The organism is Klebsiella sp. BIGb0132 (assembly GCF_024810075.1).
GTDB lineage: Bacteria > Pseudomonadota > Gammaproteobacteria > Enterobacterales > Enterobacteriaceae > Klebsiella > Klebsiella terrigena.
In genome coordinates this window covers 286,116-387,489 of record NZ_JANUDW010000003.1, presented here as the reverse complement: position 1 = coordinate 387,489, position 101,374 = coordinate 286,116, and the positions used below count along the sequence as shown (strand labels likewise).

The 101,374-nt window shown below is 57.1% G+C and carries 100 protein-coding genes (1 of these 100 running past the window's edge); 41 read left to right on the top strand and 59 right to left on the bottom strand.

The features are described 5' to 3' along the window. Nucleotides 1-216 precede the first annotated feature (216 nt). On the bottom strand, nucleotides 217-783 hold the full coding sequence (gene gmhB / locus M2416_RS13345; RefSeq protein ID WP_076946333.1) for a D-glycero-beta-D-manno-heptose 1,7-bisphosphate 7-phosphatase: 567 nt from the start codon (nucleotides 781-783) through the stop codon (nucleotides 217-219). 188 nt (nucleotides 784-971) lie between these two features. Between gmhB and metN the strand changes: the two genes are divergently transcribed. The 6 genes from metN to proS all read left to right on the top strand — a co-directional run bounded on the left by metN (nucleotide 972) and on the right by proS (nucleotide 6,601). Further along, the gene (gene metN, locus M2416_RS13340; protein WP_041144155.1) at nucleotides 972-2,003 is read left to right on the top strand and encodes a methionine ABC transporter ATP-binding protein MetN; all 1,032 of its coding nucleotides are present in this window, start codon (nucleotides 972-974) and stop codon (nucleotides 2,001-2,003) included. After that, nucleotides 1,996-2,649, top strand: coding sequence for a methionine ABC transporter permease MetI (locus M2416_RS13335; protein WP_041144154.1), 654 nt, complete (start codon nucleotides 1,996-1,998; stop codon nucleotides 2,647-2,649). Before metN ends, M2416_RS13335 begins: the two co-directional genes overlap by 8 nt. Nucleotides 2,650-2,734: 85 nt before the next feature. Further along, entirely contained in the window at nucleotides 2,735-3,550 is an 816-nt protein-coding gene (locus M2416_RS13330) for a MetQ/NlpA family lipoprotein (protein ID WP_041144153.1), read from the top strand. A 108-nt stretch (nucleotides 3,551-3,658) separates the two neighbouring features. Further along, nucleotides 3,659-4,066 carry an Rcs stress response system protein RcsF gene (gene rcsF, locus M2416_RS13325; protein WP_041144152.1) on the top strand — a complete coding sequence of 136 codons (408 nt, stop codon included), beginning with the start codon at nucleotides 3,659-3,661 and terminating at the stop codon, nucleotides 4,064-4,066. Further along, the gene (gene tsaA / locus M2416_RS13320) at nucleotides 4,063-4,770 is read left to right on the top strand and encodes a tRNA (N6-threonylcarbamoyladenosine(37)-N6)-methyltransferase TrmO (RefSeq protein ID WP_041144151.1); all 708 of its coding nucleotides are present in this window, start codon (nucleotides 4,063-4,065) and stop codon (nucleotides 4,768-4,770) included. Before rcsF ends, tsaA begins: the two co-directional genes overlap by 4 nt. Nucleotides 4,771-4,882: 112 nt before the next feature. Next, entirely contained in the window at nucleotides 4,883-6,601 is a 1,719-nt protein-coding gene (gene proS, locus M2416_RS13315; RefSeq protein WP_041144150.1) for a proline--tRNA ligase, read from the top strand. Between the two features lie 63 nt (nucleotides 6,602-6,664). Here the strand turns inward: proS and nlpE are convergent, their stop codons facing one another. The 3 genes from nlpE to M2416_RS13300 are packed head-to-tail and all read right to left on the bottom strand — an operon-like array spanning nucleotide 6,665 to nucleotide 8,361. Next, the gene (nlpE, locus tag M2416_RS13310) at nucleotides 6,665-7,363 is read right to left on the bottom strand and encodes an envelope stress response activation lipoprotein NlpE (RefSeq protein WP_132513250.1); all 699 of its coding nucleotides are present in this window, start codon (nucleotides 7,361-7,363) and stop codon (nucleotides 6,665-6,667) included. A 42-nt stretch (nucleotides 7,364-7,405) separates the two neighbouring features. Then, nucleotides 7,406-7,819 carry an alternative ribosome rescue aminoacyl-tRNA hydrolase ArfB gene (gene arfB / locus M2416_RS13305; protein ID WP_041144148.1) on the bottom strand — a complete coding sequence of 138 codons (414 nt, stop codon included), beginning with the start codon at nucleotides 7,817-7,819 and terminating at the stop codon, nucleotides 7,406-7,408. Next, entirely contained in the window at nucleotides 7,816-8,361 is a 546-nt protein-coding gene (locus tag M2416_RS13300; RefSeq protein WP_076946337.1) for a YaeQ family protein, read from the bottom strand. Before M2416_RS13300 ends, arfB begins: the two co-directional genes overlap by 4 nt. 196 nt (nucleotides 8,362-8,557) lie before the next feature. On the opposite strand from M2416_RS13300, the gene M2416_RS13295 reads away from it, so the two are divergent. Both M2416_RS13295 and rof read left to right on the top strand, forming a co-directional pair. After that, the gene (locus M2416_RS13295) at nucleotides 8,558-8,758 is read left to right on the top strand and encodes a YaeP family protein (protein ID WP_041144146.1); all 201 of its coding nucleotides are present in this window, start codon (nucleotides 8,558-8,560) and stop codon (nucleotides 8,756-8,758) included. Beyond that, nucleotides 8,745-9,005, top strand: a complete 261-nt coding sequence (gene rof, locus M2416_RS13290) for a Rho-binding antiterminator (RefSeq protein WP_041144145.1) — start codon at nucleotides 8,745-8,747, stop codon at nucleotides 9,003-9,005. The genes M2416_RS13295 and rof overlap by 14 nt, the downstream gene beginning before the upstream one ends. Before the next feature lie 15 nt (nucleotides 9,006-9,020). On the opposite strand, the gene tilS is transcribed toward rof, so the two are convergent. From tilS to rpsB, 20 genes are all read right to left on the bottom strand, one after another. Next, complete coding sequence (tilS, locus tag M2416_RS13285; RefSeq protein ID WP_374761791.1) at nucleotides 9,021-10,322, bottom strand: tRNA lysidine(34) synthetase TilS; 1,302 nt, start codon at nucleotides 10,320-10,322, stop codon at nucleotides 9,021-9,023. 69 nt (nucleotides 10,323-10,391) lie between these two features. Beyond that, nucleotides 10,392-10,781: a VOC family protein gene (locus M2416_RS13280; protein ID WP_041144144.1), complete on the bottom strand. Its 390-nt coding sequence runs from the start codon at nucleotides 10,779-10,781 to the stop codon at nucleotides 10,392-10,394. A 62-nt stretch (nucleotides 10,782-10,843) separates the two neighbouring features. Next, entirely contained in the window at nucleotides 10,844-12,982 is a 2,139-nt protein-coding gene (locus M2416_RS13275) for a lysine decarboxylase LdcC (protein ID WP_259224517.1), read from the bottom strand. A 113-nt stretch (nucleotides 12,983-13,095) separates the two neighbouring features. Further along, a complete protein-coding gene (gene accA, locus M2416_RS13270) occupies nucleotides 13,096-14,055 on the bottom strand; it encodes an acetyl-CoA carboxylase carboxyl transferase subunit alpha (protein ID WP_041144142.1) in 960 nt (319 codons plus the stop codon). A 12-nt stretch (nucleotides 14,056-14,067) separates the two neighbouring features. Then, a complete protein-coding gene (gene dnaE, locus M2416_RS13265) occupies nucleotides 14,068-17,550 on the bottom strand; it encodes a DNA polymerase III subunit alpha (protein WP_076946339.1) in 3,483 nt (1,160 codons plus the stop codon). Between the two features lie 34 nt (nucleotides 17,551-17,584). After that, on the bottom strand, nucleotides 17,585-18,181 hold the full coding sequence (rnhB, locus tag M2416_RS13260) for a ribonuclease HII (protein WP_041144140.1): 597 nt from the start codon (nucleotides 18,179-18,181) through the stop codon (nucleotides 17,585-17,587). Beyond that, nucleotides 18,178-19,326: a lipid-A-disaccharide synthase gene (gene lpxB, locus M2416_RS13255; RefSeq protein WP_259224509.1), complete on the bottom strand. Its 1,149-nt coding sequence runs from the start codon at nucleotides 19,324-19,326 to the stop codon at nucleotides 18,178-18,180. Before lpxB ends, rnhB begins: the two co-directional genes overlap by 4 nt. Then, nucleotides 19,326-20,114 carry an acyl-ACP--UDP-N-acetylglucosamine O-acyltransferase gene (gene lpxA, locus M2416_RS13250; RefSeq protein ID WP_041144138.1) on the bottom strand — a complete coding sequence of 263 codons (789 nt, stop codon included), beginning with the start codon at nucleotides 20,112-20,114 and terminating at the stop codon, nucleotides 19,326-19,328. Before lpxA ends, lpxB begins: the two co-directional genes overlap by 1 nt. Nucleotides 20,115-20,117: 3 nt before the next feature. Further along, nucleotides 20,118-20,573: a 3-hydroxyacyl-ACP dehydratase FabZ gene (gene fabZ / locus M2416_RS13245; RefSeq protein ID WP_004098761.1), complete on the bottom strand. Its 456-nt coding sequence runs from the start codon at nucleotides 20,571-20,573 to the stop codon at nucleotides 20,118-20,120. A gap of 151 nt (nucleotides 20,574-20,724) precedes the next feature. Beyond that, the gene (lpxD, locus tag M2416_RS13240) at nucleotides 20,725-21,750 is read right to left on the bottom strand and encodes a UDP-3-O-(3-hydroxymyristoyl)glucosamine N-acyltransferase (RefSeq protein ID WP_041144137.1); all 1,026 of its coding nucleotides are present in this window, start codon (nucleotides 21,748-21,750) and stop codon (nucleotides 20,725-20,727) included. Between the two features lie 3 nt (nucleotides 21,751-21,753). Then, the gene (gene skp / locus M2416_RS13235; protein WP_041144136.1) at nucleotides 21,754-22,239 is read right to left on the bottom strand and encodes a molecular chaperone Skp; all 486 of its coding nucleotides are present in this window, start codon (nucleotides 22,237-22,239) and stop codon (nucleotides 21,754-21,756) included. Nucleotides 22,240-22,361: 122 nt separating this feature from the next. After that, nucleotides 22,362-24,791 (bottom strand): outer membrane protein assembly factor BamA, encoded by a 2,430-nt coding sequence (gene bamA, locus M2416_RS13230; RefSeq protein ID WP_041144135.1) that lies wholly within the window; start codon nucleotides 24,789-24,791, stop codon nucleotides 22,362-22,364. Between the two features lie 31 nt (nucleotides 24,792-24,822). Further along, nucleotides 24,823-26,178 carry a sigma E protease regulator RseP gene (gene rseP, locus M2416_RS13225; RefSeq protein ID WP_041144134.1) on the bottom strand — a complete coding sequence of 452 codons (1,356 nt, stop codon included), beginning with the start codon at nucleotides 26,176-26,178 and terminating at the stop codon, nucleotides 24,823-24,825. An 11-nt stretch (nucleotides 26,179-26,189) separates the two neighbouring features. Beyond that, nucleotides 26,190-27,047, bottom strand: a complete 858-nt coding sequence (cdsA, locus tag M2416_RS13220) for a phosphatidate cytidylyltransferase (RefSeq protein ID WP_041144133.1) — start codon at nucleotides 27,045-27,047, stop codon at nucleotides 26,190-26,192. 12 nt (nucleotides 27,048-27,059) lie between these two features. Continuing rightward, a complete protein-coding gene (gene ispU / locus M2416_RS13215; protein WP_041147522.1) occupies nucleotides 27,060-27,818 on the bottom strand; it encodes a (2E,6E)-farnesyl-diphosphate-specific ditrans,polycis-undecaprenyl-diphosphate synthase in 759 nt (252 codons plus the stop codon). A gap of 239 nt (nucleotides 27,819-28,057) precedes the next feature. After that, complete coding sequence (gene ispC, locus M2416_RS13210) at nucleotides 28,058-29,260, bottom strand: 1-deoxy-D-xylulose-5-phosphate reductoisomerase (protein WP_076946342.1); 1,203 nt, start codon at nucleotides 29,258-29,260, stop codon at nucleotides 28,058-28,060. A 242-nt stretch (nucleotides 29,261-29,502) separates the two neighbouring features. Then, nucleotides 29,503-30,060: a ribosome recycling factor gene (frr, locus tag M2416_RS13205; protein WP_041144131.1), complete on the bottom strand. Its 558-nt coding sequence runs from the start codon at nucleotides 30,058-30,060 to the stop codon at nucleotides 29,503-29,505. A gap of 290 nt (nucleotides 30,061-30,350) precedes the next feature. After that, entirely contained in the window at nucleotides 30,351-31,076 is a 726-nt protein-coding gene (pyrH, locus tag M2416_RS13200) for a UMP kinase (RefSeq protein WP_041144130.1), read from the bottom strand. A 146-nt stretch (nucleotides 31,077-31,222) separates the two neighbouring features. Then, entirely contained in the window at nucleotides 31,223-32,074 is an 852-nt protein-coding gene (tsf, locus tag M2416_RS13195; protein ID WP_041144129.1) for a translation elongation factor Ts, read from the bottom strand. A gap of 122 nt (nucleotides 32,075-32,196) precedes the next feature. Beyond that, a complete protein-coding gene (rpsB, locus tag M2416_RS13190; protein ID WP_041144128.1) occupies nucleotides 32,197-32,922 on the bottom strand; it encodes a 30S ribosomal protein S2 in 726 nt (241 codons plus the stop codon). A 323-nt stretch (nucleotides 32,923-33,245) separates the two neighbouring features. On the opposite strand from rpsB, the gene map reads away from it, so the two are divergent. The 4 genes from map (at nucleotide 33,246) to M2416_RS13170 (ending at nucleotide 38,265) form a co-directional block, all read left to right on the top strand. After that, complete coding sequence (gene map, locus M2416_RS13185; protein WP_041144127.1) at nucleotides 33,246-34,040, top strand: type I methionyl aminopeptidase; 795 nt, start codon at nucleotides 33,246-33,248, stop codon at nucleotides 34,038-34,040. Between the two features lie 205 nt (nucleotides 34,041-34,245). Next, the gene (glnD, locus tag M2416_RS13180; RefSeq protein WP_076946345.1) at nucleotides 34,246-36,909 is read left to right on the top strand and encodes a bifunctional uridylyltransferase/uridylyl-removing protein GlnD; all 2,664 of its coding nucleotides are present in this window, start codon (nucleotides 34,246-34,248) and stop codon (nucleotides 36,907-36,909) included. 34 nt (nucleotides 36,910-36,943) lie between these two features. Next, nucleotides 36,944-37,768 (top strand): 2,3,4,5-tetrahydropyridine-2,6-dicarboxylate N-succinyltransferase, encoded by an 825-nt coding sequence (gene dapD, locus M2416_RS13175; protein ID WP_004872026.1) that lies wholly within the window; start codon nucleotides 36,944-36,946, stop codon nucleotides 37,766-37,768. A gap of 107 nt (nucleotides 37,769-37,875) precedes the next feature. Further along, nucleotides 37,876-38,265 carry a DUF3461 family protein gene (locus tag M2416_RS13170; protein ID WP_004858100.1) on the top strand — a complete coding sequence of 130 codons (390 nt, stop codon included), beginning with the start codon at nucleotides 37,876-37,878 and terminating at the stop codon, nucleotides 38,263-38,265. A gap of 92 nt (nucleotides 38,266-38,357) precedes the next feature. Here M2416_RS13170 and M2416_RS13165 read toward each other — a convergent pair whose 3' ends face one another. The 3 genes from M2416_RS13165 to dgt all read right to left on the bottom strand — a co-directional run bounded on the left by M2416_RS13165 (nucleotide 38,358) and on the right by dgt (nucleotide 42,795). Continuing rightward, nucleotides 38,358-39,515, bottom strand: coding sequence for a CdaR family transcriptional regulator (locus tag M2416_RS13165; protein WP_041144125.1), 1,158 nt, complete (start codon nucleotides 39,513-39,515; stop codon nucleotides 38,358-38,360). A 190-nt stretch (nucleotides 39,516-39,705) separates the two neighbouring features. Further along, nucleotides 39,706-41,145 (bottom strand): serine endoprotease DegP, encoded by a 1,440-nt coding sequence (gene degP, locus M2416_RS13160; protein WP_041144124.1) that lies wholly within the window; start codon nucleotides 41,143-41,145, stop codon nucleotides 39,706-39,708. Nucleotides 41,146-41,280: 135 nt separating this feature from the next. Next, entirely contained in the window at nucleotides 41,281-42,795 is a 1,515-nt protein-coding gene (gene dgt / locus M2416_RS13155; protein WP_041144123.1) for a dGTPase, read from the bottom strand. A gap of 86 nt (nucleotides 42,796-42,881) precedes the next feature. On the opposite strand from dgt, the gene mtnN reads away from it, so the two are divergent. The 3 genes from mtnN to M2416_RS13140 are packed head-to-tail and all read left to right on the top strand — an operon-like array spanning nucleotide 42,882 to nucleotide 45,032. Beyond that, nucleotides 42,882-43,580 (top strand): 5'-methylthioadenosine/S-adenosylhomocysteine nucleosidase, encoded by a 699-nt coding sequence (gene mtnN / locus M2416_RS13150; RefSeq protein WP_041144122.1) that lies wholly within the window; start codon nucleotides 42,882-42,884, stop codon nucleotides 43,578-43,580. Next, nucleotides 43,573-44,373, top strand: a complete 801-nt coding sequence (gene btuF, locus M2416_RS13145; protein WP_259224431.1) for a vitamin B12 ABC transporter substrate-binding protein BtuF — start codon at nucleotides 43,573-43,575, stop codon at nucleotides 44,371-44,373. The genes mtnN and btuF overlap by 8 nt, the downstream gene beginning before the upstream one ends. A gap of 35 nt (nucleotides 44,374-44,408) precedes the next feature. After that, the gene (locus M2416_RS13140; RefSeq protein WP_041144120.1) at nucleotides 44,409-45,032 is read left to right on the top strand and encodes a TRIC cation channel family protein; all 624 of its coding nucleotides are present in this window, start codon (nucleotides 44,409-44,411) and stop codon (nucleotides 45,030-45,032) included. A 91-nt stretch (nucleotides 45,033-45,123) separates the two neighbouring features. Here the strand turns inward: M2416_RS13140 and erpA are convergent, their stop codons facing one another. Next, nucleotides 45,124-45,468, bottom strand: a complete 345-nt coding sequence (gene erpA, locus M2416_RS13135; protein ID WP_041144119.1) for an iron-sulfur cluster insertion protein ErpA — start codon at nucleotides 45,466-45,468, stop codon at nucleotides 45,124-45,126. A gap of 82 nt (nucleotides 45,469-45,550) precedes the next feature. Then, complete coding sequence (gene clcA, locus M2416_RS13130; RefSeq protein WP_259224418.1) at nucleotides 45,551-46,969, bottom strand: H(+)/Cl(-) exchange transporter ClcA; 1,419 nt, start codon at nucleotides 46,967-46,969, stop codon at nucleotides 45,551-45,553. Between the two features lie 180 nt (nucleotides 46,970-47,149). Between clcA and hemL the strand changes: the two genes are divergently transcribed. After that, complete coding sequence (gene hemL, locus M2416_RS13125) at nucleotides 47,150-48,430, top strand: glutamate-1-semialdehyde 2,1-aminomutase (RefSeq protein ID WP_259224412.1); 1,281 nt, start codon at nucleotides 47,150-47,152, stop codon at nucleotides 48,428-48,430. Nucleotides 48,431-48,492: 62 nt separating this feature from the next. On the opposite strand, the gene fhuB is transcribed toward hemL, so the two are convergent. The 5 genes from fhuB to mrcB form a co-directional block, all read right to left on the bottom strand. Beyond that, nucleotides 48,493-50,475 carry a Fe(3+)-hydroxamate ABC transporter permease FhuB gene (gene fhuB, locus M2416_RS13120; RefSeq protein ID WP_076946349.1) on the bottom strand — a complete coding sequence of 661 codons (1,983 nt, stop codon included), beginning with the start codon at nucleotides 50,473-50,475 and terminating at the stop codon, nucleotides 48,493-48,495. Further along, a complete protein-coding gene (fhuD, locus tag M2416_RS13115) occupies nucleotides 50,472-51,362 on the bottom strand; it encodes a Fe(3+)-hydroxamate ABC transporter substrate-binding protein FhuD (RefSeq protein WP_259224410.1) in 891 nt (296 codons plus the stop codon). Before fhuD ends, fhuB begins: the two co-directional genes overlap by 4 nt. Continuing rightward, on the bottom strand, nucleotides 51,362-52,159 hold the full coding sequence (fhuC, locus tag M2416_RS13110; protein WP_041144114.1) for a Fe3+-hydroxamate ABC transporter ATP-binding protein FhuC: 798 nt from the start codon (nucleotides 52,157-52,159) through the stop codon (nucleotides 51,362-51,364). The genes fhuD and fhuC overlap by 1 nt, the downstream gene beginning before the upstream one ends. A 47-nt stretch (nucleotides 52,160-52,206) precedes the next feature. Continuing rightward, nucleotides 52,207-54,414 (bottom strand): ferrichrome porin FhuA, encoded by a 2,208-nt coding sequence (gene fhuA, locus M2416_RS13105; protein WP_259224407.1) that lies wholly within the window; start codon nucleotides 54,412-54,414, stop codon nucleotides 52,207-52,209. Between the two features lie 286 nt (nucleotides 54,415-54,700). Next, nucleotides 54,701-57,247, bottom strand: a complete 2,547-nt coding sequence (mrcB, locus tag M2416_RS13100) for a bifunctional glycosyl transferase/transpeptidase (RefSeq protein ID WP_076946352.1) — start codon at nucleotides 57,245-57,247, stop codon at nucleotides 54,701-54,703. Between the two features lie 613 nt (nucleotides 57,248-57,860). Here mrcB and gspS point away from each other — a divergent pair. Continuing rightward, nucleotides 57,861-58,235 carry a type II secretion system pilot lipoprotein GspS gene (gene gspS / locus M2416_RS13095; protein WP_076946353.1) on the top strand — a complete coding sequence of 125 codons (375 nt, stop codon included), beginning with the start codon at nucleotides 57,861-57,863 and terminating at the stop codon, nucleotides 58,233-58,235. A gap of 41 nt (nucleotides 58,236-58,276) precedes the next feature. On the opposite strand, the gene gspB is transcribed toward gspS, so the two are convergent. Beyond that, entirely contained in the window at nucleotides 58,277-58,837 is a 561-nt protein-coding gene (gene gspB, locus M2416_RS13090) for a type II secretion system assembly factor GspB (RefSeq protein WP_041144110.1), read from the bottom strand. 90 nt (nucleotides 58,838-58,927) lie between these two features. Further along, a complete protein-coding gene (gene pulA, locus M2416_RS13085; RefSeq protein WP_259224401.1) occupies nucleotides 58,928-62,200 on the bottom strand; it encodes a pullulanase-type alpha-1,6-glucosidase in 3,273 nt (1,090 codons plus the stop codon). A 306-nt stretch (nucleotides 62,201-62,506) separates the two neighbouring features. Between pulA and gspC the strand changes: the two genes are divergently transcribed. From gspC to M2416_RS13020, 13 genes are read left to right on the top strand one after another with little or no spacing between them, the layout of a single operon-like run. After that, entirely contained in the window at nucleotides 62,507-63,358 is an 852-nt protein-coding gene (gene gspC / locus M2416_RS13080) for a type II secretion system protein GspC (RefSeq protein ID WP_076946517.1), read from the top strand. 42 nt (nucleotides 63,359-63,400) lie between these two features. After that, nucleotides 63,401-65,341 (top strand): GspD family T2SS secretin variant PulD, encoded by a 1,941-nt coding sequence (gene pulD, locus M2416_RS13075; RefSeq protein WP_041147521.1) that lies wholly within the window; start codon nucleotides 63,401-63,403, stop codon nucleotides 65,339-65,341. Then, the gene (gene gspE / locus M2416_RS13070; protein WP_259224397.1) at nucleotides 65,338-66,846 is read left to right on the top strand and encodes a type II secretion system ATPase GspE; all 1,509 of its coding nucleotides are present in this window, start codon (nucleotides 65,338-65,340) and stop codon (nucleotides 66,844-66,846) included. Before pulD ends, gspE begins: the two co-directional genes overlap by 4 nt. Next, nucleotides 66,833-68,047 carry a type II secretion system inner membrane protein GspF gene (gspF, locus tag M2416_RS13065; RefSeq protein WP_259224396.1) on the top strand — a complete coding sequence of 405 codons (1,215 nt, stop codon included), beginning with the start codon at nucleotides 66,833-66,835 and terminating at the stop codon, nucleotides 68,045-68,047. The genes gspE and gspF overlap by 14 nt, the downstream gene beginning before the upstream one ends. 20 nt (nucleotides 68,048-68,067) lie before the next feature. Further along, entirely contained in the window at nucleotides 68,068-68,490 is a 423-nt protein-coding gene (gene gspG / locus M2416_RS13060) for a type II secretion system major pseudopilin GspG (RefSeq protein WP_041144105.1), read from the top strand. Next, nucleotides 68,490-69,008 carry a type II secretion system minor pseudopilin GspH gene (gene gspH / locus M2416_RS13055; protein WP_076946357.1) on the top strand — a complete coding sequence of 173 codons (519 nt, stop codon included), beginning with the start codon at nucleotides 68,490-68,492 and terminating at the stop codon, nucleotides 69,006-69,008. The genes gspG and gspH overlap by 1 nt, the downstream gene beginning before the upstream one ends. Beyond that, complete coding sequence (gene gspI / locus M2416_RS13050; protein ID WP_259224393.1) at nucleotides 69,005-69,370, top strand: type II secretion system minor pseudopilin GspI; 366 nt, start codon at nucleotides 69,005-69,007, stop codon at nucleotides 69,368-69,370. Before gspH ends, gspI begins: the two co-directional genes overlap by 4 nt. A gap of 11 nt (nucleotides 69,371-69,381) precedes the next feature. After that, nucleotides 69,382-69,966: a type II secretion system minor pseudopilin GspJ gene (gene gspJ, locus M2416_RS13045; RefSeq protein WP_076946519.1), complete on the top strand. Its 585-nt coding sequence runs from the start codon at nucleotides 69,382-69,384 to the stop codon at nucleotides 69,964-69,966. Further along, nucleotides 69,963-70,943 carry a type II secretion system minor pseudopilin GspK gene (gspK, locus tag M2416_RS13040; RefSeq protein WP_076946359.1) on the top strand — a complete coding sequence of 327 codons (981 nt, stop codon included), beginning with the start codon at nucleotides 69,963-69,965 and terminating at the stop codon, nucleotides 70,941-70,943. Before gspJ ends, gspK begins: the two co-directional genes overlap by 4 nt. Beyond that, on the top strand, nucleotides 70,936-72,132 hold the full coding sequence (gene gspL, locus M2416_RS13035; RefSeq protein ID WP_259224378.1) for a type II secretion system protein GspL: 1,197 nt from the start codon (nucleotides 70,936-70,938) through the stop codon (nucleotides 72,130-72,132). Before gspK ends, gspL begins: the two co-directional genes overlap by 8 nt. Next, entirely contained in the window at nucleotides 72,125-72,616 is a 492-nt protein-coding gene (gspM, locus tag M2416_RS13030; RefSeq protein WP_259224377.1) for a type II secretion system protein M, read from the top strand. The genes gspL and gspM overlap by 8 nt, the downstream gene beginning before the upstream one ends. Next, nucleotides 72,606-73,361, top strand: a complete 756-nt coding sequence (locus M2416_RS13025; RefSeq protein ID WP_259224374.1) for a type II secretion system protein N — start codon at nucleotides 72,606-72,608, stop codon at nucleotides 73,359-73,361. The genes gspM and M2416_RS13025 overlap by 11 nt, the downstream gene beginning before the upstream one ends. Beyond that, a complete protein-coding gene (locus tag M2416_RS13020) occupies nucleotides 73,358-74,158 on the top strand; it encodes a prepilin peptidase (protein WP_259224370.1) in 801 nt (266 codons plus the stop codon). Before M2416_RS13025 ends, M2416_RS13020 begins: the two co-directional genes overlap by 4 nt. Before the next feature lie 7 nt (nucleotides 74,159-74,165). On the opposite strand, the gene hrpB is transcribed toward M2416_RS13020, so the two are convergent. Beyond that, nucleotides 74,166-76,610, bottom strand: coding sequence for an ATP-dependent helicase HrpB (gene hrpB / locus M2416_RS13015; protein WP_259224369.1), 2,445 nt, complete (start codon nucleotides 76,608-76,610; stop codon nucleotides 74,166-74,168). Between the two features lie 127 nt (nucleotides 76,611-76,737). Here hrpB and thpR point away from each other — a divergent pair, with 127 nt between their 5' ends. From thpR to panD, 9 genes are all read left to right on the top strand, one after another. Then, entirely contained in the window at nucleotides 76,738-77,274 is a 537-nt protein-coding gene (thpR, locus tag M2416_RS13010) for an RNA 2',3'-cyclic phosphodiesterase (RefSeq protein WP_045859802.1), read from the top strand. Further along, nucleotides 77,274-78,002 (top strand): DNA/RNA nuclease SfsA, encoded by a 729-nt coding sequence (gene sfsA, locus M2416_RS13005; protein ID WP_041144094.1) that lies wholly within the window; start codon nucleotides 77,274-77,276, stop codon nucleotides 78,000-78,002. The genes thpR and sfsA overlap by 1 nt, the downstream gene beginning before the upstream one ends. 152 nt (nucleotides 78,003-78,154) lie before the next feature. Then, complete coding sequence (dksA, locus tag M2416_RS13000) at nucleotides 78,155-78,610, top strand: RNA polymerase-binding protein DksA (RefSeq protein ID WP_007373199.1); 456 nt, start codon at nucleotides 78,155-78,157, stop codon at nucleotides 78,608-78,610. 58 nt (nucleotides 78,611-78,668) lie between these two features. Further along, nucleotides 78,669-79,550, top strand: a complete 882-nt coding sequence (gene gluQRS, locus M2416_RS12995; protein ID WP_259224330.1) for a tRNA glutamyl-Q(34) synthetase GluQRS — start codon at nucleotides 78,669-78,671, stop codon at nucleotides 79,548-79,550. A 179-nt stretch (nucleotides 79,551-79,729) separates the two neighbouring features. Further along, the gene (gene pcnB / locus M2416_RS12990; protein WP_071844888.1) at nucleotides 79,730-81,124 is read left to right on the top strand and encodes a polynucleotide adenylyltransferase PcnB; all 1,395 of its coding nucleotides are present in this window, start codon (nucleotides 79,730-79,732) and stop codon (nucleotides 81,122-81,124) included. Further along, entirely contained in the window at nucleotides 81,121-81,600 is a 480-nt protein-coding gene (gene folK / locus M2416_RS12985; RefSeq protein WP_041144091.1) for a 2-amino-4-hydroxy-6-hydroxymethyldihydropteridine diphosphokinase, read from the top strand. Before pcnB ends, folK begins: the two co-directional genes overlap by 4 nt. A gap of 117 nt (nucleotides 81,601-81,717) precedes the next feature. After that, nucleotides 81,718-82,509 (top strand): 3-methyl-2-oxobutanoate hydroxymethyltransferase, encoded by a 792-nt coding sequence (gene panB, locus M2416_RS12980; protein WP_259224327.1) that lies wholly within the window; start codon nucleotides 81,718-81,720, stop codon nucleotides 82,507-82,509. Between the two features lie 11 nt (nucleotides 82,510-82,520). Then, a complete protein-coding gene (gene panC / locus M2416_RS12975; RefSeq protein ID WP_045859816.1) occupies nucleotides 82,521-83,375 on the top strand; it encodes a pantoate--beta-alanine ligase in 855 nt (284 codons plus the stop codon). Between the two features lie 149 nt (nucleotides 83,376-83,524). Then, nucleotides 83,525-83,905, top strand: coding sequence for an aspartate 1-decarboxylase (gene panD / locus M2416_RS12970; RefSeq protein ID WP_041144088.1), 381 nt, complete (start codon nucleotides 83,525-83,527; stop codon nucleotides 83,903-83,905). Nucleotides 83,906-84,753: 848 nt separating this feature from the next. On the opposite strand, the gene M2416_RS12965 is transcribed toward panD, so the two are convergent. The 4 genes from M2416_RS12965 to M2416_RS12950 all read right to left on the bottom strand — a co-directional run bounded on the left by M2416_RS12965 (nucleotide 84,754) and on the right by M2416_RS12950 (nucleotide 88,318). Next, a complete protein-coding gene (locus M2416_RS12965; RefSeq protein ID WP_259224325.1) occupies nucleotides 84,754-86,001 on the bottom strand; it encodes a polysaccharide deacetylase family protein in 1,248 nt (415 codons plus the stop codon). A gap of 62 nt (nucleotides 86,002-86,063) precedes the next feature. Continuing rightward, nucleotides 86,064-86,504: a PTS sugar transporter subunit IIA gene (locus M2416_RS12960; RefSeq protein ID WP_259224323.1), complete on the bottom strand. Its 441-nt coding sequence runs from the start codon at nucleotides 86,502-86,504 to the stop codon at nucleotides 86,064-86,066. A 120-nt stretch (nucleotides 86,505-86,624) separates the two neighbouring features. After that, nucleotides 86,625-87,395, bottom strand: coding sequence for an ABC transporter permease (locus M2416_RS12955; protein WP_041144086.1), 771 nt, complete (start codon nucleotides 87,393-87,395; stop codon nucleotides 86,625-86,627). After that, nucleotides 87,392-88,318, bottom strand: a complete 927-nt coding sequence (locus tag M2416_RS12950; protein WP_041144085.1) for an ABC transporter ATP-binding protein — start codon at nucleotides 88,316-88,318, stop codon at nucleotides 87,392-87,394. The genes M2416_RS12955 and M2416_RS12950 overlap by 4 nt, the downstream gene beginning before the upstream one ends. A 106-nt stretch (nucleotides 88,319-88,424) precedes the next feature. Between M2416_RS12950 and can the strand changes: the two genes are divergently transcribed. Further along, nucleotides 88,425-89,087 carry a carbonate dehydratase gene (gene can / locus M2416_RS12945; protein WP_045859826.1) on the top strand — a complete coding sequence of 221 codons (663 nt, stop codon included), beginning with the start codon at nucleotides 88,425-88,427 and terminating at the stop codon, nucleotides 89,085-89,087. Between the two features lie 100 nt (nucleotides 89,088-89,187). Here can and hpt read toward each other — a convergent pair whose 3' ends face one another. Next, complete coding sequence (gene hpt / locus M2416_RS12940; RefSeq protein WP_259224319.1) at nucleotides 89,188-89,724, bottom strand: hypoxanthine phosphoribosyltransferase; 537 nt, start codon at nucleotides 89,722-89,724, stop codon at nucleotides 89,188-89,190. A gap of 261 nt (nucleotides 89,725-89,985) precedes the next feature. Between hpt and M2416_RS12935 the strand changes: the two genes are divergently transcribed. Then, the gene (locus M2416_RS12935) at nucleotides 89,986-90,147 is read left to right on the top strand and encodes a hypothetical protein (protein WP_167798066.1); all 162 of its coding nucleotides are present in this window, start codon (nucleotides 89,986-89,988) and stop codon (nucleotides 90,145-90,147) included. A gap of 20 nt (nucleotides 90,148-90,167) precedes the next feature. On the opposite strand, the gene M2416_RS12930 is transcribed toward M2416_RS12935, so the two are convergent. The 17 genes from M2416_RS12930 to M2416_RS12850 all read right to left on the bottom strand — a co-directional run. Further along, nucleotides 90,168-90,716 (bottom strand): hypothetical protein, encoded by a 549-nt coding sequence (locus M2416_RS12930; protein ID WP_259224315.1) that lies wholly within the window; start codon nucleotides 90,714-90,716, stop codon nucleotides 90,168-90,170. A gap of 54 nt (nucleotides 90,717-90,770) precedes the next feature. After that, a complete protein-coding gene (locus M2416_RS12925; protein WP_259224314.1) occupies nucleotides 90,771-90,959 on the bottom strand; it encodes a hypothetical protein in 189 nt (62 codons plus the stop codon). Nucleotides 90,960-91,067: 108 nt separating this feature from the next. After that, nucleotides 91,068-91,652, bottom strand: a complete 585-nt coding sequence (locus tag M2416_RS12920) for a helix-turn-helix transcriptional regulator (protein ID WP_259224312.1) — start codon at nucleotides 91,650-91,652, stop codon at nucleotides 91,068-91,070. Between the two features lie 298 nt (nucleotides 91,653-91,950). Next, nucleotides 91,951-92,376, bottom strand: a complete 426-nt coding sequence (locus tag M2416_RS12915) for a tail fiber assembly protein (protein WP_259224310.1) — start codon at nucleotides 92,374-92,376, stop codon at nucleotides 91,951-91,953. 2 nt (nucleotides 92,377-92,378) lie between these two features. Further along, on the bottom strand, nucleotides 92,379-92,912 hold the full coding sequence (locus M2416_RS12910) for a gp53-like domain-containing protein (RefSeq protein ID WP_259224308.1): 534 nt from the start codon (nucleotides 92,910-92,912) through the stop codon (nucleotides 92,379-92,381). 34 nt (nucleotides 92,913-92,946) lie between these two features. Continuing rightward, nucleotides 92,947-93,411, bottom strand: a complete 465-nt coding sequence (locus M2416_RS12905; RefSeq protein ID WP_259224307.1) for a hypothetical protein — start codon at nucleotides 93,409-93,411, stop codon at nucleotides 92,947-92,949. 3 nt (nucleotides 93,412-93,414) lie between these two features. Further along, nucleotides 93,415-93,918, bottom strand: coding sequence for a hypothetical protein (locus tag M2416_RS12900; protein WP_259224306.1), 504 nt, complete (start codon nucleotides 93,916-93,918; stop codon nucleotides 93,415-93,417). A gap of 11 nt (nucleotides 93,919-93,929) precedes the next feature. After that, on the bottom strand, nucleotides 93,930-94,706 hold the full coding sequence (locus M2416_RS12895) for a hypothetical protein (protein ID WP_259224305.1): 777 nt from the start codon (nucleotides 94,704-94,706) through the stop codon (nucleotides 93,930-93,932). A 144-nt stretch (nucleotides 94,707-94,850) separates the two neighbouring features. Continuing rightward, a complete protein-coding gene (locus M2416_RS12890) occupies nucleotides 94,851-95,027 on the bottom strand; it encodes a hypothetical protein (protein ID WP_259224303.1) in 177 nt (58 codons plus the stop codon). A 308-nt stretch (nucleotides 95,028-95,335) separates the two neighbouring features. Beyond that, nucleotides 95,336-95,584 carry a hypothetical protein gene (locus M2416_RS12885; protein WP_259224302.1) on the bottom strand — a complete coding sequence of 83 codons (249 nt, stop codon included), beginning with the start codon at nucleotides 95,582-95,584 and terminating at the stop codon, nucleotides 95,336-95,338. An 86-nt stretch (nucleotides 95,585-95,670) separates the two neighbouring features. Continuing rightward, the gene (locus M2416_RS12880; RefSeq protein ID WP_259224300.1) at nucleotides 95,671-97,635 is read right to left on the bottom strand and encodes an ATP-binding protein; all 1,965 of its coding nucleotides are present in this window, start codon (nucleotides 97,633-97,635) and stop codon (nucleotides 95,671-95,673) included. Nucleotides 97,636-97,851: 216 nt separating this feature from the next. Next, nucleotides 97,852-98,220: a single-stranded DNA-binding protein gene (locus M2416_RS12875; protein ID WP_259224297.1), complete on the bottom strand. Its 369-nt coding sequence runs from the start codon at nucleotides 98,218-98,220 to the stop codon at nucleotides 97,852-97,854. Between the two features lie 57 nt (nucleotides 98,221-98,277). After that, nucleotides 98,278-98,493, bottom strand: coding sequence for an excisionase family protein (gene xisR, locus M2416_RS12870; protein ID WP_115656457.1), 216 nt, complete (start codon nucleotides 98,491-98,493; stop codon nucleotides 98,278-98,280). A 190-nt stretch (nucleotides 98,494-98,683) separates the two neighbouring features. Then, nucleotides 98,684-98,890, bottom strand: coding sequence for a hypothetical protein (locus M2416_RS12865; RefSeq protein WP_259224295.1), 207 nt, complete (start codon nucleotides 98,888-98,890; stop codon nucleotides 98,684-98,686). Nucleotides 98,891-99,218: 328 nt separating this feature from the next. Continuing rightward, nucleotides 99,219-100,967 carry a DNA primase family protein gene (locus tag M2416_RS12860; RefSeq protein ID WP_259224293.1) on the bottom strand — a complete coding sequence of 583 codons (1,749 nt, stop codon included), beginning with the start codon at nucleotides 100,965-100,967 and terminating at the stop codon, nucleotides 99,219-99,221. Beyond that, nucleotides 100,964-101,335 (bottom strand): hypothetical protein, encoded by a 372-nt coding sequence (locus M2416_RS12855; protein ID WP_259224291.1) that lies wholly within the window; start codon nucleotides 101,333-101,335, stop codon nucleotides 100,964-100,966. The genes M2416_RS12860 and M2416_RS12855 overlap by 4 nt, the downstream gene beginning before the upstream one ends. Then, a protein-coding gene (locus tag M2416_RS12850) for a hypothetical protein (RefSeq protein WP_099972656.1) crosses the window boundary here: on the bottom strand, nucleotides 101,328-101,374 show its 3' portion. It continues 151 nt past the right edge of the window; 47 of the gene's 198 nt are visible here — the last part of the coding sequence; its start codon lies off the right edge, out of view; the stop codon is at nucleotides 101,328-101,330. The genes M2416_RS12855 and M2416_RS12850 overlap by 8 nt, the downstream gene beginning before the upstream one ends.

The following is a 101,374-nucleotide window of genomic DNA, read 5'->3' as shown; positions in this document are numbered from 1 at the left end:
GCTTTCGCTCACCGTTGCGAGGTGGCGTATATTACGCTTTCCTCTTTCAGAGTCAACCCTTTAATTCAGGATTTTTCTCTTCAACCGAACCGGCTAGTTGGTGTGAAGTGATTCACATCTACCGTGTCGATGGAGGCGCATTATAGGGAGCCCGCCGGGAATGACAAGCGGAAAAATACAATTTTATTTCAACCGCTCATCTTTTATACGTAACGCTTATTTTTGCTGCTTTTTGATGGCTGCGGGCAGGTCTGCAAGGCTATTAAGCACCCAGTCAGCGGCACTTTCCGCATCAGCCGTGACCGGCTTGCCGGTGCGCACCAGCACTTTAGTGCCAATATCCGCCGCCAGAGCTGCCTGCATATCTTCAACTTTGTCGCCTACCATATAAGAAGCGGCCATATCTATATTAAGGAAGTCACGCGCGGAGATGAGCATCCCCGGATGCGGCTTACGGCAATCGCAGGTCTGGCGGTATTCTTCAACGGTGCCCTGCGGATGATGCGGACAATAGTAGATACCGTCCAGATCGACGCCGCGGTCGGCCAGCGACCAGTCCATCCATTCGGTCAGCGTTTCAAACTGCGCTTCGCTAAACTTACCGCGAGCGATACCGGACTGGTTGGTGACGACCACCAGGGCGAAGCCCATCTCCTTTAATTGACGCATTGCATCAATTACGCCATCGATAAATTCAAAATTATCGATTTCGTGGACATAGCCGTGATCGACATTAATCGTGCCATCACGGTCGAGAAAAATTGCGGGTACTGACTGTGCCACCGGTTTACTCCTGATAAAGGCTAGTCTGATTAGTATCGCATGTTTCCTGATGCAAGAAAGTGCTCATTATACAGAGTCGGATTGATTTAGACGTCTGGATGCCTTAACATCCATTTCATTGACAGGCATCGCCTGGACACGGCAGAAGAAAATGCCACGGCAAACGGCTAAACGATAATAAATAACTGATGATTAAACTTTCGAATATCACCAAAGTGTTCCAGCAGGGGAACCGCACCATACAGGCGCTGAACGATGTCAGCCTGCATGTTCCCGCCGGGCAAATTTACGGCGTTATCGGCGCATCCGGCGCCGGTAAGAGTACGCTGATTCGTTGCGTAAACCTCCTCGAGCGTCCAACCCAGGGCAGCGTACAGGTGGGTGGGCAGGAGCTTACCGCGCTTTCTGAAAAGGAGCTCACCCGCGCACGCCGCCAGATAGGCATGATTTTCCAGCACTTTAACCTGCTGTCATCGCGTACCGTTTTCGGCAACGTGGCGCTTCCCCTCGAGCTGGACAATACTCCGCCGGCGGAGATTAAACGCCGCGTGACCGAGCTGCTGGATCTCGTCGGCCTGTCCGACAAGCATGATAGCTACCCGGCCAACCTCTCGGGCGGACAGAAGCAGCGCGTGGCAATTGCTCGTGCCCTGGCCAGTAATCCGAAGGTTCTGCTGTGTGACGAAGCCACCAGCGCGCTGGATCCGGCGACCACCCGCTCCATTCTGGAGCTGCTGAAGGATATCAACCGCCGCCTTGGCCTGACAATTCTGCTGATCACGCACGAGATGGACGTCGTCAAACGCATCTGCGACTGCGTCGCGGTCATCAGCAACGGGCAGCTGATCGAGCAGGATACGGTGAGCGAAGTCTTCTCTCACCCAAAAACCCCGCTGGCACAGCAGTTTATTCAATCAACGCTGCATCTGGATATTCCGGATGACTATCAGGCACGCCTGAAGCCAACCGCGCTCCCCGATAGCGTCCCGATGCTGCGCATGGAGTTTACCGGCCACTCCGTCGATGCTCCGCTGCTCTCAGAAACCGCCCGCCGCTTTAATGTAAATAACAACATTATCAGCGCGCAGATGGATTACGCCGGCGGCGTGAAGTTCGGCATTATGCTGACCGAGATGCACGGCACGCAGGAAGACACCCAGGCGGCAATCGCCTGGCTGCAGGAAAATCATGTAAAAGTAGAGGTACTGGGATATGTCTGAGGCAATGATCTGGCTGCTGTTGCGCGGCGTGTGGGAAACGCTGGCAATGACCTTTGTCTCCGGCTTTTTCGGTTTTGTCCTCGGCCTGCCGGTAGGCGTGCTGCTGTACGTCACCCGTCCGGGGCAGATTGCCGCTAACGCCAAACTCTACCGTACCCTGTCGGCGCTGGTGAACATCTTCCGCTCTATACCTTTTATTATCCTGCTGGTGTGGATGATTCCCTTTACCCGCGTGATTGTCGGTACGTCCATCGGCCTGCAGGCAGCCATTGTGCCGCTGACGGTTGGCGCCGCGCCGTTTATTGCCCGTATGGTGGAGAACGCGCTGCTTGAGATCCCAACGGGTCTTATCGAAGCATCCCGCGCGATGGGCGCCACGCCGATGCAGATCGTGCGTAAGGTCCTGCTGCCTGAAGCGCTGCCGGGTCTGGTGAACGCCGCGACGATTACGCTCATTACCCTGGTCGGTTATTCCGCCATGGGCGGCGCGGTCGGCGCCGGTGGTCTGGGGCAGATTGGCTATCAGTACGGCTACATCGGCTACAACGCCACGGTAATGAATACCGTGCTGGTATTACTGGTTATTCTGGTTTATTTAATTCAATTCTCTGGCGACCGTATCGTCCGGGCTGTGACTCACAAATAACATTATCGACACAACATCGTTCAGGACGCCTCCGCGCGGCCTGGGCGACGCGTGTACACACAGACTCTTACAGGAAGGAAATAGCATGGCCTTTAATTTTAAAACCTTTGCGGCAGTAGGCGCGTTGATCGGTTCTCTGGCTCTGGTGGGCTGCGGTCAGGATGAAAAAGATCCGAACCATATTAAAGTCGGCGTCATCGTCGGTGCTGAGCAGCAGGTTGCTGAAGTGGCGCAGAAAGTCGCTAAAGAGAAATATGGTCTCGACGTTGAGCTGGTTACGTTCAACGACTACGTTCTGCCGAACGAAGCGCTGAGCAAAGGCGACATCGACGTTAACGCCTTCCAGCACAAGCCTTACCTCGACCAGCAGATTAAAGACCGCGGCTATAAGCTGGTCGCCGTCGGCAACTCCTTTGTTTATCCGATTGCCGGCTACTCCAAGAAAATTAAAACCCTCGACGAACTGCAGCCGGGCTCCCAGATTGCCATTCCTAACGATCCGACTAACCTCGGCCGTTCCCTGCTGCTGCTGCAGCAGGCGGGTCTGATCAAGCTGAAAGAAGGCGTTGGCCTGCTGCCGACCTCTCTGGATATCATTGAGAACCCGAAAAACCTGAAGATTGTTGAGCTGGAAGCACCGCAGCTGCCGCGCTCCCTCGACGATGCGCAGATTGCCCTGGCGGTTATCAATACCACCTATGCAAGCCAGATTGGCCTGACCCCGGCAAAAGACGGTATTTTTGTCGAAGGTAAAGACTCTCCGTACGTCAACCTGATTGTTGCTCGCGAAGACAACAAGGACGCGGAAAATGTTAAGAAATTTGTTCAGGCTTACCAGAGCGATGAAGTTTTTGAAGCCGCGAATAAAATCTTTAACGGCGGTGCAGTGAAAGGCTGGTAATCTTTTTTCACCGTAATATCATTCAGGACGGGCTTTATGCCCGTCTTGTCATTTATTCAAGCACCTGATTCAATAGCGCCCTGTTTTATTATTCATTGAGGAAATACTATGCGTGCTTTACCGATCTGTTTGTTAGCACTCATGTTAAGCGGTTGCTCTATGCTAAGCAGATCTCCCGTCGAACCTGTACAAAGCACGGCAACGGCACCTGCCAAATCGGAACCGGCAAAACCCAAGGCCGTGCGCCCGGCACCGGTAAGAATCTATACCGATGCGTCAGCGCTGGTCGGCAAGCCTTTCCGCGATCTGGGTGAAGTCACCGGTGAGTCATGCCAGGCCTCAAATCAGGATTCACCGCCGAACATCCCTACCGCCCGCAAGCGTCTGCAAATTAATGCTGCGAAAATGAAAGCTAACGCGGTCCTGCTGCACAGATGCGAAGTTACCAGCGGTACGCCAGGATGCTATCGCCAGGCCGTTTGCCTTGGCTCTGCGCTTAACGTTTCGGCGCAATGAGTTCTTTTGAGTTTGCGCAGATAGGTGTTATTCGCTCGCCGTATAAAGAAAAGTTTGCCGTACCGCGCCAGCCCGGGCTGGTTAAAAACGGCGGCGGCGAACTGCATCTTCTACCCCCCTATAACCAGGCCGACGCCGTGCGCGGCCTGGAAAACTTCAGCCATCTGTGGGTATTGTTTGTTTTTCATCAAACCATGGACGGCGGCTGGCGGCCTACCGTGCGCCCTCCCCGCCTCGGCGGCAATGCGCGAATGGGCGTTTTCGCCACGCGCTCAACCTTCCGGCCAAACCCCATCGGCATGTCGCTGGTCGAGCTCAAGGGCATTCGCTGCCAGAAAGATCGGGTGATACTTGAGCTCGGCAGCCTCGACCTGGTCGACGGTACGCCGGTCGTTGATATCAAACCCTATCTGCCGTTTGCCGAAGCGCTGCCGGATGCCAGCGCCAGCTACGCCCAGCAGGCGCCGCTGGCGGAAATGACGGTCAGCTTTACGCCGGAGATGGACGCGCAGCTTGCGCTGCTGGAAAAGCGCTACCCGCAGCTTAAAGCGTTCATTCGCGAAGTTCTGGCGCAGGACCCGCGCCCGGCCTATCGTAAAGAGGAAGAAGCAGGAAAAACTTACGCCGTCTGGCTGCTCGATTTTAACGTGCGCTGGCGCGTGATTGCGTCCGGTTTTGAAGTCTTTTCTCTGGAACCACGCTAATTTTATTTTCCTCTCTTTTGGCATCTTTGCCACACTGGTAAACTAAACCACTTTTTTTGTTTCAGGCTGGCCCTCCAGCCTGTTCCGATCGTCCAAATGGAACCGTAACAACATGCGTACTAGCCAATATCTGCTCTCCACCCAAAAGGAGACACCTGCCGACGCCGAAGTCATCAGCCATCAGCTGATGCTGCGCGCCGGGATGATCCGCAAGCTGGCCTCCGGATTATACATCTGGCTGCCAACCGGCCTGCGCGTTCTGAAAAAAGTCGAAAACATCGTGCGTGAAGAGATGAACAACGCCGGTGCTATCGAGGTGTCTATGCCGGTCGTTCAGCCGGCAGACCTGTGGCAGGAGAGCGGTCGCTGGGAGCAATACGGTCCGGAACTGCTGCGCTTCGTCGATCGCGGCGATCGCCCGTTTGTCCTCGGCCCAACGCATGAAGAGGTGATCACCGACCTGATCCGCAACGAGCTGAACTCTTATAAGCAGCTGCCGCTGAACTTCTTCCAGATCCAGACCAAGTTCCGCGATGAGGTTCGCCCGCGCTTTGGCGTGATGCGTTCGCGCGAGTTCCTGATGAAAGACGCCTACTCTTTCCATACGACTCAGGAATCGCTGCAGGAAACCTACGACGCGATGTATGCCGCCTACAGCAAAATCTTCTCCCGCATGGGTCTCGATTTCCGCGCGGTACAGGCTGACACCGGCTCTATCGGCGGAAGCGCATCGCACGAGTTCCAGGTTCTGGCGCAGAGCGGCGAAGATGACGTGATCTTCTCCGACAGCTCCGACTTTGCCGCCAATATCGAATTTGCCGAAGCCATTGCGCCGAAAGAGCCGCGCGCCGCCGCCGCTCAGGAAATGACGCTGGTCGATACGCCGAACGCCAAAACCATCGCCGAGCTGGTTGAGCAGTTTAATCTGCCGGTTGAGAAGACCGTGAAAACGCTGCTGGTTAAAGCGGTGGAAGGCAGCGCTTATCCGCTGGTTGCCCTGCTGGTTCGCGGTGACCATGAGCTGAACGAAGTCAAAGCGGAGAAACTGCCGCAGGTTGCCAGCCCGCTGACTTTCGCCACAGAAGAAGAGATCCGCGCGATCGTCAAAGCGGGCCCTGGCTCTCTCGGTCCGGTCAACATGCCGGTTCCGGTCGTTATCGACCGTACCGTGGCGGCAATGAGCGATTTCGCCGCTGGCGCTAACGTTGATGGCAAACACTACTTCGGCATCAACTGGGATCGCGACGTTGCCACCCCGGAAGTCGCCGACATCCGTAACGTTGTCGCCGGCGACCCGAGCCCGGACGGTCAGGGTACGCTGCTGATCAAACGCGGCATCGAAGTCGGCCACATCTTCCAGCTGGGCACCAAGTACTCCCAGGCGCTAAACGCCTCGGTGCAGGGCGAAGATGGCCGCAACCAGGTGCTGACGATGGGCTGCTACGGCATCGGGGTTACCCGCGTGGTCGCCGCAGCTATCGAGCAGAACTATGACGATCGCGGCATCATCTGGCCGGAAGCTATCGCGCCTTTCCAGGTGGCGATTCTGCCGATGAACATGCACAAATCCTACCGCGTGCAGGAGCTGGCCGAGAAGCTGTATAGCGAACTGCGCGCCCAGGGCATTGAAGTCCTGATGGACGACCGCAAAGAGCGTCCGGGCGTGATGTTTGCCGATATGGAGCTGATCGGTATTCCGCACACCATCGTGCTGGGCGACCGCAACCTCGACAACGACGATATCGAATATAAGCATCGTCGCGTCGGTGAAAAACAGCTGATCAAAACGGGCGACATCGTGAACTACCTGGTTAACGCCATTAAAGGTTAATTCCGCGCCTGAATGCAAAAAGGCCTCGCATCTGCGAGGCCTTTTTTTATCGGAGCAACTTTCTTACTGGCTACAGTCTTTGCCGGGAATAAACTTCACGTCCTTATCCGCCGTCAGCGTTTTCACCATTTCACCGCTGTCAGGGTTAGGCTCGAGGGTAAAGTGCCCTTCCACCACCAGCAGTACCGGACGCGTATCCGTTCCGCGCGCGGCGGCATAATCCCGCTCAAGCTGGGCATTATTGGCAACCGCAGTTCGTTTGCCGGTGGCGCAATCGGTAAAGGTCGCCGCATCCGCCATATAGAAATACATGCCGCGCATCGCCATCGGCGTGGTCGGCAGGCTGGCTTTCACCGACTCGAGGGTGTAGTTCAGCGTTGACTCAATCGGGTTGCCTTCGCGATCGAGCATCTCCAGCTTGTCGCCCTTCGCGCGATAGTAGGATTTCTCCCCTTTGCTATCGGTCAATACCAGCTTGTCCGCGGTGCGGGCCCAGGTACCGTACGACGCGAACGATGACGGCTCGCGGGTCACGCCCTGGTAGCGTTCATTCATCACCCAGCTGCCGTCTTTTTCGAGAAACAGCGAGGTTTCGATGCCTTCGCAATCGGCGCACGGCAGTATCCCGCGCCAGCTCTGCTGCATCGGCTTCAGCTCCGTCATCGCCGCCGGCTGCAGCGTCTCAACCTCTGCCCGATGATTGCAGCCAAACAGCGCAAAGAGCGAACAGGCTGCCGCTACTGAGAATATGATTTTCTTCACTGTAAATTCCTTATAATCCATGCCACCCGTTCGTCGCATCGCCTACTGACGAACTTTCCCACGCAGCGCTTTGACCGATGATTTTTGCGACTTAGAAGCAAGCCGACGCTCTTTTGATGCTCGGGTTGGTCGCGTTTCCCGGCGACTTTTTTGCGCTACGGTTAATTCTTGTATCAGCGCAATCAGGCGAGCAATCGCGGCTTCGCGATTCATCTCCTGGCTGCGGTATTCCTGAGCCTTAATGATAACCACACCGTCGGCAGAAATTAAGTGGTGACTGGCGGTGAGCAAACGCTCCTTGTAGTACTCGGGCAGGCTCGAAGCCTTAATATCAAAGCGCAGGTGGATCGCGGTTGACGCTTTATTCACGTGCTGACCGCCCGCGCCCTGCGCGCGGATCCCCGTCAGGGAGACTTCATCCTCCGCAATAGAGACGCTGCGGCTAAAGGTAATCATGCCGCCGGCTGCCAGGCCGTTAAATGAATTTCCAGATTATTCTTAGCGTCAGATAACCAGATGCTGCCGTCCTGAATGGTGGCCTGCAGGATCATCGTGCGATCGGCAAAGGCGCTGAGCTGCTCCAGCTGCGCATCATCCAGATACCAGACCGTCAGCTTGCTGAACTGCGCCATTTTACTCTTATTCTGCTGCCACCAAACCTCGGCCGCCCGGCTATTGTAGGCAAACAATGCCACTTCCTGCGAACGCGAGCAGGCTTTTTTAATCCGCTTGTCGTCCGGTAATCCGAGCTCAATCCATAGATCGACCCCCAGATGGTCGTTGAGCAGCCACAGCTCGGCCTCGTCATCCGAGGAGAGGCCACGGGTAAACTGCAGCCGCTCGTCGGCATACTTAATCCATGCCAGCAGGCGCAGCATCATGCGCTCCTGGGTTTCAGACGGATGCTGCGCCAGCGTCAGGCTGGCATCAATAAACCGGTTGCGATCCAGATCGGCTACATTTACCGTCGCTTTATAAATCGTCGCTTTCAGCGCCATGGAAAAACTCCTGAAAAAAATGGCGTACATTGTAGCGAAACTGGCGACAAAAGGCTGTCGACAATCGAGGGATCGCTTTTCATCCTGCTGATATTGCTTAAATGACTATGGTATAGTCACCTTGCTAAACAGAGTTTATCTTCGTAGGCTTAAACTTGCATCCCACGGTTGAGTCAGAATACTGACAGGAGGGCATGTGGACCAATATTGTGAGTTAATACGCAAGCGGTATGCGGAAATAGCCAGCGGAGACCTGGGGTATATCCCGAATGCGCTGGGTTGCGTGTTGAAAGTATTGAATGAAATTGCGGCGGATGAGGCCCTTTCGGAGTCAGTCAGGGAAAAGGCCGCCTATGCGGCAGCAAACTTACTGGTGAGCGATTATGTCAATGAATGATACTTATCAACCCATCAACTGCGATGATTATGACAATCTCGAACTGGCCTGCCAGCATCATCTGGTGCTGACGCTGGCGCTCAAAGATGGTGAGCAGCTGCAGGCGAAGGCAAACGATCTTATCTCGCGCAAAAATATCGAGTATCTGGTGGTGGAACTTGGCGACAACAGTCGCGAGCTACGCCTCGATACTATCGCCAGCTTCAGCCACCCGGAAATCGGTACCGTGGTGGTGAGTGAGTCCTGAATAAAAACGGGTGGCTTAGCCGCCCGTTTTCCTCCATACCAGCCGTACGCCCTCGCTATCCTGCGCTTCCCCTTCACGGGTAATAAACAGCAAATCCGCGGCAGCAATAAGCGTTTCGCCGTAAAACAGCAGCGGCGTGGTATCGCGGCGCCAGGGCGCGATACCCAGCTCCTGCCAGATTTTCTTCAGCTTGCGCCCGCCGTGACGACCGACGATATGCAGATTGCCGCCGGCGCGAAAGCGCACCGTCACCGCTTCGCCGGCGAGCGGAGCGCGCAGCGGTCCTCCGGCAAACAGCGACAGCTCGCCCATCCCCTCCGGCAGCCGCAGAGGCTGACGGCTATCGGGCCATGAGAGCACCGCCTCCGTCTGGCCGGGGAGATATTTCACCCACCACAGCCGCTGCCGGTAGCGGCGAACGGTAAAGTCACCGAGACGCAGGCAGGGAAACGCATCCTCCCGCGCCTGGGCAACCTCACGCCAGATCCGTTCCGGCATCTCGCGGGATGGCATCGGCGCGTTGTGCCATGCCAGCCAGCGGCGCAGCAGCGCAGCGCGACGCGCGGCGCTCACGGCGGCCAGAGGTTCAATCGCTAAGGTTCCGTCATCCGCCATCAGCGACGCCAGCTCTTCTGCCAGCATCTCGTCCAGCAGGCTCTCCTGTTCAGCGCAGAGGTCGGCGCTGCGGGCTACCGACTCGGCGAAGTGCGGCCAGCGGGCGCTAAGCCGAGGAATAATCTGCAAACGCAGAAAGTTGCGATCGTAGGCATCGTCCTGGTTGCTCTCATCCTCAATCCAGCTGAGCTGATGGCGCAGCGCCCACTGGTGTAGCGCTTCCCGGCGGGTATTGAGCAGTGGGCGCAGCAGCAGCGTGTCAGAAAAGGCGGAAGACGCGGCCATCGCCGACAGCCCGGTCGGGCCGCTGCCGCGCTTGAGCGCCAGCAGGAAGGTTTCACACTGATCGTCGAGATGCTGGGCCGTCACCAGCACCTCTCCCGGCTCGATCGCCGTGCGGAAGGCCCGGTAGCGCGCCTCCCGGGCATGCGCCTCGACTCCCAGACCGGTATCCGCCAGCACCACGCGCTCGACCACCAGCGGGACCTGCCACTGCTGGCACAGCTGCTGGCAGTGCGCGACCCAATCGTCGGCGTTGGCGCTCAGGCCATGATGAATATGGATAGCTCGCAGCCTTAACGTCGGATCCTGCGCACGCCAACAGACCAGCTGGTGGAGCAGAACCGTTGAATCGAGGCCGCCGCTGAAGGCCACCAAAAACTGGCGGTGCGGCTGAAGGTTTTGCGCAATATCTGGGGTCATCTTCATGATAGTGCTGGCTGAGGGGAGATAGCCCGGCACGTTACCGGCCGGGGCCATCTCTGGCAAGGACTACTGCTGATAAATTTCCAGCGGCAGGCCGTCAGGGTCGTTAAAGAAGGTAAAGCGCTTATCGGTGAAGGGATCGATACGTATCGCTTCACACTTCACGCCGTGGGCCTCGAGGTGGGCCACCGACGCGTCAATATCATCCACGCTGAAGGCCAGGTGACGCAGGCCGCAGGCCTCAGGGCGTGACGGGCGGGCCGGAGGAGAAGGAAAGGAGAAGAGCTCAATGACGTACTCCCCGTTCAGCGCCAGATCCCCCTTCCACGAGTCGCGCTCTTCGCGGTAGAACTCGCTCTGCAGCGTAAACCCGAGAATATCGCAGTAGAAGGCTTTGCTCTGCGCATAGCTGCTCGCAATAATCGCAATATGGTGAACCCGTTTTAGACCCAGCATGGTAAACATCCTCGTATTGATATCAGCCAGGTTACCCGCACCGCCCGCCGCGGCGCAAGCACCTAATCATTTTTTAAGACCCGTACCCGATAGACGCCATCCTCGTCGCGCTTCGCCCCGTGAATGTCGGTTTCAAAGCCCGGATAATGGCGGCCAATGGAGCACAGCATCAGCAGGAAATCGAGCACCGCGCGGCTCTCCTCGGTAATCATCTCCCCGGGCATCAGCAGCGGCACGCCCGGCGGATACGGCAGGATCATGTTAGCGGATATACGCCCGACCAGATTTTCCAGCTCAATGGTCTCCACCTCGCCTTTGATTTGCCTCTGCCAGGCCTGGTGCGGCGTCATCTTCATTTCCGGCAGGACGTCGAAGGCGCTCAGCATCAGCTGCGAAAGCTGGTGCTGACGGATCAAACGATGGATCCCCTGGGCCAGATCCTGAATGCGCATATTGCGGTAGAAATCCGGGTCTTCGGCGTAGAGATCCGGCAGCATATTCTTCACCCGCAGATTAAGATCGTAGCCGCGCTTAAACTCCGTCAGGCCGCGCAGCAGCCCCATCGCCCGGGTTTTGTCGATGCCGATGCTGAAAAGGAACAGCAGGTTATAGGGTCCGGTTTTTTCCACCACCACGCCGCGCTCATCGAGGAACTTCGCCACCAGCGCGGCCGGGATGCCTTCGTCATCCATATTGCCCTGCTCATCCATCCCCGGCGTCAGGATCGTCACCTTAACCGGATCGAGGAACATATGGTCGTCATCGGCATCCTGAAAACCGTGCCACTGCTCACCGGCAGCAACCGGCCAGCACCGGGTCTCGGCAATATCTTCCGGCTGCCAGATATCAAAGAACCAGCCGTCCGCCTCTTCGCGCAGGCGCTGTACCTCTTTGCGGAAATCCAGCGCCCGCTCTATCGAGCGCTGGATCAGGCGCTTGCCCGAGTTCCCGCGCAGCATTGCCGCGGCGGTTTCAATCGAGGCGACGATGGGATAGCTCGGCGAGGTAGAGGTATGCATCATAAAGGCTTCATTGAAGGTCTCTTCGTCATAGCTGCCTTTAATATGGATCAGCGAAGCCTGCGACAGCGCCGCCAGCATTTTGTGCGTCGACTGGGTTTCAAAGATAACTTTACCCGGCACGCGATCGCCGCTCATGCCGCTCTTCCCCTGATAAATCGGGTGGAAATGGGTATAGGGCACCCACGCGGAGTCAAAGTGGATAGAGGGGACGTCGAGCGTCTCTTTTATCCAGGTGGTGTTATACAGCAGGCCGTCGTAGGTGGAGTTGGTGATCACCGCATGTACCGGCCACTGCGCCCCGCCCGTCGTGCTCACCTTGTGCTGAATGCTGTCGCGGGTAAACTCCCGCTTCGGGATGCCGCCGAGGATCCCCAGCGCATTGCGCGTCGGCTTCAGCCACAGCGGGACGACGTCGCTCATCATCAGCAGATGCGCCAGCGACTTGTGGCAGTTACGATCGATAAGCAGCGTGCTCCCCGCCGGGGCAGAGTACATGCCGACAATTTTGTTCGACGTTGAGGTGCCGTTAGTCACCATATAGCTCTGCTCTGCACCGAAAGCGCGAGCGATATACTCTTCCGCCTCCAGATGCGGGCCGGAGTGATCGAGCAGCGATCCCAGCTCCGTCACGGAAATGGAGACGTCGGCCTTGAGCGTATTGCCGCCAAAGAAATCATAAAACAGGCAGCCTACCGGGCTTTTCTGGTAGGCGCTGCCGCCCATATGTCCCGGCGTACAGAAGGTATATTTACCCTCCTGGACGTAGTTGAACAGCGCTTTGGTAAACGGCGGCGTGATGTTATCCAGATACTCGCGGGTGTACTGGCCGATGCGGGTGGCAATCTCCTGCGCCAGGCCGAGAGCATACTCGAAGAACCACAGCGTCATGCGCAGGTCCTGGCCGCTGACGTCCATCGTCGAATGCGCGTTGATAAACGCATACAGCGGCAGATATTCGTTGAGCTGATTAATATCGCTGCACAGCTCGACGTTATACTCATCCCAGTCAAAAATGACGCCGCAGATCCGCGGATTATGTTCGATAAACTGCAGCAGGTCGGCGCTATTTTGCGGCCAGATGGTCTGAAAGCCTTGCTGTTGCAGGGCGGCTTCCAGTTCTTTAATCGGTTCGTCTTTATGATAGACGCCGTGGGGACCCATGATGGCAATGATGTTCACGCATTCCTCCTGGAATTGACCTAAGGCAGGCATCATAGCAACCGCGCCTGGGTATCGCACATAAAAAAGGGCCGGAAAATCCGGCCCTTTTTACGGCATAACGCAAGGAAGAATCAGGCGTAGCCGTAGTTCATCAGACGCTGATAGCGACGGTTTAACAGCTCTTCTTCGCTCAGGATATCGAGGTCCGCCAGATCGGCCAGCAGCTGCGCTTTCAGGCTTGCAGCGATGGCTTCCGGATTGCGATGCGCGCCGCCCAGCGGCTCCGGAATAATGGAGTCGATAAGCTTCAGCTCTTTCAGACGCGGGGCCACGATCCCCATGGCTTCAGCCGCCAGCGGGGCTTTGTCCGCGCTTTTCCACAGAATGGACGCGCAGCCTTCCGGTGAAATAACGGAATAGGTGCTGTACTGCAGCATATTCACTTTGTCACCGACGCCAATCGCCAGCGCGCCGCCGGAGCCGCCTTCGCCGATAACGGTACAGATGACCGGTACGCTCAGGCGCGACATTTCACGCAGGTTACGGGCAATCGCTTCAGACTGGCCGCGCTCTTCCGCGCCAACGCCCGGGTAGGCACCTGGGGTGTCGATAAAGGTGATGATCGGCATTTTAAAGCGCTCGGCCATCTCCATCAGACGCAGCGCCTTACGGTAGCCTTCCGGTGCCGGCATGCCAAAGTTGCGACGAATTTTTTCTTTCGTCTCGCGCCCTTTCTGGTGGCCGATAATCATCACCGGACGCCCGTCCAGACGCGCAATACCGCCGACGATAGCTTTATCATCAGCGTAGGCACGGTCGCCGGCCAGTTCGTCAAACTCGTCGAACGCCAGGCGGACATAATCCAGGGTGTATGGGCGACGTGGATGGCGTGCCAGCTGAGCAACCTGCCATGCGCCGAGATCGGCGAAGATTTTACGCGTCAGCTCTACGCTTTTTTCACGCAGACGATGCACTTCTTCATCGATGTTAATATCGAGTTTCTCATCCTGACGGCTTACTGCAGTCAGGGAATCGATTTTCGCTTCCAGCTCTGCAATCGGCTGTTCAAAATCAAGGAAATTCAGACTCATAGTATTCCTGTATTAGTCAAACTCCAGTTCCACCTGCTCCGAGCCGATAAGGCCACGCAGATCGTTGAGTAAACGATCGCTCGGAGAGACGCGCCATGTTGCGCCGAAGCGCAGCCGCGCGCGCGCATCCGCCCTCTGATAATAGAGGTGCACTGGAATAGTTCCCGAACGGTGGGGTTCCAGAGACTGACGGAGTCGGTTTAAAAGCTGGTCATCAATTTGCCTGTCCGTCAGCGAGATAGCAAGCCCGCGAGCATATTTTTCCCGGGCTTCGTCAATGTCCATCACTTCACGGGCGGTCATTTTAAGCCCCCCGCTGAAGTCATCAAAGCTGACCTGTCCGCTGACGATAAGTATGCGGTCTTTTTCCAGCAATTGCTGATATTTATCCAGAGCGTCGGTGAATAACATCACCTCCAGACGCCCGGAACGGTCATCCAGAGTACAGATGCCGATACGATTGCCGCGCTTGGTGACCATTACCCGCGCAGCAATAACGAGCCCCGCCGCCGTGGTAACTTTACCACGATCGGTCGGATGCATGTCTTTGAGCCTGACGCCGCCTACGTAGCGCTCGATCTCTTTCAAATACTGGTTGATCGGGTGACCGGTCAGATACAGCCCCAGGGTCTCCCTTTCGCCATCGAGCACCACCTGCTCCGGCCACGGCTGGCAGTTAGCGTAGGATTGCTCGATTTGTTCCGGCTCTTCCGCCAGCACGCCGAACATGTCGGCCTGGCCAATGGCCTCGGCTTTTGCGTGCTGATCGGCGGCCTTCAGGGCGTCGCCAAGCGAATTCATCAGCGCTGCGCGATGCGGCCCGAGGCGGTCAAACGCCCCGGACATAATCAGTTTTTCCAGCACCCGCCGGTTGAGCTTTTTGGTGTCGGTGCGGGCGCAAAGGTCGAAGAGCTCGCGGAAATAGCCGCCTTCGTTACGCGCTTCGATAATCGCTTCGATTGGACCTTCGCCGACGCCTTTAATTGCTCCAATGCCGTAGACGATTTCACCCTCGTCATTAACGTGGAAATGGTACAGGCCGGAGTTAATGTCAGGCGGCAGGATTTTTAGTCCCATCCGCCAGCACTCATCCACCAGCCCAACCACCTTCTCGGTGTTGTCCATATCCGCCGTCATTACCGCGGCCATAAACTCTGCCGGATAGTGCGCCTTCAGCCACAGCGTCTGGTAGGAGACCAGCGCATAGGCCGCGGAGTGCGATTTGTTAAATCCGTAACCGGCGAATTTCTCCACCAGGTCGAAGATTTTCATCGCCAGCTCGCCATCAACGCCGTTTTTCTTTGCCCCTTCCTCGAAGGTGCCGCGCTGCTTGGCCATCTCCTCCGGCTTTTTCTTACCCATCGCACGACGCAGCATATCCGCGCCGCCGAGCGTATAGCCGGAAAGCTCCTGCGCGATCTGCATGACCTGTTCCTGGTACAGGATAATGCCGTAGGTCGGCTCCAGCACCGGCTTCAGACACTCATGCTGCCACTGCACGTCCGGATAGGAGATCTCCTCCCGGCCGTGCTTACGGTCGATAAAGTTATCCACCATCCCTGATTGCAGCGGACCGGGACGGAACAGCGCCACGAGGGCGATCATATCTTCGAAGCAGTCCGGCTGCAGACGTTTGATCAGGTCTTTCATGCCGCGCGATTCAAGCTGGAAAACCGCGGTGGTTTCCGAGCGCTGCAGCATATCAAAACTTTTCTTATCTTCCAGCGGAATGGCGGCGATATCCAGCGGCTCTTCGCCGTTCTTCGCCCGCCGCTTGTTGATCATCTCCAGCGCCCAGTTGATGATCGTCAGCGTACGCAGGCCGAGGAAGTCAAACTTGACCAGCCCCGCATATTCCACGTCGTTCTTATCAAACTGGGTGACCGGATGCAGCCCGGCCTCATCGCAGTACAGCGGGGCAAAATCGGTGATTTTGGTTGGGGCGATAACCACCCCGCCCGCGTGCTTACCGGCGTTACGCGTGACGCCTTCCAGCTTGCGCGCCATATCGATCAGCGCCTTGACCTCTTCGTCAGCTTCGTAGATTTCCGGCAGCTGCGGTTCGGCTTCAAAGGCTTTCGCCAGGGTCATCCCCGGATCCGGCGGCACCAGTTTTGAGATGCGATCGACGAAGCCATACGGATGGCCCAGCACGCGGCCAACGTCGCGGATAACCGCTTTTGCCGCCATCGTACCAAAGGTAATAATCTGCGATACCGCATCGCGGCCGTACATGTCCGCAACGTGTTCGATAACCTGATCGCGCTTCTCCATGCAGAAGTCGACGTCAAAGTCGGGCATCGACACGCGCTCCGGGTTCAGGAAGCGTTCGAACAGCAGATCGAACTCCAGCGGATCGAGATCGGTAATTTTCAGCGCGTAGGCCACCAGCGAGCCGGCGCCGGAGCCTCGTCCAGGACCAACGGGCACGCCGTTATCCTTCGACCACTGGATAAATTCCATCACGATCAGGAAGTAGCCGGGGAAGCCCATCTGGTTGATAACCTGCAGCTCGATCTCCAGACGTTCATCATATTCCAGGCGCTTCTCTTTGCGCACGGCTTCGTCGGGGAACAAGAATTCCAGGCGCTCTTCCAGACCCTCTTTCGATTTCAATACCAGGAAATCTTCAGTCGTCATCTCGCCGGTCGGGAACTGCGGCAAGAAGTATTCGCCAAGGCGCACGGTGACGTTACAGCGTTTGGCAATTTCTACGCTATTTTCCAGCGCCTCGGGGAGATCGGAGAACAGCTCGCACATCTCATCTTCGCTGCGCATATACTGCTGCGGCGAATAGTTACGCGGGCGCTTCGGATCGTCGAGGGTGAAACCGTCATGGATCGCCACGCGGATTTCATGCGCGTCGAAGTCGCCGGTCTCGAGGAAGCGCACGTCGTTCGTCGCCACCACCGGCAGCCCACGCTCCTCCGCCAGCTGGACGGCGGCGTGCAGATAGGTCTCTTCGTCCGCCCGACCGGTGCGGATCAGCTCCAGATAGTAGCGATTGGGGAAGTGCTCTTCGTAGAAGTCGACGCACTGTTCAACCAGCGCCGCGTTGCCGCGCGTCATGCACACGCCGACGTCGCCTTTGCGCGCGCCGGAGAGCAGAATCAGCCCTTCCTGATGCTCAACCAGCCAGTCTCTGTCGATCCACGGCCCGAGAGCGCCGTAACCGCGCTGATAGGCGCGTGAAATCAGCAGGGTGAGGTTTTGGTAGCCGGCGTTATCGGCCGCCAGGACGGTAATTTCGGTCAGCTCATCGCCCAGCAGATCGCACTGGACGTGAAAATCCGCGCCGACGATCGGCTTGATCCCGGCTCCGTGTCCCGCTCCGTAGAACTTCACCAGCCCGCACAGGTTGGTAAAATCGGTGATCGCCAGCGCCGGCATGCCTAACGCGGCCGCCTTTTTCACCAGCGGCCCGGTTTTCGCCAGCCCATCGATCATGGAATAGTCGCTGTGCACCCTGAGGTGTACGAAACGTGGTTCAGCCATCTTCAGATTCCGCGTTACTTGATTGCGTATTGATTCAGGACGCGAGGCCCAGCGCGCGTTTTACCGGGCCGAAACTGCGCCGATGATGCTCTGTTGCGCCATGCTCTATCAGCTTTTCCAGATGGAAAGCGGTGGGATAGCCTTTATGCTGCGCAAAGCCGTATTGAGGAAACTCCAGATCCAGCGTCACCATCTCCGCATCGCGCGTGACTTTAGCCAGAATAGACGCCGCGCTGATTTCCGCCACCCGGCTATCGCCTTTAACAACCGCCAGCGACGGGGCCGGCAGCGGCGGACAGCGGTTACCGTCAATTAGCACGAACTCCGGCGCTATGTGTAAGCCGGCGACGGCACGCTGCATGGCCAGCATCGTTGCGTGCAGGATATTCAGCTCGTCAATCTCGTGCGGCTCCGCGCGGCCAAGGCTCCATGACAGGGCCTTCTCTTTGATCTCATCGAACAGCGCCAGGCGACGCTTTTCGCTTAATTTTTTGGAGTCATTCAGGCCAATAATCGGCTTTGCCGGATCGAGGATCACCGCTGCGGTGACGACCGCCCCCACCAGCGGCCCGCGTCCAACTTCATCAACGCCGGCAACAAGGTGGGTATGCGGATAGACAAACTCAATCATTTTACTAACTCCAGTACCGCGTCCGCCGCCTGCTCATCAGCATTGCAGCGGATTTGTTGATGCAGCGCGCGGAAGGTGTCGTGCATTTCATGGCTGGTTTTGCCGTCGGCCAGCAGCGGCCGCAGCGCATCGGCGAGCAGCTGCGGCTGACACTCATCCTGCAGCAGCTCTTTAACCAGCTCGCGCCCGGCCAGCAGGTTGGGTAGCGAAACGTAATCGGTTTTCACCAGCCGCTTCGCCAGCCAGAAGGTAAACGGCTTCATGCGGTAGCCAACGACCATCGGACATTTGGCCAGCATGCACTCCAGCGCCGCCGTCCCGGAGGCGAGCAGCGCGGCATCGCTGGCGATCATCGCATCACGCGCCTGACCATCCAGCAGGTGAACCGGGAGATCCGGCGCCGTTTCGGCTTTGATACGTTCAAACTGTTCGCGCCTTTTGGCGTTCACCAGCGGGACTAATACTTCCAGGCCGGGATAGTGGCCGCGCAAAATCTGCGCTGTTTTGAGGAAGTCCGCGCTGAGCATTTCAACTTCTGCCCCGCGGCTCCCCGGCAGCAGCGCCAGGCAGTGCGCGTCACGGGCGATGCCCAGGCGGTCGCGCGCGGCGCCTTTATCCGGATCCAGCGGCATCGCATCCGCCATGGTGTGGCCGATGAAGCGGCAGGGAACGTTAAATTTGTCGTAAAACGCTTTTTCGAAAGGCAGAAATGCCAGTACCAGATCGGTCGATCTGCCAATTTTGAAAACGCGTTTTTGTCGCCATGCCCAAACGGACGGGCTGACGTAATGGATAGTCCTGATGCCCTGCTTTTTCAGGTTACCTTCGAGGGTGATATTGAAGTCCGGCGCGTCGATGCCAACAAAAACGTCGGGACGCAGCTCGCTGAAGCGACGGGTGAGATCGGCGCGAATGTGCAGCAGGCGACGTAAGCGACCGAGCACTTCAACAATGCCCATCACCGCCAGCTCTTCCATTTCATACCAGGCTTCGCAGCCCTCGGCCTGCATTAGCGGCCCCGCCACGCCGACAAAGCGCGCATCGGGAATGCGCGCCTTGAGCGCGCGGATCAGACCGGCACCAAGAATATCGCCGGAGGTTTCTCCGGCGACCAGGGCAATAGTCAGGGGACGCTGTGCAGCCATTAACGAATCAGGCCGCGGGTAGAGCGGGCAAAGAAGTCGTAAAATGGCTGAACTTCAGCATGCTGAGCCGCCAGTTCGGCGATTTCCGGCTTGGCTTCGTCCAGCGTTTTGCCGCTGCGGTACAGCAGCTTATACGCGTTACGAATTGCGGTGATCGCTTCACGGCTGAAGCCGCGGCGTTTCAGGCCTTCGATGTTGACGCCAAACGGCGTCGCGTGGTTGCCCTGGGCAATAACGAACGGCGGAACGTCCTGCGCAACGCCGGAGCAGCCGCCAACCATCACGTGGGCACCGATGATGCAGAACTGATGCACCGCGGTCATGCCGCCGATGATAACGTAATCATCCAGCGAGACGTGCCCGGCAAGGGTCGCGTTATTGGCCAGAATGCAGCGATCGCCAACCGTACAATCATGCGCCACGTGGGCGTTGATCATCAGCAGGTTATCGCTGCCCACCTTCGTTAATCCACCGCCCTGTACTGTACCGCGATGAATGGTGACGCTTTCGCGGATGCGGTTGCGATCGCCAATTTCCACGCGCGTCGGTTCGCCAGCATATTTCAGATCCTGGTTAACTTCGCCGATGGAAGCGAACTGATAGATCTCATTATCGCGGCCAATCGTGGTATGACCGTTAACGACAACATGAGACTTCAGTACGGTACCTTCGCCAATCACGACGTTAGCACCAACAATACAAAACGGGCCAATGTGAGCGTTAGCACCGATAACGGCGCCTTCTTCTACAATGGCTGAAGGATGAATAAAGGCGGTTTTATCAATCACGTATCAGGCCTCCCGGCTACGCGCACACATCATCGTTGCTTCGCAAACCACTTTCCCGTCAACCGTCGCGACGCCTTTAAAACGCGTCAGGCCGCGGCGAGTTTTCTCAAAAGTGACTTCCATAATCATCTGATCGCCTGGTACTACCGGACGTTTGAAACGCGCTTCATCAATCCCGGCAAAATAGTACAGTTCGCCCGGCTCGAGCTTACCCACGCTTTTGAATGCCAGAATGCCGGTGGCCTGGGCCATAGCTTCCAGAATCAGTACGCCTGGTAAAATCGGTTTACCAGGGAAATGCCCCTGGAAAAACGGCTCGTTAACAGAAACATTTTTTACTGCGCGCAGAAAACGACCTTCTTCAAAATCCAGCACGCGGTCTACCAGCAGGAACGGGTAACGGTGAGGCAGAAGTTCCAGAATCTCTTCAATGTGCAGAGTATGAGTGTCAGTAGTCAAAATACTCTTCCTGTCTAAATATACTAAAAGGCAATAATAACACGGCCTGCGGCAATCTTATGAATGCAACAGGCCGAAAATTTTCACGCTTCACCTTCCAGGCAGCCGCTTTATCGGCTACGTGGAATGATTTCGCGTTTGGCTGGGTGCGCTAATCTTGTTGATTAACCTTGCGCTCAACTGCTTTGAGTCGCTTGCTCATATCATCAATATTCATCACCAGCGCGGCTGTTTTACGCCAAACCTTATTCGGTTGCAGCGGGATACCCGAAGAGTAAACGCCAGGTTCGGTGATAGGACGCATAACCATCCCCATCCCCGTGACGGTCACTTTGTCACAGATTTCCATATGGCCGTTGATCACGCTGGCACCGCCAATCATGCAGTAGCGGCCGATTTTCAGGCTGCCTGCCATGATAACGCCGCCAGCAACGGCGGTATTGTCGCCAATCACGACGTTGTGCGCAATCTGGCACTGGTTGTCGATAATGACGCCATTACCGATCGAGGTGTCATCCAGCGCACCGCGGTCAATGGTGGTACAGGCGCCGATCTCCACGCGATCGCCAATAATGACGCGACCCAGCTGCGGGATCTTCACCCAGTTACCGCGATCGTTGGCGTAACCAAAACCGTCTGCACCGATCACGGTGCCGGACTGGATCAGGCAATTTTCGCCGATCTCAATCTCGTGATAAACGGTGACGTTGGCCCATAAACGCGAGCCGGCGCCAATTTTTGTCTTTTTACCAACGAAGCATCCGGCGCCGATAACCACATTATCGCCGAGCTCTACGTCGGATTCGATAACGGCATTAGGGCCGATAGCTACGTTCTTACCCAGCTTAGCCGTGGCATCGATGACCGCGCTGGGCGCGACATTCTGCGCCGGCTGCGGCGTGGTATCAAGTATTTGAGCCATGCGCGCGTAGGTCAGGTAGGGATTACGCACTACCAGCGCAGCGCCGTGGGCAAAAGGTAAATCATCCTGCGTCATAACAACGGCAGAAGCCTGGCAATCGGCCAGGCGATCACGGTATTTAGGATTTACCATGAACGTAATATGGCCCGCTTTTGCGGCCTGCATGGATGCAACGCCGGTGATGACGATATCGCCATCACCGTGTAATTCTGCATCCAACTGCTGCGCAAGATCAGCCAGTCGAATTGAAGGCATTACTTAGTTAACCTGTTTCAGCACATCAGCGGTGATGTCTTTTACATCGCTGCTGTTGTATGCAACGGCATTAGAATCTACAACCAGATCGATGCTCTGGCTGTTCGCGACGCTTTTCACAGCGGTCTGGATACGGGTAACCAGCTTGCCACGTTCTTCGTTAGAACGACGTGAACGATCCTGCTCAAAAGACTGTGCCTTCTGAGAGAAAGTCTGGCGCTGAGCCATTACGTCTTTTTCCAGCTTGGTACGATCGGCGCCCGGCTTCATGGACTGCAGACGCTGCATTTTAGACTGCAGGTCACCTTCCATACGCTGCAGCTCGCTCGCGCGGCCTTTGAACTCGTTTTCCAGCGTATTAGAAACGCCTGTTTTCTGGGCAACCTGTTGGAACAGGCTGTTCATGTTTACCATTGCAATTTTATCTGCCGCCTGTGCGGAAGTTACCATTGCTAAACCCAGACCTGCAGCTAATAACCACTTTTTCACAATTAACTCCTTACCATCCCATGAGTACCCAGGGGTACCGTTATTTGCGTGGCCAGGCGACAACCGAAGTTATCGCCTAAAGTCAGCGCGATACTGCACTTACATTCCTTTGTTGCCCACAGTTACCAGGTTTTACCAATGTTAAACTGGAACTGCTCGGCTTTGTCTCCCTCGTACTTTTTAAACGGTTGGGCGTAGGAGAATACCAACGGCCCCAACGGCGACATCCACTGTACCGCAATACCTGCGGACATACGGATATTGCTCGGATCGCCATAATCCGGATAGCCACCGTACGCGCTCGAATCCCAGTGCGTATCCCACACGGTACCCATATCCCAGAAGAAGGAAGTACGGACCGAGTTAGCATACTTATCGCTGATAAACGGCGTCGGAGCAATCAGCTCCAGGCTGGCAACTGCCATGGCGTTACCGCCGACCGCATCATCAGACTTACAAGGTGCAGATTCGGTGCTCTTACAGTTGCTGTCATAGTTGTCATCGCCATCGTGACGACTATTGGCCGGGAAATAAACCGCTTTCGGACCAATGGTGTTCGACTGGAACCCGCGCACGGTGCTTGAACCACCGGCGTAGAAGTTCTCGTAGAACGGCATCTCTTTGCCGCCAAGGCCGTCACCGTAACCGAAGCGGGTACGTCCCAGCACAACCCATTTGTGATCGTTATCGATCGGCACGTAGGTCGCGGTATCCAGCGTGGCTTTGTAGTATTCGTTGTCTGAACCCGGAATGGTCACTTTACCATTCAGGTTAACGCGTGAACCTTCCGTCGGGAAGAAGCCGCGGTCCAGCTTGTTATACGTCCAGCCGTAGTTAAAGGTGAAGTCGTTGGCGCTGAATGAGTTTTTATCGTCCGTGTTGCTCGGATATTGACCCATTGAGTTCAGGTAGCGCCACATCGACACCTGCGGCTGCATGTTAGACAGGGAGTTATGGACATAACCCACGCCCGCACGCAGCGTATTGTATTCGTTAACCGGGAAGCCCAGCGTAACGTCCGTACCGTAGCTCTTGTTGGTATAGTCGGACAGGTCCGCATCGTTCGCATCGAAGTCGTTATAGAACACACGACCACCGAGGCTGACGCCATCAACGGTGAAGTACGGGTTAGTCACCGACAGTTCAGTATAGGTCTGGTAATCGTTTTTGGTGCCGTTAATTCCAACGGAATAGCCGGTACCCAACCAGTTGTCCTGCTGAACGCCCGCCTGGAAGCTTACGCCGCTTTCAGTACCGTAGCCGATACCAAAGTTGAAGCTACCGGTGTTACGCTCCTTGACCTTATAGACCACGTCGACCTGATCCGGACTGCCCGGCACGCGCTGCGTATCGGTATCAACGGTTTCGAAATAGCCCAAACGGTTCAGACGATCTTTACCCTGGTCAACCAGGTCGCTGCCCAGCCACGCCCCTTCCATCTGGCGCATTTCGCGACGCAGAACGGAATCTTTCGAGGTGTCGTTGCCTTCAAAGCGAATTTTACGCACGTAGTAGCGGTTCCCCGCATCGACGTTGACGTGCAGCTTCACGGTCTTGTCGGCGTCGTTGATTTCCGGCTGCGACTGCACGCGCGGATAGGCGTAACCGTAGCGACCGAGGAGTTTCTTAATATCATTCTCCATTTTGGTCACTTTGGCGCCGTTATACAGCTCGCCCGGCTCGACTTTGGTCAGCGCTTCGATTTCCGCCGAATGCCCGGCCAGATCGCCCGTCACCTGCACACCAGAAAGCTTGTACTGATCGCCTTCGGTAATGTTCACGGTGATGTAGATGCCTTTTTTATCCGGCGTCAGGCTCACCTGGGTGGAGTCGATGTTGAAACGTGCGTAGCCGCGATCCAGGTAGTAGCTGCGCAGAGTTTCGAGATCCCCTGCCAGTTTTTGCTTCTGGTATTTGCGATCGCCAACCACGTTCCACCACGGCACTTCGTCGCGCAGCTGGAAGGTAGAGATCAGTTCGTCGGTGCTGAATGCGTGGTTACCGACGATATTGATTTGCTGGATTTTCGCCGAGACGCCTTCCTGGAACACCAGCTTCAGGTCGACGCGGTTACGCGGCAGCGGCGTGACGACAGCTTTTACGCTGGCGCTGTACTTACCGACGCTATAGTAGAAATCTTCCAGCCCTTTTTCGATATCAGCGAGCGTAGTACGGTCAAGGGACTCCCCAACGCGCACGCCGGATGCCTCAAGGTTTTGCTTGAGCATGTCATCCTTCACCGACTTGTTACCGGAGAAAGTGATGCTGGCAATCGTTGGGCGCTCTTTCACCTGCACCAGCAGGGTATCACCATCGCGCAGGACGCGAACGTCCTCGAAGTTGCCGGTGGCAAACAGAGCACGAATGGTGTTACTGATATCATCATCGGTCACCGTATCGCCAGGACGCACTGGCATACTGAGGAGGGCCGCACCAACAGCGACACGCTGCAAGCCTTCGAAATGAATGTCCTTCACCACGAACCCTTCAGCACCGTATACGGTTGCGCTGCTAAACAGCAGCGACGCTATGAGCAACTTTTTCATCGCCATCGTTATTATGCGTTCTTCCTAACAAACTCTCTTACAACCGAGAGAAATCATTGAAAAGTGCAAGCCCCATTAACAACACCAGCAGTATTGAGCCAATGCGATAACTAAAGTCTTGAACTCGCTCGGATACCGGCCCGCCTTTTAGCTTTTCAATCGCTAAAAACAGCAGGTGCCCCCCGTCGAGGACGGGAAGCGGGAACAGGTTGATTATTCCGAGGTTCACGCTTATCAGCGCAAGGAACATCAGATAGTAAATCAACCCAAACTCCGCTGACATTCCAGCCCCCTGGGCGATAGAGATCGGCCCGCTGAGGTTGTTCAGTTTGACATCACCGGTTATCAATTTACCCAGCATCCTGACCGTTAACGACATCAGTTGCCAGGTTTTATCCGTGGCTTCAGCGATGGCGGCAAACGGCCCGTACTGACGAACTGTCTTATATTCATCGGGCAGCGGGATGACCTTAGGCACAACCCCTGCAAATCCCTCAGCCTGACCTTTACTACCGGACTTCGAATCTGGTGTCAGCGTCACTGACAGAGGACTCCCCTGCCGTTCGATGTCCAGAACCAGCGCTTTACCGGGATTATCACGCACCAGATTAACAAACGTCATCCACTGCGTTAACGGTTGACCATCGACTTTAACGATCCTGTCGCCCGCTTGCAAACCCGCCTTCTGCGCTGCCGAATTCGATTGTACTTCTGCCAGAGCCGTATCAACCTGCGCGCTCCGGGGCTGAATGCCCAGCGATGTCACCGGATCCTGTTTGTCCGGCTCGAACGCCCAATGGCGTAAATCGAGGATTTTATCCTGGCGTTGGCTGGTCCCGAAAGGGGCGACCGAAACTATTGTTTGCTGGTCTCCGATCTTCGTTACCAGCGCCATACGCACAGCATCCCAATCAGGCGTTTCGATGCCATCTATCGCTTTAAGTTCCGTTCCTTTTGCAATTTGTGCGTGTGCGGCAATCGAATCGGGCACTATTTCGCCAACAACCGGACGAACGCCAGGGACGCCGATGATAAACACCAGCCAGTAGGCAAAGATGGCAAAAATGAAGTTCGCGATCGGTCCGGCGGCGATTATCGCTGCGCGCTGACCGACGGTTTTATTATTGAAAGCGTAGTGGCGCATCTCTGGCGCCACCGGCTCGACGCGCTCGTCGAGCATCTTGACGTAACCCCCGAGTGGGATAAGGGCGATAACGAATTCCGTCCCCTGCTTGTCAGAGCGCCGCCATAGCGCTTTGCCAAAGCCGATGGAGAAGCGTTCAACGCGAACGCCACAGCGACGAGCCACCCAGAAATGGCCAAACTCATGCACGGTGATCAATACGCCCAGCGCAATGATAAAGGCGGCCAAATTCCAGAGAACGCTTAGCATAAAACCTTCCGTCAAATCGTCCTGAAGACCAACAATAGCAGACACGCGAATACCGGTACCGCCGCCGTCAGGCTATCGATACGATCCAGAATTCCGCCGTGTCCGGGAATCAGATGCCCGCTATCCTTGATGCCGGCCTCTCGCTTAAACATACTTTCCGTCAGGTCGCCGAGCACCGAAGCCAGCGCCGCAACGATAGAGCAAATGAGCAGTACCGCCGGCGTAACATCGAGATTCGCCCACTGGCCGTACGCCCAGGAAATAACCGCTGCGGTAACCAGCCCGCCAAAAAAACCCTGCCAGGTTTTGCCCGGTGAAACCTTCGGCGCCAGCTTGTGCTTACCGAACATTTTGCCAAACATATAGGCACCGGAGTCCGCGCCCCAAACCAGAATCATCACGTACAGTAGCCACAGCGCGCCGCTGTAGTGGTTATCCGCGTAGTGCCAGGCGCGCAGCGTCAGCATGCCCCAGAAGAACGGAACAATGGTCAGAATGCCAAAAACCAGGCGCAGCGTTTTAGAGTTCCGCCAGAAGGCAGCGGAAGCCGGGTAGGAAAGGACCAGCAGCAGGGCCGCAATCCACCAGCCCAGTGATGCCCATAGCGACCCCTCAACCACCGGTTGATGGACGTCATAGTGATACTCAGGCATCAGGAAAAGCATCAGCGCCAGCAGCAGGCCGCAGAGCAGCGCCAGCCAGACGCGTTGGGTCGTTGAGGTGAAGCCGCTTAGCTGCCCCCACTCCCACGCGGCGAGCATACAAACGACCAGCGTGACGATGGCGAAACCCGCAGGCGGCAACAGGAAAAGCGCCGCAATCACCACGGGGATCAAAACAAAAGCCGATATCAGGCGATACTTCAGCAAAAGTGACCCCCATCAGGCATTGCTGCCACCCGGCTCAGTGCCGCCGAAACGACGCTCTCGATTAACAAAGGCATGGAGTGCACCTTCAAAGTCCTGTTCAGCAAAATCGGGCCAAAGAACATCGGTAAAGTAAAGTTCGGCATAGGCAATTTGCCAAATCAAAAAATTACTGATTCGATGCTCTCCCCCGGTCCTAATAACTAAATCTACAGGTGCCAGTTCATGCATACAGACCTGCTGACTCAGCATGTCTTCCGTGATCTGTTCGGGCTGAAGTAACCCGTTTTTTACCTGTTCGGCCAGATTGCGGACGCCCTGAATGATATCCCAGCGCCCACCGTAGTTCGCCGCAATATTCAGCGTTAAGCCCGTATTGTTCTCAGTGAGCGCTTCCGCTTTGCGGATCCGCTCCTGCAGGCGAGCATTAAAACGCGTGGTTTCGCCGATGATCCGCAGGCGAACGTTATGCCGGTGCAGGCTTTTGACTTCGCTATCCAGCGCCCAGACGAACAGCTCCATCAGCGCGCTGACTTCCTGCGCCGGACGGTTCCAGTTCTCACTGCTGAATGCGTATAACGTCAACGCTTCAATACCATTGTTCGCCGCGAAGGAAACTGCGCGACGGACTGACTTCGCTCCGGCCTTATGGCCGAATGCGCGAATTTTCCCTTGCTGTTTCGCCCAACGTCCGTTGCCATCCATAATGATGGCGACATGACGGCAGCCATGTACAGGTGATATTTCGCTGACAGTTTGATTAGCAGACAACATAACGCGTTTTAAGTCCATAATAAGGATTAGCCACGCCGCTAAACGCAAGCAACCGGTCAGCGCTATATACGCATTTTTATCCAGTGCCGAGGCTGCGGCTAATCGCAGAGAACAACCAAGAGCTTTACGCAAAAAAGCCGTGTCATGCCACGGCCACCGCAATCTTAGACAACGATCGGGTGGCGCAGACTATATCACCGAAGCCCAGCGCCCACAAATATCACAACGTATTGCGTCGGTCAGCCCCGCGCCGCCAGATGTTTCAACTGCTGGTGAGCAGCGGCTCTCGCCTGAGCATCGATAATCAGAACTTCTTCAATGCTTTGCGGCTCATCCAGCGCCAGCTGCTCCAACACCGCCAGGTTAACCGCCGCAATATCGGTGAAGCGAATCTCCGTAGCGAGGAACGCGGCTACCGAAATTTCATTGGCAGCATTCAGCGCCGTCGTCGCCGCCTGACCGACATCAAATGCCTCCATCGCCAGCTTCAGGCACGGATAGCGTCCGTAATCCGGCGCGGCAAAGCTCAGATTGCTCAGACGGCAGAAATCCAGCGCTTCAGCCCCGGAGTTCAGGCGCTGCGGCCATCCCATAGTGTGGGCGATCGGCGTACGCATATCCGGCTCACCGAGCTGTGCGAGAACGCTGCCATCGCGATAGCGCACCATTGAATGGATAACGGACTGCGGGTGAATCAGCACTTCCATCTGCTGCGCCGAGGCGTTGAACAGCCAGCGGGCTTCGATATACTCCAGCCCCTTATTCATCATCGTGGCGGAATCGACAGAAATTTTGCGTCCCATTGACCAGTTCGGGTGGCGACAGGCCTGATCGGGCGTCATTGCCGCCAGCTCAGAGAGCGCTGTATCCCGGAAAGGACCACCGGAACCGGTCAGCAGAATCGACGAGACGCCGTTCTGCGTTAAGTCAGCGTATCCCAGATTGTGTTGAATTGTTTCCGGCATACTCTGAAAAATAGCGTTATGTTCGCTATCGACGGGTAACAGGCGCGCGCCGGACTGCTGCACGGCGTCCATAAACAGACGACCGCAGGTCACCAGCGCCTCTTTGTTGGCCAGCAGCACCGTTTTTCCGGCCCGAATGGCCGCGAGCGTAGGAACCAGCCCTGCGGCACCGACAATCGCCGCCATGACCTGGTCAACGTCATCCAGCGCGGCGACTTCCGCAGCGGCGTGCTGGCCGCTCAGGACCTCGGTACGGCTGCCGCGTTCGCGCAGCGCGATACGCAGAGATTCGGCGCTTTTCGCATCATCCATGACCGCGTAGCGGGGGGTGAATTCCAGACATTGTTCAACCATACGGTCGACATTTTTCCCCGCGACCAGCGCGGCGACGGAAAAGCGATCGGGGTTATGGCGCACGACATCCAACGTGCTGCAGCCAATTGAACCGGTCGAACCGAGAACGGTTAAGTGCTTCATGAGGCGTCCAGAAGAAGTAAGACAGGATAAAAAAGAAAAACGCCGCCAGCAAGCCCTCGCGCATCAGCAATCAGGAGGCGGGCAGGCGGTGTATCGCCTTCAACAAGAGTGTCAAAGGCTACAGGGCCGACCTTTTCAACGCAATCCCTGGAGCTGAGCGTTCGGTCTTCTGTACGGCGTTTCAGACTGTACGCCCGTCCCGTTCATCAAACGGCAATGAGGACGGGCATAACGGCAGGAAATCAGAACTGCATCAGTTCCGCTTCTTTATCTGCCAGCGCCGCATCCACTTTCTTAATGGCGGCGTCAGTCATTTTCTGCACGTCGTCCTGAGAACGGCGATCGTCATCTTCGCTGATCTCTTTGTCTTTCAGCAGCGCTTTCACTTTATCGTTAGCGTCGCGACGAACGTTACGTACCGACACGCGAGCCTGCTCGGCTTCTGCGCGTACGATCTTGGTCAGATCTTTACGACGCTCTTCGGTCAGCGGAGGCAGCGGAACGCGGATATCGCTGCCCGCAGAGCTTGGGTTCAGACCGAGGTCAGAAGCCATGATCGCTTTTTCAACGGCCGGGCTCAGGGAGCGGTCGAACACGTTGATTTTCAGAGTACGGGAGTCTTCTACCGTTACGCTTGCCAGCTGACGCAGCGGCGTTGGCGTACCGTAATACTGCACGACGATGCCGTCCAGCAGGCTGGGAGAAGCACGACCCGTGCGTATTTTGCTGATTTGGTTTTTGAACGCTTCAACGCATTTTTCCATGCGCACTTCAGCATCTTTTCTGATGTCGTTAATCACGTTACTAATCCTTGGAAACTTGTCTCAGGCAGACTAAACGCCGCACAGCTGCTATCAGGTGAGCTAAGTATAGTCCCGTTTAATTCATGACGACGCCCTGGGCGCGTCTGAGTAAAAAGCCGCTACTAAGGTAGAGCGGAATCTTACCTGCATTTCTACACAAAATCATTCACGTTGTATCGAGGCAACGGCGGAGCGAACTCCCCCAGCAGCTTACTGAAATCAGCGGCTGAGGTGAGCAAAGACGGCCAACGCAGAGACGGTCTGAACGATGAAGCGTATTACGGAAATTATTCCGTAATTAAGGTACCTTCTTTTTCGCCCATCACCACGCGGCGCAGCGCGCCGGGTTTGTTCATGTTGAATACGCGAATCGGCAATTTATGGTCACGCGCCAGGGTAAAGGCGGCCAGATCCATTACTTTCAACTCTTTATCAAGCACTTCGCTGTAGCTCAGCTGATCGTACATGGTGGCAGACGGGTCTTTCGCCGGGTCAGCGGTAAACACGCCGTCGACTTTGGTCGCTTTCAGCACCACGTCAGCTTCAATTTCAATCCCGCGCAGGCAGGCTGCGGAGTCGGTCGTGAAGAACGGGTTACCGGTACCCGCAGCCAGAATAACGACGCGGTTATTACGCAGCAGGCTGATCGCCTCTGCCCAGCTGTAGTTATCACAAACGCCGTTCAGCGGAATCGCTGACATCAAGCGAGCGTTCACATAGGCGCGATGGAGGGAGTCACGCATTGCAAGGCCGTTCATGACCGTTGCCAGCATGCCCATGTGGTCGCCCACAACGCGGTTCATTCCCGCTTTCGCCAGACCAGCTCCACGGAACAGGTTACCGCCACCAATCACTACGCCAACCTGAATACCCAGTTCAACCAGTTCTTTGATTTCCTGAGCCATACGGTCAAGTATGCTTGCATCAATACCGAAGCCTTCCGAACCCTGCAGAGCTTCGCCACTTAACTTAAGCAGAATACGTTTGTAGACGGGTTTTGCATTGGTAGCCATGTTTCTTTCCTGAGACTGTCAACGAGTGAGATGAGTTAATTCTGGCGACATTGTATGTCGCTTTTCAGCGCAGCCACTATAAGGGTTGGCTGAATTTACAAAATGGGCACAAAAAGAAGCCGCCCTCAGGCGGCTCCTTTTAAAAATTAAGACTGCTTGGACATCGCAGCAACTTCTGCTGCAAAGTCAGTCTCAACTTTTTCGATGCCTTCGCCCACTTCAAAGCGGATGAAGCCAGTCACGTCTGCGTTGTGCTCTTTCAGCAGCTGAGCAACAGATTTGCTTGGGTCCATAACGAAAGGCTGGCCGGTCAGAGAAACTTCGCCGGTGAATTTCTTCATGCGGCCTTCAACCATTTTCTCTGCGATTTCTTTCGGCTTACCGGACTGCATCGCGATGTCCAGCTGAACCTGGTACTCTTTCTCTACCACTTCAGCGGAAACGTCTTCCGGCTTAACGAATTCTGGCTTGCTTGCAGCGATGTGCATAGCCAGCTGTTTAACCAGCTCCTGGTCTGCGCCTTTAGCGGCAACCAGAACACCGATGCGCGCGCCGTGCTGGTATGAACCCAGCACTTCGCCTTCCAGGGAAGCAACGCGACGGATGTTGATGTTTTCACCGATTTTAGCAACCAGCGCAACGCGCTCTTCTTCGAACTGAGCTTTCAGTACGTCAACGTCGGTGATTTTACCGGCAACGGCTGCGTCCAGAACTTTGTTAGCAAATGCCTGGAAACCGCCATCTTTTGCTACGAAGTCAGTCTGGCAGTTAACTTCCAGAATGATGCCGTAGGTACCGTCGATCTTGGTGATGATCACGCCGTCAGCAGCAACGTTACCTGCTTTTTTCGCCGCTTTGATCGCGCCGGATTTACGCATGTTTTCGATTGCCAGCTCGATGTCGCCGTTAGCTTCAGTCAGCGCTTTTTTGCAATCCATCATGCCTGCGCCGGTACGTTCGCGCAGCTCTTTTACCAGGGATGCGGTAATTTCAGCCATTCTTTAATCCTCGGGAGAGATATGACCTGCCCGGTTCCAGGAACCAAACAGGTTTAAAAGTGAAAAAGGGGCCAAATATAGGCCCCTATTTATACACGGTACTAAATAAGGGCTAGACCTTATTATTCAGCTTCTACGAAGCTTTCTTCCGCTTGAGAAGCCAGATCCTGAGAACGACCTTCACGCACGGTTGCAGCTACTGCACCCAGGTACAGGCTAACAGCGCGGATTGCATCGTCGTTACCCGGGATAACGAAATCTACGCCGTCCGGATCGGAGTTAGTATCAACGATAGCAAATACCGGGATACCCAGGTTGTTTGCTTCTTTGATAGCGATGTGTTCGTGGTCTGCATCGATAACAAACAGTGCGTCCGGCAGGCCGCCCATGTCTTTGATACCGCCCAGGCTGTTTTCCAGCTTGGCCAGTTCACGAGTACGCATCAGCGCTTCTTTCTTGGTCAGCTTCTCGAAAGTACCGTCCTGGGACTGAGTTTCCAGGTCTTTCAGACGTTTGATGGACTGACGAACGGTTTTCCAGTTAGTCAGCATACCGCCCAACCAGCGATGGTTCACGAAGAACTGATCGCAGCTGTTAGCAGCGTCTTTTACCGCTTCGCTTGCAGCGCGCTTAGTACCAACGATCAGGATCTTGCCTTTACGAGCAGAGATCTTGTTCAGTTCAGCCAGAGCTTCGTTGAACATCGGTACAGTTTTCTCAAGGTTGATGATGTGAACTTTGTTACGCGCGCCGAAGATGAAAGGCTTCATTTTCGGGTTCCAGTAACGGGTCTGGTGACCAAAGTGAACACCAGCCTTGAGCATGTCGCGCATGGAAACAGTTGCCATGTTTAAAACCTCTATAGATAAAGTTGGGGTTATGCCTCCACGTATCCCATATTACCGACCCCAAAGGGCACCCCGGAATATGTGTCGATACGTGTGTGTTATATACACAAAGTGAGATTTGTCGCTTCAGTCCATCCTGTGTAGTACGAAATGGAACGGAAGTCCGGCGCGCTTTATACCACAAAATAGGATTGGACACCAACTCTTGTTGACGCTGAGTGCTGTTAATGATTCTCAATTTGGCACCAGGTCACCCGGACTGTTAACATTGACGGGACTTACTCTATTATTGTCGAAAAAATCGACACAGCTGGACACAATCCATGGCTATTTCTATCAAGACATCTGAAGACATCGAAAAAATGCGCGTCGCGGGCCGCCTGGCCGCCGAAGTGCTCGAAATGATTGAACCCTATGTAAAACCGGGCGTCAGCACCGGCGAGCTGGACCGCATCTGTAACGATTACATCGTCAACGAGCAGAAAGCGATCTCCGCCTGCCTCGGCTACCACGGCTTCCCGAAATCGGTGTGTATCTCGATTAACGAAGTGGTATGCCACGGTATCCCGGACGATGAAAAACGGCTGAAAGATGGCGATATCGTCAACGTTGACGTCACGGTCATTAAGGATGAGTTCCACGGCGACACCTCCAAAATGTTTATCGTCGGCAAACCGACGATCCTCGGCGAGCGTCTGTGCCGCGTCACTCAGGAGAGCCTCTATCTGGCCCTGAAGATGGTCAAACCCGGCATTAACCTGCGGGCCATCGGCGCGGCGATTCAGAAATTTGTCGAAGCGGAAGGTTTTTCCGTGGTGCGTGAATACTGCGGGCACGGCATTGGCCGCGGCTTCCATGAAGAGCCGCAGGTGCTGCACTACGACTCGCCGGAGACCAACGTGGTGCTCAAGCCGGGGATGACCTTTACCATCGAGCCGATGGTCAACGCCGGTAAGAAAGAGATCCGCAGCATGAAAGACGGCTGGACGGTGAAAACGAAAGACCGGAGCTTGTCTGCCCAGTACGAGCATACTATTGTGGTGACGGATAACGGCTGCGAAATTCTGACGTTACGCAAGGATGACACCATCCCGGCGATAATCTCGCATAACGAATAACGAAAAGCCGGCGCCCGCCGGCTTTTTTATGACGGGCTTCCTGCCCGTCACCCTACGGGCCGCCGCAAGCGACGTTAAAAATCGCTCCCGGCGATTTTTTATGACGGGCTTCCTGCCCGTCACCCTACGGGCCGCCGCAAGCGACGTTAAAAATCGCTCCCGGCGATTTTTTTAATGGGCGATATTTTTTTCTTATGGTGGCGCGATGAGCAACTCTTTACCTGGCACTCTCCCCCTGGCCCTCTCGGGCCAACCTGAGGATCCGGGCGCCTGGCCGCAGGACGATTTGAACTGTGCGACGATTAAGTCCCATCTCGAGCTTTTCCAGCGCTGGCTGGGGGAGGCTTTCGATGCCGGCACCGCCGCTGAGCGGCTGATTGAAGCCCGCACCGAGTTTATCGATCAGCTGCTGCAGCGCCTGTGGGTAGAGTACGGCTTCGGGTCGGTTTGCGACATGGCTCTGGTGGCGGTAGGCGGCTACGGTCGCGGTGAACTGCACCCGCTCTCCGACGTCGACCTGCTGATATTAAGCCGAAAAAAACTCTCCGACGAACAGGCGCAGAAGGTCGGCGAGCTGCTGACGCTGCTGTGGGACGTCAAGCTGGAGGTCGGGCACAGCGTGCGCACCCTCGAAGAGTGCCTGCTGGAAGGATTATCCGATCTCACCGTCGCCACCAACCTGATCGAATCGCGCCTGCTGATCGGCGACGTCGCGCTGTTTCTTGAGCTGCAAAAGCATATTTTTAGCGACGGCTTCTGGCCGTCGGAGAAATTCTTCGCCGCCAAGCTCGAAGAACAGAGCGTGCGCCATCAGCGCTACCACGGCACCAGCTACAACCTCGAGCCGGATGTAAAAAGCAGCCCCGGCGGGCTGCGGGATATTCATACCCTGCAGTGGGTCGCGCGCCGCCACTTCGGCGCCACCTCGATGGATGAAATGGTGGGCTTCGGCTTCCTGACGGAGGCGGAGCGCAACGAGCTCAACGAATGCCTGCACCAGCTGTGGCGCATTCGATTCGCCCTGCACCTGGAGCTAACCCGCTACGATAACCGCCTGCTCTTCGACCGCCAGCTCAGCGTCGCCCGTCGCTTAGGCTATGAAGGCGAAAGAAACCAGCCCATCGAGCATATGATGAAGGATTTCTTCCGCGTCACCCGGCGAGTCAGCGAGCTGAACCATATGCTGCTGCAGCTGTTTGATGAGGCCATCCTGGCGCTGACCGAAGACGAAAAGCCGCGGCCGATTGACGATGATTTTCAGCTGCGCGGCTCGCTCATCGATCTGCGCGACGATACGCTGTTCATCCGCGAGCCGCAGGCTATTCTGCGTATGTTCTATATTATGGTGCGCAACAGCAGCATCACCGGCATCTACTCCACAACGCTGCGCCACCTGCGCCACGCGCGCCGCCACCTGACGCAGCCGCTGTGCTATATCCCGGAAGCGCGAACCATTTTTCTCAGCATGCTGCGCCACCAGGGTGCGGTGAGCCGCGGGCTGCTGCCGATGCACCGCCACAGCGTGCTGTGGGCATACATGCCGCAGTGGTCGCATATCGTCGGCCAGATGCAGTTCGATCTGTTCCATGCCTACACCGTGGACGAGCATACGATCCGCGTCCTGCTCAAGCTGGAGAGTTTTGCCAAAGAGGAGACCCGCAGCCGCCACCCGCTGTGCGTTGAGCTGTGGCCGCGCCTGACCCATCCTGAGCTGATTCTGATTGCCGCCCTGTTCCACGACATTGCTAAAGGCCGCGGCGGCGATCATTCGGTGCTCGGTGCCCAGGACGTCCTGAAGTTTGCCGAACTGCACGGCCTGAACTCGCGAGAAACTCAGATGGTCGCCTGGCTGGTTCGCCATCATCTGTTAATGTCCGTCACCGCCCAGCGCCGTGATATTCAGGATCCCGAGGTCATCAAACAGTTCGCCGAAGAGGTGCAGACGGAAAACCGCCTGCGCTACCTGGTGTGCCTGACCGTGGCCGATATCTGCGCCACCAACGAAACCTTGTGGAACAGCTGGAAGCAGAGCCTGCTGCGCGAGCTCTATTTCGCCACCGAAAAACAGCTGCGCCGCGGCATGCAAAGCACGCCGGATATGCGCGAACGGGTTCGCCATCATCAGCTGCAGGCGCTGGCGCTGCTGCGGATGGAAAACATCAATGAAGAGGCCCTGCATCAAATCTGGAACCGCTGCCGGGCCAACTACTTCGTGCGCCACACGCCAAATCAGCTCGCCTGGCACGCGCGTAATTTGCTCCGGCACGATCTTAATAAACCGATGATCCTGCTCAGCTCGCAGGCCACGCGCGGCGGCACCGAAATCTTTATCTGGAGCCCGGACCGCCCGTATCTCTTCGCCGCCGTCTGCGGTGAACTTGACCGCCGAAATCTGAGCGTGCACGACGCCCAGGTCTTTACCACCCGCGACGGGATGGCGATGGACACCTTTATCGTGCTCGAACCGGACGGCAGCCCGCTCTCCGCCGATCGCCACGAGATGATCCGCCTCGGGCTCGAGCAGACCATTACTCAGCGCAGCTGGCAGCAGCCGGCGCCGCGCCGACAGGCGGCAAAATTACGCCATTTTTCCGTCGCCACCGAGGTCAATTTTCTGCCCACGCATACCGACCGAAAATCGTTTCTTGAGCTGATTGCGCTCGATCAGCCCGGCCTGCTGGCCCGGGTCGGCCAGGTCTTCGCCGACCTCAATATTTCCCTTCACGGGGCCAGAATTACGACAATTGGTGAGCGAGTAGAAGATTTATTTATAATCGCCACGGCAGACCGGCGTGCGCTTAATAATGAGCTGCAACAAGAAGTACAACAACGGTTGACAGAGGCCCTCAATCCAAACGATAAAGGGTAACGAACTTTTATGTGTAATAGAGAAAGAGTAAACAATGCAGCAATTACAGAATGTTATTGAGTCCGCCTTTGAGCGTCGCGCCGACATCACGCCGGCAAATGTGGATACCGTAACTCGCGAAGCGGTTAACCAGGTCATTTCCCTGCTTGATTCCGGCGCTCTGCGTGTCGCTGAAAAGATCGATGGCCAGTGGGTCACCCACCAGTGGCTGAAGAAAGCGGTTCTGCTCTCTTTCCGTATTAACGATAACCAGGTTATCGACGGTGCGGAAAGCCGCTACTTCGATAAAGTACCGATGAAATTCGCCGACTATGATGAAGCGCGTTTCCAGAAAGAGGGCTTCCGCGTGGTTCCGCCGGCGGCCGTTCGCCAGGGCGCGTTCATTGCCCGCAACACCGTGCTGATGCCGTCTTACGTCAACATCGGCGCCTACGTTGACGAAGGCAGCATGGTTGATACCTGGGCTACCGTCGGCTCCTGCGCGCAGATCGGTAAAAACGTGCACCTCTCCGGCGGCGTGGGTATCGGCGGCGTGCTGGAACCGCTGCAGGCTAACCCAACCATCATCGAAGATAACTGCTTTATCGGCGCGCGTTCTGAAGTTGTCGAAGGCGTTATCGTCGAAGAGGGTTCCGTTATCTCGATGGGCGTGTACCTCGGCCAGAGCACCAAAATCTACGACCGCGAAACCGGCGAAGTCTTCTACGGTCGCGTACCGGCCGGCTCGGTGGTGGTTTCCGGCAACCTGCCGTCGAAAGATGGCAAGTACAGCCTGTACTGCGCGGTGATCGTGAAGAAGGTTGATGCGAAAACTCGCGGCAAGGTCGGCATTAACGAACTGCTGCGTACCATCGACTAAACAGTATAAAAAGCGGGAGATATCCCGCTTTTTTTATATTTGACGCTGGCGAAGATGGCTTTTTTCGTTAATTATTCAAAGGTTATGATGATATCAAAGGTACCGTTATGTACGATAATCTGAAAAGTCTTGGCATTACCAATCCTGATGAAATCGATCGCTATAGCCTGCGGCAGGAAGCTAACAACGACATTCTGAAAATCTATTTTCAGAAGGACAAGGGCGAATTCTTCGCCAAGAGCGTTAAGTTTAAGTATCCGCGTCAGCGTAAGACCGTGGTCGCCGATGGCGTAGGCCAGGGTTATAAAGAAGTGCAGGAGATCAGTCCCAACCTGCGCTACGTTATCGATGAACTCGATCAGATCTGCCAGCGCGATCGCACTGAAGTCGATCTGAAGCGTAAGATCCTTGACGATCTGCGTCATCTGGAAAGCGTCGTCACCCATAAGATCAGCGAAATTGAAGCCGATCTGGAAAAACTGACCCGCAACAAGTAAGTCTGCTCCCCTTCCCTGGCCGGCGATGCCCGTCGGGGCTATGTGTACAGCCGCCCGGATAAGGCGTTCTCGCCATCATCCGGGATTATTCCCTACCTCTGTTCGTCCAGCTGCAGCGCAATATAGAGCAGCAGCCGATCGTCGAAACTGCCCAGGTCCAGCCCCGTCAGCTCTGAAATACGATTCAGCCGATACTCCAGCGTATTACGATGAATAAACAGCGCCTTCGAGGTCGCCAGCGGCTGAACGTTATGGCGAAACCAGGCCTGCAGCGTGCGCCGCAGCAGACCGTTATTGTCCATTGCCTTCAGGCGAACCAGCGGACGGGCCAGCTCGTTAGCCTGCCAGCCGCCGCGCAGGCTATCGAGCAGCACCGGCAGCATCAAATCCTGATAAAAATAGCTCCGGCTCTCCGGCATGCGCTCCTTGCCGACCATCATGGTGGTGCGAGCGGTACGATACGAGCGCGCAATGCTGCCGGGCCCGGTAAAGAAGTTGCCTAACGCCACGCGGAACCGCAGCTGGCCGTTTTCCTTCATTCTGGCGATAAGCTGGTCAACCCGTTTACAGTGATCTTCCGCATCCCAGCGGCCAAAGGCGTTGAGCGCGGGCTTAAGAACCACCATCTCCGTTAATGAGACAATCGCCACCAGGTTATTGCGATCCGGGGTGGTCAGAGCCGTCTGCAGCTGCTGCAGCTCCGCCATGGCGCTATCCACGCCCAGCTGGCCGCTATCGACCTCAATCATTGCCACCACCCGCGGCTGATTCAGGTCGATTCCCAGGCGCTGCGCCCATTCGGTGAGCGCCGGGGTGTTCTCTTCCGCCTGAATCAAATTCATCACCAGCTCTTCACGCAGGCGGCTGTCCTGGGCCAGCAGGTGCATCAGCCGGGACTGCTCCAGCATCATCTCTGCGGTCATGCATACCAGCTCGCCATACTTGCGCAGCGTTTCTGGTTCGCCGGTCAGGCCGATGACGCCGACGATTTCCCCTTCCAGGCGCAGAGGCAGGTTGATCCCCTGGCGCACGCCGTGCAGGTGGCGGGCCACCGCATCATCGATATCGACAATACGTCCCTGCGAGAGAACCAGCAGCGCGCCTTCGTGCAATTCACCAATACGCTCACGATCGCCGCTGCCAATAATGCGCCCACGGGCATCCATTACGTTGATATTGGTATCAATGATGCGCATGGTACGCGCCACAATATCCTGCGCCATTTTGGTATCAAGATGCCAGCCAGCCATGTAACCCTCCCGTGAGCAGGGCACCAGCATAAAAGAGTTGGGTTAGCGCTGCATTGTGCGTATGCACAAAGCACGGGAGAGAAGTATGGAGTTGTGGAAGGAATCACAGAATGACGGTTCGGCCGCGGTGCAGGATAAAAAAAGCCCCTTCCCTCGGGCGAGGAGAAGGGGCTGATGTAACCGACAGAGATTACTGCATCAGCAGGTAGATAGTGCTATCACCGCGCTGAATATTCAGCGCCAGCACCGACGGTTTAGCGTCAAAGATTTTGCGCAGGTCGGCAATATTTTTCACCGGCTGCTGGTTAGCACCGACGATAATATCGCCTTTCTTCAGGCCAATCTGCGCCGCAGGGGTCCCGGCCTTGACGTTATTGACCGTCACGCCTTTATCCTGGCCCTTGTTGCTCATTTCAGCGCCTTCGATACCGTTGAAGATGCTGCTGGAGTCAACCTGAGTCTGGTTGCTCTGCTGCAGCTCAACGGTCGCGGTAACCGGTTTGCCATCGCGCACCAGGCCAAGCTCGACTTTGCTGCCGATAGGCATCGTTCCGACCTGCGCACGCAGTGCGGCAAAGCTGCTAATCGGTTTACCGTTCAGCGAGGTAATCACGTCCCCGGCCTTGATACCGGCTTTCGCCGCGGCAGAGCCCGGCATTACCTGGCTGACGAAGGCGCCGCGCTGGGCATCGACCTTCATCGCTTTTGCCAGCTCGGAGTTCAGCTCGGTCCCCATGATCCCCAGCTCACCGCGTTTCACCTGACCATATTTGACCATCTGCTCGGTCAGGTTTTTCACCATGTTGCTCGGGATAGCAAAGCCGATGCCGATGTTACCGCCGTCCGGCGCGAGGATCGCGGTATTGATACCGATCAGCTCGCCGTTCAGGTTCACCAGCGCACCGCCGGAGTTACCGCGGTTAATCGCCGCATCCGTCTGGATAAAGTTTTCGTAGTTTTCTACGTTCAGGCCGCTGCGGCCGAGAGCGGAAACAATACCGGAGGTCACGGTTTCACCCAGACCAAACGGGTTACCGATAGCCACGGTGTAATCGCCTACGCGCAGGGCGTCGGAGTCAGCCAGCTTGATTGCCGACAGGTTTTTCGGATCCTGAATCTGAATCAGCGCAATATCGGAACGCGGGTCTTTACCCACCACTTTGGCGTCAAACTTGCGCCCGTCGCTGAGCTGAACTTTGATGGTCGTCGCATTGTCCACAACGTGGTTATTGGTGACGACATAGCCTTTCGCCGCATCAATAATGACCCCGGAGCCCAGCGCCATAAATTTCTGCTGCTGGCTGCCGTCAGCCGGCGCGCCGCCGCCCTGCCCGCCGCCCTGACAGAACGGAGAGCTTTGGAACGGTGAACCGTCCTGGCAGAACGGCGAGTTGTCGCCAAAGAACTGCTGGAAGTTACGCGGCATCCGCGGCGTGTTCACGGTGGTGCTGCCTTCAACGTTGATGCTGACGACCGACGGCATGACTTTTTCCAGCATCGGGGCCAGACTCGGCATCTGCTGCGCATTAGTCGCCGAAGAAGCTGTTTCTGCCGCGCTCGCAGAGAGCGGGGATAACGCCAGACCTAAACTCAGAGCCAGTGCACTCATTGCTAACGTGGTTTTTTTCATATGTCTCAATCTCGATTTTAGATAACGCAGAATTGCTATGTAAGTGACTATCAGAGTCATTTTATCGCGCTAAGTTCCGGAATTAAGCACTGCCAAAAAGTAAAAAATTATTGTCCGTCTTTACAAAACCTGTACCTATTCTACCGCCATCAGCCGCCGATATTCATCCCATGCATACAAGTCCGTCATCCCGCTAATATAGTCCTGGATCAGGCGGCAGCGATAATAGTATTCCATCAGCGGAAACTCTGCGGAATCTGCCGGAATTTTGTTTACCGCCTCCACGTAGGCCAGCCGATGTCGCGTAGAAAGTTTCTGAAATAGCCGCGAAGCGATAGGCAGGCTTCTCACTCTCTCTTTTTCGACTAATAAGCTGAACTCCTCCAGCGACAATTTCAGCAGCGGCTTATAGATATCTAACAGGCCGCTAATAACGCGATAGCCCTGCAATTCCAGCTGCTCTACATCCGGATGGCTAAACACATGTTTTATCGCCACATTTTTATATAACTCCAGCAGCTGACTGCAGTCGCTATCATCCTCAAGCAGCGCGTGATTAAAATCACCGGTAAAAATCTTCGCGATGTTATCTATAAAGCGTCGGGCCGCATACGGCACCAGTTTATTCAGCGTATTCACCCGTAAATACATAAAGAACTGATCTTCTGTACTCCGGCTTAGGGAATTAGAACGTGATTTTTCCCACGCATTTTCTACCACCTGGGAAAATAACGAACCTTTTTCATGCTGCCCCCACGCGTCGTACAGATGCTGATAGAGTTGCTCTACGCTGAAAATTCGTTTTTCTACCGCATCTTCAAGATCGGCGACGCAATATGAGATATCGTCCGCCGCTTCCATAATCCATGTTAAAGGAAAGCGATTGTAAGGAGCCAGATCCAGTTCTTTACGTAACCTCGCAATATAGCCTTCTTCGGCTAAATAATAACCAGGTTTCTTCATTAAATAGCTGTGACTGGCAGGCGCGTCACCGCGCCACCAGGCCGGGCGAGTATATTTAAGAATACAGCCAACCTGTGCCCAGGTAAGGTTCATTCGCATTAGCGTATGCACTAAACGAATCCCCTGCGCGTTGCCCTCAAACCAGCACAGATCCTGGCGGATCTTACTGCGCAGCGCGTTCAGCGACGCCTCGCCCGGCCGCAGGCGCAGCACCTCAACCGTGCAGCGATCGTTGGGCAGCGCTTCGTTAGCCGCATCGTCCGGCGCGAGGCGCTGGCTGAACCAGTCATTGATTGCCGCCTCGCCAAAATGGCCAAACGGCGGGTTGCCGATGTCGTGCATCAGGCACGCCATCTCGACAATGCTCTCAAACGGCCCGCCGAGCTCATCCAGGCCGTAGGCCGTCAGCAGCTGCTGCTCCTTCAGCCGGCTCAGAACCTCTTTGGCGATGTAGCGTCCAACCTGCTGCACTTCGAGAGAGTGGGTAAGCCGGGTGCGCACCGCCGCGTTGCGCTCCAGCGGAAAGACCTGGGTTTTCTGCTGTAAACGGCGAATGGCCGGGGAGTTAATAATGCGCCCGCGATCGCTTTCGAAAATACGCAGGATTTCACGCTCCGTTTCGACGCCCTGCGGCGAGCGATAGCGTCGGCGCCAGTTAATCTTGTTGCGAAAATCAATCTTTGCCATAGCCTCTCCCGCTCGCGAGCAATAACGTTTCCCTTTGAGTGCATGATAGACTATGCAACTAAACCTGACACATCGCGAGTAAATCTATGAAAATCGGCATTATTGGCGCCATGGAAGAAGAAGTTACCCTTCTGCGCGACAAAATCGAAAACCGCCAGACTATCACCCTTGGCGGCAGCGAAATTTATACCGGCCAGCTTCACGGTACCGACGTCGCCCTGTTGAAATCGGGGATCGGTAAAGTTGCCGCGGCGATGGGCGCGGCGCTGCTGCTGGAAGTCTGCAAGCCGGACGTGATTATCAACACCGGCTCCGCGGGCGGTCTTGAGCCAACGCTAAAAGTCGGTGATATCGTTATCTCCGACGAAGCACGCTACCACGACGCCGACGTGACCGCATTCGGCTACGAATACGGCCAGTTGCCGGGCTGCCCGGCGGGCTTCAAAGCCGACGATAAGCTGATTGCCGCCGCGCAAAGCAGCATTGAAGCGCTGAATCTTAACGCGGTACGCGGTCTGATCGTCAGCGGCGACGCGTTCATCAACGGCTCCGTCGGGCTGGCGAAAATCCGCCATAACTTCCCGCAGGCCGTAGCGGTCGAAATGGAAGCCGCTGCCATCGCGCACGTCTGCTATAACTTCGGCGTCCCGTTCGTGGTGGTTCGCGCCATCTCCGACGTTGCCGATCAGCAGTCCCATCTGAGCTTCGACGAGTTCCTCGCCGTCGCCGCCAGGCAGTCCACCCTGATGGTGGAAAATCTGGTGCAGAACCTGACGCGTGGCTAAATCGCTAAAACAGGCGCTTGCCGCCCTGCTGCTGCTGGCCCCGGCGTGGCTCTTTGCCGCGCCGCGGGTGATTACGCTATCCCCGGCCAATACCGAGCTGGCGTTTGCGGCAGGCATCACGCCGGTTGGCGTCAGCAGCTATTCCGACTACCCGCCGGAAGCCGCCGGCATCGAGCAGGTTTCCAGCTGGCAGGGGATGAACCTGGAGCGCATTGTCGCCCTCAGGCCGGACCTGGTCCTGGCGTGGCGCGGAGGCAACGCCGAGCGGCAGGTTAATCAGCTAAGCTCCCTCGGTATCAAGGTCATCTGGGTCGATACCGCCACCATCGAAGAGATTATCACCACCCTGCGGCAGCTGGCGCAGTGGAGCCCTCAGCCGGAAAAGGCCCGTCAGGCGGCGCAGCAGATGCAGGACGACTATAGCGCGCTAAAGGCCCGCTACGCCCACCTTCCGAAGAAGCGCGTCTTTCTCCAGTTCGGCAGCAACCCTCTTTTTACCAGCAGCCAGGGATCGATTCAGGATCAGGTCCTGACGCTGTGCGGCGGGGAGAATATTTTCGCTGCCAGTAAAGCGCCCTGGCCCCAGGTCAGCCGCGAGCAGGTTCTCGCCAGGCAGCCGCAGGCCATTGTCATCACCGGCGATGCCCGCAAAATTCCCGAAGTCGAACGCTACTGGCATAATCAGTTAAAAATTTCGCTGATTGCGCTGCATAGCGACTGGTTTGAACGCGCGAGCCCACGTATTATCCTCGCCGCAAAACAACTCTGTACTGCGCTCGAGCAGGTAAAATAATCGCCTGTTAACCAGGCGCTAAGCGGGAACTGACGATGCTTGTCTATTGGCTGGATATTATTGGCACCGCCGTATTTGCGATCTCCGGCGTGTTGCTGGCCGGCAAACTGCGGATGGACCCTTTCGGCGTGCTGGTGCTGGGGGTGGTGACTGCCGTGGGCGGCGGGACGATCCGCGATATGGCGCTCGCCAACGGCCCGGTGTTCTGGGTTAAAGACCCAACGGACCTGGTGGTGGCCATGGTGACCAGCATGCTGACTATCCTGCTGGTACGCCAGCCGCGCCGGCTGCCAAAATGGATACTGCCGGTGCTCGACGCCGTCGGCCTGGCGGTCTTTGTCGGCATCGGCGTCAATAAAGCCTTTATTGCCCACAGCGGTCCGCTGGTCGCGGTCTGCATGGGGGTGGTGACCGGCGTCGGCGGCGGCATTATTCGCGACGTGCTGGCGCGTGAAATCCCGATGATTTTACGTACCGAAATCTATGCCACGGCCTGCATTGTCGGCGGTATCGTGCACGCAACGGCCTACGATACGTTTCACGTGTCGCTGCAAAATTCGGCGATGATGGGGATGGCCGTGACGCTGGTCATTCGGCTGGCGGCAATCCGCTGGCACCTGAAGCTGCCGACGTTTGCGCTGGATGATAACGGGCGTTAGAACGCGGGCTACGTGGCGTAAATCGGCCGCAGTCGGGGAAGAGGTGCCGGCTGCGCGGCCCGTCCATGGGCCCCACTTCGGCGGGATCGAATCAAACGCTAAACGAAGATCCGCAGCCGCAGGTGCTTTTCGCATTCGGGTTGGTCACGATAAAACGTGAGCCTTCGAGGCCTTCGGTGTAATCGACGGCGCCGCCGACCAGATACTGCAGGCTCATTGGGTCAACCACCAGGCCAACGCCCTGCTTCTCGATGGTCATATCCCCTTCGTTAACCTGATCGTCGAAGGTGAAGCCATACTGGAAACCGCTGCAGCCGCCGCCGGTGATATAAACGCGCAGCTTCAGGTTCGGGTTGTCTTCATCAGAAATCAGGAATTTTACTTTTTTGGCTGCGGCTTCGGTAAACTCCAGCGGCAACACGACATCATCACTCATTTTATGCTCCCATTAATACTGCCGATCCGCTTAAAGAATAACCGGACCTTTTGAGCCATTATCTAATACCCTGGTAAATCGTTCAAGTATTCTCCCCGGCAACCGCACGCGCTTTTGCCTCCTGTTCAGCGGCCTGTTTCGCCAGCGTTCGTTCAAGGATAGTTGAATACAAGGGTTTACCCCCGAGAAATTGAGCCAGTAGTGTTGCGCCGAGGCAGGTAATAATCATTGGCAAAATGAGCTGATAGTTATCGGTCATCTCCAGCACCAGCACAATTCCGGTCAGCGGCGCGCGCACCGAGGCGGCGAGCAGCGCGCCCATGCCGGCGATGGCAAAGGTGCCCGGATCGAGATGATAGCCCGGAAACAGCGGCGTCGCCGCCATACCGAATGCCGTTCCCAGCAGGGTTCCCAGCGCCAGCATCGGCGCAAAAATCCCGCCGGGCGCGCCGGAGGAGAAGCACAGCAGCGTGGTAATCACCCTGGCGATAAAAATAAACAGCAGCAGGCCAACGGAGAAGTTACCCGCCGCGGCAATCGGAATGAGGTTAAACCCGCCCCCGGCAGCCGCAGGCTGGATCAGCCCGAGAATACCGCAGCTGCCGCCAATCAGGCCGCCAATCAGCACCCACTTTTTGAGATCGCCGCCGTGAAGACGCTGGAACATATCCTGGGTACGCAGCACCAGGGTGTTAAAAAGCGGGCCAATCGCGCCGAAAATCATCCCCAGAATCAGATACAGCCACAGGGTGTTGACCGGCGCATTGCTCAGCCTACCGACCTCGATAATCGCCCCTTCCCCGTTAAAGATGCGAAATACGATGCTCGACATAATCACGCCGGTAAACACGGCTTTAATAGAGATCAGGTTGTAGCGGAACTGCGGGCGCATCTCTTCAATAATAAACAGGATCCCCGCCAGCGGCGCATTGAACGCGGCGGAGAGGCCCGCAGCGGCGCCGGTTGCCAGCAGCGTATGGCGCGCTTCGGGGCTGCGCATGCGGAATACGTCCACCACCATACGCCCAAGATTCCCGCCGAGCTGCACCATCGGCCCTTCACGGCCCAGCACCATGCCGGCGCCCAGGGTTCCCATCCCGCCGATAAACTTCACCGGCAGCACCCGCCACCAGCGAACCGGTCGCAGCTCTTCCAGCGCCCCTTCGATTTCCGGGATCCCGGAGCCGCCCGCCTCCGGCGCAAAGCGACGCACCAGGAAGTAGCCGACCATTGCCAGCAGCGCGGAGGTGATAAAGGCCAGCGGCCAGACCAGGAAACGGTAGTCCGCCACCTGCAGCAGGGTTTCGATGCGCTGGTTCTGCACCCAGTTGACGCTTTTTTCAAAAGCGACGCCCACCAGCCCGGCCAGGGTTCCGACGACGGCGGCCATTAACAGCACCGCCAGCGGCGTTTTATCCCGCTGAACCAGGCGGCGAACGACGTCGCCGCGACGCAGGCGCACGATTTGTTTTGCTTCAAAAGAGGAGGCTTGTGCTTTCATACTCTCGTCGGTTAATAGTCATACAAATAGTACAGAGGGCATTTTAACTGCCAGAACGCCCCCCGTCGCGGAAAAAATTCACCGCTGGCGCTTTGTTTCAATTGGGCAAAACTTTCATAACTATCCTGGAATAACTTAGAATAACCGGCAAAACATTTTTCACGAATCAGGAACCAGGCAATGAGCAAATCTGAAACTCTCTATAGCGCCGCGCGTGAGCTTATCCCCGGCGGCGTTAACTCGCCGGTACGAGCCTTTAGCGGCGTTGGCGGCACGCCGCTGTTTATCGAACGTGCGGACGGCGCCTATCTGTACGACGTCGACGGTAAAGCCTACATCGATTATGTCGGTTCCTGGGGCCCGATGGTGCTCGGTCACAACCACCCGGCCATTCGTAATGCGGTCATTGAAGCGGCGCAGCGCGGCCTGAGCTTCGGCGCACCGACGGAAATGGAAGTAAAAATGGCGGCGCTGGTGACGGAGCTGGTGCCGACGATGGATATGGTGCGGATGGTTAACTCCGGCACCGAGGCCACCATGAGCGCCATTCGCCTGGCGCGCGGGTTTACCGGCCGCGATAAAATCATCAAATTTGAAGGCTGCTACCACGGTCACGCCGACTGCCTGCTGGTCAAAGCGGGCTCCGGCGCCCTGACCCTCGGCCAGCCGAACTCCCCGGGCGTGCCGGCCGATTTCGCCAAACATACCCTGACCTGCACCTATAACGACCTGGCGTCGGTCCGCGCCGCATTCGAGCAGTATCCGCAGGAGGTTGCCTGCATTATCGTTGAGCCGGTGGCGGGCAATATGAACTGCATCCCGCCGCAGCCGGAGTTCCTGCCGGGCCTGCGCGCGCTGTGCGACGAATTTGGCGCCCTGCTGATTATTGACGAAGTGATGACCGGCTTCCGCGTTGCCCTGGCTGGCGCCCAGTCGTACTACGATGTGGTCCCTGATCTGACCTGCCTGGGCAAAATCATCGGCGGCGGCATGCCGGTGGGCGCCTTCGGCGGCCGTCGTGAAGTGATGGATGCGCTGGCGCCGACCGGCCCGGTCTATCAGGCGGGCACCCTGTCCGGTAACCCGATCGCCATGGCGGCGGGCTTCGCCTGCTTAACCGAAGTGGCGCAGCCGGGAGTTCACGAAACGCTGACGGATTTAACCAACCAGCTGGCCCAGGGGCTGCTGGACGCCGCGCGCGACGCGGGCATTCCGCTGGTGGTGAATAACGTTGGCGGCATGTTCGGCCTCTTCTTTACCGACGCCGAAAGCGTCACCTGCTATCAGGACGTGGTGAAGTGCGACGTTGAGCGCTTCAAGCGCTTCTTCCACCTGATGCTGGAAGAGGGCGTGTATCTGGCGCCTTCGGCGTTTGAAGCCGGATTTATGTCCGTTGCCCACAGCGAAGACGATATCAACAATACCATCGCCGCCGCGCGCCGCGCGTTCGCCAAACTGTAGTCCAGGCACTTCCGGGCGAGCATCACGCCTCGCCCGGAATAACGACCCTTCGCCACGATAAGCTAGCGGCTCTGCTTCCTCAGCAAATAGATAAAGTACGGCGCGCCGATAAAGGTCGACAGCAGGCCTGCCGGGATCTGATACGGGAACATGATCATCCGCCCGCACCAGTCGGCAAACACCAGCAGCAGGCCGCCAATCAGCCCGGACATCACCATATGCGGTATCGTGCGGCGGAACCCCATCATGCGCGCAATATGCGGTGCCATCAGACCGACAAAGCTTAACGGGCCGATGGTCAGCGTTGCCGTGGCCGTCAGGCAGGCGGCCAGCAGCAGCAGGCCGATGCGCGACGGCGTCAGCGCAACCCCTACCGCGCGCGCCGCCTCGCCGCCGAGCGGCAGGATCGTTAGCCAGCGGCGGCACAGCGGCGCCAGGGCCAACAGCACCAGCATCGCACAGCCGCTGTACGCCACCATCTCCGGCGTCGCGCCGTAGGTTGAGCCGGAGATCCACGTCAGAATCTGCGCCATCCGCGGATCGCCGCTGGCCTGCAGCATCATCAGCAGCATGGTGAAAGCGGTGCTCAACGCCATGCCCGCCAGCAGCATCCGATGCGGCGAAAAGCCGCCGCGTCCGGCAGCAACCAGAATCACCAGCAGCGTCGCGGCCGCGCCGAGGCTGCCGGCAGGCAGCAGCCAGCCAAAGGCGTTGCCGGGGACAAAGAACAGCATCACGACCACGCCAAACGCCGCGCCGGAGCTGATCCCCAACACTTCAGGGCTGGCCATCGGGTTACCGGTCAGGCGCTGAATAATGCAGCCCGCCACCGCCAGCATCACCCCGGCAAACAGGGCCGCCAGGATCCGCGGCCAGCGCCACGGCATCAGCTGATCCAGCAGCGTACCGCTGGCCCAGTGCCAGCTCTGCGCATCGCGGCCAAAGGCCAGCGCCGCAATCACCGCCAGCAGCAGAATTGCCAGCCCGCCGAGGGCGAACCACAGCACGTTCTGCCGCTCCGCCAGCACCTTATCGCCGGCGTTCATCACCGGGGCGCTAATACTGCGCAGGCGCGGCAGCAGCCACAGCAGCAGCGGCGCGCCGACCAGCGCGGTCACCGATCCGGTTGACACCTCCATCCAGACGCGGGCAAGCCACAGAATGATTTGATCGGAGAGCCAGAGGATCAGCGCGCCAATCAGCGCCGCCAGCAGCAGGCGCGAGAGCAGGCGGCGGGCGCCGAGCATTTTTGCCAGCAGCGGGGCAAACAGGCCGATAAAGCCGATAATCCCCACCGCATTCACCAGCATCGCGCTGAGAACAATCGCCAGGGAGAGCGCCCCGAGGCGCGCCAGGGAGAGCGCCAGGCCGAGGTTGCGCGCCACGCCGTCGTCCAGCCCCATCAGGGTGAGAGGCCGCAGCAGCAGCAGCGTGAGCATCGCGCCGCCGAGCAGCTGCGGCCACAGCCGCTGCGCTACGCTCCAGTCGGTTTGCGTCAGGGTGCCGGTGCTCCACAGGAACATGCTCTGCAGCTGGTCGTGATGGAAAATGACCATCAGCTGATTGAGCGCCCCGCAGTAAAGGCTGACGACCAGGCCGGCGAGGATCAGGGTCACCGGCGAGAGTCGTTTGCCCCAGGAGACGCCAAACACCAGCGCACCGACCAGGCACGCGCCCGCCAGGGCGGCGAACTGCGATGCCAGCACGCCGGGGATCGCCCACAGCGCGGTAACCGTCATCCCCAGCTGAGCGCCGGTGGCGACGCCAAGAGTCGTCGGCTCCGCCAGCGGATTGCGCAGCACCTGCTGGAACAGGACGCCGACCAGCCCCAGGCCCGCGCCCACCAGCAGCGATACCGCCAGCCTCGGCAGCAGGCTGTAGTGAAACAGCATCTGGGCGATACTATCGATATCAGGCTGCCACAGCGCCTGTCGCCACTCGTTCTGCGGCAGCGCGGTGCGCAGATTAAAGAGGCTGAGCGCGAAGGCGGCAATCAGCAGTATGGCCAGCAGCAGAGCCGCCAGAGGAGAAATTCGCGATCTCACGCCGGGCCTCCCTGCGCGTCAGCCAGCACGCGGGCAAAGTGCATCGCCGAGAGCGTGGCGCCGTAAAACCACACCGCCGGAACGCGCTGGAAGCGCCCTTCGCGGACAAACGGCATCGCCCGCCACAGCGGGGAGCGCATCAGCTGCGCCATTTCGCTATCGTTGCCGTGGTCGAAGCAGATCACATCTACATCCTTATAGGCCGCCAGCCGGTCGATGCCGACGGTCACGCTGCCCCAGAAGGTGCTCTCCCCGCGCCAGGCGTTTTTGATACCAAAGCGCTCGAGGATTTCCTGAAACAGGCAGTTATCACCGAAAACCAGGACGTGGCGCGGGTCGAGCAGGCTAATCATCAGCAGCGGCCGATCGCCGCGGTGGGCGAAGCGCGGGCGCAGTTCGTCCATCAGCGCGTCGAACGCTGCCAGATGACGCTTCGCGGCCTGCTGCTTGCCGATAAGCTCGGCCATCTCGTTGAGCGACTGCTGCGCCATCATCAGCGGCCGCTTGCCGTCGCTGAAGGTAAATCCGCGCCCCGGCGCAATACGCGCCAGCTTCTCTGACGACGGGCCGTAGCCTGCCGACCAGACGATATATGAAGGGTTCATCTGCGTCAGCAGTTCAAGATTGGGTTCCGTGCGCAGCCCGACGTCAATGACCGAGTCCGGCAGCGCCGGTTCATTCACCCACAGGCGATAGTTCGGGATATCAGCGACGCCGTACGGCACGACGCCCAGCGCCAGCAGCAGCTCGACCGGCAGCCACTCCAGCGCCACGATGCGCTGCGGATCGACGGTCGCCGCCCGCGCGCCGCGCATCTGCCACAGCAGCGGCGATAGCGCCATCGCCGTCAGTAAACGTCGGCGGGTGATCACGTTGGTTTTTTCCATTAATAGACGAAGCTTACCGGCGCACTGCCCGCCGGATGCGGCAGAATTCCCATCGGGATGCCGTAAATTTGTTCCAGCGTTTCGCTACGCATCAGCTCAGTCGACGTGCCCTGAGCAATCATCTCGCCGCCGCGCAGGGCCACCAGATAGTCGCAGTAGCGGGCCGCCATATTGATATCGTGCAGTACGGCAATCACCGTCAGGCCGCGCTGCTGGCTCAGGCGATGCACCAGCGCCAGCACGTCAACCTGATGAGCAATATCCAGCGCCGAGGTGGGCTCATCCAGCAGCAGACAGCGGCTGTCCTGGGCCACCAGCATGGCAATCCACGCGCGCTGGCGCTCGCCGCCGGAGAGGCTATCGACCAGCCGATGCGCCAACGGTTTTAGCCCGACCAGCGTAATCGCCTCCTCGACCTTCTGCCGATCGGTCGCGCCAAAGCGCCCCAGCGCCCCGTGCCACGGATAGCGTCCAATCGCCACCAGCTCGCGCACCGTCATCCCCTCCGCCGCGGGCAGCTGCTGCGGCAGATAGGCCACCTTGCGGGCAAACGCCTTGCTGCTCCAGCTATCGAGAGGCTGACCGTCGAGCAGCACCTCGCCCTCTGACGGCGGCTGATGGCGGCCGAGCATTTTCAACAGCGTCGATTTGCCGGAGCCGTTATGACCAATCAGGCCGGTCACTTTTCCTGCCGGGAAGGTTAACGAAAGCGGATGCAGCAGCGTACGACCAGGCACGCGAAAGGTCACGCGATTCAACGAAAACGTGGTATCGGATTGCGGAGTGTTTTCCTGCATAGCGGCCAACTTGTTTAACGGCGCGGCGAACCGCGCCCGGTGAGTGATTAGAAACGGAAGGTTCCGGTCGCAATGACCTGACGCCCTGCGCCCCAGTAGCACGCATATTCGCTATAGCAGCTGGAAACGTACTCGCGATCGAACAGATTATTGACGTTGATACCCACCGACGAGCCCGGTAAACCAAAGCGCGCCAGATCGTATTTCACCGTCGCATCCATCAACGCGTAGCCCGCGACGCCGAAGGAGTCATTCTGCTTCGCATCGGCGGTATCGTTTTTGTAGTAGCTAACCGTAGAGCCAACGTAGCGCGCGCCGGCGCCGACCGTCAGGCCGCTCAGCGCGGTTTCGTGGAAGGTGTAATCCGCCCACAGCGACGCCATATTGCGCGGAACTTCCGCCGGACGTTTGCCGTTAAATACGGTGTCGTGCTGGTACTCAGCATCGGTGTAGGTATAGGCTGCGGTGAGGTTGATATTGGCGTTCACCGCCGCTTTCGCCTCCAGCTCCAGGCCGCGCGCGCGGATCTCGCCGGTTTGAATGCTAAACGTCGGGTTGCGCGGATCTGCCGTCAGGTTTTTATCCTTGGTCAGCTGGTACACCGCCGCGGTCACCACTACCGGCATATCTTTCGGCACGTATTTCACGCCCGCTTCATACTGCTCGCCGCGCGACGGATCGAACGGTTTGCCGTCGAGGCCCGAGCCTGAAACCGGCTCAAACGACTGGCTGTAGCTGAAGTACGGAGAGATACCGTTGTCGAACAGATAGTTAATACCGCCGCGCCAGGTAAACTGCTGGTCGTGATTTTCGGCCAGAACGTTAGTGGCGCGCGTCAGCGTAGAGGTCGTGGCGTAGTCATAGCGTCCGCCCAGCGTCATCACCCACTTATCCCACTCCATCTGATCCTGGGCATAGAGGCCGGTCTGCTCCATCCGGTTGAGCACCGCGTACGGGAAGTACACCGAGACGTTTGGATTACCGTACTGCGGATTGGACATGCCGATCGGATCCGCAGAACCGTAGTCGGCATTGACGTCGTTGCGCATGCGCGAATAGTCCACGCCGGTCAGCAGCTTATGGTCCACCGCGCCGGTAGCAAAGTCGGACTGCAGCTGGGTATCAACGGTGAAGGTGTTGAGATGTTCATCAGAGCGCACGTAGGCGCGGTTGATCTGTCCCGGCGCCGTGTAGCCGTTGCCGTAAACGGAGCGATAGAGCGTATTGACGTCGGCGTAGCGCAGGTTCTGACGAACGGTAAAGGTATCGTCAAACTGGTGTGAGAAGCTGTAGCCCACCATCTGCTGGCGGCGCGACATCTTGTTGCTCGGTTCGCCTTCGTTGAAATCGGTCGGCAGCTTGTGCGCGTTACCGTTAGCGTCGTAGTACGGCACCACGGTCCCTTCGCGCGGAAGCCAGCCGTAGTAGCCCGCATACGGATCGTTCTGGAAGTTGCTCAGGAAGGTGAAGTCGGTTTTATCATCCGGACGCCAGCTAAAGGAAGGCGCCACCGCGTAGCGGGTCGATTTCGCCATCTGCTGCTGCGCGTCCTGGCTGCGGCCCAGGCCGGTCAGGCGATAGGACCATACGCCGTTATCATCAATCGCATCGCTAAAATCGAACCCCGTCTGCCACAGGTTATCGGTGCCCATTTTGAACTGAATTTCTTTCAGCGGCTCGGTCGTCGGGCGCTTGCTGACCATGCTGACGATGCCGCCAGGGTTGCTGTTGCCGTACAGCACGGAGGTTGGTCCGCGCATCACTTCCACGCGCTCGAGGAAGTAGGGGTCCATCGACACTTCAGAGTAGTTATTCCCCTGCAGCTTCATGCCATCCAGATACTGGTTGGTGTTTACCGTTGTCGAGGTCGTAAAGCCGCGAATTGTCACCACGTCATAGGTCGTTGAGCTGCCGCGAGTGGAGAAAACGCCCGGCGTATAGGCCAGCGCTTCTTTCACCGTTGTCGGCTGCTTCATCTCCATTTCCTGGCGGGTCACCACGGAGATCGACTGCGGCGTTTTTTCAATCGGGGTATCGGTTTTGGTGGCAGTTGCGGAGCGCTTTGCCGCGATAGTCGGAGCCGGTCCCCAGGCGCTTTCCTGGCTGACGGGGGCCGCGATAACGGTAATGGTTTCTTCTTTTTTCGGTTCAACTGCCGCCTGTGCATAGACAGACATGCCGCTAACCGCCGTGGCTACTACGACTGCGATTTTACGCAGCGAGTGATTTGGCTGAGCAGTTTTTGGACGCGCCATTGGTAGATCTCTGATAAAGGTGAATGATAACGTAAACGAGAATTATTATTATGACGGCTGACATAATAGGCGAAACGCGAAATGCAAGGCAAGCAATATGCCCCTGCTGAGATGCCAAAGGCTGAATAAATAACCAGACGGTAATTGTGGGGTTAAGTGACTGTTAAGTAATCTACAGAAATGAAAAAGCCCTCTAATACTGAAGTATCAGAGGGCTAATGTTGTAACAACCTATTCGCACGGCCTGCAGGCCGCAGCGAGGCGCCCTGCAGAAGCAGGCGGATCGTTAATTACTGCCGAACATATCCTTAATCCAGCCCGCAACGCCGTCACTTTTTTCCTGCTTCGGCGGCTGCTGGGTCGCCGGCTGCTGCTGCTGAGGCTGCTGACCGGACTGATTAAACGGATTGTTCTGCTGCTGTTGCTCAAGCTGCTGCTGCTGGATCTGCTCACCCTGACGGCAGAGCGCATCCGGCGCGGTAGTCCATACCGGCAGCGTTCGCAGGCCTCCGCTACAGACGAAGTTACCGCTGCCGTCGACGCCCATATCCACCACGTCTTCCGGCGCCGTCAGCACCAGCGGCGTTGGCGTCTGGTTGGCCAGATAGCGCTGATAAATCGACATCGCGCCGCTGGCACCGTACAGCTTCGTCGGCTGGTTGTTATCGCGACCCACCCAGGTAATCGTCACCTGGCTTCCGTCGATACCGGCGAACCACGTATCGACGTTGTTGTTGGTGGTCCCGGTTTTCCCTGCCAGATGCAGACCCGGATATTTCGCCCCAAGCTGGCGACCGGTGCCGCGCTGCACAACCTGCTGCATGGTCCACAGCGTCATGTATGCGGCCTGCGCAGGAACCGCCCGCTCAGCCTGCGGATAGCTCTGATACAGGACGGTGCCATCTTCGGCAATCACCGAACGCAGCGCCGACAGCGTCGCGCGGTTACCGCCGCTGGCGATGGTCTGGAACGCCTGCGCCACTTCAATTGGCGTCAGGTTCAGCGCCCCGAGGATCATCGCCGGGACCGGGCTGAGCTGGTCTTTCGGCGCCCCCAGTTTAACCCAGGTATCGATCACCGCCGGCAGGCCCAGCGCCATCCCGAGGTTGACCGTCGGCACGTTCATCGAACGCGTCAGCGCATCAACCAGCATCACCTGGCCGCTAAAGCGACGATCGTCGTTCTGCGGGGACCAGGTCTGGCCGTTGGAGAGACGAATCGTCACCGGCGCATCGGCAATGGCGGTATTCAGACGGTACTGGTTCGGCTGGCTTAACGCGGTCAGATAGGTCGCCGGCTTGGCCAGAGAACCAATCGAACGACGGGCCTGCATCGCGCGGTTATAGCCCGCAAACTGCGGCTCCGCGCCGCCGACCATGGCCCGCACCTCGCCGGTATAGCGGTCAACGACCACCATCGCGGTTTCCAGATCCGGCAGCTTACGCTGCTTCTTCAGCGCCGGGATCCCTTCGGTGGCCGCCTTTTCCGCCGCGTCCTGCGCCACGGAATCGAAGGTCGTAAAGATCTTCACGCCGGAGAGATCTTTCACCTTATCGCCCAGCTTCGCCTGCAGCTCCTGACGCACCATCTGCATAAACGCCGGCTGCGGAGAAATGACGCCGCCGCGCGGCTGCACGCCCAGAGGACGGGCGCTCAGCATGTCGTACAGCTCCTGGTCGATAACGTTCTGCTGCTGCAACAGACGCAGAACCAGGTTACGACGCTCCAGCGACAGCTTCGGATTACGCCACGGGTTGTAAATCGATGCGCCTTTTACCATCCCCACCAGCAGAGCCTGCTGGTCAAGGCTCAGCTCTTCCACCGGGCGGCCAAAGTAGTAAAGGCTGGCCAGCGGGAAGCCGCGAATTTCGTTATCGCCGCTCTGACCGAGGTAGACCTCGTTCATATACAGCTCGAGGATCCGATCCTTGCTGTAACGGGCGTCAACGATCAGCGCCATATAGGCTTCGTTGGCCTTACGCCAGTAGGAGCGCTCGCTGGAGAGGAACAGGTTTTTCACCAGCTGCTGGGTCAGGGTACTGGCGCCCTGCACCGTGCGCCCCGCCGTCAGGTTAGCCAGCACCGCACGACCAATCGAGTACAGGCTGATCCCGTCATGCTCGTAAAAGTGGCGGTCTTCGGTAGCCAGCAGAGTATCAACCAGCAGATCCGGGAAGCCGCTGCGCTTAACGAACAGGCGCTGCTCGCCGTTGGCCGACTGCAGCATGGTGATCAGCCGCGGATCGAGGCGGAAGAAGCCAAACTGGCGGTTATTCTCCATGTTCTCGATCGTTTCCAGACGATCGCCATCAAAGGTCAGACGCGCGCGCACCTGCCCTTCTTTACTGTCCGGGAAATCAAACGGACGGCGAATCATCTCGATGCTGTTGGCCTGCACGGTGTATTCGCCCGGGCGCGTCATCGCGCTCACCTGACGATACTGCGTGGCGTTCAGCAGGCGCACCATTTCGTTTTTGCTGACCTGCATATCGGGCTCAAGGTTGACCATCCGGCCATACACCGCCGCCGGAAGCTCCCAAACCTTGCCGTCAATGCGGCTGCGGATCTTCTGATCGAGGTAGACGCCATAGGCGGCAACCAGCACCGCGACAACGATACCCAGCTTGATCAACAGCCACAGCCAGGTACGTTTACGCCGAGGCTTGTTACCTTTGCCTTTCGCTTTCTTCGGCATCGGCTCTTCGTCCTCATAATCGTCGTCGTAATCATCGTCATAGTCCTCGTCCCGAACCCGACGACGAGTCACTTTTTGTTTTGCCGGACGCGAGGGTTTACCCTTACGTCCGATAGGCTCGCGGTCATCTCCCGCCATGCTTTTTCTCCGCAACTTTCAGGCGTAAAAGCCTGATTCTCAATGCTTCCCCCTGCCAGAGGAAGAAGATATCTCTCAAATTCACGCCCGTGGGGTCTTATTCCTGCAGGCGACCATCTATTGACCGTACTTCGCGCGGTCAGCGTCTCACGGCGCAGCTATGATCGATTCTCATGAGTTTAGTTAAAAAATCACAAAATAAATCATCATCTTACATACTTCACCTGCAGAGAATTTTGGGACATAGCACTAATCGTCCAGGGAACACAGGATAGCACTAAACCAGGATATGCTTAACCAGCATTTTACCCCGCCAAAGGGTAACAAAAGGGAAAATATTATGTTTTTTAATAGCATAAAAAATGCGCCCCGCCGCCCCGTGCGCTTCACGCTTTTCGGCCCCCGCGCTGCGGATAAAAACGAAAACTTCCCGACACACGAAATATTATATTCGGACTGTGACAATAAATATTTTTCCCGGAAGTAAAGATAAATCTTAAACCATCCGTGGATAAAAGTGAGAGGCGCTTAGCTATATATAATAATATTTACTGATGACAGCGGGGAAATATTTGTTAAACTAGCCTTCAGTTAACCATTCCAGCTTAATATTATGCGAACTTTCGTTATATTTCCGCTTATCATGATCGCCGTGCTTTCAGGCTGTCAGCAGAATCGCTCCTCAACGTTAAGCCCTGGCGTCAGCAGCGAGGCGCAGCTTGAGCAGCTCTCGTCGGTAGCCGCAGGCGCCCGCTATCTGAAGAACAAATGCAATCGCAGCGATCTGCCCGCAGATGAAGCCCTCACCCAGGCCGCGTGGAATGTCGGGAAAAAAAGAGGATGGGGAAATATCGATTACGCAACCCTGGCTCAGCGCAGCGCGCAGATGTATCAACAGCTGCAGCAGGACAGCACTCCGGAAACAACCAAATGCAGTCAGTTTAATCGCCAGCTGGCGCCCTTTATTGCCGGCTTAGATCGCGCATAAAATGTCGCAGCCGCTTATTTTGCGTTTTATTGGCGCCTAATTTATTGCCCCTGTGGACTATCCGCAATAATACCTCCCGGCCAGTCATCCAGCGCCGCCAGAGTAAACGTATTGCCCTTAAAGCTAAACACGGTTAAATCCTGCTGAATCTGCTCAATCACCAGATTCGGCAGCGGCGATTGCCCCTCCTGCCAGCTTTGACCGTTGATCACAATCGTGCGCTTATCCTCGCTCGAGGCGTAGATATGCGCGCTGTAGCGTAATGCCGGTAAATAATCCTCCTCCTGCGGGCTCTCCTCCTCGACGCTGGCCTGCGCCTTTTGCTTTGTCGGAGCAGATACCGGTACGGAGGCCGCCTGCTGCGGTGCAGGCTGGCTAAGCGGCACCAGCGCCGCATGCGCCACCGGCACCAGCGGCTTTTGCGCGACCGGCGCGTTTCGCCACTGCTCGCCGCCAAACCAGCCCAGCGCGATAAATAGCGCGGCGTAGAGCGGAACGGTAAGCCAGGGAACCTGCACCATTGTACCAACCATCACCGGCGATCCCGCCTCCCGGACGCTCACCGCGGGCATCGGGCACTCTTCATCATGGCGAATCATCACACCCTTTCTCCTGATAGCGAAAGAATCGCAGCCCGACGCCGAGCGCCGGGCTGCCTGACCCCGTGAATGCAGGTCAGCTAAAGAGATGCTTTATTTGCTGCTTACCGGCAGGCCAGCGCCCTGCGCATCGCCCTGCGGTTTTTCCAGCACCGCGACGGACCAGGCCGGCAGCGTAATCGCGCCATCGGCAGCGATCTCGACGCCGTTCGCCAGCGATCCCTCTCCCGCCGCCTGCTGAATGGCGCTCAGCTGCAGGTTTTCACCAGTGAAATCATGGAGGGTCCGGCTCTCAGGCGCCGCGTTGATCGCCACGACCAGGCCATCCACCCGGCCATCGAGGCTTGCGCCCGCCTGGACGCCGTCATCGATGGTCATGATCAGCAGGCCAGCCAGCGAATCAGCGCCGGTATTGCGGAAATCGACGCGCTTCATCACCGCGCTGCCGTCACCTAAGGTGAAGAGCGGGGATGATTTGCGCAGCTGGGTCAGCTCCTGGTAGAACGCGGTCATCTGCTGCAGCTCCGGCTCGCCGGGGGTCGCCACCATCTCCTTAACGCGGGAAATCAGATCGTAGTTGCTGCCGTCATCGCTGCTGCGCGGCATCCCGACGTTAAAGTTGTTGTCCTGCATGGCGTAATCGACGCGGTTAAACCAGTCGCCGGAATCATAGGAGTCGCGGGTGAAGGATTTAGAGCGCAGCAGCTCCGAACCCTGCTGATCGAAGGCGATCCCCTGACCCAGCATCACCGTCGCCAGCGATACCGCCTGCATCCGCACGCGGGTATTAAGGTCGGCCTCCTGCGCGGCTTTGTAGCTGATCATGTCCCACAGCGTCTGGTTATCGTGCTTCGAAACGTAGTTAACAACCTCCGTCGGGTCAGCCGCATAGCCCCCCGGCGCGCCGTTGTAGTCGATCTCGCTGCCCTTTTTCACCGCGCCGTCTTTATCGATCATCACAAAGTCGGCGAGGTTGCCGGCCATGCCCAGACGCGTCAGATCGGCAAGGTGGCGCACCGTATCTTCGTTCTGGCTGGTGAGCTCGTTAGGCAATACGCCGGCGCCGCTGCCGATCCCCTGGTTCTGACGCAGCGCATCGCCGGAGTCAAACGGACCGCCGCCGCGCACCGAGTCGCGCAGACGATCGGAGAAGGTCCCGATCCCGCTACCTTTGAGATTGATCTGCGAAGCGATTTCGAAACGGTCGCTCTGCCCGGAGTCCCAGCCTTCGCCGAAGAAGTAGATATCCGGATTTAAGCTCTTCATCCGCTCCCACGCCGAGAGGATCTGCGCTTTCGGGTGATAGCCCATCAGGTCGAAACGGAAACCGTCAATTTTGTAATCGGTGGTCCATACCGCCAGCGAGTCGGCGATAAGCTTGGCGAACATCCGATGCTCCGGCGCGGAGTCCGAGCAGCAGGTTGCCGATTCAACGCTGCCGGTGGTTTCGTTCAGACGCTGATAGTACCAGGGGACGATTTTATCCAGCACCGAAGTCCGGTCTGTTGGCCCGGCGGCGTTGGTGTGGTTGTACACCACGTCCATGATCACGTTCATTCCCAGATCCTGCTTAATCGCCTGGATCATGGTACGGAACTCTTTGATCCGCGCGGTTCCTTCCGGGTTCGTGGCGTAAGAGCCTTCCGGCACCGTGTAGTGGAACGGATCGTAGCCCCAGTTGTAGGAATCGGTCTGCGCCACCAGGCTATTCAGCGCCTGAATCTGCGGGTTATCCTGGCTATCGCTTTGCTTGAGCTGATTAAGCACCTCTTCCACCGTCGAACCGCTGGCGCAGTAGGCGGCAAATTCGCTGCTCTTCACCGCGCTGTTGATTTCGCAGAGGTGGCTGAACGGCTGCTGGATGTCGGCAACTTTATCGCTGAACTCGTTGACCGTCGCCAGATCGAACACCGGCAGCAGCTCAACGTGGGTCACCCCGGAGGCGGAGAGCTTTTTCAGGTGCTGCACCATATTGCTGTCCTGAGCGGTGAGCGCCAGATACTTACCGCGCAGCTCGGCCGGAACGGTGCTGTCCCAGGCGGAAAGGTCGCGAATATGCGATTCATGAATGGTCATCTTCGCCAGATCGGCTTTGGTTTTCTGCGCGTGAGGCATCGCCAGGCTATCCCAGCCGTCGGGCTTGAGCGCGCTGTCGTTCAGATCGACAACCTGGCTGTACTCCGAATTGGTGGAGAGGCTATGGGCGTACGGGTCGGTCACCTCGTACTGTTCAACCTTGCGCGACTGCGGGTGGTAAACCGTCAGCGCATAGCGGTAGAAGGCCCCCTTCAGATCGCTTCCGCCCTGCCATGCCCAGGCGCCCGAGGCCGCGTCGCGGGTCATCGGATGGCTGGCGAGAACCTTTTTATCGGCGCTATACAGCACCAGATCGACCTGCTGCGCGGTCGGCGCCCACAGGCGGAAATTAACCCCGCCATCGCTCACCTGCGCCCCGTAGCTGAGGGCCTCCGCCGGCTGCGCGTAGACGTCGTCCAGCACGCCCGCCGTCTGCACCTGGGTGGCGGAGATCAGAATGCCGTCCTTCTCGGCGGCAATCGCCACCGTTTCGCCCTGCAGCAGCTCATCAACCGGCGCATTATCCGGAAGCTTAAAGGCGGCGTAGCTGGAGAGCTGCGGGAAGCGCATGCTCACCTGCTGGCTGACGGTAGTGGGAGTCAGGTTCAGATAGCGGTCGGTAAATTTACCTTCGCTATCGGCGGCCACTTTGCTGCTGTGGCTGTAGTACAGGCGAACGATCGGTTTGCCCTCGCCGCCCGGCCACAGTAGGGTGGTCTTGTCGACCCAGTGGGCCTCGGCAAGCGCCACGCCAAACGCGGCGCGAAACGCATCCGCACGGGTATCATACAGCGAGCTGCTGCCGGCGATAACCGAGACCGTGCGGTCGGTAAAGTCGCTGAACGACACGCGCAGATCGCTATCGATCAGCTTGTTGGTGCCATCTCTGACGATAACGTTGATGCAGCCGCTCTCTTTATTGAGCGGAATCACCCAGTACGGGCCGTATTTGTCGCTGCCGCTCGGCGTGGTGCTGACGTCATTCCAGTCCGTCATCGGGGCGCTTAGCGCATCGCAGGTTTCATTATTCCAGAGATAGAGATTCCGGGTACTGTAATCCGCGGCAGTGGCGCTGGTAATACCAGCAATATCAACCAGATGAATGACTGCCTGCTGAGAGGAAGCCGTGGCAGCTTCACCGGGAACCGCCACATCGGGTAAACGAACAACAACGTCCTGATTATCGGGCGTGTCGGGTGAGCCAGAGGAAGAAGATGAAGAACTATTATCGCAGCCGCTAAGTAAAACCAACGAGCCAAGGAATAGGGCATTACAGGTATATCTGAGCATTCGATAGTCCCTAATATGCTTAATAAATTATGAAAGGTAAGAAAAGATGTTTATCTGTAAAGCGCCGCAATTAGATATTTTTGTTTTCAGCGATTCAATCATCCATTAGCAATTAATGGGGGGGCGTAGGCGGCCGGGGGAGTAAAAATAAAAAGGGAATGACGACCCGGATAGCGAAACTCATTATGCTTTGCGGCGACTCACCGAGAATTTCGCAATAAAAGATTTAAATATAAAAAGCCACCCACCAATACAGGTAGGGATCGCGACCGCCCCGGGGAAAACAGGATGAGAAAAAGAATTAAAATACCTTTTTCTGTGATGAGGTTAACACTAACAAATAAAACGATAATAAACAACGCGCCTCATATTGTGATGTTCGTCATGTTATTACCTATTGCTCAGCAGCTCGCCAAATTAAGCTGGCGGATTATATTCCCTGTAGACTCTGCGGCTATGACGATTAACGCCGCGGCGGTTTTACCTTCCCCGGCGGCTATTCGGCCGGACGAATTAGCGCCGTTTACGCTATTTGGCCATGCGGAAAAAACGCCGCCGCCTGCGGACGGTTCAGCCGACGGTAAAAGCCTGGCCGAGGCGCCACTCTCCGCCCTCAAGCTGCGGATCACCGGCCTGCTTGCCAGCAGCGATGCCGCACGTTCAATTGCCATCGTGGCGAAAGGGAATCAACAGGTTAGCCTGGGCGTTGGCGACAGCACCCCGGGTAACGAAGCAAAAATAGTCGCCATTCTTAACGATCGCCTGATCGTTAACTATCGGGGCAGAAACGAAGCGATACCGCTCTTTGACGACGCTGGCGCAGCGGTGAAGTCCGCTCCGACGCCGCCGGCGAAAGAGTGGGTTAAGCAGGTGCGCGAGCGGCCGCAAAATATTCTCAACTATCTCAATATTTCCCCGATTATGGTCAATGAGCAGCTCAGCGGATATCGCCTTAATCCGGGCAAAGACCCCACTCTTTTTCGCCAGGCCGGATTACAGGAAAACGATCTGGCGGTCGCGCTGAACGGTCTCGATCTCCGCGATCGGCAGCAGGCTCAGCAAGCATTAAAACAGCTCCCCGAGCTCAGCGAAATAACGCTAACCGTCGAACGCGACGGCCAGCGGCAGGATATCTATTTAGCCTTGAGGGATGAATAATTGCGCAGCACCCTAATTTTCCGCCTGCTTTTTACGCTGCTGATGATATTCAGCGCGCTGTTATTCAAACCCGCCGCTGCGGAAGAATTCTCCGCCAGCTTCAAGGGCACGGATATTCAGGAGTTTATTAATACCGTCAGCAAAAACCTCAATAAGACGGTCATTATCGACCCCAGCGTGCGCGGCACAATTACCGTTCGCAGCTACGATATGCTCAATGAAGAACAATATTATCAGTTCTTCCTCAGCGTGCTGGACGTCTACGGCTTTGCGGTTATCAATATGAATAACGGCGTGCTGAAGGTGGTGCGTTCAAAAGATGCCAAAACCGCGGCGGTGCCGGTCGCCAGCGACGCCTCCCCGGGCGTGGGCGATGAGGTGGTGACCCGCGTGGTGCCGCTCACCAACGTCGCCGCCCGCGATCTCGCGCCGCTGCTGCGCCAGCTCAACGACAACGCCGGGGCCGGCAGCGTGGTGCACTACGAGCCGTCCAACGTGCTGCTGATGACCGGGCGCGCGGCGGTGATTAAGCGCCTGCTGACCATCGTCGAGCGGGTTGATAACGCCGGCGATCGCAGCGTGGTGACGGTCCCGCTCTCCTGGGCCTCCGCCGCCGACGTGGTTAAGCTGGTGAATGAGCTGAACAAGGACACCAGTAAATCCGCGCTCCCCGGCTCGATGGTGGCGAACGTGGTCGCGGACGAGCGGACCAACTCGGTGCTGGTGAGCGGCGAACCAAACTCACGCCAGCGCATCATCACCATGATCCGCCAGCTCGACCGCCAGCAGGCGGTACAGGGAAACACCAAGGTTATCTATCTCAAGTATGCCAAAGCCGCCGACCTGGTGGAGGTGCTAACCGGCATCAGCAGCAGCATGCAGAGCGAGAAACAGAGCGCGAAGCCGGTGGCGGCGCTGGATAAAAACATCATTATCAAAGCCCACGGCCAGACCAACGCGCTGATCGTCACCGCCGCCCCGGACGTCATGAACGACCTCGAGCGGGTCATCGCGCAGCTGGACATTCGCCGCCCGCAGGTGCTGGTTGAAGCAATTATCGCCGAGGTTCAGGACGCCGACGGCCTCAATCTTGGCGTGCAGTGGGCCAATAAAAATGCCGGCATGACCCAGTTCAACAACAGCGGGCTGCCGATCTCAACGGCCATTGCCGGCGCCAACCAGTACAACAAAGACGGCACGGTCACCAGCTCGCTCGCCAGCGCCCTGAGCTCCTTTAACGGCATCGCCGCCGGGTTCTATCAGGGGAACTGGGCGATGCTGCTTACCGCCCTCTCCAGCAGCAGCAAAAACGATATTCTCGCCACCCCCAGCATCGTCACCCTCGACAACATGGAGGCGACCTTTAACGTCGGCCAGGAGGTGCCGGTACTCAGCGGCTCACAGACCACCTCCGGCGATAACATCTTCAATACCGTCGAACGCAAAACCGTCGGCATTAAGCTGAAGGTCAAGCCGCAGATTAACGAAGGGGACTCGGTGCTGCTGGAAATTGAGCAGGAGGTCTCCAGCGTCGCCGACTCCGCCTCCAGCACCAGCTCGGATTTAGGTGCCACCTTCAATACCCGCACGGTTAACAACGCGGTGCTGGTCGGCAGCGGCGAAACCGTCGTCGTGGGCGGGCTGCTGGACAAAAGCGTCACCGACTCCGCCGATAAGGTGCCGCTGCTCGGCGATATCCCGGTGATAGGCGCCCTGTTCCGCTCCACCAGCAAAAAGGTCTCCAAACGCAACCTGATGCTGTTTATCCGTCCGACCATCATTCGCGACCGCGACGGCTACCGGCAGGCCTCTTCCGGCCAGTACAACGCCTTTAACGATGCGCAAACCAAACAGCGCGGCAAAGACGGCACGGAAGCGTCGCTGAACGATGACCTGCTGCATATCTACCCCCAGCAGGATACCGCCGCGTTTCGCCGGATCGGCGCCGCCATCGACGCCTTCAACCTGGGAGGCCAGCCGTGACGCCGCTGGCGGAGAGCCGCCCGCTGCTGCCTTTCGTCTACGCCCGCGCCCACGGCATTATCCTGCTGAGCGACGGCGCGACCTGTGCCGTCCGCTGCCTCGCCGAGACGCCAACGGCGGCGCTGCTTGAGGCGCGCCGGGTAGCGGACCGGCCGATCGAGGTCCAGCGGCTGGCCGCCGACGAGTTCGAGAAGCTGCTGGTGCTCAGCTACCAGCGCGATTCGGCGGAAGCCCGGCGCATGATGGCCGATATCGGCAACGAGCTGGATTTATACACCCTCGCCGACGAGCTGCCCGACACCGACGATCTGCTGGATAGCGAAGACGATGCGCCGATTATCCGCCTGATCAACGCCATGCTGACGGAGGCTATCAAAGAGCAGGCCTCGGATATTCATATCGAAACCTACGAGCGCCACCTGCAGATCCGTTTTCGCGTCGATGGCGTGCTGCGGGAGATCCTCCGCCCGCAGCGTCGGCTTGCGGCCCTGCTGATTTCGCGCATTAAGGTGATGGCCAACCTTGATATCGCGGAAAAGCGTATTCCGCAGGATGGCCGCATGGCGCTGCGCATCGGCGGGCGCGCCGTTGACGTGCGCGTCTCGACGCTGCCCTCCGGCCACGGCGAGCGCGTGGTGCTGCGCCTGCTGGATAAAAACAGCGTCAACCTCGACCTGCTGACCCTCGGGATGCCGCCCGCGCTCCTGCAGCAGATCGATGAGCTGATGGCCCGCCCGCACGGCATCATTCTGGTCACCGGTCCCACCGGGTCCGGCAAAAGCACCACCCTGTACGCCGCCCTCAGCCGGCTGGACGCTCGCGAGCGCAATATTATGACCATCGAAGACCCCGTCGAATACGAGCTGGAAGGGATCGGCCAGACCCAGGTCAACCCCAGGGTAGAGATGACCTTTGCCCGCGGGCTGCGCGCCATTTTGCGCCAGGACCCTGACGTGGTGCTGGTGGGCGAGATCCGCGACGGCGAGACGGCGCAGATTGCCGTGCAGGCCTCCCTCACCGGCCACCTGGTGCTCTCCACGCTGCATACCAACAGCGCGCTGGGGGCAATTTCGCGCCTGCAGGATATGGGCGTGGAGCCTTTTCTGCTGTCAACCTCGCTGCTGGCGGTGCTGTCGCAGCGTCTGGTGCGCCGGCTCTGCCCGCACTGCCGTCGTCCGGGGCAGGCGGATGAGGAAACGGCGACACGGATGGGCGTCCCGGCCGGTACCGCCATGTGGCACGCCGAGGGCTGCGGGGAGTGCGGCTTCACCGGCTATCGCGGGCGTACCGGGATCCACGAGCTGCTGCGGGTTGACGATCGGGTGCGGATGGCAATCCACCGCGGAGAAAACGAATTAACGCTGGGCCAGCGGCTGGGGGCGGACTATATCACCCTCCGCCGCGCCGGGCTGGAGAAGGTACTGAGCGGAATAACCAGCTGGGAAGAGGTGGTCAGGGTGACCGAGCAGCATGCGGCACAGGGGGACCAGGATGGCCATTTTTAGCTACCGGGCGCTGGACGAGCGCGGCAGGACGCAGCGCGGCGTACAGCAGGCGGACTCCGCCCGCCACGCCCGCCAGCTGCTGCGGGAAAAGGGCTGGCTGCCCGTTGAGATCGACGCCGCAGAAGGCCGCGCGCGCGGCGGCGGGCATTCGCTGCTGACGCGGCGTACCGGCGCCGGCGACCTCGCCCTTCTCACCCGCCAGCTGGCGACGCTGGTGGCGGCCGCGATCCCGCTGGAAAAAGCGCTGGACGCGGTGGCCCAGCAGTGTGAAAAAGCGCACCTGAAAACCCTGATGGCCGGCGTGCGCGGCAAGGTGCTGGAGGGTCATACCCTGGCGGAGGCCATGCGCGGCTATCCGGCCTGCTTCGACCGGCTCTACTGCGCGATGGTCGCCGCGGGCGAAACCTCCGGGCACCTTGCCGGCGTGCTTAACCGGCTGGCGGACTATACCGAACAGCGCCAGCAGCTTCGCGCCCGCCTGCTGCAGGCCATGATCTACCCCATCGTGCTGACGCTGGTCGCCATCAGCGTGATCGCTATCCTGCTCTCCACGGTGGTGCCAAAGGTCGTCGATCAGTTTGTTCATCTCAAGCAGGCCCTGCCGTTCTCCACCCGCCTGCTGATGACCATGAGCGATATCGTCCGCAGCGCCGGACCCTGGCTACTGCTGGCGCTGCTGGCGAGCGGGCTGCTGCTGCATTACGCCCTGCGCCAGCCCGCGCGGCGGCTCATCTGGCATAGACAGCTGCTGCGCCTGCCGCTGATTGGCCGGGTGGCCCGCAGCATCAACAGCGCCCGCTACGCCCGCACCCTCAGCATTCTGAACGCCAGCGCCGTCCCGCTGCTGCCGTCGATGCGCATCAGCGCGGAGGTGTTAAGCAACACCTGGGCGCGCCGCCAGCTGGAAACCGCCGCCGAGTCGGTGCGCGAAGGGATCAGCCTGCACCGCGCCCTCGAAGCCACCGCCCTCTTTCCGCCGATGATGCGCTACATGGTTGCCAGCGGCGAACAGAGCGGCGAGCTCAACGGCATGCTCGAGCGCGCCGCCGATAACCAGGACCGCGAGCTGAGCGCGCAAATTCAGATGGCGCTCAGCCTGTTTGAGCCGCTGCTGGTGGTGGCGATGGCCGGCATGGTGCTGTTTATCGTGCTGGCCATTCTGCAGCCGATCCTGCAGCTCAACACCCTTATGAGTATGTGATTGTAATAATGGAGAAAAAAATGCAACGACAGCGTGGATTCACCTTACTGGAAATTATGGTGGTGATTGTCATTCTCGGCATTCTTGCCAGCCTGGTGGTCCCTAACCTGATGGGCAATAAAGAAAAAGCGGACCGGCAAAAAGTGGTCAGCGATCTGGTGGCGCTGGAGGGCGCGCTGGATATGTACAAGCTGGATAACAGCCGCTACCCCAACACCGAGCAGGGGCTCGCGGCGCTGGTCAGCCGTCCTGCCGCCGAGCCGCAGGCGCGTAACTATCCGGAAGGCGGCTATATCCGCCGCCTGCCGCAGGATCCGTGGGGCAACGACTATCAGCTGCTCAGCCCCGGCCAGCACGGCCAGGTCGACGTGTTTAGCGTTGGGCCGGACGGCATGCCGGATACCAACGACGATCTCGGCAACTGGAATATCGGGAAAAAATAGTGCAGCAGCGCGGCTTCACGTTACTGGAGATGATGCTCATTTTGCTGCTGATGGGCATTAGCGCGGGCATGGTGATGCTGGCGTTTCCGCCATCGCGCGAGAACGACCCGGCGCAGCTCCTCGAGCGCTTCCAGGCACAGCTGAGCTTTGTCCGCGACCGCGGGCTGCAGACCGGCCAGTTCTACGGTATCTCGATTCACCCCGACCGCTGGCAGTTTATGCGGCTGCTGACCCCAGACGAGAGCGGCCAGGCTGGCGAAGCGGACGGCGGCGAGGAGAGCTCCCGCTGGCAGCCGCTGCAGATCGCGCGCGTCGCCACCTCGGGCAGCGCCGCCCCGGAACCGCTGGCGCTGAGCTTCCCCGATGGCGCCGCCTGGACGCCGGGCGAACTGCCCGACGTTCTGCTGTTCCCCGGCGGGGAAGTAACCCCCTTTCAGCTGCATATCGGCCGCGATCTGGCGCTGGAGGTTGACGCCCGCGGTAGCGTGCAGCCCGCGCAGCGGGAGGAGAGCCCATGAAATCGCAGTCCGGAATGACGCTTATCGAAGTCATGGTCGCGCTGGTGGTCTTCGCTCTCGCCGGGCTGTCCGTGATGCAGGCCACGCTGCAGCAAACGAACCATCTCGGGCGCATGGAGGAGAAAACCCTCGCCGGATGGCTTGCCGACAATCAGTTGATCCAGCTGCGGCTGGAAAACCGCTGGCCGGCGCTGAGCCCCTCGGAAACGACGATCCAGGCGGCAGGCGGCAGCTGGCACATCCGCTGGCAGGGCGTCGAAACCGAACTCCCGCAGCTGCGGGCGCTGGACGTCGAGGTCCGCCATGATAAAAGCGACAAGGCGCCGGTCTCCTCGCTGCGCACCTGGGTGACCCGGCCATGAACAACGGCACCATGCGCGGCTTTACCCTCGTTGAAATGCTGCTGGCGCTGGCGATCCTCGCCGCGCTGAGCGTGGCGGCGGTCAGCGTGCTGCAAAACGTCATTCGCGCGGATACGCTCACCAAAGAGAAAGCGCAGCAGATCCGCACGCTGCAGCAGACCTTTAGCCAGATGGCCGCAGACTTCAACCAGATAGTCCCCCGCCGCGGCCGCAACGACGACGCTCCCTTCTCCGCCGGGCGCTTCCAGCTGAGCAGCGACGACTGGGCGATAGCCTTTAGCCGCAGCGGCTGGCCAAACCCGATGGGCATGTTGCCGCGCTCAGAGATCCAGAACGTCAGCTACCGCCTGCGCCAGCAGCGGCTGGAGCGCCTGAGCTATGACCAGCAGGACCCGCTCACCGGCAGCCGGCCGACGACCTGGGTCCTGCAGCGCGACGTCGAGGCGTTCCGCCTGCGCTTTTACGCCAACGGCGGCTGGCAGGATCGCTGGGAGTCCGCGCAAAAGCTGCCGCAGGCGCTTGAGGTCACCTTAACGCTGAAGGGCTACGGCGACGTCACGCGCCTGTTTTTAGTTGCCCCCGGAGAGCAGCCATGAACGGCCGCCAGCGCGGCGTCGCGCTGCTGATGGTGCTGCTGATCCTCGCGCTGATGATGGTGCTGGCGAGCGCCATCACCGAAAGAACGGCGCGGATGTACCAGCAGACGGCCACCACCCTCGATAACCTGCAGGCCAAATGGTACGCGCTGGGCGCGGAGACGATGGTTGCCGCGCTGCTGCAGCGCGACGCGCTTGATTCGCCGAACCAGACCCATCTGGCACAAAACTGGGCCCAGCAGGGACGCCGTTTCACCGTCGATGGCGGCGAGATTTATGCCACGATTACCGACGATCTGGCCTGCTTCAATCTGAATGCCGTCAACCGCGCCACCGCCGATGAAAGCGAAGCGATCCCCGCCGCGGCGCGCGCCTTTACCCGCCTGCTGGAGAAGCTCGGCGCGGAGCCGCTGCGCGCCCTGCAGCTCACCGCCGCCCTGCGCGACTGGATCGATGCGGATAGCCAGCCGCTGCTCAACGGCGCGGAAGACGAGGTCTATATGGCGCAGTCGCCGGGCTACCTGACCGGCAACCAGAATATCCGGGACCTCAGCGAGCTGCGCCTGCTCGCCGGGATGGACGCGGCGCTGTACCAGCGCCTGCTGCCCTACGTCTGCGCCCACCCGAACGACGCCCTGCAGATCAATATCAACACCCTGAAGCCGGCGCAGGCCGCCCTGCTGGCGGCGCTGTTTCCCGCCGATCTGAGCATTCAGCAGGCGCGCCAGCTGCTGAGCGCCCGTCCGGCAAGCGGCTGGAACAGCGTCGCCGCGTTTTTAGCCCAGCAGGCGCTGCAGGACACCGACACCACCGCCGTACGCCCCTGGCTGACGGTCCACAGTGAACGCTTCGTCGCCTCGTTCACCGTGGTCATGGGCAGCGCGCGCTATCAGCAGCGCAGCCTCCTGCAGCGCGAAGGGCGCAGCTTCCGCGTTATCCAGCGACGTTATGGACTTTACAGAGTGGCCGATGAATAACGATAAAACGCCGCCGCGCGCGGCGCTCATTTTGCGCCTCGGCGCCCCTGAACGGCCGATCGCCTGGCGCCTGATCTCGCCCGGACAGCCGGAGAGCGCCGGCGAATGGTCCGCCAGTGACGATGACCCGATGCTGCGCGAGCTGGCGGCGCGCTATCCCGCCTGGGTATTGGTTCCGGCCAGCGACTGCGCTTTTCACAGCGTGACGCTGCCCGCCGGCCTGCGCCAGCGCCCGCAGCAGGTTCTACCCTTCCTGCTCGAGGAGCAGCTGGCAACCGACGTCGAGGAGGTTCATTTTGCGCTGCTCCACCGGCAGAAAAATCTCTGCCACGTCGCCGCCCTGCAGCGGCAAAAAATGCGCGAGTGGCTTGCCCGCTGCGACGAGCTGGGGCTCGAGATCCTCGCCCTGACGCCGGATGCGCTGGCTCTCCCCTTCACTCCGGGCCGCTGGAGCGCGCTGCAGGTCGGCGAACAGTGGCTGATTCGCCATCAGGCCTGGGGCGGGATGGCGGCAGAAGCCGGCTGGCTGGCCGAGCTGCTCTCCCCCGGCGAGGCGCAGCCGCCGATCGACAGCTACTCGCCGCCCCCGGCGATCCCGGCACCGTGGCGCGCGCTGGCGGCGCAGGATTTACTCCAGTTGGCGGCGGCGAATCCGGCGGCGCAGCGCATCTGCCTACGTCAGGGAGAGTTTGCGCCGAAGCGCCGCTGGCAGCCCGCCGGACTGCGCTGGCGTCCGGCGATGGCCGCCGCCGCCGCGCTGGTGCTGCTGTGGGGAGTCAACGGCGTGCTCGACCATCTGGCGCTGAGCCAGCGGGCGGCAGCGGCTCAGCAGGCCAGCCGGGCGTTTTATCATCAGTGGTTTAAAACGGAGACCCGGGTGATTAACCCCCGTCTGCAGATGCAGCAGCATCTGCGCCAGCTTGCGCAGACGGCGGCGCATCCGCCGTCGGTCGTCACCATCAGCCTGGTGCAAAAGATCGTCTCCGAGACCCCGGGGATCCGCCTGCGGGCGCTGGCCTACGACGGCGCGCGCAACGCCCTGCAGCTCGACGTGTCGGCGGTATCGCCCCGGGCGCTGGAGCAGTTCAGGCTGCGGGCGCAGCCCCATTTTCGCGTACGAACCGGCGAAATGAAGCCGCGAGCGGACGGCATTGAGGGGCGTCTCTCCCTGGAGGAAAACGATGCATAGCCTGCGTATTTTATGGCAGCAGCGCTCGCAGCGGGAGCAGCGCCTGCTGGTGGCGATGGCCCTCGCGCTGTTCGTCGGTATCGCGTACTACGCCTTCTGGCAGCCGTGGCTCGACCGCGAGCAGCAGTGGCGGCAAACCCTCGCCAAAGAGCAGGCCAGCCTGCGCTGGATGCAGCAGCAGGCTCCGCTCCTGCAGCAGCTAAGCCGCCAGCGGCCGGGCCCTGCGCCCACCGCCGAAGAGCCCTCGGCGGTCATCATGCGCGAGGCGGCCCGCCAGGCGCTGGCGATCGTCCGGCTGCAGCCGCAGGGGATGCGGGTCAACGTCACCCTCGAGGCCTGCACCTTTCAGGCCCTGATGTCATGGCTCGACGCCCTGGGCCGGCAGGGCATTCACGCCGCCTCCCTGGCCGTCACCGCACACCCCCAGCGTCCCGGCTGGGTGACGGTGAATACGCTGATCCTCGAGCGTCGGCATGAGAAGTAAATCCGCCGTTGGAGTGCTGCTCAGCGCCTGGCTGCTGTGGATGCTGCTCACCGCCCCCGCCAGGCTGCTGACCGCCGCGCTGCCGGCCGGGATCGGCGTCGGCGAGCTTGCCGGCACCGTCTGGCAGGGCGAGGCCAGAGATATTGTCTGGCGCGGAGCCGGCCTCGCCCACCTGCGCTGGCGGCTGACTTTCTCCGGCGCGCTTCCGGGCTGGCAGATTTCGTTCAGCGATCCCAGCGGGCTGCGCGGCCAGGCCTGGCTGCAGGGGCTGAGCGCGCTGACGCTGCGCGATGGCCGCCTTATCGTCCCCGCCGGCGTGGCGGGTCGCGGGCTGACGCAGGCCGGGTCGGTTGACGCCGAGGGCCTGATTACGCTGGAGATCGCCGAGGCGCGCTTTAGCCCCGCCGGCTGCCAGCAGATATCCGACGGCCGCGCGCGCTGGCAGGATGCGACGCTGAGCTCCCCCGCCGGGTCCCTGACGCTGGCCAGCGTCAGCGGCAAATTCAGCTGCACGCCCGCGGGGGCGCTGGCGCTGAACATCAGCCAGGACTCGCATCAGCTGAGCCTGAGCGGACAGGGCACCCTCGCGCCTGACGGCGGCTACGCCTTTCGCGGAACGCTACAGAGCCGGCAGTCCACGCCGGCGCTGCTCGCGGCGCTTATCGCCCAGAGCGGCCGCCAGGATGAACATGGACGCACGCCCTGGCAGCTGCAGGGAAAATGGTCACTACCGGAGAAACCATGACGCTACTTGCCGCATTTTCACTGCAGTTCCCCCTGATATGGGGCGGTTTTTTGTTTATTTTCGGTCTGTGCTTCGGCAGCTTTTTTAACGTCGTTATCTACCGGCTGCCGCTGATGTTAATGGCCGAGGAGGGCCAGGAGCGGCTTAGCCTGAGCTTTCCGCCGTCGTTCTGCCCGCAGTGCCGGCAGCCCGTTGCATGGCGGGATAACGTCCCGCTGTTCAGCTTCCTGCTGCTGAAGGGGCGCTCCCGCTGCTGCGCGCGGCCGATTTCACGCCGCTATCCGCTGACCGAGCTCTTCTGCGGGCTGCTGTTTGTGCTCGCCGGGTATCTGCTGACTCCGGGTTTCGCGCTGCTGGGCGGGCTGGGGCTGCTCTCCACCCTGCTGGTGCTGGCGCTCATCGACGCCAGGACGCAGCTGCTCCCCGATTGCCTGACGCTGCCGCTGCTGTGGGCCGGGCTGCTGTTTAATCTCAACGCCACCTTCGTGCCGCTGACGGAGGCGGTTATCGGCGCGATGGCAGGCTACCTGTTGCTCTGGGCGGTGTACTGGGTATTTCGGCTGCTAACCGGCAGGGAGGCGCTGGGGTACGGTGATTTTAAGCTGCTGGCGGCGCTCGGCGCGTGGTCTGGCTGGCAGGCGCTGCCGCATACGCTGCTGCTGGCCTCGGCCAGCGGGCTTATCTGCACCCTGGTGCTGCGGCGGCTGACCCACCAGCCGCTGGATCGGCCGCTGGCCTTCGGTCCCTGGCTGGCGCTGGCCGGCGGCGGCCTGTTCCTGTGGGCCCAGGCGGCATAGCCCGGGCTCAGTTCGACCCCGGCGACGCATACTTTTTGGTGCGCCGGGTCGCCGCGGCGTTGGCCGGATCGTCCGGCCAGACGTGTTTGGGGTAGCGTCCCTTCATCTCTTTTTGCACTTCCCGATAGGCCCCCTGCCAGAAGGCGCTGAGATCGCGGGTGATCTGCAGCGGGCGCTGGGCGGGCGACAGCAGCTCCAGCACCAGCGCCATCCGGCCTTGGGCAATAGTCGGGGTCGTCGCTTCGCCAAACATCTCCTGCATACGCACCGCCAGCGCCGGCGGGTTTTCCTCGTGGTAGCGAATGGCGATCCGGCTGCCGGTCGGCACGACGTAGTGGGTTGGCAGCTCGCTATCGAGCTTCTGGCGCAGCGGCCACGGCAGCCAGTTTTGCAGCGCCTGGCGAATATCCAGCGCCCTGAGCGCGCGCAGCGAGTGCACCCCGCTCATTTGCGGAAGCAGCCACGCCTCCAGCGTTGCCAGCAGCGAGGCCTCATCCACCGCTGGCCACGCCTCCTCCGGCAGCCACTGCGCCGCGCAGTGCAGGCGCAGACGGAGCTGCTCCGCCTCCGCCGTCCAGCTCAGCACGCTGAGGCCCTTCTCGCGAATGCCGTTGAGCATCGCCCGGTGCAGCTCCTCTTCCGACGGCTTTGCCAGCGGCTGAGTTTTGATGACCAGTTGGCCGATACAGGTGCGGCGCCAGGCCTTCAGCGTTCCCTGGGCCTCATCCCACTCCACGGTATCGGAGCGCTGCGCCAGATCCGGCAGCTGCTCCAGCAGCGCGGTAATATCCAGCGGCTGCGCAAGTAAAATGCGCGCATCCGGCGACGAGCTCCCCTGCAGCAGCAGAGGCGCAATCAGCCACTCATGGCGTCCAAGCGCGTCATCGGCGTTAAGCATCGCCCCCATGCCGTTGGCCAGCTGGTAGCGCCCCTCCTGGCCGCGTCGGCGGGCGATCCGGTCGGCAAAGGCCGGTGCCAGCAGCGCCGGCACGCGCTGGGCGTCGGGATGGCCCGCGCGGCCGCCGAGGCGCTTCAGCAGCTGCTGCGCCCGCTGCTGCCAGCCGGGCTGCTGGCGGGCAAACGCCGAACCAAGATCGCTATTCGCGCCGCGCGGCGGCTCTTCGAGGATCGCCGCCAGCTTAGCCGCCGTTGCCGCCGCATCGGGAGAGTCCGCCGCAATCAGCATCGCCGCAAGGCGCGGATCGTTGCCCAGCGCGGCCATCTTCCGCCCGCGCGCCGAGAGCCTGCCGCCCTCCAGCGCGGAGAGCGCCGTCAGCAGACGCCGGGCCGCTGCCAGATTGATCTCCGGCGGCAGATCCAGCCAGCGGAGTTCGGCGGGGTCCTGGCATCCCCACTGCAGCAGCTCCAGCAGCAGCGATGACAGATCGCTTTGCAGGATCTCGGGGTCGCTCTGCGCCGCCGCGCGCTCCGCCTGCTCTTTCGCGATCAGGTGCAGGCAAATTCCGGGCTCAAGACGCCCGGCGCGGCCGGCGCGTTGGGTCATGGAGGCCTGGCTGATGCGCTGGGTTATCAGGCGGGTTAAGCCGGTGCGAGCGTCAAAGCGGGCAACCCGCTCCTGGGCGCTATCCACCACCAGCCGAATCCCCTCAATGGTCAGGCTGGTTTCGGCAATATTGGTCGCCAGCACCACCTTGCGCATCCCCTGCGCCGCCGGCAGAATCGCCTTTCGCTGCTCGCTCAGCGGCAGCGCCCCGTACAGAGGACAGATAGCCACATCGTCAGCCACCCGCCCGGACAGCTGCTCCTGCACCCGCTGAATTTCGCCGACGCCGGGGAGAAACAGCAGCATCGACCCGCTCTCCTGGCGCAGCAGCTCGGCGGCGGCTATCGCCACCGCCTCATCAAAGCGCTGGTGCGCGGCGAGCGCCTGATAGCGTTTCTCCACCGGGAAGGCCCGGCCGGCGGAGGTAACCACCGGCGCCTGCGGCAGCATCCGCTGCAGGCGATCGTTATCCAGCGTCGCCGACATAATCAGCAGCTTGAGATCGTCGCGCAGGCCCTGCTGCACGTCGAGCAGCAGGGCGAGGGCCAGATCCGCCTGCAGGCTGCGCTCGTGGAACTCATCGAGGATCACCAGACCCACGCCCGTCAGCTCGGGATCGTGCTGGAGCGTGCGCGTCAGGATCCCCTCGGTGACCACTTCGATTCGGGTATTTGGTCCGACGCAGGTGTCCGCACGCATCCGGTAGCCCACGGTATCGCCCGGCTTCTCGCCCAGCAGTTCGGCCAGCCGCTGCGCGACGTTGCGTGCCGCCAGCCGGCGCGGTTCCAGCAGAATAATGCGCCCGTCGATCTGGCCCGCCGCGAGGATTTGCAGCGGCAGCCAGGTCGATTTACCGGCACCGGTTGGCGCATTGAGCAGCACCTGCGGCGCCTGCTGCAGAGCACAGAGAAGTTCGGGGAGGACGGCGGCAACCGGCAATGAGGACACGAAAGGCTCCAGGGCTTAACATTCAAGGGCAGGCATTGTAGCATCACGCCTGACTTGTCGTCTTTCGCGTTGCAGATCCGCTGCAGGTTGAAATTCATCGCACTGAAATGATTACCGGGTATTTATCATGTCCGAGCCGAAAAGGCTGTTTTTCGCCCTTGAACTGCCTGAAGAGGTGCAGCAGCGGATCGTCGACTGGCGCGCCCTGAGCTTCCCGGATGACGCCGGCAGGCCGGTAGCAAAAGCTAATCTGCACCTGACGCTGGCGTTTCTTGGCGAGGTCAGCGCGGATAAGCAGCGCGCGCTGGCGGCACAGGCGGGACGCATTCGCCAGCCCGGCTTTACGCTGACCCTCGACGATGCCGGACAGTGGCTGCGTTCGCGGGTGGTGTGGCTCGGTACGCGCCAGCCGCCGCGCGGCGTGCTGCAGCTGGCCGGTATGCTGCGCGCGCAGGCGGCCCGCAGCGGCTGCTATCAAAGCCCGCAGCCGTTCCATCCGCATATCACCCTGCTGCGCGATGCCCGCAGCGCGGTACCCATCCCGCCGCCCGGCTTCAGCTGGACGTTTGCGGTGCGCGAATTTGTACTTTATGAATCCAGCTTTGCCCGCGGACGTACCCGCTATACCGCGCTGGAACGTTACCCCTTCAACGAGGAGAGCTGATGCTGTTCACCCCACCGCTACGGTCCGCCGTTCTGATTAAACGTTACAAACGATTTCTGGCCGACGTGGTGACCCCCGACGGACGCGAGCTGACCCTGCACTGCCCGAACACCGGGGCGATGACCGGCTGCGCGACGCCCGGCGATACCGTCTGGTATTCCACCTCCGATAACCTGAAGCGCAAGTATGCCCATACCTGGGAATTAACCGAAACCCAGCAGGGCGCGACGATTTGCGTGAATACTTTACGTGCCAATACGCTGGCAAAAGAGGCGATACTGGCGGGGAATATTAGCGAGCTTTCTGGCTATAACACGCTGAAAAGTGAAGTGAAATATGGCGGAGAGAACAGCCGCATCGATATTATGTTACAGGCAGAAGAACGACAAAACTGCTATATTGAAGTGAAATCGGTTACGTTAGCGGAGAAAGAGAGCGGTTATTTCCCCGATGCGGTCACCGAGCGCGGCCAGAAGCACCTGCGGGAGCTGATGGGCGTGGCGGCAGCCGGCGATCGGGCCGTAATTTTGTTCGCCGTGCTGCATTCGGCGATCGACCGTTTCTCTCCCGCTCACCACATTGATGCCAGATACGCACAGCTATTGATTGAAGCGCAAACCAAGGGGGTTGAAATTCTCGCCTATAAAGCGGAACTTTCTACCGAGATGATGACTCTGAATAAGCCGATTACCGTGGTGTTAACTCCCGGTAAACAAACGGCTAAATAGTGTCCGGGTCGCGAGCGCAAATACGCTTTTCTTCACAGGGTTGTCAAGTGTAACGTTTAGATAATTGCTATCCGGAAAAGCATCTGCTATTTATAGCGGCCTGATTTTTCCCCCACCATGGGGATCGATAGTGCGTGTTAAGGAGAAGCAACATGCAAGAAGGGCAAAACCGTAAAACATCGTCCCTGAGTATTCTCGCCATCGCTGGGGTGGAGCCGTACCAAGAGAAGCCGGGCGAAGAGTATATGAACGAAGCCCAGCTAGCGCACTTCAAGCGTATTCTTGAAGCATGGCGTAATCAACTCAGGGATGAAGTGGATCGCACCGTAACACACATGCAGGATGAAGCTGCTAACTTCCCGGACCCGGTAGACCGTGCCGCTCAGGAAGAAGAGTTCAGCCTGGAGCTGCGTAACCGCGATCGCGAACGTAAACTCATCAAAAAGATCGAGAAAACACTGAAGAAAGTCGAAGACGAAGATTTCGGCTTTTGTGAATCCTGTGGCGTTGAGATCGGCATTCGCCGTCTGGAAGCGCGTCCGACCGCAGATCTGTGCATCGATTGCAAAACTCTGGCGGAAATTCGCGAAAAACAGATGGCAGGCTGATCCACTTCGCTATCGTATCTCCGGCGGGAGTTTCTCCCGCCTACATGCTCTATAGACCATGAATGACTCACGCTATACAGGCCGCTTTGCCCCCTCACCCTCCGGCGAACTCCATTTCGGCTCCCTGATTGCCGCACTCAGCAGCTATCTCCAGGCGCGGGCAAAAAACGGCATCTGGCACGTACGCATTGAGGATATCGACCCGCCGCGGGAAGTTCCCGGCGCCGCCGATACCATTCTGCGCCAGCTCGAGCGTTACGGGCTGCACTGGGATGGCGACGTGCTGTGGCAGTCGCAGCGCCACGAAGCCTACCGGGAGCACCTTGCCTGGCTGCATGAGCAGGGGCTGTGCTATTACTGCACCTGCACCCGCGCGCGTATTCACGCCGTCGGCGGCATCTATGACGGCCACTGTCGCGACCTGCGGCTGCCGGCACAGGACGCCGCGCTGCGCATACGCCAGACGCGACCGGTGCTTGAGTTTTATGACCAGCTGCGCGGAACCCTGGTTGCCGACGAGCCTTTGGCGCGCGAAGATTTTATTATCCACCGCCGCGACGGCCTGTTCGCCTATAATCTTGCGGTGGTGGTGGACGATCGTTTCCAGGGCGTGAGTGAGATAGTCCGCGGCGCCGATCTTATTGAGCCTACGGTGCGGCAGATTTCGCTCTACCAGCACTTTGGCTGGCAGGCGCCGGATTACCTGCATCTGCCGCTGGCGCTGAACGCCGAGGGGAATAAACTCTCCAAACAAAATCACGCCCCGGCGCTGCCGGAAGGCGATCCGCGCCCGGAAATTATACGGGCGCTAATGTTTCTTAATCAGGACGTTGAGCAGGAATGGCGCGCGTTGAGTATCGATGATTTACTCAAGCAGGCGGTAGTGAACTGGAAACCCGAAAAAATCCAGCATTCTCAAATGGCTCCCGCTGAGCTATGATTAGCCGCAATTTTTACTCGTCGCCTTACACGTTGCCGCTGCGATAGCCGCATTTGTCCGCCCAGGTTACATAGTTTTCTATGCCACCGGGAGCCCACAAGCCTGTCGCCGCGCTGCAATCTGAAGTCCATAGAGTAGCTTTTTGGTCCTGAAGTCAGTCTGACACTACGAGGTGCAACATTTTTACCCGAGTCGCTAATTTTTGCCGTAAGGTGCTAAGCCGTGAGGAGCGCGAGGCAGAAGCCGCCGTCGAACAAACGCATATGACGGTTATCCCGCGCGAACAGCATGCAATTTCCCGCAAAGATATCAGTGATAATGCCCTCAAGGTGCTCTATCGACTGAACAAGGCGGGCTACGAAGCCTATCTCGTCGGCGGTGGCGTACGCGACCTCCTGCTTGGCAAGAAGCCGAAAGATTTCGACGTCACCACCAGCGCGACCCCGGATCAGGTACGTAAACTGTTCCGCAACTGCCGCCTGGTCGGCCGCCGTTTCCGCCTGGCTCACGTCATGTTCGGGCCGGAGATTATCGAAGTCGCCACCTTCCGCGGTCACCACGAAGGGCATACCACCGATCGCGTCACCTCGCAGCTCGGCCAGAACGGTATGCTGCTGCGCGACAACATCTTCGGCTCCATCGAAGAAGATGCCCAGCGCCGCGACTTCACCATTAACAGCCTTTACTACAGCGTTGCCGACTTTACCGTCCGCGATTACGTTGGCGGCATGAAGGATATGCAGGATGGCGTTATCCGCCTGATTGGCGATCCGGAAACCCGCTACCGCGAAGATCCGGTACGCATGCTGCGCGCGGTGCGCTTTGCCGCCAAGCTTAATATGAGCATCAGCGCGGAAAGCGCCGAGCCGATCCCACGCCTGGCGGCGCTGCTGCACGACGTGCCTCCGGCGCGTCTGTTTGAAGAAGTGCTCAAGCTGCTGCAGGCGGGCTACGGTTTTGATACCTATATGCTGCTGCGCGAATACAATCTGTTCCAGCCGCTGTTCCCGACCATCACCCGCTACTTTACCGAGCGCGGCGATAGCCCGATGGAGCACATCATCACCCAGGTACTGAAGAACACCGATAACCGCATTCATAACGATATGCGCGTTAACCCGGCGTTCCTGTTTGCGGTGATGTTCTGGTATCCGCTGCTGGAAATGGCGCAGAAAATTACCCAGGAGAGCGGTCTGGCGTACAACGACGCCTTCCTGCTGGCGATGAACGACGTGCTGGACGAAGCCTGCCGTACGCTGGCGATTCCAAAGCGCATCACTACGCTGGTTCGCGATATCTGGCAGCTGCAGCTGCGGATGTCCCGCCGCCAGGGCAAACGCGCGTGGAAGCTGATGGAGCATCCGAAATTCCGCGCCGCGTACGATCTGCTTGAGCTGCGCGCCGGTGCTGAAAAAAATGGTGAGCTGCTGCGCCTGACCAAATGGTGGGGCGAGTTCCAGGTTGCTCCGCCGCCGGATCAAAAAGATATGCTTAACGAGCTCGATGAAGAGCCGGCGCCGCGCCGCCGTCATCGTCGTCCACGCAAACGCGCCCCGCGCCCGGGCGGCGCATGACGCTCGCCTTTATCGCCCTCGGCAGCAATCTGGCCGCTCCTCTGGAGCAGGTTAATGCTGCCGTTGCCGCGCTGGCGGAGATCCCCAACAGCCGGATCGTCGCCGTCTCCTCTTTCTACCGCACGCCGCCGCTGGGGCCGCAGGATCAGCCTGACTACCTTAACGCCGCCGTCGCGCTGGAGACCGGGCTTACCGCAGAAGCGCTGCTGGATAATACCCAGCGCATCGAGCTGCAGCAGGGCCGCGAACGCAAGGCCGAACGCTGGGGTCCGCGCACGCTCGATCTCGATATCATGCTATTTGGCGAGCAGGTCATCGACAGCGAGCGCCTGACGGTGCCGCATTACGATATGAAAAACCGCGGCTTTATGCTGTGGCCGCTGTTTGAGATTGCCCCCGAACTCCATTTTCCTGACGGCGTCGCGTTACGCAGCGTACTGACCCAGCTCGCTGCCGACAAACCCGCTCTCTGGTAGTCCCCGCTGCTTTTAGCAATTCCGGCGATCGTGGTTATCGGTTGCCTAAAACCGTTGCCCCCTCCAGTGCTGCTGTTAGAATGCCGGTTAATATGACTTTCATCATCAGGAAACGTTATGAAACCGACCACTATCGCCCTGCTGCAGAAATGCAAACAGGAGAAGAAGCGCTTCGCCACCATCACCGCCTACGACTATAGCTTCGCAAAGCTGTTTGCCGATGAGGGCATTAACGTGATGCTGGTTGGCGACTCGCTGGGCATGACGGTACAGGGCCACGACTCCACGCTGCCGGTGACGGTTGAAGACATTGCCTATCACACTCAGGCGGTACGCCGCGGCGCTCCGTCCTGCCTGCTGCTCGCCGACCTGCCGTTTATGGCCTACGCCACGCCGGAACAGACCTTCGCCAGCGCCGCCGTGGTGATGCGCGCGGGCGCGAACATGGTCAAGATTGAAGGCGGCGCGTGGCTTGCCGAGACCGTAAAAATGCTGGCACAACGGGCGGTGCCGGTTTGCGGCCATCTTGGCCTGACGCCGCAGTCGGTTAACGTTTTTGGCGGCTATAAGGTCCAGGGACGCGGCGACGCGGCGCAAACGCTGCTTGACGACGCGCTGGCGCTCGAAGCCGCAGGCGCGCAGCTGCTGGTGCTGGAGTGCGTGCCGGTGGCGCTGGCCCAGCGCGTGACCGAGGCGCTGACCATCCCGGTGATCGGCATTGGCGCCGGCAACGTCACCGACGGGCAAATCCTCGTGATGCACGACGCCTTCGGCATCACCGGCGGCCATATTCCTAAATTCGCTAAAAATTTCCTCACCGCAGCAGGCGACATGCGCGCGGCGGTACGGCAGTATATTGCCGAAGTGGAGTCCGGCGTCTATCCGGGCGAAGAACACAGTTTCCATTAAGGAGTCTTGTTGTGCTGATTATTGAATCCCTGCCGCTGCTGCGTCAGCATATCCGCCGTTTACGTCAGGAAGGCAAGCGCATTGCGCTGGTTCCCACCATGGGCAACCTGCATGACGGCCATATGAAGCTGGTTGATGAAGCGAAAGCCAGCGCTGACGTCGTGGTGGTCAGCATTTTCGTTAACCCGATGCAGTTCGACCGCCCTGACGATTTGACGCGCTACCCGCGCACGCTGCAGGACGATTGCGAGAAGCTGAACAAACGCAAAGTGGACTTCGTATTCGCACCGGCTCCGGCGGAGATCTATCCGCACGGTACCGAAGGCCAGACCTACGTCGACGTTCCCGGCCTGTCGACCATGCTTGAAGGAGCCAGCCGTCCGGGCCACTTCCGCGGCGTCTCCACCATCGTCAGCAAGCTGTTCAACCTGGTGCAGCCGGACGTCGCCTGCTTTGGCGAGAAGGACTTCCAGCAGCTGGCGCTGATCCGCAAGATGGTTGCCGACATGGGTTACGATATCGAGATTATCGGCGTACCGATTATCCGCGCCAAAGATGGCCTGGCGCTCAGCTCGCGCAACGGCTACCTGACCGCCGACCAGCGTAAAATCGCCCCAGGCTTGTATAAAGTGCTGAATAGCGTGGCGGAAAAGCTGGCGGCCGGCGATCGTAATCTGGATGAAATGATTACCCTTGCCGGGCAGGAGCTGGACGAAAAGGGCTTCCGCTCTGACGATATTCAGATCCGCGATGCCGATACGCTGCTGGAGCTCACGGAGACCAGCCAGCGGGCGGTGATCCTGATGGCAGCATGGCTCGGCCAGGCGCGTCTTATCGACAACAAAATCGTCGAGCTCGGCCAGTAGACAAAGGTTAAAAACCGGGCAATACTGCCCGGCATTTGCTCAAGCGGATGCGACATCCGCTTCGTTTTCGTCAGGTAGATACCCGCAATAGTTCGAGTGCAGCCAGCCTGTATGCCGCTTGAAGTATGACGGGAATAAAGGTAGACACTATGATTCGTAATATGCTGCAGGGCAAACTCCACCGCGTAAAAGTCACCCAGGCCGATCTGCACTATGAAGGCTCCTGCGCCATTGACCAGGATTTCCTTGATGCGTCCGGGATCCTCGAAAATGAGGCGATCCATCTCTGGAACGTGACCAACGGTAACCGCTTCTCCACCTACGCCATTGCCGCCGAGCGCGGTTCCAGAATCATTTCCGTTAACGGCGCGGCGGCGCACTGCGCCAGCGTCGGCGATATTCTGATCATCGCCAGCTTCGTCACCATGAGCGATGAAGAAGCCCGCAGCTGGCGGCCAAAGGTTGCCTACTTTGAAGGCGACAACGAGATGAAGCGCCAGGCCAAAGCCATTCCGGTTCAGGTTGCCTGATAGCCGATCGCTGACGGTGCGCCGCGCAGGCGGAGCACCGTTCAGCAGGCCCCGTAAAAAACCGCTAACTGATTAGTCTCTGGTGCGTTGAGGATTAACGTTTTTTAATTAAAGCCGTTATATAAACCACTATTGATACAATCAATAGTGAAGCGAGACAAATAGACAGGAAATAATATTTATCCCATACATCACCGGATATAACGCCCGTAAATTTTCTGATCAGACCATAGAGCTCTACTTCGGGCATAAATGTTAATAGCAGCACTAACGTTACCGCATAGAGAAATGCAGCCCCAATCCATAGTAGTACATATTGTATCGGCCTCATACGTATCCCCGGATAGCCAGCGTTTAAAATTAACGTTTTTTAATTAAGGCCGTTATATAAACCACTCCTGCTACGATGAGCAGTGAAGCTACGCAAAGGGCCAAAAAATAATATTTATCCCATGTAAAATCGGACATAAACCCCGTTAGGTCCGTAATCAGTCTGTACATTTTCACTTCGGGTATCAGCACGTAGAGCAGGACGAATGTAACGGTAAAGAGTAATACTTCCCCAAACCATAATAGTACGTATTGTATTGGCTTCATTAGTAGACCTGTACGCTACCGAAAGCGGTTAATGACGCTATTATTATATTGCTGGCATATTAACCAACGCAGCCCACATTAACATGAAATCAGACGACCGGGTTAGCGTAATACAATCCTCACCCGTTGCTTTATCACCTGGGGCAGAAAGAATAAGGCTGTAACGGTTTCGCCCATAATTAAACCGGCGTTTGGTATTGGATTGAAAATATTCACCTCGGGCAGGCAGCTAAATGTTCAAGCGGGCCTGACTATCCCTGCGGCTGGTTGCTGATCAGCCGCGACATCGTCTCCAGCGAATCCGTGCGCAGAATATAGAGGCGCTTCAATAAGAACGGATTATCCCCCGGCATCACCTTCCCTCTCACCGTGGTCACCGCCATATGAAAACCGGCGTCGTTCGCGGCCTTCACCGCCGTGGCGTTATAGCCGCCAAACGGATAGGAGAGATAGAGCACGTGCGGATTAAACTGCGTCAAGGCGCGGCGCGAGTGCTCAAAATCAAACAGGATGTTGTGGTAGCTGCGGCTCAGCAGAATCGGACGATGCCAGGCATCAACCCGATGCAGAAAGTGGGTATGCGACTGCACGTCAAAGACGTCCTGAATCTGCTTCAGCTCAGAAATACTCATAAACTGTAGCGACTTAGGCGCCCATTTCTGCGGATGGTGCTTAATGCGCGAGGAGATAATAAACGCCGTAGCGTGAAAGCCATACTGCCTGAGGATCGGCCAGGCGTAGCGGTTGACCGACTTCAGGCCGTCATCAAAGGTGATCGCTACCGAGCGCGCTGGCAGGTTGATCTTATTGCGCACGTAGCCTTCCAGCTGATACATGTTCAGGGTGGTGTAACCCTGGTCGCGCAGCCAGGTCATCTGGTTGCTGAAGGCGCGAACGGAGGTGGTGGTCGAGGTATGGCGAAAGCGGGTGTTCTCTTCATCACGCAGGATATGGTGATAGGTGAGGACTGGAATGCCGTTATCCTGCTGGGCATCGAGGCTGCTGACCCACGCCAGGCGATTGCCGATGCGAATTTGAAACCAGGTCTGATTGAGCCGGTCTTTCAGCTTGCTGATTATCGGATAGCGTAAATTATCCGCCAGCGTGCCGAACGGCGCGCTGCCGCTGGAGGGGGCGTCGTAGACCGGGGTATCTTTCCAGGTGAGCAGGTTTTGATTGCTCAGCGGCTTATGCAAATCGCCGAGGCTGTCCTCCACCCGCTGCTTGCCCTGCACCGGCTGCAGGTGGCCTTTATCGATAAAACCGGTACCAAAGCCGAAGCTGAACTCATAATAGTCGGCGGCGGTCGGCACGACGGCAATAATTTGCCCGGCGCGGATATTGCCGACGCTGACCACCTCATTGCCTATCTGCGCCCAGATAACCGCGTCTTCAGTGGTTTGCATATAGCGAGCAGGCACGCCCTGTTGGCTTAACAGGCTGGCAGTGGCGCTGAGCGACGTCAGCAGAAGGAGCAGAGCAAAGATTCGGGCAAACATCGACGTCTAACCGCTAGAAAAAACTGCCGCCATTGTAACAAAAGCGGCATCAATACCAACGCCTAATTCCCGAACGCTTCATGCAGCAGACGGAAAGGCGGATTTTTTTGCTGCTGGTGCCAGAGGCTGCTGACCGTCGGGCCTCCGGCGCTGACTATCGCCTCGCGAAACGCTTCGCTGCTCAGGCTCTCGCGCAGCAGATACATTCGCTCTAACAATGGATAGTCGATTCCGGAGATCACTTCGCAGTGGGTGTGCTTATGGCTCATGAGCGCCGCGACCCGATACGGCGCCGCGCCGCTTTCATCGGTGAGAAAGATCGCGCCATCGCCGCTGTCGACCGCGTGCAGCGCCTCGCACATCATGCGGCTCAGCATATTGCTGCTGAGATTGCGCCAGTAGTTCACCGCCCGGCACTGCGCCAGCGGTCCATATTTTTTTTCCAGACGATCCAGCAGCTCCTGCGCCTTCTCGTCATGACAAGTAATTACCCAACCTAACATCGCCTACCTCCTTAGCAGGAGGCTAATTTAACAAGGGGAAGGATTGATGTCGGTGATGGCAGTCAAGATTAGCCGATGGCGCTTCGCCTAATCGCTCAGCGAAGCGCCAATAACGCTCCGCTAGCTGCGCAGACCGCGTCCGCGCTGGATCAGAGACCAGCACAGCAGGTAGAACGCGACGATAAAGACCACCAGTACGCCAAAGGTGGTAATCAGCGGAACATCGTTGATGCCGAGGAAGCCGTAGCGGAAGCCGCTGATCATGTAGACGATCGGGTTCAGGTGCGACAGCGCCTGCCAGAACGGCGGCAGCAGGGTCAGAGAGTAGAATACCCCGCCGAGGTAGGTCAGCGGCGTCAGCACGAAGGTCGGGATCAGGCTGATATCGTCAAAGGTTTTGGCAAATACCGCATTCAGCAGGCCCGCCAGCGAGAAGAGGATGGCCGTCAGGAGCAGCGTCAGCCCAACGAACAGCCAGGAGTGAACCTGGAACGGGACGAAGAACAGCGAGATCGCGGTGACGAGGATCCCGACAAACAGCCCGCGCGCCACGCCGCCGCCAACGTAGCCGATGATAACCACGTGCGTCGGCACCGGCGCCACCAGCAGCTCCTCAATATTGCGCTGGAATTTCGCGCTGAAGAAAGAGGAGGCCACGTTGGCGTAGGCGTTGGTGATCACCGCCATCATAATCAGGCCCGGCACGATAAACTGCATATAGGTAAAACCGTGCATTTCGCCGATGCGCGAACCGATCAGGTTGCCAAAAATGACGAAATAGAGCGTCATGGTGATCACCGGCGGCACCAGCGTCTGGATCCAGATACGCATAAAACGGTGGATCTCTTTGGCCCAGATGCTTTTCAGCGCGACCCAGTACAGCTGCATCATGCTGATTCTCCTTTCCTGTCATGTACCAGCGTGACAAACAGCTCTTCCAGGCGGTTGGCTTTGTTACGCATGCTTAAAACCTGAACGCCCTGCGCGCTCAGCTGAGAAAATACGCTGTTGATCCCCTGCTCGCGCAGCACCTCAACTTCCAGAGTCGAGGTATCCACCAGCCGATACTGATAGCCTTCGAGCACCGGCAGCGGGCTTTTCGGCGCCAGATCGAGAATAAAGGTTTCCGATTTTAGCTTCGCCAGCAGCGCCTTCATGGAGGTGTTCTCCACCAGCTCGCCGCGCTGAATAATGCCGATATTGCGGCACAGCATCTCCGCCTCTTCCAGGTAGTGGGTGGTGAGGATAATGGTGGTGCCTTTATCGTTCAAATCCTTGAGGAAGCCCCACATCGAGCGGCGAAGTTCGATATCCACGCCCGCAGTTGGTTCATCGAGGATCAGTAATTTTGGCTCGTGCATCAGGGCGCGGGCGATCATCAGACGGCGCTTCATGCCGCCGGATAGCATCCGCGCGCGCTCGCCGCGCTTTTCCCATAAATCGAGCTGTTTCAGGTATTTTTCACTGCGTATCACCGCTTCTTTACGCTCAACGCCGTAGTAGCCCGCCTGGTTGACGACGATCTGCTGCACGGTTTCGAAGGGGTTAAAGTTAAACTCCTGCGGCACCAGGCCGAGCTGGCGCTTGGCGTTAACCACGTCCTTCTGCAGGTCGTAGCCAAAGACGTTGACCTGGCCTGAGGTTTTATTAACCAGCGAGCTGATAATGCCAATCGTGGTGGATTTTCCCGCGCCGTTCGGGCCCAGCAGCGCATAAAAATCGCCTGCCTCAACCTGCAGGTCGATCCCCCGCAGCGCCTGAACCCCGCCGGGGTAGGTTTTTGTAAGCTGTTTTAGTTCCAGAGCAATGGTCATTAAATGTCTCTTCTCGTGTCGTGACACGCGATGGGTTGTTTTAAAAAATGTGAGGTTAACCTATATTAGCGCAACGCACTTACCTGGTTATAGGCCGTGAACGTCCATGAACGATATAGATACACTCATCAGCAACAATGCACTATGGTCAAAAATGCTGGTGGAAGAAGACCCCGGTTTTTTTGCAACCTTGTCTCAGGCGCAAAAACCGCGCTTTCTGTGGATTGGATGTTCTGATAGCCGCGTACCCGCTGAACGGTTAACGGGCCTGGAGCCTGGCGAACTGTTTGTGCACCGCAACGTTGCCAACCTGGTGATTCATACCGACCTGAACTGTCTTTCCGTGGTGCAGTACGCCGTTGACGTGCTGGAGGTCGAACATATTATCATCTGCGGCCACTACGGCTGCGGCGGCGTGCAGGCGGCGATTGAAAACACCGAGCTGGGCCTGATCGACAACTGGCTGCTGCATATTCGCGATATCTGGTTTAAACACAGTTCGCTGCTGGGCGAGATGCCCGAAGAGCGCCGCCTTGATACGCTGTGCGAGCTGAACGTGATGGAGCAGGTCTATAACCTGGGTCACTCAACGATTATGCGCTCGGCGTGGAAACGCGGGCAGAAGGTGACGATCCACGGCTGGGCCTACGGCATTCACGATGGCCTGCTGCGCGATCTCGACGTGACCGCCGTCAGCCGCGAAACGCTCGAACAGCGCTACCGTCACGGCATTTCCAACCTCAAAATTAAGCACGTCAACCACAAGTAGCTGACGCGCTTTTCACTTCCGGACAGGCGGCCCGCGCCGCGCCGGATAAACCCGGCGGCATGCTGCTTAGCCGGGCACCGCACAACGGCTCACCTACGTCCTACTCGTCCAGCAGCACCACTTTGCCCACGTACGGCAGATGGCGATAGCGCTGGGCGTAATCAATACCGTAACCGACAACGAACTCGTCCGGGATAGCAAAGCCGACAAACTCAACCGGTACGCTTACTTCGCGACGGCTCGGCTTATCCAGCAGCGTACAGATGGCCAGCGATTTCGGCTCGCGCAGGCTGAGGATCTCACGCACTTTAGAGAGCGTGTTGCCGGAGTCGATGATGTCTTCCACGATCAGGACATCTTTACCGCGAATGTCTTCGTCCAGATCCTTGAGGATTTTAACGTCGCGGGTCGTGGACATGCCGCTGCCGTAGCTGGAAGCGGTCATAAAATCGACTTCATGCGGCACCTGAACTTCGCGGCACAGGTCGGCCATAAACATAAATGAGCCGCGCAGCAGCCCCACCAGCACCATTTCGCTGCCGCTGTCTTTGTAGCATTCGTTGATTTGACGACCCAGTTCGGCGATACGCGCTTTGATCTCGGCTTCCGGGATCATCACTTCTACAATATGTTTCATAATCTATATATCTCACTGATTTTAATCAGTTAAATTCAATCTCACGCTATGCAATTCAGTAAATATTGATACACCGATTGATATACGGATTATCGCACAAACTAGAAATGATGCGAAAGCATGAGTACCGAAGAAAGGCGGCGAGTATACAGTATTATGTTCAGAGAAGAAAAATGCAGCACTGGCTATCAGTTCAAACTGTAAATCCTAAGCAAGGCATCGTATTCTGGAGATCTGTTAACTGGAAAAAGGAGTAACAAGATGAGCCACCAAGAAGACTACGCTCGTGGGTACAGCGATGGATACAAGTCAGTACAAGGAAACGTCATTCCTCCAATCGCGCCAATCGGCCCAATGACCCCATTAGGCTCGGATCCCTATGAGGAAGGATACAAAGCTGGAGTTGAAGCTGCTGGCGGCTAACAGCAAAAATCTTGAGAAAGCTAATGTGACGGCGGGTATTGTCTAATTATTTCTATCTGCTCAATGCCCGTACTATCTACTGTAATTTCATATTCTCCCAGATATACGCTATGAGGATGAATTCCAGCAAGAATTGATGAAGCAGGCGCCCACGCCTTCAATAAAATTCCCCCCTTACCACAGGCATTTAACCCACTAGCAAACTGCTTAGCTTTCTTCTGGTTTTGTGTCCAACAAAAGCCAACTTTCAAATCATTAAAACGATCTATATTTTCACCACGAAACAAAAACATACCTTCACCTTCATACGGTGGCAAAAAGGCTCGAAGTAAATCTAGTAACTTCTTATCGTTATTGAACTTTTCCCTGATAAAATGCCCTTTTTCAATCCAAAAAAGATGAAATTCAGACTTAAACTTAGGAGTAATAGAATCTTTATTAGCTTGAATTGCCAACAGATCATCCCAACCATCGTTATCAAACACCTTTTCAAGGTAGCATTTTTCAGCTGATTGAGGCTTATTTATTGAAAGATAAGCACCAATAGCATCATGTTCATCAAATTTCATGTTTAAATCCACTTTAGGCGAAGTGATTACTAATACCTCGCCTGGACGAATAAATCACCGAAAGAAATCTGGCTTCTTCCATTGATAAGGTGGAGCCTCCATGCGCTGGCGGTGTCGTTTTTTTGCTGCGAGCGCCCCGGCCACCCTGAGACGTAACTCCAGCATATCGACAGCGTTCAGTTCATGCCCCTGCAGGCGGGCCAACTCTTCAATTGTCGCCTCGATTTTCTTCTGTTTTAACATAGCCAAATTCTCTCGTCGACCGGGCCCACATGCTACGGCCGGAGTAATGATATAAAAAAGCCAGCCCCGAAGGGCTGGAATAACAGGAGCCCGCTGGCACTCTTTGCTTTAATGGATATCGTCGGCCAGGGCATACAGCAGCGAAGGAATAACCCTCCGCATGGCTGTTTCTTCGGTTTCATCGCTCATGAGAGTCAGGGTGTAATCCCGGCACTCGTAAATCACATCATAAGCAGACAGGCCGAACCCGCCACCCGCGATGATCTGCCCGATTTCATCATCTGGCGTTTCAACAATCGACAGCCGGTAGCCGCCGAACGTCACAGGCGGGTTATAGGGGCCTTCGCTTAAAAACAGATCTACGGCCTTGGCGGCCAACTGAGCGCGTTCGTCCGGCCCCATCCCGGCCACCTTGTCGGCGCCAGATGCCACGATGAGCATAATCTCCGCAACACTCATCTCTACCAGAGCGCTACCCGCAACAGTGCGGCCACCGGATACCACCGCTTTGCTTTTCGCGTTCTGAGCGCGTGGATCATGGATGTCACGGTAACGTGCCAGATAGGCGTCGCAGGCCTCCTGGTCAATCTTCCCGTCAACCCGCGCCGGGAATCCCTGCTTACTTTCCCAGTTGTAAAATGACCGGCGACTCATGCCGCTGTGCTCGGCGTACTGGCTTACTGACATTAACATAACAACCTACCTCGCTGACGGAGTGTGAACCGTGCACACAAAGTGTGAAGGGTTCACACTTTTTATACTGAATGTGTAAATCAAACTGTGAATCAAAAATTACCAAAACTTCCCGCAATCCCTTACCACCGCTCACAATCAACAAACCCATAACAAAAAGTGACAAGTGTGAAAGTGCGCAAGTGTGAATCAAATTCAAAACCTGCAGCTACAAAAACACTGCGGCGCGCAATGCCCGTGCCTTACAAAAGTCTCAGGAAGGACCCATTTTTTCTGAGGGCCATTCCATAGCGATCACTTAAAGAACTTCCGGCATAACAGGCCATTCAATATCTGGGGCATCACCCGGGTTAACACGGCTGAGCAAAACGGAATATTTTTCCCAGCGTTCCAGTCGCGTTTTTTCATCCTGGCTAGCCATTCCGTATTTCAGGGCACGCGCTAAAGGGACGATAACGTCCTCAGCCTTTGTGCGGCGCCGCTCTTTTTCAGCCCCAGCCTGCCTGGATAATTGTGCTTTGGTCGGTGGAGGTACATCGACCCATGATGGCGAACCATCAGCTCCGGCCCCCCTTTGCTTACCTTCTGGTGGAGCCCCGGTGAACTCGTGAAACACGTTATCACTGACTGCGATAAGGTCCGCTGGCAGCGAATTGTTATCCCGATAAGCTGGCAATAATTCATCTGGGTAAAAACACGCCGTTGATGCACTAAACTGATACATGACTATTCTCCAATCGCTAACCACCCAAAATTGTCTGCATTACCGGAAATACCATTGATCCAGCCGTATGCGCCAAAACTGGCATTGGAATCATTGGTTACGGACACGTAGCGGTTCCCATCTGCGTATTTCGTAGCAACAATAGCAATAGCCCGCTTAGGAAAAGGTATTGGATATTGAACAGTTCCTGATGACGCATTAATTGTGGCTGTTCCCATTTGAACAATAATATTTTTCTTTTCACCTGATGGCGTTCTGGTAGGAATGATGCAGTAACCCTGAGAAGTAAGGGCACCTACGACGGGCCCAGATAGAAGGGCAGTGATCCTCAACTCATCGATAACCTCTTTTAACTGACCATCATTTTCAGGCTCAAGCTGGCGGCCAGAGCCCTCAACCACACCCACCAGCTCACGCTGCCAGGTATTAAAAATATCTGCCACAAGGATTGTCGGTGGAATACCTTGAGCGACATTACCTTGGGTAAATTCTCCCTTATTATCAGCGGTATCAGTGACTGAACTTATCTTACGCATTTTGTATATCCTTTGATTGATATCTATGATGAGTTCAAATTGATGGAGAATTAGCTTTCGCCTCATCCTTCAACCAACCAAGCCATAACCTGGTAAGCATGCCTACCATATATTCAGCTCGCTCCAGCAAGGCTAAGGTATCCTGATAATTCTTCAGGCCATCGCTCGTATTAGTTAAATGCTTGTCTGGGTTTTGTCTGGTCTCTGAAACTAAATTATTCAAATCTTCTATGGAATACCTCAGGAGCCCTCCTTGTTGGCGATCGAGTTCTTTCATGAAGTCATATGTTGCCGCCTGAAGTTCATAACTCATGCTCATGGCCATCAGGAAGGTTTCACGTGCAGGAAGCTCAAATGTTTTTTGGGTTTCCTTAGTGCCGTCTTTATTGGTATGAACATCATCAATTAAGAAATGATCCGATGACTTACCTAATACCTCTGGTATTTTCTCCAGAAGTTTAACGTTAAAGGTTGAACTGGTATTTTTATTCAACGTCATTTTTCAGTGCTCCTGTCCGGTTATATCGTGAGACGCCGGAAGAGAATTAACGATATCGTCATACGTTACTGGCTCTACAAACTTCTCCAGCGCCGACAGGGCAGCATTAAAACCAGCTCGATAGCCGTTAGCGTCTCCGTTAATAATGCTGTGCTGGAATGCCGCCATGTTCTGGTCTTCGGCATCAAGGAGCTCCCAGCCAGGATAGGCTTTCTCCATGGCCCGACGGGTAAAACGACTGAGCAGCCGAACGCTGCTCTGCAGTATGGCGATGGCCCGCTGATGTGGTATGCCTTCGGCAATAAGATGAAATGCCAGTATTGGGTTTTGTTTGGCCTCTTTGCTCACCGCGATCAGATGCGCATCGGAATGGCGACATACAGAGGGTTGCTCGTCTTCAACAGTTTGCTGAAGCCGGTGCATGCGCTGCATACGGCGCCCGGAAAAGCCGTATGCCTGCGCATTGAGCTGCGGCTGATTGAGGTGCTGAAAGTTCATAACGCTCATCACCGTACCTCTCAGAGAGGAACCTGTGATTTAAGGAGTTCGGCCTCACGTGCCGGCCCTTCAATCTTGCCATTAACACGACGGGTATCTCCCGGCAAGCTCACACCAGATGCACGGATACGGTCATTGCGACGTGCAGTTGCCTGCGCGACTTCCGTCCGATACTCTTCGTCAGCCTTACGGCGGGCATTGACATTGTCAGGCGACATCGGGTCGTAATCATTCTGCATTTTAGATGCGATGTTGGCTAATGCCTTGACCTCATCCTCTGTCAGTGGCTCTTCCATTTTCTTCAATGCCTTGAGGGCGCTAGTTTTGGCAGCGAGATAACCATTTGCATCGCGATTCTGTGTCGAAAACATCAGCGCCGTGCGGGCTTTCTCTTCATCGTCCTGAAATTCCCAGGTTGGATCGTTCTCTTCCATAAATTTCATGGTAAAGACAGAAAGCGCCGCCGGCGAAGATGCCAGTTTCAGCTTAATTTTCTTCGAAGAAAGCTCGGTCTCTTTCAGCAAACGAACCGCCAGAACCGGGTTATCCTTAGCTTCAGTCGATACCGCGACATTGTGGCCGCGACTGTGCTGCTTAGGTCTGGTGATCTGGGTGTCGTCACTGTCCAGTTTCAGTGGCACATTCCCGTTATCGGACTCGCCTTTCGCTTTGGTTTTTCCTGACAGATGCGAGAAATCGAACATGGATGGGTTTTCCTCAGATAGTTGGGGCTGTTTTTTCTTACCTTTTGTACCGAACGCTGTTAGCGCCCATGCGGGTAACGTCATTAGCGACATGGCTTGCTTTCCTCTGGTTGGTGAATATCCAGCGGAGTTGCAGAAGTATTGTCTTCTGCTTTCTGAGCTGGCGTTCTCTCATCCCCGCGGCAAACCATACCGGTAACACCCAGCCTGTTTTGCTCCTGTACTCCTGGCACGGCATTACTTTTTGTTTGTTTCATGTCTACTAATCCCCTGACGTAAAAGGTGACGCGCCAGCTCCTGAATACTTGGCGCTGCGCCAACGGTAGAACGCCGGCACTCATCATCCCGAAGACGCTGTAACCCTTCGAGAATCGGCTGATCGACAAGAATCGGCTTTTTGTTAGTGACTACCATTTTCCTGACCTCCTGATACTGGTTAAACGTACAGACTTCTTCTGCATGTGCTTAACTTATGATCAATAAATTAAATCGTCAAGATAAAATATTTTAATCAAAAGAGAATACAGAGTTCATGGCAGCATAATGAATGCGCTTGTTAATGGAGGTGCGGCAGGAGGTTTCGGTGCCGGTAAAGCGACAGCTCAGCGGCTATGCTCTCAGGCGTACAAATCACAGGCTAATGGACTGGAAAAAGAAACTGTGCAGATTTGCACAGTAACGAAAGAGGGTCAGGTATCGATGGCGGAAATCAGGGGGGGGGATTACCGGCTTTCTATCCCGACAAGATGTACAAAGCTTCCTGCGCCTCCCACCAGCAATGAATTGGGGCTACGCATCGTCGCCCCGAACTGCCAGGCAGCAAAAACCAGAAAACCAACCAGGACAACGATGGACACATTCAGTACCCGGCGTTCCGCATGCAGTAACACGACAACGGCAACCGATAGCATGATCAGCGTCACAGGCCAGCAGGAAGTAAGCGCAATGTAAGACATCAGCAGGTAACCCATTATCATGGCCTCACCTTTTCATTTTCCAGTCGCCATCATAAGAATAATATTAACATTAAATAAAGAGGCGAAAGTCGCCACCAATATTATGACTCAGCATCCTCATCAATTTTTGGTATGAATTTTTCGTAAGTAGAACGCAAATAACTTGTCGCAGACTCACGATTAATGTCTATATCTAAAAGATTACTGAAAAACATCAAACGCGAACGAGCCTGCTGGATTAATTCGCCCCAAGTATAAATCCATATTTCAATATTCCCCCTTGAATGAAGAACTCCATATGGGCGGTTATCTTGAGTAATTTTCTCCTCTACCAAAGGAGCTACCTCATTAGAGACTGCAATAAATACCCACTTAGTTTTTCTCTTATCAAATCTAGTATCATTGCTTACTGCATGAGCATAGCTTTCAATCTGATTGGTAACTGTTAAGTCTATTTTTTTAGTTGGCCTTTTTAATTCAACTACTAAATGTTCTAGCTCGCCTTGCCTGGGCTGACGTGCTTTACTTAAAAGTAAATCGACCCTTCCTGTAGTTCCATCATCTCTAAGTACTGGTTCATCAAAACCATCATCAACCCCCAATAAAGAAGAATGATATTCAAGGACTTGATTTAGAGTGTTTTCACTTCTGGACAAATTAAAGTCCTCTCTAAATATCCACGCCTCACCTTCTAAAATCTTATGCAACTGGTCTCTTTCAAGTAATTTTTTTCGCGTTGCATCATCATAAAGAAGTTGCTCTAATCCAGTCAAAAAATTCAGTCTGTCAGATACTACTTGTGATGCCCTAATAATATTAGGGAGCGTTGTTCGCTCTAACAGTTCTGCCATGGCATCTTGATCATCTGCACTCAAAACTAAAACTTCCGAAAGAATTTTTCTTACTGAGTATGGATTATCCCTTAAAGCTTGAGATAACAGTTTGAATGTAAATCTTTTAACTTTAGTATTTGCTTTGCTAAAGGGCGACAAATAGCTCTCAACATTCACAGCAAGAATATCAAAAACTTTTTGTTCAGCCTCTTCAACTGAACCCGGTTGAGGCACTGTCTCATATGGATAGATATTTTGACTCTTCCATTCCTCAACAATTTTTGATTTTTGTATAAACTCTTTATTTACAAAATGCTTCCGACATAGATCAATAATGACTTCTTTCAACTCTCTAACACCGGTATTCATATCGCCAATTGAAAGAATGCCTTCTTCATACTTCCTCTTTATATATGAAGATTTTACGTAAACCGTGTAATCAACGCCATAGGCGCGAAAAACATTACCCGGTGGTTCGCTGAAAAGAGAGAAACCATTTTCATCACAATAGTGAATTTCTCGAGATGTTTTAAAATTCCACTCTATTATCGAGACGACAACGCACTCGGGCTTACCCTCAATTTCAACGTCACCTAAATTATAATCACGCTTATCAAGCCAAACATCTGAAGGACTAATTAAATCATTATTATAAAATAATTTTTTATCAGGGTACTCAGTTAGATAAAGTGCATATTCTTTAGTGATTGCCTGCTTAGATGACTCATTAGCGAGTACATCCACACCTTTAGCCAGGTTAAAAACCTCAACCATTGTCCCTTTGTTTTTATCAACTAAAGGTTCGGCATCACTTATTTCAAACCTTTTAATAGTATTTACATTTCCTTTTATCGAATATTTAACCTTCCCATTTGGGGCATCTGAAGTTGTTGACCATATGACAACCTCACCTAATGAAAAAGCTCTAAATCTCCCTCTGCCATATTGTCCATGCAAAGAGTGGTCGCCTTTTTTCTTTGCTTCTTTTTTCCATGATTCCCCAAGACTCCCAAAAAGGTCACTTACTTTATTAAAAGGAATCCCATTACCTTCATCTTTAACAATTATCTTTTCAATTGTATCGGTAATAGGGTTACGAAGAAAGTCGACTTTCACTATCAATGATTTAGAGTCAAAGGCATTCCATATCACTTCTTTCAGTGCTGGGATTGGTTTTGCTGAAGCGATATCTTCTAAATGATCTGTTCCCAGAATAACGTCAATGTTTTCCATTTTGCAGCCCCGTGCGTATTTTTTTATCAATATGCCATACGACGAGGCACTTAGTCATATGAATTATATCACTATAAAATGGATTTATAGTTCATCCGCTCCAGATGGCCAGACAACAGCGCCCAGTCCCCTTCCTGACGCTACAGTAAAGTATTGCCTGCGAGCTCTTTTTCACCTGAGCACAGGTAAATCACTTCTGATCATCTGGATCGGATGTCAGAAACCATCATCAAACGGCGGCGTCTGGTCAAAATCATCATGACCGGTCGCTGGTGGGTGTTGCTCATGCGCCCGGCGAAGGGCGTTAGTGTCCAGCCCCTGCTGCCCCACCTTACCGCCGGGTCGTACCGTTCTGGCGCTGATCACACTGTCGGCCAGTACCTGATAACCCTGCTGGGTACCGCCATCCTGACCAGTCCACTGATTGAGCTGCATATTGCCCGCCACACTGACCAGGTCGCCTTTACGGTGTTTGGCCAGCGCATCGGCCTGTTTCCCAAAGGCAATGACACCCAGCCAGAAAGTAGCCTGCCCGTCCTCTGCCGCATTGCACGGCAGCGATACCGCCAGTCGGGCCATAGCCATGTTCGTACCTTTTCCCGTTATCCGGGTCTCAGGGTTGGCCACCAACCAGCATAATCATTAAGTATCTCCAACAAGCTTATTGATTTTTGTGTAGTTATAAAGAAGTGTCGCTCTCCCTTCTGTAGAGAGTGGGTTGGGGGAATGCTTCTTATAATGAATGCCTTCTACCCACCGCCCGCTACGGTAAGCTCTTATTTGCCGGGGGGTCATATACATCCTTGCTATAATTCCCGCTTCCATCACCCATTCATCATCTTGAGTAATATTGGCCATAATTAACCTCATTTCTTCTTTTGACTGGTTAGCTCGCCGCGAACGGGCGGTTCCGCTGGTGGCTGAGTAGAGCAAATTGGCTGGTGGGCTACCGACAAACTTGTCTGGCCACCAGCCGCCCATATGCTGATAATTGTGCTGTCATTTCCGGAGTCTCCACATTTAGAGACTCAACGGTTCGCTCTGTGCGTTATGTCAACGAACCGGGCCATAAATCCAGCGTTTCCACCAGCGAACGAATATACATTCCCGCCTGATCGATGGCTGCTGCCTGCATGAAGCCCGCCACCAGCTCAGGGTGTTCTCTGGCATAGCAATCGCCAAACTGTTTATCGATTGCCTCCACGGCCTCACGCATCCAGAGGGCTGCGCTACCTGCTGATTTCTTCTCAACCATTCCGGCTTCCTGCATTTTTTCACCTCAGTTTGCTCTTTGTGAGATATAAAAAATACAAGTTTTGCGTTTTCCTCTCTACCCTGTCTACCTGATTGCTGTCAGGCCAGTAATGGCGCGGGTTTCAGGCGGGTAGATAGCATTAATTTACTGCCTACCCTCTGTCTACCCAGAGGGGTTTTCTCTACCCATTGGGTAGACAAGGTAGATAGCAGGTAGACAGTAGGTAGATAGTAATTTTGATGCTATCTACCCAACTTAACTTACTGTTTTATATTACTTAATCATCCTTTTTCAACCATTAGGTAGATAGTAATGCATTTTAAAAATTCTATTCTTCGTCTTTTGGCGGTTCAGCGCCGTATGCCCTGGGCATAAATTCATCAGCCAGCTCACCTATACCAACATTGGTCTGACGCCTGCCCTTGATCGTTCTGGTGAGATATTCCTGACCATATTCCCGCGCTGCCGCTGTTATCGCCTTGCCAAAATTCGTGACCGCCACCGGCCTGATACCGTGATATTCAGCAAAGGCAAGATAGAGGTGATAAAGGTATTTCCTCGGCTCCAGCGCAGCATGATTACCGCCGCCCATCATCAGCCCTTTGGCCTCGTCCATAAAAAACAACGCTGCGCAAAGGTCTATGATCGGGTCTGTACCCCGTTTAACCTCCATCGCCTCATCAGAACGTTGCTGTTCACGCAAAAGCTGTTTCACTTCGTCCTGTTTCACGAAACGGGTTAACAGGTGGCGGATAATCACAGGGAGTTCCGACTCGATTTTTTCCACCAGCATCGGATCACGCTGATCCTCACTGACCACATCTGAAAAATTAAAAATCACCCGCCGTCTTGATATCCCGCCACCAATATCACTGAACCGCATGGCATCATTGTTAACCGCCAGAATGACAGCCGGTATACGCATCGAGTAAGGCTGTCTGTACTTCGGGTTGATTGATACCTTATCCCCGCCGGTTATCGCTTTCAGCCCTGCACCATCGCCTACGTAGCGCGTCATATCCGGCATGACGATAAGCGAATACCCCACCAGCAATTCACGCTCTTTGGGATTCTCCAGCGCTGACATGCTAGCCGACTGCGTATTGCCCTTACCCGCCAGCATGGTACAGATTTCAGCCATAACGCTTTTACCACTGCCGGCTGGCCCCGTTACCTCAAGAAACAACTGCCAGTCGTAGCGGTTAGCCATCACCATATAGAGCGCGGCAAGCAGTCGTGAGGCTTTTCTGTCGTTTCTTGCGGTGGCATGCTGTAGCCAGCGCCAGAAGTTAGGCGCATGGGCTTCAAGTCTCTCCCCTTCCGTCACCTTCCCGAATTCAACCTCACTGGCGACCAGTAGCCAGTCCTCTCTCTGGTGGGCACGGAATTCCCCCTTACGGGTATCAAAAACACCATTAGAGAAGCCAATCAGGTTACGCTCTGTGGCTCTCATCGGAGGCAGGCTTAACTTCATCGTATCGACCGCATTTTTCATAGCCGTCATGGAATATGGCGCATCAGCCTCAATAAATATTGCCGCCATCTGGCGGGCAAGTGCCTTATCGCTGACCGGCGTCCATATCACCCCGTTATAGTGGTGTACCGTGTCCGATTCCTGGTGAAGCGCCAGCAATCCACCATAGTGATCAAGAAGCACCTCACCGCGCTGACTTGGACCCATCTGGTTAAGTGAGGACGTGGCCGCATCAGTGACGCGCTTCTTTTTCTCCGGCTTTGGTTGAGGGAATATCCGGTTAATCCGCTCTACATCACAAAGAAGCTGTTTAACCTCATCGCCGATAATCCCCGCCACCAGAGCAATGCGGTTTTCCTTCTGCCTGCCAGCATCGATCAATACCAGGCCCAAATCACACAATTCTTCGTAAGTTGGGCCACTACCGGCAACAAACTCACACAGACGACGCGCCAGTACGCCATAAGGCGAAGTACTGTCACGGTGGCGTGCTACGGCAGCATCTGCCCCTTTCTTGTCGATGGCATGACCATTGACCCAGGAATACACGCAGGAAAAGAGCGCGTCGGAAATTTCTTCTGGTTTGATTACGGTGTCTGTCACTTCGGGATCCCTCCACTCATCTGGAATTTGCCTAACAACGGGTGATACCAGTACGCAGATCCGTATTTACGTTTAGCGCTACGTAACACCTGTCTGGCCACCTCCCTGAATTTCTCTTCCGGCGCAACAAAGCCACCTGCTTTTAACTTCACCATCATCACGCCGGTGTTTTTCGCCAGCTCTTCCGCCTTTTTGGTGGAGATACCGAACTCAGCAGCCAGCGTAGATACTGGTGCCATACCCGGGGGGATCTCTCCCCTCTGGCTGTCAGTCAGTGATTTGATCTGCAGCTCAAGGACCAGCACCTTTTCAGTCAGCAGGTCCACACGCCGTTCAAGCGATTCGTTTAACTCAGCCGGGTTATGCATGGCCTACCTCCGGAAATTCTTGCTCAAGCATGAAGGAAG

What these genes read in the sequence shown, in the direction of transcription:
- panD (WP_041144088.1), top strand. Translation starts at nt 83,525, where the DNA reads ATGATTCGTAATATGCTGCAGGGCAAACTCCACCGCGTAAAAGTCACC.
- folK (WP_041144091.1), top strand. Translation starts at nt 81,121, where the DNA reads ATGACGCTCGCCTTTATCGCCCTCGGCAGCAATCTGGCCGCTCCTCTG.
- M2416_RS12965 (WP_259224325.1), bottom strand. Translation starts at nt 86,001, where the DNA reads ATGTTTGCCCGAATCTTTGCTCTGCTCCTTCTGCTGACGTCGCTCAGC.
- gspL (WP_259224378.1), top strand. Translation starts at nt 70,936, where the DNA reads ATGAATAACGATAAAACGCCGCCGCGCGCGGCGCTCATTTTGCGCCTC.
- M2416_RS12865 (WP_259224295.1), bottom strand. Translation starts at nt 98,890, where the DNA reads ATGGTTGAGAAGAAATCAGCAGGTAGCGCAGCCCTCTGGATGCGTGAG.
- M2416_RS13140 (WP_041144120.1), top strand. Translation starts at nt 44,409, where the DNA reads ATGCTTGTCTATTGGCTGGATATTATTGGCACCGCCGTATTTGCGATC.
- accA (WP_041144142.1), bottom strand. Translation starts at nt 14,055, where the DNA reads ATGAGTCTGAATTTCCTTGATTTTGAACAGCCGATTGCAGAGCTGGAA.
- fhuC (WP_041144114.1), bottom strand. Translation starts at nt 52,159, where the DNA reads ATGCAGGAAAACACTCCGCAATCCGATACCACGTTTTCGTTGAATCGC.
- M2416_RS12910 (WP_259224308.1), bottom strand. Translation starts at nt 92,912, where the DNA reads ATGCGTAAGATAAGTTCAGTCACTGATACCGCTGATAATAAGGGAGAA.
- M2416_RS12895 (WP_259224305.1), bottom strand. Translation starts at nt 94,706, where the DNA reads ATGTCGCTAATGACGTTACCCGCATGGGCGCTAACAGCGTTCGGTACA.
- degP (WP_041144124.1), bottom strand. Translation starts at nt 41,145, where the DNA reads ATGAAAAAAACCACGTTAGCAATGAGTGCACTGGCTCTGAGTTTAGGT.
- gspI (WP_259224393.1), top strand. Translation starts at nt 69,005, where the DNA reads ATGAAATCGCAGTCCGGAATGACGCTTATCGAAGTCATGGTCGCGCTG.
- xisR (WP_115656457.1), bottom strand. Translation starts at nt 98,493, where the DNA reads ATGGCCAATATTACTCAAGATGATGAATGGGTGATGGAAGCGGGAATT.
- M2416_RS13025 (WP_259224374.1), top strand. Translation starts at nt 72,606, where the DNA reads ATGAGAAGTAAATCCGCCGTTGGAGTGCTGCTCAGCGCCTGGCTGCTG.
- clcA (WP_259224418.1), bottom strand. Translation starts at nt 46,969, where the DNA reads ATGAAAGCACAAGCCTCCTCTTTTGAAGCAAAACAAATCGTGCGCCTG.
- gspM (WP_259224377.1), top strand. Translation starts at nt 72,125, where the DNA reads ATGCATAGCCTGCGTATTTTATGGCAGCAGCGCTCGCAGCGGGAGCAG.
- ispC (WP_076946342.1), bottom strand. Translation starts at nt 29,260, where the DNA reads ATGAAGCACTTAACCGTTCTCGGTTCGACCGGTTCAATTGGCTGCAGC.
- M2416_RS12890 (WP_259224303.1), bottom strand. Translation starts at nt 95,027, where the DNA reads ATGGTAGTCACTAACAAAAAGCCGATTCTTGTCGATCAGCCGATTCTC.
- dgt (WP_041144123.1), bottom strand. Translation starts at nt 42,795, where the DNA reads ATGGCAAAGATTGATTTTCGCAACAAGATTAACTGGCGCCGACGCTAT.
- M2416_RS13020 (WP_259224370.1), top strand. Translation starts at nt 73,358, where the DNA reads ATGACGCTACTTGCCGCATTTTCACTGCAGTTCCCCCTGATATGGGGC.
- M2416_RS13165 (WP_041144125.1), bottom strand. Translation starts at nt 39,515, where the DNA reads ATGGCTGGCTGGCATCTTGATACCAAAATGGCGCAGGATATTGTGGCG.
- lpxB (WP_259224509.1), bottom strand. Translation starts at nt 19,326, where the DNA reads ATGGCTGCACAGCGTCCCCTGACTATTGCCCTGGTCGCCGGAGAAACC.
- glnD (WP_076946345.1), top strand. Translation starts at nt 34,246, where the DNA reads ATGAGCAACTCTTTACCTGGCACTCTCCCCCTGGCCCTCTCGGGCCAA.
- tilS (WP_374761791.1), bottom strand. Translation starts at nt 10,322, where the DNA reads ATGACCCCAGATATTGCGCAAAACCTTCAGCCGCACCGCCAGTTTTTG.
- fhuA (WP_259224407.1), bottom strand. Translation starts at nt 54,414, where the DNA reads ATGGCGCGTCCAAAAACTGCTCAGCCAAATCACTCGCTGCGTAAAATC.
- rof (WP_041144145.1), top strand. Translation starts at nt 8,745, where the DNA reads ATGTCAATGAATGATACTTATCAACCCATCAACTGCGATGATTATGAC.
- arfB (WP_041144148.1), bottom strand. Translation starts at nt 7,819, where the DNA reads ATGATTACCTTTAGCCGCAGCGTCTCTATTGCGGAGGATGAAGTCTCC.
- M2416_RS12930 (WP_259224315.1), bottom strand. Translation starts at nt 90,716, where the DNA reads ATGAAATTTGATGAACATGATGCTATTGGTGCTTATCTTTCAATAAAT.
- thpR (WP_045859802.1), top strand. Translation starts at nt 76,738, where the DNA reads ATGTCCGAGCCGAAAAGGCTGTTTTTCGCCCTTGAACTGCCTGAAGAG.
- gspK (WP_076946359.1), top strand. Translation starts at nt 69,963, where the DNA reads ATGAACGGCCGCCAGCGCGGCGTCGCGCTGCTGATGGTGCTGCTGATC.
- M2416_RS13280 (WP_041144144.1), bottom strand. Translation starts at nt 10,781, where the DNA reads ATGCTGGGTCTAAAACGGGTTCACCATATTGCGATTATTGCGAGCAGC.
- M2416_RS13335 (WP_041144154.1), top strand. Translation starts at nt 1,996, where the DNA reads ATGTCTGAGGCAATGATCTGGCTGCTGTTGCGCGGCGTGTGGGAAACG.
- dksA (WP_007373199.1), top strand. Translation starts at nt 78,155, where the DNA reads ATGCAAGAAGGGCAAAACCGTAAAACATCGTCCCTGAGTATTCTCGCC.
- M2416_RS13300 (WP_076946337.1), bottom strand. Translation starts at nt 8,361, where the DNA reads ATGGCGCTGAAAGCGACGATTTATAAAGCGACGGTAAATGTAGCCGAT.
- tsaA (WP_041144151.1), top strand. Translation starts at nt 4,063, where the DNA reads ATGAGTTCTTTTGAGTTTGCGCAGATAGGTGTTATTCGCTCGCCGTAT.
- proS (WP_041144150.1), top strand. Translation starts at nt 4,883, where the DNA reads ATGCGTACTAGCCAATATCTGCTCTCCACCCAAAAGGAGACACCTGCC.
- lpxD (WP_041144137.1), bottom strand. Translation starts at nt 21,750, where the DNA reads ATGCCTTCAATTCGACTGGCTGATCTTGCGCAGCAGTTGGATGCAGAA.
- sfsA (WP_041144094.1), top strand. Translation starts at nt 77,274, where the DNA reads ATGCTGTTCACCCCACCGCTACGGTCCGCCGTTCTGATTAAACGTTAC.
- M2416_RS13170 (WP_004858100.1), top strand. Translation starts at nt 37,876, where the DNA reads ATGTACGATAATCTGAAAAGTCTTGGCATTACCAATCCTGATGAAATC.
- M2416_RS12880 (WP_259224300.1), bottom strand. Translation starts at nt 97,635, where the DNA reads ATGGAAAACATTGACGTTATTCTGGGAACAGATCATTTAGAAGATATC.
- gspF (WP_259224396.1), top strand. Translation starts at nt 66,833, where the DNA reads ATGGCCATTTTTAGCTACCGGGCGCTGGACGAGCGCGGCAGGACGCAG.
- gluQRS (WP_259224330.1), top strand. Translation starts at nt 78,669, where the DNA reads ATGAATGACTCACGCTATACAGGCCGCTTTGCCCCCTCACCCTCCGGC.
- mrcB (WP_076946352.1), bottom strand. Translation starts at nt 57,247, where the DNA reads ATGGCGGGAGATGACCGCGAGCCTATCGGACGTAAGGGTAAACCCTCG.
- metN (WP_041144155.1), top strand. Translation starts at nt 972, where the DNA reads ATGATTAAACTTTCGAATATCACCAAAGTGTTCCAGCAGGGGAACCGC.
- rseP (WP_041144134.1), bottom strand. Translation starts at nt 26,178, where the DNA reads ATGCTAAGCGTTCTCTGGAATTTGGCCGCCTTTATCATTGCGCTGGGC.
- rnhB (WP_041144140.1), bottom strand. Translation starts at nt 18,181, where the DNA reads ATGATTGAGTTTGTCTATCCGCATACCCACCTTGTTGCCGGCGTTGAT.
- erpA (WP_041144119.1), bottom strand. Translation starts at nt 45,468, where the DNA reads ATGAGTGATGATGTCGTGTTGCCGCTGGAGTTTACCGAAGCCGCAGCC.
- can (WP_045859826.1), top strand. Translation starts at nt 88,425, where the DNA reads ATGAACGATATAGATACACTCATCAGCAACAATGCACTATGGTCAAAA.
- M2416_RS12900 (WP_259224306.1), bottom strand. Translation starts at nt 93,918, where the DNA reads ATGAGCGTTATGAACTTTCAGCACCTCAATCAGCCGCAGCTCAATGCG.
- M2416_RS13330 (WP_041144153.1), top strand. Translation starts at nt 2,735, where the DNA reads ATGGCCTTTAATTTTAAAACCTTTGCGGCAGTAGGCGCGTTGATCGGT.
- M2416_RS12915 (WP_259224310.1), bottom strand. Translation starts at nt 92,376, where the DNA reads ATGTATCAGTTTAGTGCATCAACGGCGTGTTTTTACCCAGATGAATTA.
- M2416_RS12875 (WP_259224297.1), bottom strand. Translation starts at nt 98,220, where the DNA reads ATGGCTATGGCCCGACTGGCGGTATCGCTGCCGTGCAATGCGGCAGAG.
- gspJ (WP_076946519.1), top strand. Translation starts at nt 69,382, where the DNA reads ATGCGCGGCTTTACCCTCGTTGAAATGCTGCTGGCGCTGGCGATCCTC.
- M2416_RS12960 (WP_259224323.1), bottom strand. Translation starts at nt 86,504, where the DNA reads ATGTTAGGTTGGGTAATTACTTGTCATGACGAGAAGGCGCAGGAGCTG.
- M2416_RS12855 (WP_259224291.1), bottom strand. Translation starts at nt 101,335, where the DNA reads ATGCATAACCCGGCTGAGTTAAACGAATCGCTTGAACGGCGTGTGGAC.
- M2416_RS12935 (WP_167798066.1), top strand. Translation starts at nt 89,986, where the DNA reads ATGAGCCACCAAGAAGACTACGCTCGTGGGTACAGCGATGGATACAAG.
- bamA (WP_041144135.1), bottom strand. Translation starts at nt 24,791, where the DNA reads ATGGCGATGAAAAAGTTGCTCATAGCGTCGCTGCTGTTTAGCAGCGCA.
- pyrH (WP_041144130.1), bottom strand. Translation starts at nt 31,076, where the DNA reads ATGGCTACCAATGCAAAACCCGTCTACAAACGTATTCTGCTTAAGTTA.
- M2416_RS12950 (WP_041144085.1), bottom strand. Translation starts at nt 88,318, where the DNA reads ATGACCATTGCTCTGGAACTAAAACAGCTTACAAAAACCTACCCCGGC.
- rpsB (WP_041144128.1), bottom strand. Translation starts at nt 32,922, where the DNA reads ATGGCAACTGTTTCCATGCGCGACATGCTCAAGGCTGGTGTTCACTTT.
- map (WP_041144127.1), top strand. Translation starts at nt 33,246, where the DNA reads ATGGCTATTTCTATCAAGACATCTGAAGACATCGAAAAAATGCGCGTC.
- fhuD (WP_259224410.1), bottom strand. Translation starts at nt 51,362, where the DNA reads ATGGAAAAAACCAACGTGATCACCCGCCGACGTTTACTGACGGCGATG.
- gspG (WP_041144105.1), top strand. Translation starts at nt 68,068, where the DNA reads ATGCAACGACAGCGTGGATTCACCTTACTGGAAATTATGGTGGTGATT.
- dapD (WP_004872026.1), top strand. Translation starts at nt 36,944, where the DNA reads ATGCAGCAATTACAGAATGTTATTGAGTCCGCCTTTGAGCGTCGCGCC.
- mtnN (WP_041144122.1), top strand. Translation starts at nt 42,882, where the DNA reads ATGAAAATCGGCATTATTGGCGCCATGGAAGAAGAAGTTACCCTTCTG.
- M2416_RS12920 (WP_259224312.1), bottom strand. Translation starts at nt 91,652, where the DNA reads ATGTTAATGTCAGTAAGCCAGTACGCCGAGCACAGCGGCATGAGTCGC.
- M2416_RS12925 (WP_259224314.1), bottom strand. Translation starts at nt 90,959, where the DNA reads ATGTTAAAACAGAAGAAAATCGAGGCGACAATTGAAGAGTTGGCCCGC.
- M2416_RS12955 (WP_041144086.1), bottom strand. Translation starts at nt 87,395, where the DNA reads ATGATGCAGCTGTACTGGGTCGCGCTGAAAAGCATCTGGGCCAAAGAG.
- M2416_RS12905 (WP_259224307.1), bottom strand. Translation starts at nt 93,411, where the DNA reads ATGACGTTGAATAAAAATACCAGTTCAACCTTTAACGTTAAACTTCTG.
- dnaE (WP_076946339.1), bottom strand. Translation starts at nt 17,550, where the DNA reads ATGGCTGAACCACGTTTCGTACACCTCAGGGTGCACAGCGACTATTCC.
- hpt (WP_259224319.1), bottom strand. Translation starts at nt 89,724, where the DNA reads ATGAAACATATTGTAGAAGTGATGATCCCGGAAGCCGAGATCAAAGCG.
- panB (WP_259224327.1), top strand. Translation starts at nt 81,718, where the DNA reads ATGAAACCGACCACTATCGCCCTGCTGCAGAAATGCAAACAGGAGAAG.
- pulA (WP_259224401.1), bottom strand. Translation starts at nt 62,200, where the DNA reads ATGCTCAGATATACCTGTAATGCCCTATTCCTTGGCTCGTTGGTTTTA.
- rcsF (WP_041144152.1), top strand. Translation starts at nt 3,659, where the DNA reads ATGCGTGCTTTACCGATCTGTTTGTTAGCACTCATGTTAAGCGGTTGC.
- hemL (WP_259224412.1), top strand. Translation starts at nt 47,150, where the DNA reads ATGAGCAAATCTGAAACTCTCTATAGCGCCGCGCGTGAGCTTATCCCC.
- tsf (WP_041144129.1), bottom strand. Translation starts at nt 32,074, where the DNA reads ATGGCTGAAATTACCGCATCCCTGGTAAAAGAGCTGCGCGAACGTACC.
- pulD (WP_041147521.1), top strand. Translation starts at nt 63,401, where the DNA reads ATGATATTCAGCGCGCTGTTATTCAAACCCGCCGCTGCGGAAGAATTC.
- ispU (WP_041147522.1), bottom strand. Translation starts at nt 27,818, where the DNA reads ATGTTGTCTGCTAATCAAACTGTCAGCGAAATATCACCTGTACATGGC.
- M2416_RS12885 (WP_259224302.1), bottom strand. Translation starts at nt 95,584, where the DNA reads ATGGGTTACCTGCTGATGTCTTACATTGCGCTTACTTCCTGCTGGCCT.
- gspS (WP_076946353.1), top strand. Translation starts at nt 57,861, where the DNA reads ATGCGAACTTTCGTTATATTTCCGCTTATCATGATCGCCGTGCTTTCA.